Here is a 115,343-nt window from a genome sequence, read left to right as displayed (position 1 = left end):
TAAACTTATTAAAATCCACCTCGGGGAAATACACTCTCCCTCTATCATGAAAGTCCGATTTTATATCTCGCAAGAAATTAACCTTTTGAAAAGCAGATCCAAGACTCTTGGCAGGAGCAACTAAACTATCATACTTATTCTGGTCTCCATCGCAAAAAACTTTCAGACACATAAGGCCTACAACTTCAGCTGAGCCATATATATATTCTTCATAAGAGGATTGCTGATAATCAATATCTTCTAAATCCATTGCCATACTGTGCAGAAAAGCTTCTATTAAATGAAGATCAATTTTGTAATTATTAACTACCATCTGGAAGCAATGAAGCACGGGATTAAGACTTATGCCATTTTCAATAGCCTCGTAAGTTTCTTTCTTAAATTGTGCTAAAAGCTTTGGCTTATCCTGATCATGAAAGGTATCAACTATTTCATCCGCATATCTAACAAATCCATATATAGCGTAGATGGGATAATGAAATTCTTTGTTCAAAGTTTTAATACCGAGAGTAAAGGACGTGCTATAGCGCTCAGTAATTAATTTACTGCACTCAAAAGTAGTTTGGTTGAAAAGTTCTTTTGCGTCCATCAGGCAATTTTATGTTCTTTCATTATTTCCTTAGCAACCACATGCCCGGAAATTAATGAAGGTGGTACGCCAGGGCCAGGAACCGTTAGCTGACCTGCGTAATAAAAGTTTTTTATTTTTTTGTTCTTTAAAGAAGGTTTCAAAATGGCTGTTTGCTTTAGTGTATTTGCTAAGCCATATGCATTTCCTTTAAAAGAATGATATTCCGAAACAAAATCGTTATGAGCGAAGCTTCTTTTGTAAATCACATGGCTCTTGATTTCTTCGCCCAAAAGATGCTCCATTCTATCAACTATTAAGTTATAATATTTTTCTCTAATCTCCTCATTATCTTCCAATCCAGGCGCAACAGGCATTAAAATAAATAGATTTTCCATCCCTTCAGGTGCCACAGTGCTATCTGTTTTTGATGTGGCACTTACATAGAACAATGGATCGTTCGGCCATTTTGGTGTTTGATATATCTCCTTGGCATGTGGACCAAAATCTCGATCGAAAAATAAATTATGATGCGCTAAGCCGTCAATCCTTTTATCAATTCCTAAGTAGAAGATTAAAGATGAAGGTGCCATAACGCGTGTATCCCAATAGCTTTTTGAATAGTTACGGAACTGCTTGGGTAAAATAGACTGGTCAGTATGCTCGTAATCTGCAGAAGAAACCACTATGTCCGCAACATAGGAGTTGTTAGTAGTAAAAACTTTTTTACCTTCACCTGATATAACCTCTACTCCCGTTACTTCCTGCTCCGTGATAAATTTCACTCCTTTTTCTTCAGCCAATTTTACCATGCCCTCTATTATCTTGTACATTCCCCCTTTTGGGTACCAGGTACCAAGGCTTATGTCTGCATAGTTCATTAAACTGTAAAGTGCTGGCGTATTTTCAGGCAAAGCTCCCAGAAAAAGAATGGGAAATTCCATTAACCGAATGATTCTGTCATTCTTAAAGTATTTTCTAACATGCTTATAAATGGAGGAAAAAATATCCATCCTAAACATGTCAAATAATAATTTGGGATTCATAAACTCGGTCAAAGATCTACCAGGTTTATAAACTAAATCATTAATGCCTTTTTCGTATTTATAGGCTGCTTGTTTTAGAAACTCATCAAGCTTTGCTGCACTTCCCTTCTCCATCTCTTCAAGCATTAGCTTAAAGTTATCAAGCTTTGCGGGTATTTTAAGCACATCGTCTTTGCCAAAAACAACGTGATAAGAAGGGTCCAACCTTATAAGTTCGTAATAGTCACTTGTAGATTTACCGAAATAGTTGAAATATTTTTCAAAGACATCTGGCATCCAGTACCAACTTGGCCCCATATCAAAAACAAAGCCCTCAGCACTGAACTGACGGGCTCTACCTCCTAAGGTCTTATTTTTTTCTAGTACGGTGACATCATAACCATGATGTGCTAAATAAGTTGCGGTGGATAATCCTGAAAAACCAGAACCTATTACAACTACCTTATTTTGAGACATTCATTAACTAGCTTTAGAGTACACTTTAAGAGCACTTTTAAGCTCTTTTCTAGCAATATGAATCCTATTTTTTACAGTTCCTATAGGAATTTCAAGTTTATCAGCAATTTCATGATATTTAAAACCTCTAAAGTGCATCATGAAAGGCATTTTATATACATCATTCAATTTCTCCACCTGCTTCACAATGTCTCTCATAGCAAAATTACCATAAGCACTATTTTGCGCAATATTGTCGGTAGAGTTTATAAAATGAAGGTTTTCTGTAGTATCAATGAATGTTTTTCTACGAACCATTCGTTGATAATTAGTAATGAAAGTATTTTTCATTATTGTAAACAACCAAGCTTTTAGGTTAGTGCCTTCAGCAAATTTTTCTCTATTAGAAAATGCTTTCAACACTGTTTCCTGAATTAAATCATTTGCCTGCTCCATATCCTTGGTTAGTTTCAAGGCAAATGGCTTCATCGACTTAGTCATGTTGTTAATTGCGTATCCGAATTCAATAGCTGTCATGATTATTTTTGTTTAGGTTGTTTAACAAATGTAGAAAATTATTCAACAAAATCCAATCATTCTGTTGAATTTATATTGTGTTACGTTAAACAAAACCAAAAAGATGTACAAACACGTGATTTTATTGAAATCTCTTTATATTCTTACATTGCAAATTAGATAAACAACAAAAAAGGCCAATTCTCCGTAAGAATTGGCCTTTTTACTTCTGTGGAATGTTATGAATGTTATTAGGTCAACTATAACGCATGACTTTAGACGTCTTTTCACTATCTTCTTTAGTATAATCGGGACCCATTTCTTCAACAAACTGAATCAAATCTTCCATTTTATACATGAACTCAACATTTTTCTTACGTTTGAGGTCTTCACCAATAACCTGATAGCCACCTACAAACACGGTCGCACTACTAAACAAATCAGCAACATCATCAATATACTGTTGGACGTCATTCTTTTTAGGTGATGTCGTTGATATGGTAAGCACGTAATCAGGATTTTGTAATCTTTTAACAGACTGTAAATCTTCTTGAGGAAGATTTTGTCCCAAATAAATCACCTTAAATTTTCTAGATCTTAGAATAAATGCTGCAAACATCAAAGAAAGTTCATGCAACTCATTTTCAGGTAAAAACAATAACCATTTCCCTCTTGATTCTTCCTCCGTTACGAAGTGTCCATCTATAGCTACTGTAACCTTCTGTCGGATTAGATTTGAAATGAAATGTTCCTGTGCTGGTAAAATACTGCCTGTTTGCCACAGCATTCCAATTTTGGCCAAGAAGGGGTATATGATTTTGAGCATCGACTGCTCAAATCCGTATTTTACAATATTGTTATTAAGTATTTTCTCAAACCTATCTTCATCCATATCAATGGTGGCTAGGGTAAGAGAGTTGATTTGATCAGGGAAACGCAAATTCTTTTCAGCTATTTGCATTACTTTTCCATTAATTTCCTCAAAAGTCATTTTAGCGATTTTGGAAATTTTGCAGTTGTTTTCCCTTAAAGTAGCGATGTTGAGAATTAATTTTAAATCCTCATCACTATAATACCGGATGTTAGTATCTGTTCGCTTTGGCTCAATAAAATGATAGCGCTGCTCCCAGATGCGCAAAGTGTGTGCTTTGATGCCCGACAAATTTTCTAAATCTTTTATTGAATAATTACTCACAGTCTTTTTCTCCTTTCTTCTTTTCTCCTTTCGCTAACTGAAAAAAATAACTAACTAAAAAAATGGTAGGATAATGTTAGTGTAACCTAGGCAGGTGAAAAAATGTTTTCAGAAAAAATTAATTAAATTCAAATTTGCAAAAAAAATATTAAAAAGTCTATGATAATATATAATGTGACCATAAATGTAGAGAAGGAAGTTGAAAATCAGTGGGTTGCCTGGATGAAAGAGAAGCATATACCTGACATTTTGGCCACTGGTTTTTTTGATGATTATAAAATGCTTCGACTATTAAATGAAACAGAAAATGAAGGAGAAACTTATGCTGTGCAATACTTCACGGATTCTTTGGATAAATTAGAGCAATATATGGTAGAACATGCTCCCAGATTGCGTGAAGCACATTTAGAGAAGTTTCAGAATAAATGTTTGAGCTTCAGAACTTTTTTAGAAACTATTTAAAAAAAAGAGCTCTTGACAATCACATCAAGAGCTCTTAAACTGGCTAATTATATTAAATCAATAAAAATTTTTGTAATCCGACTGTTTCACTGTACAGTTAATCCAGCCTTCGTCTAAATCTGCACCAATACTCTTATAAAATTTGATAGATGGCTCATTCCAATCGAGTACCTGCCATGTACACAACCTGCAGTTTTGCTTATCAGCCTCCTGAATAATGGCATTTAGCAAATCACGACCATAACCTTTACCTCTCTCTGATTCTGTAACCACTAGGTCCTCCAAGTACAATACTTTGCCGTTCCAGGTTGAGTATCGGAAATAATAGAGTGCAATACCAACAATTTCCCCATCTGCCTCACCCACAAACAATCCATAAAGTGGATTTTGACCGAAGCCGTCTTTTTCTAATTCATCAACTGTCACATTAACTGCGTCAGGCTCTCTTTCATAAATAGCTAATTCTTCAATTAGCCTAAGTACATGTGGTAAGTCTTCTTTTTTTCCTTTTCTTACTACGAAACTCATATTTATTTTTCAAACGGATTAACGCCCATATTATACCAAGTAAAGGCATACTTATCGGCTTGTTCATCAATTATTTTATCAGTTGGCTTGCCTGCTCCATGACCAGCATTAGTTTCAATTCTTATCAGGACAGGATTCTCTCCGGCATGCTTCTCCTGTAGGTTTGCTGCAAACTTAAATGAGTGTGCCGGTACTACTCTATCATCATGATCGGCTGTTGTTACCAAAGTAGCAGGATATTCAACCCCTTCTTTGATATTATGTACAGGAGAATAGCCATAAAGGTATTCGAACATCTCTTTACTATCTTCAGAAGTACCATAATCATAGGCCCATCCTGCTCCTGCGGTAAATGTATGGTACCGCAGCATGTCCATTACACCGACAGCCGGTAAAGCTACCTGACATAAATCCGGTCTTTGAGTCATGGTGGCTCCCACTAGTAAACCACCATTAGAGCCCCCCGATATAGCCAAATGCTGCGTATCAGTATATTTTTGAGCTTTTAGGTATTCCGCTGCAGCAATGAAATCGTCAAAAACATTTTGCTTCTGCATTTTTGTACCTGCCTTGTGCCAGGCTTCACCATATTCGCCTCCACCTCTTAAATTAGGCTGTGCATAAATACCTCCTTGCTCTAACCAGACCAATCTGGCCACACTAAAGCTTGGTCTCAAACTAACATTGAAGCCGCCATAAGCATATAAGTAAGTTGGGTTCTTTCCATTTAATTCAAGTCCTTTTTTGTGCGTAATAAACATTGGTATTTTAGTACCATCCTTACTTTCGTAGAAAACTTGTTTGGTTTCAAAAGCTTCAGGATTGAAATCAATAGCAGGCTTCCAATATAATTTTGACTCTCCACTTTCAATATCAAATTGAAAGATAGCAGATGGATAAGTAAAGGAAGTGAATGAATAAAATAAAGTAGTATCTTCTTTTTCCCCACCAAAACCTCCTGCTGTACCTATACCAGGCAATTCTACCTTTCTTATTTCTTTACCATCAAAATCATATTGGTAGATTTCAGTTTTAACATCTACCAGGTAATTGGCAAAAATATAACCTCCGGCAGTGCCTACACTCAACACATTATCTGTTTCAGGGATTACATCTACCCAATTCTCAGGAGCTGGATTGTTAGAATCCACTTTTACCAGTCTTTTATTTGGGGCGTCCATATTGGTAACTATATAAAGCATATCACCTTTTGTTTCTGCTACATAACTCTCACTATCGAAACCGGTAACAACTGGCTTAAACTCACTATTTGGCTGGTCAAGCCTTTTCAAGTATAGCTCATTCCCACTGGTGCTTTCAGAGGCACTTACAAATAAGAATTTATTATCCTCACTCACTGAAGCTCCTATATATCTTCTTGGCATTTCCTCACCTCCAAAAATAAGCTCGTCTTCACTTTGAGGCGTTCCTAATTTATGGTAGTAGAGTTTGTGCATTTGTGTTTTGGCAGAAAGCTCACTCCCCTTTGGTTTATCATAGCTGCTGTAGAAAAAACCATCGTTTCCCTTCCAGGATGCACCACTAAACTTCACATCTTTAAGCGTATCCTCCACAATCGATTTATCCTCGGTATTCATAACAATGATTTTTCTCCAATCTGAACCTCCCTCAGAAATAAGGTAAGCTAAAAGGCTGCCATCTTCTGTAAATGAAGTACCCGCTAAACTGGTTGTGGCATCTTCAGAAAAAGTATTTGGGTCAAGAAATACCTCTTCTTCACCATCCATACCTTTTTTTCTATGTACAACCCATTGGTTCTGAAGGCCATCATTTTTATAGGTATAATAATATTCTCCGTGTTTTCTTGGTGAACCTTCCTTTGAGTAATTCCAAAGTTCGGTTAGTCGATCTTTAATCTTTCCTCTGAAAGGAATTTGATTGAGATAGCCAAAAGTCACTTCATTTTGTGCTTCCACCCATGCTTCTGTTTCAGCTGACCTGTCATCTTCAAGCCATCTGTAAGGGTCTGCCACCTCTGTACCAAAATAGGTATCAACTGTGTCTACCTTTTGGGTTTCAGGGTAATTATCAATAGTCATTCGTTCGGTTTGCTTTTCCTTTTCTGAGCAAGCCATTGCAAAGGACAGCAACAGCAGATATGATACTCTTTTCATTTTGGTTTATTTTATGATGAGGTTTTTTTGAGTAATCAATTTAGCTAATAATTAAGTATTTACAAGAGAACTGATTTCCCCATTCTTAATAATTAAGTATATTCAAGACACACTAATCAATTATGCTTTGGAAGTATTAGGAATTGACATTGGCGGTTCAGGCATGAAAGCCTCGATTGTTGACCTTGATAAAGGTGAGTTTGTTGTAGACAGAAAACGAATAGACACACCGAAACCGGCTACCCCGCAAGCCATGACTAAGGTGGTAAAGAAATTACAAGAACATTTTGATTGGAAAGGAAAAATAGGAGTTGGCTTTCCGGCAGCCATTGTAAATGGTGTGGTTAAAACAGCTTCAAATATCGACACCTCCTGGATTGGAAAAGATGTTAATGATTTGTTTAGCCAGGCCACAGGCTGTGAAGTAAATGTAATGAACGATGTTGACGTTACTGGTATAGCAGAAATGAACTATGGAGCAGGTAAAGATTATATGGGTTCGGTATTGACTGTAGCCGTAGGTACTGGAATTGGCACCTCTTTATTTTACAAGGGGTTATTATTTCCTAATACTGAATTGGGGCATCTTTCATTGAGCGGAAAGATTGCTGAAGATTATGCTGCAAATTCTATTCGTAAACAAGAGGATTTAAGCTGGAAAAAGTGGGCCAAGAGACTTAACAAATACCTCTTAGAGCTTGATAAATTATTCTGGCCTGAACTTATAATTTTAGGTGGTGGAGTAAGTAAACGATTTGATGAGTATCAGAAACATTTTGACTCTGAATTAAATGTAGTACCTGCACAGCTTAAGAACCATGCAGGTGTTATTGGGGCAGCAAGTCAGTTTAAATTCTAATTAGCTTTATATAAAGATTTACCTGCTTCATAATACTTATCTCCTTTTACCCAAAACGGAGTTTTAGCGTCATTTGCGATTAAGCGGCATGACATTACATAAGCACTGAAGAACTTTTCGAGGTAATCGTAGTCTATACTCTCTGGGTTGTCTCTTGTTTGGTGGTAATACTTGAAGATTTCATCATCAAAAGCAGTAAAGCCCATGCTGAAAGTTGGTGCAGGCACTCCCTTTTTAGCAAAATTCACATTATCAGATCTGTCAAATAAACCTTGTTCACCAGCAGGGTCATCAATAGCTTTTAAACCAAAAGCGGCTGAAGCATCAACAATATGCTGTTCGGCCGTAGTTCTACCTAATCCCACAATGGTGGTTAAAGAAGTATCATTATAACCTCCATTGTCACTATTAAAACAATACACCATCTGATTCATCGGAATCAATGGATTATCCGCATAATACTTAGAACCTAGTAAGCCCTTTTCTTCGGCAGTAAACAAAATAAATAAAGCTGATCTCTTAGTTGGGTATTTAGCAATATTTTCTGCTGCACTCATAACAGTTACCACACCCACTGCATTATCTCTTGCCCCATTATAAATAGAATCACCTTCGGCATTTGCCTTACCTACACCATTATGGTCATAGTGGGCTGAATAAATAATGTATTCTTCTTTTAATTTAGGATCAGTTCCTTCAACCATTCCCACTACATTTCTGCTATTGATTTCGAGCTTCATTTGCCCGGCAATTGTTACTTCGATGCTTCTCATCTTCAAGCGAAGCGAGTTTTTCATCTGACCTTCATTATCTATAGCCCACATGCTAAAGAAATTCTCTTTTTCAGCCTGCGGTTCATTTGATACTAATTTTACTGAAGAATGGCTAAAGTAGTCTTTATATCTATCCCAATTATCCGGTTTCTCATCAAATAATTCAACCAAGCCAATAGCCCCTGCCTGCTTTGCCAATTCTACTTTAGTCTTTCTCTCTTGCATGGCAGTTCTGACGTCCTTAGCCTCAGCATTTCCTGCCATGGTCACAACAACTTTGCCCTTAACCTGTGCATTGTCGAAATCCGATTGAAATCCATAATTCAGGTAAACAAAAGCTTCTGAAATATTCATGTTATCACCACTTAAATACATCAGGTTATCAGGTTCAGCTATATTACCGTTCATCTTTAATGCATATGCCGATGGTGGAACACTCTTTTCCATAGGAACATTCTGGAAATAAGAACCTTCAATTGGTTGAACACCATACTTCATAAATGAAGTTGCAATGTATTTTGCTGCAATATCAATTTCAGGAGTTCCTACCTCTCTACCTCTTAATTCATCGGCAGATAAGAAATGTATATGACCTTCTATTTTATTTTTGGTAACTGTTTCCTCCGTTAGCTCTTTCTCTGTTTGTGCCAATAAATTTGGAGTAACTAATAAGCCAAAGAGACTTAAACCAATACTAAGCAGCTTTGTATTGCGCTGATATTTCTTCATTATTTTTCGATTTAAAGTAAAAGATGACCACAATAGCGGTAATAAACATTAATAAACTATAAATGGCGCCAGGAACAGCCATTTGTGTGTTATTTAAAATATTTGGGCTCAAAGCCAGTGTAATGGCCAAAGTGCCATTCTGGATACCACTCTCAATACTGATTGCCGAGCGTTGGCGGTAGCTGAGACTAAAAATTTTCCCAAGGTAATAACCGATTAACAGACTACTTGCATTTAATAATAAGGTAGCTAAACCAGCCTGCTCAAAATAAGGAATGATATTAGCCCTTTCTTTTAAAATAGCTGCCAAGAGGATAATCACAAAAAAGACGGCAGATATGATACTCATTGTTTTCTCTGACCTTTTAGCAAAATCAGAGAATCTTTTTTTGATGAGCATCCCTATACTTACAGGCAGAATAGTAATGACAAAAATCTGAAGAAAGGTTTTAAACAAAGGTAACTGGACACCTTCAGCTTCTCCCATGTATTTTATTAAAGCAAAGTTTAGCAAAATAGGTATGGTGAAATTTGTGACCAAGCTACTAATGGCTGTTAAGCTGATGGATAAAGCTAAATCAGCTTTTGCCATATGACTGATGATATTTGATGTAGCTCCACCCGGACAAAGTGCTATTAATATAAAGCCAACAGCTAACTCAGGCACATCAAAGAAAATACCTGCCAGTGCAAAACCGAGTAAAGGCAATATGATAAGTTGTGATGAAAGCCCAATTACGGCTGCTTTCGGAAATTTGGCCACTCTTCTAAAATCAGCGGGAGTAAGCGTCATCCCCATGCCCAACATGATAATGCCAAGGGCTATGGGGAGAAATACCGCAGTAACTATACTCTGTTCCATTAAATCAATTTCTATCCAAAATGCTCAAATAATAGAACTAAAGCAAGCATTATAATATCACTTTAATGAGCATCCATCCAGTTATCTGCCACACCAACGCCAATTTCCATTGGCACTTCTAAATCCATTGCATTTTTCATGAAATCTAAAACATGAGATTGAAGTGTTTCCAACTCATCTTTATGTACATCAAAAATCAGTTCATCATGTACCTGCATAATCATTTTTGACTTAAGCTTTTCAGCTTTCATCCATTCATGAATTCTTATCATGGCCAGCTTAATCATATCAGCCGCGCTACCTTGAATAGGTGCGTTAACAGCATTACGCTCAGCAAACCCACGAACTGTTTGGTTTCTTGAGTTGATATCTCTCAGCCAACGCTTTCTGCCCAGAATGGTGGAGACATATTCTCGCTTTCTGGCTTCTTCCACCACATCTGTCATGTATTCGTTTACTGCCGGAAACTCTTTAAAATAAGCTTTTATAATTTCAGAAGCTTCAGTTCTTGAAATACCAAGATTCTGAGCTAATCCGAAAGCTGAAATTCCATAAATAATACCAAAGTTTACTTCCTTGGCCTTTCTACGCATATTAGGGTCAACCTTATCTATATCTACGCCAAATACTTTAGCAGCTGTGGTGGCGTGAATATCCCGACCACACTTAAAAGCTTCAATCATGGCTTTATCTTTAGAGAAAGCAGCCATAATTCTTAATTCTATTTGTGAATAATCTGCTGAGAGCAACTTATAATCACTACTTCTCGGAACAAAAGCTTTTCGGATCAACCTTCCTTTTTCTGTTCTGATAGGAATATTCTGCAGATTAGGATTATTACTACTCAATCTTCCTGTTGCCGCTACTGCCTGGCGGTAGTCGGTATGCACTCTTTCATCCTTCTTGCTTATAAGTTTAGGTAATGCGTCAACATAGGTTGATTTCAATTTCTGATATTCTCTGAAAGTGAGAATCTTATCAGCTATTTCATGCTCATTTGCCAGCTTCGAAAGAATCTCTTCTCCTGTAGCATACTGACCGGTTTTGGTTTTCTTCGGCTTATCAACCAGCTTCATTTTATCAAATAAAACTTCACCAAGTTGCTTTGGAGATGCAATATTGAATTCTTCGCCTGCTATTTCATAAATCTCCTTTTGGGTTTGATTGGCAAGTTCTTCCAGCTCTGACGACATTTCAGCTAGATTTTCCTTGTCAATCTTAACACCTTCATATTCCATTTCGGCCAAGACGAAAGAGAGTGGTTCTTCCACATTATGAAGCAGATTGCCCAGGTCATTGGCTTCAATCTCTTTTTCCAGTAACAGCTTTAATTGCAAAGTGATATCGGCATCCTCGCAGGCATAGTCGACCACGTCAGCAACAGGAACATCTCGCATATTGCCTTGCTTGCTACCCTTCTTACCTATCAACTCAGTGATAGAAATAGTGGTATAATTCAGGAGATTTTCAGCCAGGGCATCCATGTTGTGCCTGGTTTCAGGATCGAGCAGATAATGCGCCAGCATGGTATCGAATATTTTACCATTTAGGATGATATCATAATTTCGCATTACCTGAATATCATATTTCAGATTCTGACCAATGATTACTATATCTTTAGCTTCTAAGATTTCTTTAAATTCATTGGCAATCTTCTGAGCTTCTTTTTGATCTTCCGGAACAGGAACATAATAAGCTTCACCTGGTAGGTAACAAAACGCCATACCCACTAATTCTGCATCAGTAGGTTCTACACTAGTAGTTTCAGTATCGAAGCAAAACTCATCTTGTAATTTCAGATATTCAATAAGCTCCTTTCTTAGTTCAGGAGTATCTATTAAATGATAATGATGAGGTGAATTCTCTATATTTCTTTTCTCAGCGGGAGCTTCTTCAACTTCTTCCTGTTGTTCAGCAGGTGTGTCCGTGAACATTGATATTTGAGCAGGATCAGCTTGAGAAGAAGACGACTTGGCGCTTGTTTGTGGCTCTTCCCCCAGCACTCTTTTCATAAGGGTGCGGAATTCAAGTTCTTCAAAAAGCTCTCTTAAAACTTCTTCATTGGGACCATCATATTTGAGTTTATCAGGCTCGTAGTTGATAGGCACATCAATTTTAATGGTAGCCAGTTTTTTAGAAAGCAAAGCCTGTTCTTTGTTGGCTTCTACTTTTTCTTTCATTTTCCCCTTTAGCTCATCAGTATGTTCTAAAAGACCTTCAACTGAGCCATATTGCTTCAGGAATTTAACAGCCGTTTTGGCACCTACACCGGGAATCCCAGGAATATTATCAACAGCATCACCCTGAAGCCCGAGTATATCAATTACTTGTTCTACTCTATCTATGTCAAACTTCTTTAATACTTCAGGAATTCCTAAAATATCAACACCATTACCCATAAAAGACGGCTTGTAGAGATAGACATGCTCCTTTACCAGTTGGGCATAGTCCTTATCCGGTGTCATCATAAACACTTCGAAACCCTCATCACCAGCCTGCCTTGCAATGGTTCCAATGATATCATCTGCCTCAAAACCTGGCTTAATTAAAACCGGAATATTAAAAGCTTCTACAATTTTCTTTACATAAGGAATGGCCACCCTGATATCTTCAGGCTGTTCTTCACGCTGAGCTTTGTATTCAGGAAATTCTTCATGTCTAAATGTTGGATCACTAGTATCAAATGCTACACCAATATGAGTAGGCTTCTCTTTTTTAATAATCTCCAAAAGGGAATTAGTAAAGCCCAGAGCTGCGCCTGTATTCAATCCTTTGGAGTTAATCCGTGGATTTTTACTAAAGGCAAAGTGGGCACGATAGATAAGTGCCATAGCATCAAGCAAAAAGAGTTTATTTTCAGGCTTACTCATTTGTATAGTGGTTATTATTGAATATTAAAGGTATAAATCTTTAAGATTTTTTGTCTAAAAGATACCTTGATGAATTAGCGTTTAGGCAAAAAAAATCCAACTCTGCTCAGAGCTGGATTTTTTGTTTACTCACTAAAATTATTTAATCCTGTATTTTTAAAGTTAATACAGGCAGCTTACTATGGTTTACCACATCTTCGGCTATGCTACCGCTGAAAAGATGCATTAGACCTTTTCTACCATGCGTCCCCATTACGATCATGTCAATATTGTTGTCGTGAGCAAATTCCATTATACCTTCTTCTTCAGTATTACTATTGTAAATATGTTGCTCTGCATTTAAACCATTCTTCTCTACATAAGCTTTCATCCTATTCATGGTTTGCGCACTACCTTCAAAATTATTTGGTGTATTAACCCTTAATAAATGAATTTTAGCTTGGGAGTGTTGCACAATATTTTGAAGCCTTTTAACCAAATCTATTGCCTCATCTTTCATGTCGCTTGCAAAAACAATGTTATTCAGATCAGCAAGCGTCACTTTTTTCTTTAAGGAAAGAACAGGACAATGAGCATTTCTCACTACCTTTTCTGTGTTAGAGCCAATAAGAATTTCTTCTGCTCCTGTAGCACCATTAGTACCCATTACTATCAAGTCAGGTTCATAATCGGAAATAATGTCACTAATGTTATGATATGCATTACCTGCCTTTATGTTTGTTTTCAGATTAACACCTTTTACAATATCTCTCTGAGTAATTTCTTCTAGCTGCTGTTCACCCTTTTCTATCATCTTTTTAACGAAAACAGCTTCCATAGGATCCGCATAGTCAGGCTCACCTGTTGTACTGAAAGATTGCTGTCCTGGTATTTCTACCACATGAAGCACTAATAATTCAGCATCATTTGCTTTGGCCATTTCCGCAGCTAATTGTAATGCGTTTTCTGCTTGTTCTGAAAAGTCGGTTGGAACTAGTATTTGTTTCATAGCAATAGGTTTATTTTTGAATGCTTAATTTAAAAAATGTTTTGATTAAATCAGATGTTAAAAACTTAACAAGGTGGTATACACCTAGTAAAGGATTCATTTTTAATATACGAATCTTAATTTTAAATGATGCCGAAATAAAGTGATTATTGCTAATGTTAAGCCAGTATAATACCGAAACCAAAGGCTACAACAAAGAAAAGTGTAGATAAAGCTAATTGCTTAAGAAGTGGATCAATCTCCGTGGATGTTTTGGCTCTACTTAATCTTAATAAATGAAATACAAACAATGGTAACGATAATAGCACTAAGTATTTAGAATTGCCCCCATCATTTAACCACAAAAAAACTACTATGCTGATCCAAGCTGTGGCAATCAATGAGAAATGATAAATTTTAGCCTTAGATCGACCTAGCCTCACCGGAATACTTCTTTTTCCAGCTTTTTCATCTGACTTTATATCTCTAATATTATTAACATTGAGAACACCCGTAGCCAGCAAACCGCAAGAAATTGCTGGAAATAAGATTAGCATGTTGAAGTGGCCACTATGCAATATGTAAGTTCCACATACACCAACAACTCCGAAGAAAAGAAACACAAAGAAATCGCCCAGGCCAAGGTAGCCATAAGGCCGTTTGCCATTTGTATAGGCTATAGCTGCGAATATTGCCATTATGCCCATCGCTAAAAAACTGTAGAAAGCTATTGAGCCAAATTCTAAAGCAACTATAAGTAAACTGATTCCATTTATAAATGATAAGGCTGAAAATACGATAATCGCATTTTTCATCTGTTGTTGACTGATATGCCCTTGTTGCACGGATCGTTTAGGTCCTTCTCTATCTGCACTATCAGCACCATGTATGGTATCACCATAGTCATTAGCTAAGTTGGAAAGTATTTGAAGGCAAAGTGTGGTTGACAAACTTAAAAGACAAACAGTAAGATCGAAAACGTCATAATAAGCAGCCAAAAAACTACCCATGCCAATACATGCCAATGCCAATGGTAATGTTCTGAAGCGAAATGCAGCTATCCAGTGCTTAAGCATCTTATAGTTTTTCAGCTATTTCAACCGGATTAACACTTGATGGATAAAAACTAATTTCTTCACCATCAGCACTGATCAGATATTTACAAAAGTTCCATGTGGGAGCCTTACCTGTTTGTGCTTCCAAGTATTTGAAAAGCGGATGTTGATTTTTACCCACTACATCCATTTTTGAAAAAAGTGTGAATGTTACACCAAAATTTCGTTCACAAAAAGTAGCAATCTCATCATCTGAACCGGGTTCCTGTCCTCCAAAATTGTTAGCTGGAAAACCTAGAATTGTTATTTGATCACCCATCATCTGGTGTAACTCCTGCAAATCGGCATACTGTGGAGTATAACCACATTCGGAAGCTGTGTTGACTATAAGTAGAGGTTTACCTTTATAGTTCGAAAAGTCTATAACCTCTCCTTTTATTGATTGAATCTGAAAATCGTAAATGCTCATTTCTTTGTGATTTGCAGCACTTGCCAGACAAATAAAAAATATTGCAGCAAAGAGCTTATTTGAAATAGTAGACATAGTTTAAGCAAACTAGTGATTTACTCAATAGTTTGCTTAAATCCATTTTACATCTTTTCAGGAACTTCAATTCCTAATAGTTCCATTCCGGTTTTTATAACATTAGCAACCATAGCAGAAAAAGCTATTCTAAAAGCTAATGCACTTTCATCATCTTCATTGAAAATAGAAACTTCCGCATAAAAACGATTGTAAGCTTTTGCCACATCATAGATGTAATTGGCAATTACTGCGGGAGAATAAGTTTCAGCAGCCTCTTTAACCTTATCGGGGAATGTGCTTATAAGTACCAAAACGTCTCGTTCAGTAGCTGCAAGTTGTTCAACATTAACCTCAGGAGTAACTCCCAGTTGCTCAGCTTTTCTGACAATCGCTCTTATTCTGGCATGCACATACTGAATAAAAGGACCTGTATTGCCCTGAAAGTCAATAGATTCTTCAGGATTAAACATCATTCTTTTAACAGGGTCAACTTTCAACAGATAGTATTTTAAAGCACCTAAGCCTAATTGTCTGTAAAGTTCTTCGGCTTCTTCTTTATCAAATCCATCAATTTTGCCAAGCTCGTCAGTTCTTCGCTTACTGGTGGCAAACATTTCTTCCATCAGATCATCAGCATCTACCACAGTACCTTCACGGGATTTCATTTTGCCTGTAGGTAAATCTACCATACCGTATGACAAGTGGTAACAGCTTTTTGCCCAGCTATAACCCAACTTATCAAGAATCATAAAAAGCACTTTGAAGTGATATTCCTGCTCGTTACCAACCGTGTAAATCTGTTGTTCTATTTTTGGGAAATCCTGATAACGGAGAATAGCTGTTCCAATATCCTGCGTCATATAAACAGAAGTGCCATCCTTTCTAAGTAGCAGCTTCTCATCAAGACCTTCTTCTTTTAAATCGATCCAAACAGAGCCGTCTTCTTTTTTGAAAAGAATACCTTCTTCTAACCCTCTTAGTACTTCATCCTTACCTAATGAGAAGGTGTTTGATTCATAATAAAGTTTATCGAAATCAACTCCCATGGTTTTATAGGTTTCTGCAAAACCATCGTAAACCCAGCCATTCATGGTTTCCCACAAATTATAAACTTCAGGATCTTTATTCTCCCATTTCAAAAGCATTTGCTGTGCTTCTACCAAAATTGGAGCTTCCTTTTCTGCTGTTTCCTTTGGAGTACCTTGCTTAACCAACTCATTGATTTGCTCTTTGTACTTCTTGTCGAAGATGACATAGTATTTACCAACAAGCTTATCACCTTTAAGCCCGGATGACTCTGGCGTTTCACCTTCCCCAAATTTTTGCCAGGCCAGCATAGATTTACAGATGTGAATACCACGATCGTTAATAATCTGTACTTTATGCACTTTATTTCCTGCCGCCTCAAGAATTTTGGAAACTGAGTAGCCAAGGAAATTATTTCTTAAATGACCTAAGTGGAGCGGCTTATTCGTATTGGGAGATGAATACTCCACCATCACCTCACGACCAGTAGGTGGTGTAACGCCAAATTGATTGGTTTTGTGAATCTGCTCTGCAATTTCCAGCCAAACCTTATCTGCAATAACCAAATTGAGAAAACCCTTCACCACATTAAAATCTGCTACAAAGGCTGTTTCTTCCTTTAGGTATTTTCCAACCGCTTCGGCAGTTGCCTGCGGGTTGAGTTTTGATTGCTTACCTAGCGGAAAACATACCAAAGTATGTGAGCCTTCAAACTCCTTTCTGGTTGGTTGAATATTGATCAAGTCATCGCTTAGCTCAGCATCAAATAATGATTTAAATGCCGACTTTACTTCTTTTATTATATGAGCTTCAATCTGAAACATGTATTTCTGTTTTTTATGCTTTAGGAAGAAAAACCTCTGCCATCATGCATCTGGCACTACCTCCACCCAAGGCTTCTATGGTATCTAAGGAGCTGCTAATAATTTCACAGTGCTTTTCAATAGCCTGAATTTGATCCTGCGTTAAAGATTGGTGAGCAGCAGCTGACATCACCAAATAAGGAGTACCATCAGTAGACTTCACCTGTAACATATTGCCGGCAAAATGATGCTTCTGGTCCTCAGAAATTTCAACCACCTCTTTACCTGAATTCTGTAGACTAGTGATAACATGATTTCGCTCATTTTCATTGTCGATAGAATCTGCACAAAGAATAGCAAAATCATCGGCTACACACATCATCACATTTGTATGATAAATAGGCATTCGCTTGCCATCAACTGTTTGGTTTGCTATAAATTTCACTGCTTTGTAACCAAACTTGTCGCAAAACTCATCCAATATTTTTTCATCAGTTCTTAATGAAATAGCCGCATAGCAAAGTTTATTAGGTCTATCGAGAATCATACTTCCAGTACCTTCTAAAAAACTCCCAAGCTCCTCGTGCCCAGTAAAATCGATAGTATCAGTAATTTTTAAGCCGTGCTCCTTTTGCAGGCTTTCCAAAATGTCATCTCTACGTTCGAGGCGCCTGTTTTCAGCATACATAGGATATAAACCTACTCTGCCGTCATTATGAAATGAAATCCAGTTATTAGGGAAAATAGAATCAGGAGTGTCAGTGTCTGTGGTATCATCAAAAACTATCACTTGTACACCTTTACCTCTTAATTTATTAACAAAGGCATCAAATTCAGCTTGTGCTTTTTGATTAGCTTCTTCCGGTTTTATTCCGTCAATAACTTTTTGATAATAATTATTTACAGCCGTCTGCTCATTAAACCTAAATTGAACAGGACGAATCATCATCAGCGTGTTAGTACTCTGTTTTTCCATAAATATTTAGTTGGAATTTTTACGATGCAAAGGTAAGGTTGAACAGCGTAATAAGCCTTCCATTTTGGAAATTTCTGCATAAGGAACGCGTTCTACCGTAAAGCCTTTATCTTCTAATATTTTTGCAAGTCTATCGAAACCTTGTTCAAGCACTACCACATTAGGACTGATGGAGAAAACGTTCGAATTCATTTCATACATTTCATCCTTGGTGATGTGTATCAGGTTTTCTTCTCCAAAATAATTTACCAGGTAGTTATAATCCTCTTCATACTTAAAACCGCCCTTATAAATAATAGCCATATTGGTACCTATAGGTTGAAAGCAGCAATCTAAGTGCAAAGCATTTTCTTTAGCATTGTCATCAGATTTATTGAGCTGAAAACCTTTCACCTTTTTGTTTGGAAATTGCTCTTGTAAAAACTCCAATCCTGCCCGGTTGGTACGAGCAACAATGTATTTTTCATAATCTTCAGCTTCCGAATAGCCCACAAAAAGATGGTCTTTCCATGGCATTACGTCTCCACCCTCGGCATGAGCACCTTCCGGCATTTGTAAAACCTGAGCAGGGTCCATCTGATCAATTACATATTGAATCCCCTGAATTTCCTCATCTCTGTCTTTAAGTATTCTAGGTTTTATAAATTTATCATCTATCACAAAGCCGATGTCTCTGGAAAATATCTGATTGTAATCAGGGATTATCTCTGGTCTATACACTTTTACACCATGCTTTTCCAACACTTTGGCAAAAGCATCCATCTCTTGCACCATGTCTTTTTCTTTAGGATATGTGCCTGCTGCTATATGTTCCTTCGATTTAGGATCATACGCATCTTCTAACTTAGGAACATCTCCTACTCCTTGTGCAGTACCTAAAATAACTGCTTCAAGCGGGGAAGTCTCGTCAACCACCGACAGCTTTATCATAAAATTCCAGATTTATTAAGTTGATTATATTTAAAAATGAAAGCTATACTTTAGCTTTGCAAAGATTGCAAAATTATCACAATATTACACTTGCAGCTTAAACCAAACAAGCCTAGATGAAGAGTTACATAGACTTAATAGAACAAACCTTTGAGTTTCCGCAAGAAGAATTCACTGTTAATAATAATGAATTGCACTTCCATGGAGTGCCTTTGATGGAAATTATAAAGGAATACGGTACACCTTTAAAACTAACTTATCTGCCCAAGATAAGTCAGAACATTAAAAAAGCTTCTGAATATTTTAAGAATGCTTTCGAAAAACATAATTACAAAGGTAGCTACACTTACTGTTACTGTACCAAGTCATCGCATTTCTCCTTTGTTTTGGAAGAAGCTTTAAAAGCTGGTGTCCATATAGAAACTTCTTCATCTTTCGATATACCAATCATAAGAAGTTTAAATGAAAAAGGTCAACTAAGCAAACAGCATTACATAGTTTGCAATGGTTTTAAAAGGCCTCTTTACAAGCAATATATTAACGAACTTATTAATGACGGCTTCGAGAACACTGTTCCAGTTCTTGATAATTTGAGCGAGTTAGAAGCTTACGAGGAAGGAGCTAAAAAACCTTTTAAAGTAGGTATCAGAATTGCCTCAGATGAAGAGCCTAACTTTGAATTCTACACAAGTAGGTTGGGTATCCGTTACAACAACATTGTTGATTACTATAAAGAGAAAATTGCTCCTAGCAAGAAGGCTAGTTTAAAAATGCTTCATTTCTTCATCAACACTGGTATTAAAGATACTGCATATTACTGGAGTGAATTAAGCCGTTTCGTTTATAAGTATTGTGAACTCAAAAAGATTTGTCCTGAACTTGATACCATTGACATTGGCGGTGGCTTCCCGATTAAAACTTCTTTAGGCTTTGAATATGATTACCAGTATATGGTTGATCAAATCGTAGAGAATATCCAGTGGATTTGTGAAAAGAACAATGTAGAAGTACCAAATATTTTTACTGAGTTCGGCAGCTATACTGTAGGCGAAAGCGGTGCCACTATTTATTCAGTTTTAGATCAGAAGCTTCAAAATGATAAGGAGCTTTGGTACATGATTGATGGCTCTTTCATTACTCACTTACCAGATGTGTGGGGGCTTAATCAAAAATTCGTTTTACTTGCTGTAAACAACTGGGAAGAGCCATTCCATAAAGTAAATATGGGAGGCTTAACATGTGACTCGCAGGATTACTATAACTCGGAAGCGCATAGCTTCGAAGTGTTCTTACCAAATGTAGGTCCTCAGAAACAGCAATATATAGGCTTCTTCCATACGGGTGCTTATCAGGAATCTTTAGGAGGATATGGAGGTATTCAGCATTGTTTAATACCTGCACCAAAACACGTACTTATCAATAAAGATAATTCGGGAAAAATAACCACAGAATTGTTTGCTGAAGAACAGAATAGCGAAAGTATGTTGAAATTATTGGGTTACAAAAAATAGTTACACAGCCTTTTTTAGTAAGAAAGAAAAAGTACTTCCTTGATTAACTTTTGATTCAATAGTTAATTCTGAGTCAAGCTTCTGAAGAAATTTTTGAATAAGGTTCAGGCCCATACCTGAGCCTTTTTCTTGTCTTGTGCCGGAGGTAGAAATCTTTTTTTCGGCACTGCGTACTTTGCCAAGTAGTTCTTCACTCATTCCAATGCCTGTGTCTACAACCGAAATTTTGATACAATCATCATCTTGTTCTGTGAAGTTAACAGTTATTATTCCCTCCTCAGTGAATTTAATTGCATTACCAACTAGATTTCTCAAAATAAAAAGTAAGGCATTTTTATCGCAAACCACTTTGGTACTCTGCTTAAGGTTTGTTTCAAACTTATTTTGTTTAAATGCTAATTGGCTAGCGTGTAAACTCTCTACTTCTTGTAAAACTTCTAATAAATCGACTTCCTTTACTTTAGGATTGTTAATATGGTTCGACCATTCAAGCATATTTTCTACCATGTCATAAATGCTTCTTAAAGTAGACTCCATTAAAGGAAAAAATTTCTGAACCTTATCTACATCGTGCAACTTTTCATTCTTCGATTTGAAATAAGTGAGAATACTACCAATGGGTCCTCTCACATCATGAGATATCATACTCATCATTTGCTTATTCACTGAAGATGAAACGGATAAATCATTATTTCTTCGTTTTATAATGGCATTCTGATTAGTAAGCTCTAATTCTTTCCCTCTTAGTGTTACTAACTTGGTCGCCTGTTCAGCCAGAAGTTTTAAATTCACAATTTGCTCTTGATCTAATTTCCTGGGTTTTGTGTCAAGCACACAAAGTGTTCCTAAATTATGTCCATCAAGTTTAAGAGGGATTCCAGCATAGAAGCGACAGTAAGGATATTTTGTCACTAATGGATTATCGTGAAACCTAACGTCCTTTGATGCATCTTCAATCAAAAATAGTCCGTCTTGATTAATGGCATGACCACAAAAGGTTATTTCTCTGGCCAAGTTATCTTCAACATCTCCTACTTTTCCCTTAAACCATTGTTTTTCGGCTCCAATGATGGAGATCATTGAGGAGGGCACCTTGCATATAAAAGCTGCCAACTGAACAATACCTTGAAAATCTTGCTCAATAATATCCTCTTGTAAAAGGTGCCTCTCAATGGTTTTTAACCTAGCTTCTTCGTTTATAGTCTTTTTGGCAAACTCCATATAATTAACCTAGCGTTATTAGGTAATTACGACAACTGTGCAACTTCGGATTCTCTATTTATTTTCTTCACTAAACCTTGGAGCACCTTTCCAGGACCACTTTCTATGAATATATCAGCACCATCATTTACCATTTGCTGAACTGATTGTGTCCATTTCACTGGTGCCGTTAATTGAGAAATCAAGTTTTCTTTAATCTCTGCCACATCAATAGCACCTTGTGCGGTGAAGTTTTGATATACAGGACATTTAGGTTCAGAAAAGCTTGTTTCTTCAATGGCTTTAGCCAGCTCTTCTTTCGCAGGTTCCATTAATGGTGAATGAAAAGCACCTCCTACAGGAAGTGGCAGGGCACGTTTAGCACCAGCCTCTTTCATTTTCTCACAAGCAATTTCAATTCCCTTATTCGATCCTGAAATAACTAGTTGACCAGGGCAGTTATAATTTGCAGGAACAACTATTTCATTTTCTATTTCAGCACAAATTTTTTCAACTATCTGATCATCAAGACCAAGCACAGCGGCCATAGTAGAAGGGTTTATTTCACATGCCTTTTGCATAGCAAGTGCTCTTTTATGTACAAGCTTTAGTCCATCTTCAAAAGAAAGCGTTCCGTTAGCTACTAAAGCAGAAAACTCTCCTAGAGAATGACCAGCCACCATATCAGGATTGAAATCAGGATGTACAAGGGCATTAATTACTGAATGAAGAAAAACAGCAGGCTGTGTCACCTTTGTTTCTTTAAGCTCCTCATCAGTGCCGGAAAACATTATTTTAGTAATCTCAAAACCTAATATATCGTTAGCCTGATCAAATAATTTCTTGGCATCTGCATTATTATCATACAAATCTTTACCCATTCCGGAGAATTGTGCTCCCTGACCAGGAAATACGTATGCTTTACTCATAGTTTTTTATGGTTTATTTTTATAAGGTAATTAACAGCCAAAGCAATTCATAGTTTTAGCTGGGATACAAAGTAAGCAAAACTGCTTAATCAGTTACAAATCTATCTTGCAATTCTGGAGTAGGAATGCGGCAAGTATCTTTTTTACCAAACCATTTATACCTTCTCTTTGCTATAAAATTATACAGTGGGTCTCGAAAGAATTTTGGAATAATTAAAAACACCTGGAACATTGACCAAGGAAATTTTAACTCTTTGGCAATAAGCAAGGCTGCTTCACTTTTAATAAAAGTTTTTCCTTGTTTTAATAATACGATAGAATCCACATGCTGAACTCTTTCTTGAGGAAGTTTCTTTTTGGCTACCTCACTTTGGAGAGCAGCAAATTTGAATTTAGCATCAGGATCGCAGTCAATTATGAAATTGACAGCTCCATTACATAAATTACATACGCCATCAAAAAATATGATTTTTTCTACAGACAAGTTACCTGATTATTTGTACCCAACCTTTATAAAATTTGGTTGTATTCTCTGGTCTTAACATATCAAAAGTGGCTATCACCTCATAGAAATAGGTAGCTGATGGCAATTCTTCACCATTGTTGTTAACACCAGTCCAATTGATGTACAAACTATTTTCTCCACCACTTCTGTAAGAATAAACCAATTTACCATATCTGTTATATACATTAAACTCAATCTGTTCTAAGAAACGTGGACAGAATTCTAGAGGAATGGCACTTTCTGAAGCTCCCGGATAGAAAGGTGTAAACACATCATTCTTGCCTGGACTATTGCCTGGTGTTATCACATTTGGAAATGCCAAATTCGGACAATTCTCTTTACAGAAAGTATTAGAGAAAACACTTCTATTTTCTGATCTGTCAACCGCTCTTATTTTGTAGCAGCCTTTATATTCTGGTAAATTTTCATGTACAAATACTGTATCGGTTGTAGTGCCAACCAGAGTAAATTCATCTGATAGCTCATTCTGATAGAAAATCTCATAATAAGCAATACTTGTATCACAGGTATCTAAATCATTGGCCTTCCAAAATAAAGTATTGGAGAAGTCATTGAAATCACAAGCCTTATCTGCTAAGAAAGCTCTGCAGTCATTTTCAGATCCTAACTTGAATGAAGCCTCGAAAGGCGGGCAAGGGTCAATTTGATCATCAGGCATTGTACATAATATTCTACTATCATTTATTAAAGGAGTAAAAATATCATCATTACCATACGTTCCCTGTGTTGTTACATAATAACAATATTGCTCATCATTTGACAGCTTCTGGTTATTAAAGGCTCCACTATCCACATAATTGTAACCATAAAAAGTAACATCGACAGAATCAATTAAGACGAGTTCATCAGGGTTATTAGGATTTACTTTGTCTCGATAAATGTAGTGATACGGGAAATCCTGGCTCGTATTTGACCATGGTACGTCAGCATCCCAATTCAATTCAATGGCTTCAAATAATGAAACAGAAGAGGGTTCAACAACAGAAGCCACAGAAGATGACTCAATTAAATTTTGACTATTTACCGCATCCTCAAGATTATAAAGACCTATCTGGTAACTATAATTCAATTCTTCAGTGTTTAACCCCGAGTCTCTGAAAGTTGTATCTTGAACAACCGTAACTTGTTCAAAACCACTCCCAGAACTTCTCATAACCTGATATTTGAAAGGCCCCGCATATACACTTGTATCTATTTCGAATGGTGGTAGCCAACTCACAATTATGTCTCCATTAGATACATCTGTTTCATTCACACTAACATTCGTAATTATAGGACCAGTTGCAGCCACCTTTTCACAAACTTCTTCAGAAGCATAACTAACTCCGCCTGCCGGTAATTCGAAAACCGCTACTAATCTGTAGCAATAGGTAGCCCCAAAGTCTAAACCTCTGCCAGCGTTATCATCTGTAAAAGTGTTTTGAGTTACCGGAACTGCTCCTATTAACTCATATCCACCGTTTTCCGGAATACCGATTTCACAATTGGCAGGTGTAAAGGCAAAAGAATCTACCCTTCTGTAAACCTGAATAATTTCAGCCAATCCGCAATCATATTCATCCCAGTTGAGTCGAATTGAGCGTTGTGGTCTAGGCTCAATAGTTACATTCTTTGGTGCAGGAGGCACTACAGTAACATTCCATGTTTTGTAATCTGTTAGTCTGATTCCTGGTCCGTTATCTGTTGCTTTAAACCTAATTTGGTAAGGATCTTCTCTTATATGGTCGCAGTTAGTTTGCCAGGTGAAATTGGCTGAATGAGGAGGTTCATAGTAACCGCCTGAATCTGGTGAAATAGATGCCGGAGGATCCAATATAAAAGGACCTCCAAAAGCTTCAATCTGAACCAGGGATTCTGGATTAGGATCTATAGCTGAAACTTCCGCCTCTAATAATGTTCCTGCTTCAACGCATGTATCTTCAGGAATTAATATTTCAGGGGGATCATTTTCAGTTTCATCAACTATGATTTGCATATCTCTGGTTATGCTACCAAGGAAAACCAACTCACCATCTATCCTTCTCCATTCTTCCGCAATAAATGCAATATTGTATTCTCCTTTAAGAGCCGGGGCGTCCCAAATGATATCTCCAATGACTTGATCAAGGGTAAATGTAGCAGGCCCATTCTGTTGGCTGTTTTGCCCTCCGGAAGCAACTTCAGGTGATTGAAACCCTGGAACCTCAACACCAGTTCGGCTTTTGGGAGTAACCATTCTAAAAGAAATACTATCACCATTGATATCAAAAGCTCCCGGGTTGTGGAAGAAGATCACACCAATAGCTCCTTTATCAACAGGAGGGATTTGAAAGATAGGCGAGTTATTGCATCCGATATTTGGGTCTAATCGAATGATAGTTTCAACATAAAAGGCTACCGATCCAGAGTTTGAAATATTGGCTATTCCTACGTTTCTGTAATCCTCATTGTATGAAACTGTGTAGAAACCATTTGATGAATAAGTGTGCTCTAGTCTAAATTGAACCAACTCAATCTCTTCGTCTATCATCTCCTTGCGGAAATAATTATCAGGATTCAGTGCTATTGTTTCACCATCTCCATAGCTGAAAATACCATTACCGAATAAAATATCAGAACCTGTATCACGATAGGCGGTAAGAATAAATTCATAGGTAAAACCTCCACAACCTACTCTTCGTGCTGTTATCTCACCTGCACGAATATGTGTAGCCAATGATTTTACTATCGGAATAAGTAAAAGAAAAAGTATTAGAGCGTATTTCTTCACTAAAAAATTTTCAAATGGATAATAGAAACGAATAAACTGAAAAATAAGTTTTTATAAACTCTTAAACAATATATTTCATCAGCATGTTAACGTCTAAATTTCAGCAAATTGCCATTATTTAGAATCTTTTAAAATAAAAAACACAATTGTTTTCTATGGGTTCCAAATGTACCTTTGGTACACTTTTATTATTTAACTAAATAATTAACAAATATCTATGAGTTGGCTTACTGATACACTTACCAGTTCCATTGGCCGAAAGGTTATCATGTCGTTAACCGGCCTTTTTTTAATCATCTTTTTGATTGTTCACTTATCAGGAAATTTTCAGTTATTAATGGATGATGGCGGATTGCAATTTAATGCTTACGCAAAGTTCATGACATCAAATCCTTTGATAAAGTTTACTTCTTATGGGCTGTATGCCTTTATTCTTTTACACATTATTATGTCAGCAGTATTAGCTGCTAAAAATAGAAAAGCAAGACCTGTTGGTTATGCAAAAGTAAAAGGAAGTGCTAATAGCGCATGGGCATCAAGAAACATGGGAATTCTTGGAACAGTTATTTTAATCTTTTTAGTAATTCACATGAGAAGTTACTGGTACGAAATGCACTGGGGAGATATCCCGATGGATGCTGCCGGTAATAAAGATCTATTCAAAGTTGTAAGTGCTTCATTTGCGCAGTGGTGGTATGTAGCTATTTATGTAGTCAGTATGATTTTTTTAGCTTTCCACTTATCTCACGGCTTTTCAAGTGCTTTTCAAACGTTAGGGGTTAATCACAAAAAATATACACCTTTCATTAAAGGTTTAGGAATAGTTTATGCTATATTAATACCAGCTGCATTTGCTTCCATTCCACTATACATGTTTTTCAATAACTAAGCATAATTATTATGAAGTTAGAATCAAAAATTCCAGAAGGCCCATTAGCGGAGAAATGGACCAATCATAAATTCAACGTCAAACTCGTTAATCCTGCCAACAAGAGAAAATATGATATTATAGTTGTTGGAACTGGTTTAGCAGGTGCATCTGCTGCAGCCTCATTGGCAGAATTAGGCTATAATGTTAAGTCTTTCTGTTTTCAAGATAGCCCACGAAGAGCACACTCTATTGCGGCTCAAGGTGGTATCAATGCTGCAAAAAATTATCAAAATGATGGCGACAGTGTTTTTAGATTATTCTATGACACTATCAAAGGTGGTGACTACAGATCACGTGAAGGTAATGTTTACAGGCTTGCAGAGGTAAGTGTTAATATTATTGATCAATGTGTTGCTCAAGGCGTTCCTTTTGCCCGAGAGTATGGCGGGTTGTTAGCTAACCGTTCATTTGGCGGTGCTCAGGTGTCACGTACATTTTATGCCAGAGGTCAAACTGGGCAACAATTATTATTAGGTGCTTATTCCGCATTAAGCCGTCAGGTTGCTAACGGAAAAGTAAAGCTCTATCCGCGTCATGAAATGCTGGATTTGGTTACTATTGACGGAAAGGCTAAGGGTATCGTTACCAGAAACCTAATTACCGGAGAAATAGAATCACACAGTGCACATGCTGTTGTTCTTGCTTCTGGAGGATACGGTAATGTATTCTATCTTTCTACCAATGCAATGGGCTCAAATGCCACAGCAGCCTGGAGAGCTCACAAAAAAGGTGCTTTTATGGCTAACCCATGTTACACGCAAATTCACCCTACTTGTATTCCTGTAAGTGGAGACCATCAGTCAAAACTAACGCTTATGTCCGAATCATTAAGGAATGATGGTAGAGTTTGGGTACCAAAGACCAAGGAATTAGCAGAAAAAGTAAGAAAAGGAGAAATCAAGCCTCGTGACATCGATGAAGCAGATAGAGATTACTATCTAGAGAGAAAATATCCTGCATTTGGTAACTTAGTTCCTCGAGATGTAGCTTCTAGAAATGCCAAGTACGTTTGTGATGAAGGCCGCGGTGTAAATGACACAGGTAAAGCGGTATTCCTTGATTTTAGAGATGCCATAAAAAGAGATGGTCGTGATACGATTGAGGGTAAATACGGTAATCTTTTTGATATGTATAAGCAAATCACCGGTGACAATCCGTATGAAACACCAATGAAGATTTATCCTGCTGTTCACTACACTATGGGTGGTTTATGGGTTGATTATAACCTTATGACTAACGTACCAGGTCTTTATGCAACAGGTGAGTCTAACTTCTCAGACCATGGAGCTAACAGATTAGGCGCCAGTGCTTTAATGCAAGGGTTAGCTGATGGTTACTTCGTTATCCCTTACACAATTGGTAATTATCTTGCTGGTGAGAAATATGAGAAAACACCTGTAGATCATGAAGCATTTAAAGCTGCTGAAAAAACCGTTAAAGATAATATCGACAAACTTCTTTCAATCAAAGGGTCGAAATCTGTTGATCATTTCCACAAAGAATTAGGTAAAATCATGTGGGAATATTGCGGTATGTCCAGAACTGCCGAGGGATTGACTAGAGCCAAAGGAATGGTTAAAGAACTTAGAGATGAGTTCTGGAAAAATGTGAAGGTTCTTGGAAGCAATGAAGAATTTAACAGTTCACTCGAAAAAGCTTCAAGAGTAGCCGACTTCTTAGAATTAGGTGAACTAATGATAGATGACGCATTGCATAGAGAAGAATCTTGCGGTGGTCACTTTAGAGAAGAGCACCAAACTGAAGAAGGTGAGGCAAAAAGAAACGATGAAGATTTTGCTTATGTAGCAGCCTGGGAATTCAAAGACCTTGATATAGCAGAAGAGCTACATAAAGAAGAGTTGAATTTTGAAAATGTTAAATTAACACAGAGAAGCTACAAGTAAGCTTTAAAAATATTAGTTCTATGAAATTAACATTAAAAATCTGGAGACAGAAAAACACTAACGATAAAGGAGCATTTAAAACATATGATATTGATGGAGTATCTCCTGACATGTCATTCCTTGAAATGATAGATGTTTTAAATGAGCAGCTAATAGAAAAGGATGAAGATCCGGTTCATTTTGATCACGATTGTCGTGAAGGTATTTGTGGCATGTGTAGTATGTACATCAATGGTGAACCTCACGGCCCATTAAAAGGAGTGACTACTTGCCAACTACACATGAGATCATTCTCTGATGGCGAAACAATTACTATTGAACCATGGAGAGCAAAGGCTTTTCCAGTAGTTAAAGATTTGGCAGTTGACAGAAGTGCTTTTGACAGAGTAATTCAAGCTGGTGGTTACGTAAGTGTAAACACTGGGGGTACTCCTGATGCTAACGAAATTCCAATCCCTAAAAGTGTAGCTGACGAAGCATTTGATGCCGCTACCTGTATAGGATGCGGAGCATGTGTAGCTGCCTGTAAGAATGCGTCTGCGATGCTATTTGTAAGCGCCAAAATTTCTCAACTATCTATGTTACCGCAAGGTCAGGTGGAGAAATCTGAAAGAGCCGAAAAAATGGTAGCTCAAATGGATGCTGAAGGATTTGGTGCTTGCACCAACACAGGTGCTTGTTCTGCCGAATGTCCTAAAGGCATTGATTTAAAAAACATTGCCAGAATGAATCGTGAGTATTTAGGCTCAAAAATGGGTTCATCAAACTAAATATTGAAATACTGACATTGAAAGGGCCTCGTGCCCTTTTTTTGTGGGTTTATTTTCTTTATATTACAAATTGATGTTTCGAAAGCGATTTATATAATCCTTTCTCTTCTGATACATTTTAAACCATAAATTTTATCGTTTAGGCCTAAAAACCTTCTATGCATATAATTGACATACTAATTTTCGTATTTTATATGGTTGCCATGCTAGGTGTTGGCTTCTATTTTTTAAGAAAAAATTCAGGTGTTGATGATTATTATGTAGGAGGAAGAAGCATGAGCAGTGGTCACATCGGGTTGTCCGTTGTTGCTACCGATGTGGGTGGTGGTTTCTCAATTGGATTAGGCGGACTAGGTTTTACTATTGGCTTATCTGGCTCATGGATGTTATTTACCGGCTTAATAGGCGCCTGGTTAGCTGCTGTTTTCCTGATTCCAAAAATTAAAGGAAATCCGGCCTTCGCAAAATTTCATACTTTCCCTCAGCTCTTCGAATATTTTTATGATAGAAAAGTAGCGTTAATTGCTGGTTTAATATCAGCGGTGGGCTATTTAGGTTTTACAAGCTCTCAAATACTGGCAGGAGCCAAACTTGCTTCAGGCACATTTGTTGACCTCGATATGAATATGGCCCTTTGGATCATGGGCATTGTAGCTGTGGTATACACTGTAATGGGTGGTATTAAGGCCGTTATCTATACAGACACCATCCAGTGGATTATTTTAATGGCTGGTTTGGTATTTATAGGTATTCCTATGGCCTATAACAGTGTTGGCGGATGGAGTGCTATTCAAGAAACTGTAGCTCCTGAAATGCTCACATTTACCAATATTAGTTGGCAGGATATTGTCTATTATGTAGTTACCATCATACCAATATGGTTTGTAGGCATGACACTTTATCAAAGAATATATGCCAGTAGAGATGTGAAAACTGCTAAGCGTGCATGGTTTATTGCTGGTTTATTTGAATGGCCTATTATGGCTTTTATGGGTGTGGCTTTAGGTTTGATGGCTAAGGTTGCCGCTGACCAGGGAATGTTTGATTATTTGGGGCCTGCCAACATTAGCCAGACGGACCCTGAACAAGGTCTTCCTATGCTATTAAGAACAATACTCCCTACTGGATTGTTAGGATTAATGATGTCGGCTTATTTTTCGGCAATTCTATCTACTGCGGATAGTTGTCTGATGGCTTCATCAGGGAATATTGTAACTGATTTTATACAAAAGTTTTCTGATAAATTTAAGTCTGATAAAAGTTTCATGAGGCTATCGCAATGGGTGACGTTAGCTATTGGTTTAATTGCTATTTTATTGGCCAGCCAAATGACCAACGTACTTAACCTGATGCTTTACAGCTATGCTTTTATGGTATCAGGTTTATTTGTACCAGTAATAGGTGGATTATTCTGGAAAAAAAGCAGTCCGATGGGTGCATTAATGGCGATGATTTTTGGTGGTGCTACCACAGTTTTACTTTCATCGTTAAATGTTAAGCTACCCTATAATTTGGATCCAAATGTATTCGGAATTATGGTTTCAGCTATAAGTTTTATTATATTTTCAATATTATCTCCTAAAAAACAAACTCAATAACTAAAATGGAATATCAAACCCTCACTTCAATAGATACAGCTACAACACTTCAGAAAAATGAGATAGCTGATTTTTTATTTGTTCACCTCGATCAATATGGAGATGCCAAAGAGGATATTATGAAATGTCTCGATTATTCTTTGAGTTCGTTTGGGCATCAAGGAGGCTTTGTTGTTTTAGCACGAGAATCAGGGAAAATCAAAGGGGCTGTGGTGGTTAACCAAACGGGTATGTCAGGTTACATTCCTGAAAACATTCTGGTATACATCGCTGTTCATAGCGATCAACGTGGAAAAGGTGTAGGCAAAGAGTTAATGAACAGGGCTATTAGTACCGCTAAAGGAGATATAGCTTTACATGTTGAGCCTGATAATCCTGCAAAGCATCTATACGAAAAGCTGGGTTTCACAAATAAATACCTCGAAATGAGGCTAAAAAAATAAGATGGCTTTTCTAAAACTATATAAGAAAAAACTCAAACATAATTTCGACTTTCTTCATCAGCTTTTTACTGAAAATGATCTTGATTGGGGCGCAGTGACAAAGCTTTTTTGCGGTAATGAATTATATTTAAAAGAAGTTATTAACCTTGGTTTCAGAGAAATTCACGACTCTAGAATCAGTAACCTTAAGAAGGTTAAGGAGATAGATAGCACTGTTAAAACTTGTTATATAAAGCCTCCCGCAAAAAGAAGTATTCCTGATATAGTTCGCTATGCTGATATGAGCATGAATACTGAATACTACACGCTAAAATTGCTATCAGAAGAGGCCAAAAGGCAAGATAAAGTACATAAGGCTATTATTATGGTTGAAACCGGTGACCTTAGAGAAGGGGTTATGGGCGACCATTTAGTAGATTTCTATGCCAAAGTTTTTGAGCTACCAAATATTCAGATTGAAGGGATTGGAACTAACCTCAATTGCTTGCATGGTGTTATGCCTTCACGTGATAAATTGATTCAGTTAAGTCTTTACAAGCAGATTATTGAGCTAAAGTTCAATCGGAAAATACCTCTTGTTTCAGGAGGCACATCAGTGACAATTCCGCTTATCATGAACAAACAAATTCCAGCGGGTATTAACCACTTCAGAATAGGAGAAACACTTTATTTTGGAGCTGATTTATTTGAAGAAAATACCATACCTGGTATGCATGATGACTGCCTGGAGTTATTTACTGAGATTATTGAGATCACAGAAAAGCCGAAAGTACCTATGGGTGAAATGGCTGCAAATCCGCAAGGAGAAATTACTGAAATTGATGAATCGCTCTACGGACAAACAAGTTTTAGAGCCATTTTAGATGTAGGCGTGCTTGATATTGACCCTAAATACCTGATCTTAGAAGACTACGAATTTCAAGTTGTAGGATCAAGTTCAGATATGATTGTAATCGATCTGGGTGAAAACGAAAAAAATAGAAAGGTTGGTGACTTAATAAACTTTAAACTAAAGTACATGGGTGCTTTGGGTATTCTTAATTCTAATTATATTGAAAAAACTGTTGAATAGTAAATCATCCGATTTATATGAATCATCAAATCGATATTGAAGAATTAGTTTCATTAAGACATACGCTTCATCAAAATGCAGAACTTTCAAATCAGGAAGAAAAAACTGCTCAAATCGTTAAATCCTATCTGGAGAAATTTAAGCCTGATAAAGTTTATGAAAATATTGGAGGACACGGCTTAATAGTTGAGTTCAAAGGTTCCAGTCATAAAATACTGAATATTGGCTTTCGTGCTGATTTGGACGCCTTACCTATTGATGAAACAATTGAACTAGAATATGGAAGCAAAACAGAGAATGTAGCCCATAAATGTGGTCATGATGGCCATAGCACCATGGTTGCAGGCATAGCCCAATTCATTACCCAGTTAAAAAACAGAAAAAATTCGATATTTCTTATATTTCAACCTGCCGAAGAAATTGGTGAAGGAGCAGAAGCCATTTCATCCTTTCTTGAAGAGAAAAACATACAATTGGATTACCTATTTGGCTTACACAACTTACCCGGCTTTGAAAAGGGTAGTATAGTTACTCGAAAAGGAACTTTTGCAGCAGCCTCAACCGGCATGGTCATTAAGCTTAAAGGACAAACGAGTCATGCGGCAGAACCAGAAAATGGTGTAAGTCCAGCTATTGCCTTTTCAAATATTATTCAAGGACTCACTAATTTAACAGAAAAGTCAAAATTTCATCATCTGGTATTGTCAACCGTAATACATGCTAAAATGGGCGAAATTGCTTTTGGAACTAGCCCTGGCTACGCTGAAATAAGAGCTACTCTTCGTGCTTACAAAGATGAAGAACTGGATAAACTTATCACATTAGCTGAAGAACTTGTAATTAAGGAATCAGAAGAACACGGCTTAATTTACAAGCTTGAGTATACAGAGAGTTTTCCTACCACAGAGAACTCTGAAGATATACTGAAGCTTTTAAAGGATACGGCAGGAGAACAATCACTAAATTTTAAAGAAAAGGAAGAACCATTCAAATGGAGCGAAGATTTCGGCCATTATAAACGAATTACCAAATCAGGTTTTTTTGGTTTAGGTGCTGGGACCGATTGCCCGATGCTACATAATGATACTTATGACTTCCCTGACGAAATCATAGCTGACGGCATAAGAATGTATACTGGTTTAATTCAATTTTTTGAAGCTAATGGATAAATTAATCCCTACACGATCAACCTCAACGATTTACTTAAACCCGAGAGCCGCTAAACGAAACGTAAAATTTGTTAAATGTCAGCTTAAAGAAGGCACCTTACTTTCTGCGGTAGTAAAGGGTAATGCCTACGGTCATGGCATTGAGCAAATGGTTCCCATTTTTGAAAAAAGCGGCATCAATCATTTTTCAGTTTTTTCATCACACGAAGCTTATCAGGTTTGTGAAGTAAAAAGTAAGAAAACTGAAGTCATGATCATGGGCTGGCTTAACAATGATGAAATCCGCTGGGCTATAAAAAACGAGGTATCATTCTTTGTTTTTGAATTAGACAGGCTAAATACTGCCTTAAAAATTGCGCAAGAGCTATCCCTACAAGCCAAAATTCATATTGAGCTTGAAACTGGCATGAATAGGACAGGCCTTGAGGAAAAACATATTCCTGAGGCGCTTAGCATTCTAAAAGAAAATGAAGAACATTTCCTTTTAGAAGGTTTGTGCACACATTATGCTGGAGCCGAAAGCATAACCAATTATTTACGTATTCAAGACCAGATCACCCTTTACAAGAAATACTGTTCGTTATTTGAATCGGAAGGACTTAAACCCAAATACAAACATACAGCTTGCTCTGCAGCCATGATTTCATACCCTGAAACTCAAATGGACATGGTACGGGTAGGTATTCTTCTATATGGTTTTTGGCCGAGTAGAGAAACTTTTATATATCATCAGAGAAAAAATGGTCACGCCAAGGAACGTTCGAAAGACCCTCTTAGCCGTGTTATTAAATGGACTTCTCAGGTGATGTCAACTAAAGAAGTTCCGATGGGTGATTTTATAGGTTATGGAACGAGTTATCAGGCACCTAAAAAAATGAAGGTAGCTACTGTTCCTGTGGGTTACGCTTATGGCTTTGCCAGATCTTTAAGTAATCAGGGAAGAGCTATTGTAAATGGCAAGCGTGTGGCAGTTATTGGCACCATCAACATGAACCTGATGATGATCAATGTAACTGAATGCAAAAGTGTTGAAAAGGGTGACGAGGTGATATTAATTGGTTCATCCGGTAAAGTAAAAGTTACGGTGGCCAGCTTTGGTGAACTAAGTAACCAACTTAATTATGAACTACTCAGCAGGCTTCCACAGGATATCCCTAGGGTTATTGAATAAGAATAAGCGGCCATCACTAAAATTCTTATTAGGAAAATACAGAAAAATCAACAAATAACACTCTAGAAGTTGGTTTTACCTTGAAAAAAGCTTTATTTAGTCACTTCCATTAAACTAAACATTACAATCATGAAAAAACTACTATTTGCATTAGTTGCTTTCGGAGCAATCAGTTTTTCGGGTTATGCAAGCAACGATAACCTATTTGAATTAAATGAGGATAAAATTAATTCTGAGATGTCTGCTCTTAACGAGCTTGAAACTTATGTTGAAATGAATGAGAACGCAACATTAAGTACAGTTAGCCAATTGAATCCTGAGTTAACTTCAAGCTTAAAGTACTCTCCTGAAAGTACCATGGCGCATAACGATTTCTCGTTTGATGATATGCAATGGGGCTCATTTGCATGGGGTTTCTGCTGTTGGCCAATCGGTATTTTCACTGTATTATTAAATGACAGTAAAGGTAGCGATCACAAAATATCTTACTTTATTGGTATAGGTGTTTCTTTAATTTTAGCCGGTCCAACTTATTTCCTTTACTAAAGAACAACAATTTTTATAGTTAATGGCTGATTAAATTTAATCAGCCATTTTTATTTCATTATGTTGAAGAAATTAACTTTAAAGAAACTTCTCTTTCTTACGCTGACATTACTTTCTACCTTAAATGTTCAGGCACAGGCTTATTTTAGGATAACTGCCGACTTCACCATTAAAGAACAGAATATTTCAGGTGATGAATTCTACAAAGGCAAAGTCTACTATGACAAGAACATTGATCAAATAATCTATGATGTTACCTTCCCTACTCCACAGAAGTTAGTAGTAGCAGACACACAAATTTTTGTTATAGAGAATGAAACTGTTAAGAGTAGCCAATATACACCCAACACTAACCAGTTTTCTATATTTAATTTAACGCTATCCGGAGATCTTAAGAACTTTGGGTTGAACAAAACTGGCTATACGGTTAATTCTGTTGAAGAAGCCGATGGCATGACTATTATTGAATGGGTTCCTCCAAGCACTATGACCGAAATGTTAGGAAAGACTGTATTATCCGTGAAGGATGGACAGTTATTCGGGATTGCTTTGTTCAAGCCTGATGGCAAGCTGGCGGGAAAACAGTTTTTTAAGGACTATGTGGTAAGCGGTGGTCTCCCATTTCCTTCAAAAATTATTCAAATTACCTATTATAATGATGAGGAGTTCTATAAGATTACTACTTTTAAGAACATAAAAATTGATGATATTACCAATGAGGAGAAATATTATTCTAATCTTATTGATTAGCATAGCAGGCGTTGGCAAAGCACAGGAAATTTCAGAGATAGCATTACTTCAAAATTTAGACGAACACCACCACGCTGCTTCAAAAGAAAAGCTATCAGATAAGTATCATTATGTGAAGCAAAACACTAATGAATTACAATTTGTGATGTCGGGCTTGTTCTTATTTTACAAAGAATTTATCTCATCTCAAGATTCACAATCATGTTCTTTTACACCTTCTTGTTCAGAGTATGCCCTTCAGGCAGTAAAACAGCAAGGAATATTCAAAGGAATGCTCAATGGGTTTGATAGGCTATCAAGATGCAACTCCCTATCCCCCGAAAAATATGAAGTAGATCCTGAAACAAGATTGTTACTAGACCCTTTGAAACTTTGAAGAAATTAAGTCTTAGCATTTTCCTGACATTATATGCAATAGCTGCTTATAGTCAAGACATCTACAATACAGAAAACAGTAAAAAATTTGCTTCATACCTTTATCAAAGTGAGCAATTTGAATTAGCAGCTATAGAATATGAGCGTCTATTATTTCTTGATGATAGAAATGACAGCATCAAGTATAAATTATTGAGTAGTTATTTTGAGAATAAGGATTTTGGTAAAGCCATTTCCAGAAGTAAAAAACTTTACCCTTCAGTTAAAGATTTCACTGATCCTGTTGCTAATCTCTACTTAAAACTATTAATATTAAATGAAGATTTTAGTGACTTTGATCTACAATATACTGCTGTTCCTTTAGCAAATAATAAAAAGGCCGTTTACAAGCTTCATAAGAATGTACTAAACCGTGAATGGCAGGAAGCCTACGATACCTTCAATGAACTTCAGGCTTTTCCCTTCCAATACAAATCAAATTTTAATGAGTTATTAGAAAGGTCTAAAAAGCCTGATACAAAAAGTCCGTTTTTAGCGGGTATTTTATCAGCTATTATTCCTGGAACTGGTAAATTTTATACAGGTAATTTTAAAGATGGCATCTTTAGCTTACTGGTTGTTGGTGGAACTACTTTTCAAGCCATCAGGGGATTTAATAAAGATGGTGTGAATTCAACTAGTGGCTGGATATTCGGTACAGTTGCTACAGGCTTTTATGCTGGCAACATTTTTGGCTCTGTAAAATCCGCACAGGTTTATAATGAGAATTATTGGTTAGAAATTGAGAATGAAACGAGGATACTTATTAATAATTCTTATTAGTCTCAGCACACTAGAGCTAGTAGCTCAAAGCATAGAATCAACACTGGTTTATGCCAATGAGCAGTTTGAGGTTGGCAACTATCAGAATAGTGCTTTAGCGTTTGAAAGAGTAATCTTCTTCTCGGAAGGAAAGGTAGATTTCAGTGTATACACCAAACTGGCAGACTCCTACAGATTAAACAATAATGCAGAAAGAGCCATCAAATTTTATGATATAGCTCAATATCAGGCAGATAATGATTCAGCCAGAAATGAAATTATTTTCCGCAAAGTATTCACTTATTTACAGTTAAAGGAATTTGATCAAGGTTTAATTGCCCTGTTTGATCTAAAGACAAATAGCAACGAGCAAACTCAGTTTAGAAAAGAGTATCTCAAAGGAATTATCTATTACCTTAAAGATGATTATGAAAGATCTATTGATGTTTTCGATGAGTATTTAAGTCTGCAAGAAAAGGAAGCCCTAAAATTTAATGAGTTGAAGAATCAGCTTAAAAAGGCTGAAAATATTAAACCTAATTTAGCTATGTGGCTCAGTGTATTCATTCCAGGTTCTGGTCAAATGCTATATGGCGATTTCAAGGATGGTCTAAACTCTATGATGTTAACGGCCGCTTTTGTAACCTTATACTTTAATTATGTGATGGATTTCTCTTTAGTTGAAGGTTACCTGGTAGTATTACCGTGGTTTCAAAGATACCATAGAGGTGGATACCAAAACGCCAAGGAAAATGCACTTGAGAAACAAGAACTGATACGCTCGAAAGTATATCAAGAGTTGGTACTCATGCATCCGGAAAAAATAAAATAAATTCTGCTGCCTAAAGTGTTCGTGAAGCAAATCGTTATTATCGTAGCTACAGTAACTCTCTTCACTTTGAGTTTCAAGAGTTTTGGGCAAAAGCTTGAAAGCAAATTAAATGCTTGCATGCAAAGCTTATATAATGTCGATTTTGACCAGGCTGATTCTATCATATCAACCTTAGATAGTGCAGAATTGCCAAGCTATCATAACTTCCTAAAAGCACATTACATCAGATGGAAGTACCTACCTATCCATGAGCAAGACGAATCAGTCATTGAGCTATACGGTAATTACTTAGTGGATGATTATACAAAAGCTAATTCAGTATTTGATTCCTTAATTACCATTAACAATGCCCTGCTTAAAGCAGAATATCATTACAATAACAAATCATATTATAAAGCTTTCTCAAATGGAGCTAGCGTATACAAAACCATATCTCCCAAAATTGAGCTACCAATTGAATCAATTAAGACAGAGTGGCTACTCCCTGTTAGTCTGTATCATTACTATTACTCTTACTACAGCGAAACCAATAAAGTTTTGGCGGGACTCATATGGTTCTTTAAAAGTGGTAAAAAAGAGAAAGGCATTTATGGTTTGAAAAAATTGGCAAATTCAAACAGTTTTGCTCAAACGGAAGCACTGATCTATTTGAGTCAAATTTACTTGAGGATTGAAAACAAACCTGATTCAGCATTTAAGTATGCCAGCAGGTTAATTAAAAGACACCCCGCTAATCTTAAATTCTATGAGTTTTATATTGAGTCAAGCCTAGCTTCGAACAATTCAACTGATTCACTCACTTACTTAGTAGATAAATTATTAACCTCTAAAAATACCTATTTCAACAAATATGGTTTGTGTTATAAGGTTTTGACTAATCAAGAAACTACAGAAAGTAGCATACTACAAGCTATTAAAGCAATAGATAATCTTGGAGGTGGCGATCATCTAAAAAGCTTGCTTTACAAAAAGGCTTATTCTTTAACTAAAAAGGAAGATTACAAAGAATTGCTTGAGGAAAGCAGGGCATATAAGTACACACTAACTTTGATTAATTAAATTCATTATCAATTTTCTCACTTTTCGATGAAATTATTAGCTCTTAAATAAAAAGTTAGTAGTTTCACGGTTTTAACATACACTTACACCACAATGAAAAAATTATTTTTCTCTCTGTCATTAGTATTAATAGGTTTAAGCACCTCGTATGCACTCAATAATGATGATTTTAATATTGATATTACGGAATATAATGACCGAATTGAACAATTAGATGAATTAGAGAAAGTCGCCAAAGAAAAGGACTTAACGCTTTCACAAATCAATGCAAATGCTGAATTGCTAAATGCTGACATCAATCTTGACAGAAATTATTCAGGACTGAGTTTAGCCGAAGGTGGAGAGCAAGCACTTGGTATTCCTTCATTTTTATGGGGGCTATGCTGTGGTGTATCCGGTATTGCAGTAGTATATTTTGTAACTGATGACAAAGAAGAAACTAAAAAAGCTCTTTGGGGTTGTGTTACGAGTACAGCTGTTTGGGCCGTTTTTTATGTAATTTATGTAGCGGCAATCGTATCCTATTATTAGTGTCAATTCAAAATTACAAAAAGGCGATTATTGTAATAATTGCCTTTTTTTTGCTTCCTTTTACACTCAGGTCACAGCAATTTTTCAGGATAAAAGCTGATTTTTCGATTAAAGAACTTAGTGCTCAAAACACAGGCGATAGGCTTACAACTGGAACTCTTTTTTATGATGTAGTTTCGGAAAAACTAGTAATGGATATAAGCTTTCCAGAGAAAGAAACCCTGGTTTTTTATGATTCATTAGTTTATACCATCGTTAATGATCAAATCGTCAATCAAAGTTCCTTATTTGATAATTTCATAAGTAGTTCGGTTTATCATTTGATTTTAAATAATAAACTGCAAAACTTTGGTTTGGCGGACAATCAGTATTATCAAAAAGTTGATATTCAGGAGCAGGAAGGAAAAATAATAACCGAGTGGAATCCTTCTTCTACATTAAAGGGAGTAACAGGAAAAATTCTGACCCTTAATAAGGGAAATATATTAGAGGCAATAATTTTTTACGATAAGGAAGGCAATTTATTAAGCAAACAGAATTTTAAGGACTATATTTTTGTTCAAGGACTTAATATCCCTTCAGAAATTATCCATCAATACTTTAAAAAGGAAAATATTGGCTCGTCCAAAATCACTAAAATATATAGCTACAAAAATATAGTGCTGAATGAAATGCAGAACAACAGCTATTATAATTATAATATTCCTCACAACAGCAAATAATCTTTTTTGTCAAGGTAATATCATAGAAGCCACAAAAAAGTCTGTTCAACACTCTCTTGATGTGCAAACTCAAGAACATTACACCTTACAACTAGCAGATAATATTCCTGCATCTATTTTAAAAGTAAGTTTTTGGTTCTACAAAAATTTCTTCTCTGCTCAGGACTTTGGATCATGTTCTTTCCATCCTTCCTGTTCGCAATATGCAGTAAATGCGATCTCTCAAAAAGGGGTTTTTAAGGGCTATTTAATGACGTTCGACAGGTTATCCAGGTGCCATAGCCTGGCCCCTAATAAATATGAAATACACGTGGAAACAGGCTTATTATTCGATCCGGTTAATTAAATGAGCAAACTATCAATTAAATATTTAGTCATATTTTCACTAATCTTTGGCAACTTAAGCCAACAAGGCTTTTCACAAGATATCTTTAGTGTAGATGCAAGCAATAAATATGCTGACTTTTTAATTCATAAAAGAGACTTTAATAAAGCAATTACTGAATATGAGAGGCTTCTTTTTCTTGACTCGGGTCAGATGTTATTTTACAAACACCAACTAGCCTATTGCCATTTTAAACTAGGGAATACGGAAGCTATACTGAATACTTTTAACAATAAGCCTGATAGCACAGCTTCACAATTAATATTTCTAAGCTACATTAGACGCAGAAGTTTTGACAAGGCAGCTCATGTGCTTAATTCTGAAGAATTCATATTTAAAACTCCTTCAGCTCAATTCAACAAGGCCATACTAAGGTTTTACCAAAAAGAGTTTAGCAAGTCAGAAATATTATTTTCAAATGACTTTAATAACGACTTCTTCAACTCGAGAAGTCAGCTTTTTACTGAGCTGATACATGACACTCAAAACTTCAAACTAAAATCACCAGTATTAGCTTTAGGGCTTAGCTCTATTATTCCGGGATTGGGAAGAGTGTATACAAAAGATTACGCAGATGCCGCTGTTAATTTTGTTTTTATTGGATTAACGGCATTTCAGGCCTATAGAGGTTTTACTAATGATAATATAGGACAATGGCAGGGATGGTTTTATGGTGGTCTCAGCTTGAGTTTTTACTTAGGCGATTTATTTGGTAGCTATAAAGCTGCTAAAGACTACAATCAGAAATTTTATAATCAACAATTTGAAAAAGCCGATTATTATATTTTTTCTAATCTTTAATGCACTGTTTAGCCATGCACAAAGTATAGAAGAAACACTTCTTATTGCTGACAGTGCTTACGCTAAGGAAGAGTATTCAACAGCCGCATCATTATATGAAAGAGTTTTATTCTTTGACAAATCATTAAAACTCTCTGTAAATGTTTATGATAAGCTGGCTAATGCGCATTATAACACCAAGAGCTACGCAGATGCCTACTATTATTATGATTTAGCCATTAGTACAGCTCAAAATAATAATGGAGATATTAATGCCTTACTTATTAAAAAAGCAGATTGTGCCATCCGTAATAAGGACTTTTTTGACGCCCTTGCCATATCATTTGGTATTGATACAAAGGACTCAATACTAATTAGTTCCAAAAATCAAATACAGGCAATAGCTTATTACAAAACTGGAAAAATGGATAAGTCCTTTGAGTTTTTTGACAAACTCTGTTATGGATCAGGCCTTTGTAAAAGTCAGCTCAGCAAATTCAAGCAAGAGGCTATTAAACTTTACAAGAAGTCTCCAAAAAAAGCACGTATTTTGAGTATGATTTTCCCGGGTTTAGGATTTTATTATCTGGGAGAATGGAAAAAGGGATTGAATTCCACTTTACTCGTTGGCGGGCTTGGCACCTTACTGATTTATAATAGTATCAATACCGGATTTGTAAATGCAGTTTTCAATATCATGCCTTGGTATCAGAGATATTTCATGGGTGGTTACACTAAAGCTGAACTACTGGCTCAACAAAAAATAGAGAATGAGTTAGACGCGATATTACTAAATATACTCTCACTCTTTCATCAAAATTATTACACACAAAATCTTACACAACGCTAATGAAAAGGTTCCTCTCATTATTTTTATTCTTTTACGTCTGCTTACAAGTCGACTGCTCGGCACAATTGCTAAAAAACATAGGGATAGGCATTGGTACAGAAGGAGTAGCCTTTAAAACCTATAATGATAAAGCACTCTCTTATATCGGCAGAATTGGTCTTGGTGCAGGATATAGTCTGGAAAGTTATGATTTAAGCTTAAAGACGAGTCAGAATCTGGCCATTAACTTTCTGAAGTCAGAAGATTACAGAATGTATTTTGGCTTAGGATTTGATTTCTTCTATCGGCAGAACTTTAGAGCAAATGATGATGTACTCAATGCTCTAATTGAGTTTCACGCTCCTGTTGGAATAGAATTATTTCCATTTGAAAAGAAAAATTTGAGTCTGGCTGTTGAATCTACCCTTACTTTTTCTAGAAGTGCTACACTGACAGAAAACATCAGAGGTTTAATTGAACTGAGCTATTATTTCAATAGATAATGAGGCTTAGTGTATTTTTATTCGCTTCTATAATAATTATAACAAGTAGCTGTGAGCGCCTACTACCCATTCCTGCATCTCTTAAAATACCGGAAAGATGTAATGATTTCAATGCAGTAAACGACTTTAGCTTTTCATATGATGATATTTCGAGTCAAACAACTATTTCATTTAACACAGCCCACACCTCTGACCTAAGTATCTTTTATCAGTTAGAAGGCAAAAACTATTTTCTTAAATCAGGTAAAGCAAAAAGCAAAGGTTCAAATAATTTTGATATAGAAATACCCTATCTATCTACCAACTCAGATTATAAGCTACTCATTAAAGATGAAGCAGGAAATTGCCTTTGTAAGGAAAATTATAACATAAGTATACCTTATAAAGAAAATAAAAGGCAATCTGGCAAAGTCACTAGCTATCTAAAATCAAGAAGTTTTAAGAGCTTTATTCTTACGCACGATAGAAACAAATCACCCAAATCATTTTTCTTGTTAAATGAGTATGGGCATAAAGTGTGGAACCACGAGTTCGAGCAAGGACGAAGTCCGAAAGTTTTCAGTCTTTCAAAAGAAAATCACATTATTGCAATGCTAGGTGATTCCTCCAGTTTGCTATTGCCATCTGACGAGATAGTAGAAATCGATTTCAATAATGGTGTTGAGCAACGTCTCAAATATGGCGAGCATTTCAAAAAATATCTTCATCATGATATTAAAAAGGTAAATGGAAACTACCATGCTATTACCTATGATACTGCCATTGTTGATCTTTCATCAATAGGTGGTTCAGCTAATCAGGAAGTGATTGGCGATGGTATCATCGTACTCAGTGAAAATGGTGAACTTCTTTGGGAATGGTCTGTTTTCGATGTGCGTTCACCATTAACAGACCCAGCCATCCTGAAAAGAACCCACGATTGGTTGCATATGAACTCGCTCACTATTGATGCTGATGGCAATTACTACTTATCATTTAGAAATACCAGTGAGATCTGGAAAGTAGACGGCTCTACCGGAGATCTACTTTATTCTTATACCGATGATGTTTTGTCAGGCCAACATAGTATGGAGCTCATTAACCAGGAACAGCTTATTTTATTTAATAACTCATTAGAAACCAATCAATCATCAGCACTGATATATAAAATCTCACAAGGGCAAATTAGCAATTTAATGTACCAAACGCCTCTTGACCAAAGCTACTTTTCTTATGTTATGGGAAGCGCTTATTTAAATGATAATAATTTACTTTTCTGTTCAACTTCCAGCAGTAGCATTCTTTTAACAGATTTCAACGGAAATATTGAATGGAAATATGAAGATGGCTTTTTCCCATTCAGAGCATATAGTTTCAAACCCAAAGAGTTCAATTTTACCAGGTATTATGAGTAAAGAAGTTTTTATTACACATTCCGAAATTCAACTTCCTGAACCCGTTAAAATTGGTGATATCCTTCCTAAAATTCTGCCTCGGAAATATGAGGTGTTTGCCAGTAGGCTAATGAAAAAGCTGAAAAAGGAGCGTAAGCTAACTGTATTGGAAACAGATATTTTACCCGAAAAACAGATAAAAAAAGTCGATACACCTATTGGCTGGGCTCATCGGCTAAAAAAGAAAATACAGACTGCTCATGCCATAAGTTTCGATGAAATAGGATACTTTTCGGTTGCCTATAATGTATCAAGTCATCAACAGAAATTGCCCAATATAGCTTGCCAGATTGCGAATGCTATTGGTCTAAACAGAAACGTTTCACCCAAACAGTTTACTGAATACGGCTGTGCTGGCGGCCTTATCGCAATGGAAGAAGCATATCATTTCTGTCAGCAGCATGATAAACCTGCCTTAGTTTATATATATGATCATTGCACTGTTGGCGCTGATTTCAATTCTGTAAATGACCAAAATTTCAAAGATATGATCAAGTCATATCTATTGTTCTCCGATGCTGGAAGTTTTGTTGTTTTAATGAATAAAGCATGCATTAAACAATATGGTATTTCAAAAATGATCAGAATTAAAAGTATACTAAATACTTTTGAGCACGCTGATATGCTCAACCTCGATCAACAAGGCATGCACTTTGAAAACAATACAGCTCAGCTATTACCTCAATTAGTTGAGGATAAGCTCATTTCACAACTCAAAAATGAAGAAAATTTCAACATTTTAGCGCTTGAAAATTTTTGCAGCCACACCGGAGGGCTCCCTATCCTAAAATCTTTTCAGCAATATTTTAAGTTATCCGACAAACAAATGAAATATAGTTATCAGACGCTGGCCGAGTTTGATAATGCTAGTGCCGCAAGTCTATTTATCACACTACATTTAATGTGGCGAAATATCGGTTCAGTAAAAAAAGACAGATTTGAATGCGAAAGCCTGGCCATTGCCTTTGGCTCAGGAATATATATGGGTGGAATGGTACTAAATCACAATTAAATGGGAGTAGGTAAAACATTAAGGTTATTAAAGAGCACCGTTGGTGTCAGAAAAAATCATTATTTCCTATTTCTATTTATTTCGCTGAATAAAAAGCTAGTCAGATTAGGTTTAAACCAACGCCAATTTACACCTACCAACCCTATCTTTCTCATTGGTCATTTAAGAAGCGGCACAACCTTTCTTCACAGATTACTTTCAAAATCCACGTCCCTATATGCTATGGATCTGGAAACAATGATATTTGGTTCCGGTCCATATCATCAATTTATTAAATCAATAGCCGGAAAAAAGCTTAAAAACATCTCCTTAGACAAGGTTTATGACCCTAAAATTCACAAAACAGCTTTTGAACTTCCAGAGTCGGATGATATTGCCTTATACTTTCAGGAATTCAGGGGTTTACTTTACTGGATTTATTTCCTCGCATGGAGTAATTTTTCTTCAACATCTGAACTCAGAGAAAGTATTTTAAGCACTGTTAACGATAAAAAACTAATCACTAAACAAAAGAAGATATACGCTTCGAAAATAAAAGATACCCAACGCTTTATATCGAAATCTTTCTTTGGCATATTTCATATTGAAGATAGCCTTAAGATGTATCCTGATGCAAAATTCATTATACTTTTTCGTGACCCGAAAGAAGTAATCCCTTCTACGCTCAGTTTGGAAATAAACATCCAGAGAACTTTAAATGATTTTGATAATCAGCCCAAAGCATTGCAGGAGCGATATATTAAAAACCTATATCAGGAAGTACTTTTATATTTTGAGAAACTCTATAAAGTGTATCATATAGAGCATCCCAATCTATTCAAACTAAATTACGACCTACTTATAAGTAATTTTGAAGAGGTCATGCATGAACTATCAGACTTCTTAGCTTTAAAAGATGACACAGGTTTATTGAAAGCGATAGAGAGTCAAAGAAAAAAACAGAAGCAATATCAATCGGCACATAAATACTCACTGGAAGAGTTTGGGATAAGTGAAGCCCAAATAGAGCAGGATTTCCATTTTTACTACACACTTCTCAAAAATTAAAATGTAACAACAGTTACAAACTTGAGTAGTTATTAAACCGTATCTTCGCATAACTATTAATTAAAAAGAATAAATATGAGTCATAAAAATATTGATGCCGCAGAATTTGACAAACTGTCAAAAGAAGATAACACTGTAGTGTTGGACGTAAGAACCCCGGAAGAAGAGGTAGAAGGCTTTATAGAGGGAGCTACCCAAATAAACATTATGGGGCCTGATTTTGCTGATAAAATCAAAGAATTAGATAAGGATAAAACTTATCTAGTGTATTGTAGAAGTGGCAATAGAAGCGGAACTGCTTGTGGTTTTATGGCAAGCAATGGCTTTGATAAGCTTTACAACCTAGATGGTGGAATCCAGGCCTGGAACGCCTATAAAAGCTAATTAAAATCATGGCAAGTTTTGCTGAAATATTAAAAGGTGACACACCAGTGCTGGTAGATTTCTATGCAGACTGGTGTGGACCCTGTAAAATGATGGCTCCTTATTTAGAGGAGGTTGCTTCTAAAATGAAAGGAAAAGTAAAGGTGCTAAAGGTTGATGTTGACAAAAACCAACAGGCAGCCGCCAAATTTCAGGTTCAGAGTATCCCTACCCTCATACTGTTCAAAGAAGGACAAATTAAATGGAAGCAAGCAGGAGTGGTTGATCCACAAACCATCATGCACAAAGTTGAACAACTCGGATGAAAGATTTTAAAAAGTTACAGTTTCCTATAATCACAGTACTTACTATTGGCCTTATGCCTTACACACCTCCCCATATTGTGGGTAAAGTAGAATGGGTATTAGGAGGTGCAAAGGGCATGCAGCCAATGGATTATTTTGATCTCGTTTTGCATGGCGCTCCATGGGTTTATCTCATCATTATGCTGATAGTTGTTATCACTTCTAAAGTAAAGAGTCAAAAAACCACTTGATATATAGAATGAAGCTTTGCTATTTTAGGCAAAATTCAATCTATGTTTTTCATTCTTTCAAAAACAGTCAGCTTTTTATTGATGCCTGCTACTCTAATTGGTTTAAGTTGGCTGGCATACTTCATTTTAAAAAGATGGAGATATAGAAAATACCTCGCTATTCTTGGCTTTGTCCTTTTTATCATCTTCACTAATGATTTTCTGGCAAATGCTTTATTAAAAGCCTATCAAAAACCTGTAAAGACTCTTAGCCAGGAAGATCATTTTACTTATGGAGTATTACTAACAGGTATGACTAATACCCTAAAACTCCCGAAAGATCGGGTTTACTTTCATCAGAATGCTGATAGAATGCTTCAGAGTATTAAGCTTTTTTATGAAGGAAAATACGACACACTACTAATTAGTGGTGGTGGAGCAACTGCGCTTAGAAGTGATTTACAAGAAGCACGGGTGCTAAGCAGTTATCTTGAAAGTATTAATTTCCCAATGGATAGAGTGCTTATAGAGGATAAATCCAGAAATACAGTTGAAAGTGCGCAAGCGGTAAAAGAAATGATTAATTCAGATGAAGTACTTTTAATTACGAGTGCCTCTCATATGCCTCGCGCCAGTGCCGTGTTTGCTAAGCAAGGTTTGAAAACAGTTACTTACCCAACAGTGTATTTTACCAGTGATGAGCATATAAGCCCTTCTATGTTTATACCAAGTGTCGATGCGCTGTTTAAATGGCATATACTGTTCAAAGAATGGATGGGTATGGCAGCTTATAAAGTTGCTGGCTATATATAAAGAAAGCCATCAGTTTCACTGATGGCTTTTAGTTTATCAATATTTGAGAATGATTACTTTATTTTAAAAGTATCTTCATCTAAATCAGCATTCACTTCGGCAGATTTTAACTCAGCAGTCATCGGGAAGCCCTGATTGATATTCATCTTTTCTGGTACTTTGATACCATCCACTTCTTTGTATGACTTTATTTCTGTAGTACTGGTCATTGACTGTCCGTTAGGACCTTCATTTGTAACTACTGACTTAACCTTCAAGCCTGACTCTGCATCAAAATACTGAGTAGAAGTTTTACCAGAAGGCATTGTCACTTTTACTCCATAAGCTGTTTTACCATTAATATTCTGAGCTCCGGCCAATTCTATTGTAACCCCTAGTTTATCATAATTTAATTCAGGAGTAACTTGAGCATCAATTGGTAGATCTTTTTTATCTTCTTCACCAACAGGCACATTCTGGCCTTGCTGAGTAATCTTAACATCAGAGCCATCATAAACTGTACTCATGAAATTCATGCCCATCATAGTGATAGCCTGCTTTGAAGCCTTGTTATTTTTTACACTAGTCAAGGTTAATTTCTGACCTTGAACAGAAGCTTCATAAACAGTTTTGATGTTGATAACTCCTTCCAGCGCTTCTTTACCGCCAATAGCTTCAACGTACTTGTCAATGATATTTTGAGCTGTTATTCCCTCTGGTATTTTTACTCTGTCATTAGGGTCATACTGTACTCCATATCTATCAAAGTATTTCACCTCACCAAACTTACCTAATGAAGCTGCTATATCAGCACCTTTACCTACTACCAAAATGTTGGCGTGGCCAGGCTTAATGTATTTCTGTGCCATTGCCTTTACATCTTCCAATGTAACAGCATTTACATTTTTCAAATAGTTAGTGTAATAATCTTCCGGTAAGTTGTACTTGGCCGTATTAATGGCAAAAGAGGCAACAGTTTGCGGGCTCTCAAGTGATCTGGCAAAACTTCCTATAATTGAAGCTTTAGCAGCGTCAAGTTCCTTTTGTGTAACACCTTCTTCTTTTATTTTAATAAGCTCGGCCATAAATTCGGTGATGGCACTATCAGTAACTTCATTTCTCACACTGGCTGAGGCAGTGAAGTTTCCTATTAGCTCATCAGAACTTAAAGAAGATCTTGCACCATAAGTATAGGCTTTGTCTTCTCTAAGATTTTGCATCAAACGAGATGAGAAACCTCCTCCTAAAATTTGGTTTAGAACTCGTGCTTTGATAACATCTGCATCACCAATTTCTAATTCAACTGGGTAAGTCACATTAATAACTGATTGAACAGAAGCTTCTCTGTCAACCAGAGCAACATATGTTTCTTCCGGTGCTTTTGGTGTTTCATATTCAAACGATGGTACTTCATTAGCCTCCCATGATGAAAATTTTGACTTTATTAACTTCTTAGCCTCTTTCGGAGTGATATCTCCTACTATCGCTAAATAAGCTATGTTGGGCTTAAAGTATGTTTGATAGTACTTTTTGCAATCCTCAAGCGTGATGTTCTCAACGCTTTCTTCTGTGGTAAACTCACCATAAGGATGATCCAGCGAATAATTTAATACACCTCTTACATCAGAAGCAATAGAATTAGGATCATCTTTTGAAGCTGCTAAGCCAGACAAAGTTTGCTTCTTTAGTTTCTCTAATTCTTCTTCAGGAAAAGCAGGGTTATAAAGTACATCAGTCATTAAATCAAGCAACTTATCCTTGTGCTTTGTTAATGAAGAACCGAACATTCCCGTTGAAAATGCGCTTAGGTTAGCACCTATGAAGTCAATTTCTTCATCAAGCTGAGCTTTAGTTCTGCTTTCAGTTCCACGCATCATCAGCTGACCTGCAAAGCTCACATAACCAGCTTTGTCGCCTTCCAAAATGGGGTCTCTATCTAATGATAAAGAGAAAGCTACTCTCGGCAATTTATGATTCTCAACCACATATACCTTTAAGCCATTTTTTAGCTCGAAAGTGTAAGGTTTAGCAATATTAATTTCTTTTGGTTCTGCTGGTTCAGGCGCCTCTGTTCTATCAACCTGAGCCACTGCTGTTGTCCCAATAAGGGCAAATAGCATTAAATATATTAATCTTAATTTCATCTGTTTAAAGCTTTTTAGTTGATGGATTTATTATTGATTGTTTTCCTGAGACTTTGGTAAGTAGTATAGCACTACTCTATTTTCCTCAGTAAGATATTTTTTAGCAACACGTTGGATATCCTCTCTGGTTACCTTCATATATCTCTCAATCTCATCATTGATTAAAGCTGCATCACCATAATAAACATGGTAATTGGCAAGACTCTCTGCAATACCTGTCATGCTGCTATTACCAGATACAAAATCATTTTCAACCTGATTTCTTACCTTTTGGAATTCTCTCTCAGAGATAAGTTCATCTTTTAATTTCTGAATTTCTGCATCCATAGCTTCTTCAAGCTCTTTTACACTTCCACCAATAGTAGGCAGTCCGAATAAAAGGTATAGGCCAGGATCTTCTGATGAAAAAGGAATAGCTACTACTTGTAGTGCCTTTTGCTGTTCATCAACTAATGATTTGTACAAACGAGCACTTTGCCCACCTGAAAGCACTGTGCTAAGCATTTCTAAAGCGTAAGAATCTTCAACACCTTGAGCCGGCATGTGATAAGCCTGAATTACAGCTGGTAACTGGATATTATCATATACTGTATCGCGTACTTCTTCCTTTTGTTCAGGCTCCACAATATCTGGTCTTGGAACTTCATTTCCGCCTTTAGGGATATCAGCAAAGTATTTCTTTACTAATTCTTTAGCCTCCTCAGTATCAATATCACCTGCAATTGAAATAGTAGCATTTTCAGGCACATAGAATGTTTCATAGAAATTCATGAACTCATCAAGAGTAGCTGCATTTAGGTGATCTAATGAACCGATTGTTGTCCATCTGTATGGATGCTCTTTATATGCTCTTTTTGCAATTTCAGCTAGTATAGAACCATAAGGTTGGTTATCAATTCTTTGACGCTTTTCTTCCTTAACAACTTCTCTTTGCGTCTCAACACCTACAGTATCAATTTTCGCATGCATTAATCTTTCAGACTCTAACCAAAGGCCAAGTTCTAGCTGATTTGAAGGCAGTACTTCATAATAGTAGGTTCTATCATTTGAAGTGTTAGCATTATTTACTCCACCAGCATTCGTGATATATTTATCGAATTCTCCTCTATCAATATTTTCAGAGCCTTCGAACAATAAATGCTCGAAAAAATGAGCAAAACCTGTTCTTTCAGGATTTTCATTTTTTGAGCCTACATGGTACATAACAGATACTACTACAATAGGTGTAGAGTTATCTTGATGCAGGATTACATGGATACCATTATCCATATCAAATTCTGTAAATTCAATCTCCCTTTCTTGGGCGTAGGTTGTTAAACCTATTAAAAAAAGACAGATTGCTAAAAATTGCTTTCTCATCATTTTAGATTATTTAGGTTGTTTATAAAATAGTTTATTGGTTATTCATTAATCGTGAAGCTTCTTTAATAGCTCCTTTGCCTCATGCCATGCCAAACGCGGACCAAATTTAGTTACCACAACAGAACTGGCCAGTGAAGCTAATTTACCAGCATCGGCAAAGCTATGGCCATTGGTAATGGCGTACATAAAGGCCCCTGCAAACATATCACCAGCACCATTGCTATCGACAGCCTGAACAGGATATGGCTCTATATCAATGAAAGTGTCACCATCAAATATTACAGCTCCATTTTTACCTTGTGTGATAGCAAATCGTTTGGCTACTTTCTTCAGTTCTTCTCTGGCTTCATTTATAGTTTCCTTGCCGGTGTAAAGCATTGCCTCTTCTTCATTACAGAACAAAAGATCAACCGATGCACCAACTACTGATTCCATTTGTGGTTTGAAGTATTTCACCATACTTGGATCGGAGAATGTAAGGGCTACTTTAACATCATTGTCTTCAGCCATTTTCTTAGCCTGCTTCATGGCATCCAAGCCAGTATCAGAGGTTACTAAATAACCTTCCAGATAAAGATATTTTGAGTCCTTCAGGGCTTCTTCCTGTATTTCTTTTGAAGATAAATCAGAAGTGATCCCCAAATAAGTATTCATAGTTCTCTCAGCATCAGGCGTTGTCATTACCAAGCATTTACCAGTTATACCTGAAGGTGCAGTTTGCTCTGTTAAATAGGTATCTATACCATTAGATTTTAAATCCTTTAGGTAAAATAAACCAGCAACATCATTGGCAACTTTACAGCTGTAGTAGCTTTTACCACCAAATTGACTTGTAGCAATCACCGTATTAGCCGCAGATCCACCACATTGCATATCTTCTTCCTTGATGTTCATAGCTGTTACCAGTTGATGCTGTCTATCTTCCTCAACAAGCGTCATAACACCTTTTTCTACTTCATGATCTTCTATAAACTGATCACTAACTTCAGTAACTATATCAACCAGGGCATTCCCCAGGCCATAAACATCATACTTCTTTTCTGACATCTTCTTAATTATTAATCTTAACTTTTTAAATATATAATCTTAATTATGGTGCAAACTTACTGATTATCTCTGAATTTGGAAGCCATTTTTGGATAGTCGGTTATTATTCCATCTACTCCCATTTCAATAAGTCGCTCAGCTATTTTTTCTTTGTTTACAGTCCAAGGAATAACCTTTACGCCCTTTTCATGAAGTCTGTCTATAGTAGCTTGATCTATAATAATGTGATAAGGACTATAAATTGCTGGTGTAAAGCCTAAATAGTTAAACTGCGAATCAATATCAGTACTCGACTCTACCAATGCAGCTAACGGTACTTTAGGATATTCCTTATTCCAATACTTTAATACATCAAAATCAAAAGATTGAATATTCCATTTGTCCTTAGGATAGTTTACTGAAAGCACCTCATAAACCAGCCTGCTAAACAAAGGGATTTCAGGATGAAAAACTCCCTGATTACCACCTACGTACTTGATTTCAACATTTAAATATGGAAGCTCCATACCCTGAGCTTTTGCATAATTTTTGACTTGATCAAGTACATCCTTAAGCAGAGGCTTGGCTACTTTCATTTTATCCTGATCAGGAAAGTTTGGGTTTCCAAGACTTCCACAATCACATTGAGCTATTTCCTCATAAGTCATCTCATATAAATTCCATTTCTTCTCATCTTCCTCTGCAATAGCATTACCCGCTGTATCCTTACAGATTAAATGGTTTAAAAATGGTTCATGCGAAATTATCACCTGGCTATCTTTAGAGATTACAACATCCATCTCCAAAGTATTCATTTGATTATCCATAGCAAACTTAAATGCGGGCCACGTATTTTCGGGATAGTTACCACGAGCACCTCTATGCCCTTGCCAGTCAATTTCAGTTTTCATTTCTTTTTGCTGAGTACATGAGGCAAATAGAAGCACTAAAGCTAGTAAAAGGTTTATTCTCATTTAATTAAAATTTAAGGTTGATACACTGCTATCTCAAAATTAAGATTATAATTGTAATTAAATCATCTCATCTCGGCTTTCATCATGTACGATCGCATTAAAAAGTATATCTATTTCTTTCAACTAGCTATTAAGGGTACTGATGAAGATTTAACCACAACCAGCATCAATAGAGCCATAGTACTTTTATCAATACCTATGGTGCTGGAAATGATTATGGAGTCATTATTTGCTGTGGTTGATGTTTTCTTTGTCAGCCAGGTTAGTACTAATGCCGTAGCAACTGTTGGCCTGACAGAATCCATCATCACCATAGTGTATTCTTTAGGCATAGGACTAAGTATGGCTGCTACTGCTATGGTAGCCAGAAGAATAGGTGAGAAGAAACCTGAAGAAGCTTCAAAGACAGCCGCTCAAGCCATCGTTCTAACAATTGCTATATCTGCCATTTTAGGCATTGCAGGTTATGTATTTGGTGAGGAGATACTTTCTTTAATGGGAGGTAGCGATGAATTAATAGCTGAAGGTAAATGGTATACAAAAATAATGTATGCCAGCAGCGGAGTAATCATGATGCTTTTCCTGATCAATGGAATTTTTAGAGGTGCTGGAAGTGCCTCTATTGCCATGCGTGCGTTGTGGATTAGCAATATTTTAAACATGCTGCTTGATCCTCTCTTTATTTTTGGATGGGGTCCTATCCCAGAAATGGGTGTTACAGGTGCAGCAGTAGCCACAACCATTGGTAGATCAGTTGGAGTAATTTATCAGCTCACACAACTACTCAACAAGAAAGGTATCATCAAAATATATAGCCATTACATTAAACCTCAGTTAGCTATTATCAAACGTATTATTAGCATAGCTTCAGGTGGTGTAGGTCAGTTTTTAATTGAATCAGCTAGCTGGATTTTCCTGACTAGGATTATGTCTCAATTTGGGAGTGAGGCATTAGCAGGTTATACTATTGCAATCAGGATTATTGTTTTCACCATTCTTCCAAGTTTCGGTATTAGTAATGCTGCCGCAACCTTAGTGGGCCAAAACCTAGGTGCCAAGCAACCAGAAAGGGCTGAGAAATCCGTTTGGCTCGCGGCTCGTTATAATGTAGCCTTTCTATTTACTGTTTCCATTATTTTCTACCTTTTCACTTATGAAATTGTAGGCTTCTTCACAGACATAAGTGCCGTAAAGGCTGAGGCAATTAAAGCTATCCGCTTCATATGCTTTGGCTATATTTTCTTTGCATATGGCATGGTGGTAAGTCATGCGTTTAATGGAGCAGGAGATACTAGAACACCAAGTATTATCAACTTTGTGTGTTTCTGGTTGATTCAGATTCCACTTTCATATGTGCTGGCAAATGAATTAGGTTTCGGAACCTCCGGGGTTTATATAGCCATAATATCATCTTTTTCACTTTTGGCAGTGATATCGATAATATGGTTCAAAAAAGGTAAATGGAAACTTAAAGAGGTTTAGCCCTCATAAATAGGGAAGGCTACTTTAAAATTAGCGCCTTTACCGTGTTCGCTCTCAACCCAAATCTTGCCTTCCATTTTGTCTACCATCGTCTTTACAATGAAAAGACCTAATCCTGTTGACTCATCTGTACCGATTGGCTTAGCTGATAGTTGCTGGTATTTTTTGAATAATCTGCTCTTGTCATCATCTGTTAAGCCAGGGCCATTATCTTTCACAGAAAAAATCAGTTGATCGCCTTCTTTGAAAACTTTATAGTTTATCTGACTTTCAAAAGGAGAAAATTTAATAGCATTAGAAACCAGGTTGTCAACAATTCTCTTAAGGTATGTTTTATCAACATGAACCTTAATAGTATCATTAGGTACTTCTGTTATAAAAATAATATTCTTTTTTGCTGAAAGCAGCTCATAAGGAACCAAATTTTCATTAACAAAATTTTGCACCCCCACTGGTTCAGGATTGTACTTTTTATCATCAAGAACCATGTTACCAGTAGATAGGAAACCTTTAACTATTTGAAGGCCATCAGCAACAATTTGCTTGATAAGGTTAATTCTTTCTACTTGTTGATCAGAAAGATTCTCCTCATTATCACTTAGTAAAAGTTGAACTATGGTATAAACTTTTGCGAATGGCGTTCGCAAGTCATGAGTAACTTTACCAAGAATATCATTATCATCATACTGTTGAATAATCCTTGATTCCTCAGCCTCTAAATCAGTAATACTCTTGGTTGTTGACTTAGTCTGAAACTCAGTAAGGTTGGCATTTATTTCATCATAAGCTACGTTAAGAGTTCTGAATAAGGAGTTTAAACGCTCATTAGCATAGTATAGCTCACTTACATTATCAAAAACCCAAAGCTCACCTTTTTCCCCATTAATCTGTACTGGTTTTTTAATAACCTTAAGTACTAGTTTTTCAAATTTCCAAATCCAGTCTTCTCCAAAACTTGAAGGGAATGCACCCATAGTGGTGAGCATATTGTTGCCGATAAGCTCCACCTCTTCACGATTAATCACCTTATCTTTAAGCTTATTAAGCTGCTGGGTAAAATCCTTATTAGGAATTAATCTTTCGTTGCCTACATCAAAAAGCTTTGAAGATTCCGCATTAAACCACGTATTGCCAGCCTCAGATTTAAAAACTATAGCTTGAGGCAACTTATTAATAACTTCAGAATAATTGTTAGCGGTTGCTTTAACATTAGCTGAGGTATGATTCAAATAAAATAATTCCAGCAGCCTTTGATGCACTAACTCCTTCACACTAGAGCTTAGCGGTTGCTCGTCAAACATTTGACCTTTTGAAATACCCACAAAATAATAATGAGTATCAACTGAAACAGAAAATATTAACTGAAACTTATTTACCAGAAAAGGTTCTTCTAATGAAACAACATCAAATAACTTGGTCTTAATCGCATCAAGCTCACCATCGAGAGCAACCTCTTCTTTGATGGATTGATCCTCTTTATTCCAGAGTAAATTATTCTTCCCATCCATTTCCAATATCCAGGATTCACTACCCTGAACTACTTCCTTAAGCAACTCTGACAAGCCAATAATAGCAGAAAAAGCATTACCACCAGTGCGAGTCACACTGCTTGCCCTCATTATGTCGAGCAAAATTTCTTCTCCTTCGATAGGCAAATGCGTTATTTGATTGGTTTTATAATCCACTTTAGCTAACCCTCTAAAATGTTTCGTCTATGAAAACATAGCAAATATACATTTTTTTGATCATTTTATCGAAAATCAAAGGGCTTATTCATGGATGATAAAGCACAGCATATAGAAAGCTGAAAATGAGAACCTTATACTTAAGGATACTTACCACTTATGAGATCGGTGATAAAAACCAATTTCTTTCGACTCTGTTGCTTAGTCAATAAATACCCGAGGCTTTCATCAAAATAGATGGCATCGTACTTTTCCGGTAAGATGGAAGTTCCAGTCTTATCAATCAGCTCATACTGATTGTAGCGTTCTAGTAAAATATAGTTTTCAATTATTTCTATGCTGGTGTAAGTGGGGTAGCGTATAATAGAGCCGTTGGCAGTTGCCAGCCCCCATTTTGATTTCTCTTTTAGTAGGTAATAATCACCCTGCTCAACAATTGAATCATAACGCATCTCAATAACTACCTCTCCTAATTTATTAATTAAACCAAACTTTCCATTTTGAGAAACAACTGCAACCCCACTTTTAAAAGAAGCTGCAAAATCATAGTAAGGCTGAATTTTAAGAAACTCTTCATCATTTACATAACCCCAGTTTTCTCCTATTTGTACTGCTGCATAATCGTCACTAAACAATTTCACCGAAGTATATCTATTGGCAATTCTGAGTTTGCCATTAAAATCTATAAAGCCGTAAGCCCCATCTTTAAAAACCGGAAGAAAGCTATCCGTTGTTAAGCCAATTGAATCGTAACCACTTACTTTAAACCTAAAGTCTCCATAGCCATTAAAATACTTCAGCGAATTTTCATCTTTGATCAACACGCCTTGCCGATTTGAATCATAATAATCACCCTTGGTATATTCCATAATTGGCTCTCCCTTATGGCTGACAAGTCTTACTTCACCAGAAATATTTGTTTCAATAACATGCTTACCTTTTATCAGATAATGTAAATCTGCTTCTTTGGTAATTTCCGGAGTAATGATTAATTCTTTCAAATATGGTGTAACAGCCCAGTAGATATTTTCTTCGATTAACTCGATAGCTTTATAATGCGGAGGTATCACCCATTGCTCAAGTGAGTCAATCACTCCATATTTTGACCTAAAGCTTACTATGAAGTTGGAATGCTTATCAGTATAGATTTCATCGTATAACGGATTGACCAGTGGTTCTAATTCGGTATTATAAATCCCCCAATAACCTTCCACCTGGGCATGAACAGAGTGGTCAAACAATTCAAAACCATCTACCTTGATAACTTTTCCTTGCTTATTCCTTATACTGTAGAATTGACCTCCATATTTCTTTTGCTGAGTGATAAGGAAATTTTCATTCATTTCTATAATCCTTCCTAATTGCTCTTTTTGCTCAGTACTTTCTTTGCTGATCAAATAATTGCCCGCTTTTGATTGAACGATAAACAGGTTTCCAAAAGATTGAACAATTTTACCTGAGTAGGCCTTGCTTACTTTATTCAAGTTTATATCGGATACAAATGAATGACATTGAAATATCAGGCTTAGTGAATCTTCATTAAGGAAGTAAATAGAATCCGCTTTTTCATTGAGTATTTTCTCGCCTGACTGGTCAAAAACGATCCATTGGTCCATTGGAGTTACTTCAAGTACCTTACCATCGTTGTAGCTTATTTTCTTGTATGCTATTGGTAAGAGGAGTTTACCTTCCGTATTAAGTAACCCTTGACGGCCCTTGCTAAAAACAACAGAAACTCCATCTTTAAAGGCCGTAGCACTATCTAGTTCTGTTAAAATAGGAGTTTTAATATTGGCTATATTAATAAGCTCTTTTTCTCCTTCGTAATTGGTTAAGGCAAAAACATCATGACCTAAATAATTAATTTGGAAATATTCAAAAGGAATAATTGCTTTCCCCTTCTCGTCTAATACGCCATACTTAATTTTATTATCCGATCGAGAAGCTGCAATTAGAAATTCACCGGCAGGAATTAAATTCCTAAAAGTAAATTCAACCTCCATCTTTCCATTAAGATCAATTAGACCATAGAAATTAGTCTGTGAATATTTCCCTCTTATTCCAGCAACCAATAACTCATTTGTAAATGGAATGAGTCTGGTATACTTTGCTGGAGTAATTTCCTCAAAATCTTTACTGAACATGCCCCAATGACCATTCTTCTTATATGGAATTAGAGGTAACTTGATACTATTAGGGTTACTTTCCCAGCTCAAAGCTTCAAATTTCGCTGGCAACAAGATTTCACCTCTGCTATTTTTTATTCCTTTCTTGCCAAATGATTCAAATAGAATAAGACTTGAATCACCCATATAGAGGTGCTCCTGATTTAAAGCTGAGGCTTTAAAAATGAACGTGCTTAGAAAAATAAATAATAGTATTTTGCGCATACAATCTGCAAAAATATGAAATCAAAAAGAGCATACATAAGTAATGGCTGAAAACAAGGATTTTTTCGATCAGGTGTATCAAGTTGCCAGACTAATACCAAAAGGTAGAGTGACATCTTACGGAGCAATTGCTAAATACCTGGGTGCAGCTAAAAGCTCTAGAATTGTAGGATATGCTATGAACAGTTCCTTTTCATTGAAGAATGTACCTGCGCATCGTGTTGTGAACAGAAATGGTTTGTTAACTGGAAAGATGCACTTTGAAAATCCCGATAAAATGCAACAATTATTGGAAGCAGAAGGAATTAAAGTGAAAGATGATAAAATTCAGGATTTTAAAAGTGTTTTTTGGGATCCTATGATAGAGCTGCTTTAACATTAGACTTCTTTATTCTTAGTAAGTACAAGCCAATAAAAGTAAGCAGACCATTTAACACTAAAATTTCGAAGCCAAATTTATACCCACATAACCAGGCCTCGGAATTAGCATTGATAATGTAGCTCATAACTGGAGCAGCCAGGCAAACCAAGGGCACGCTGTTGTCCTTCAACTGAAATTTTGTGAATAAACCAAACGCAAAAAGTCCAAGAATAGGACCATAGGTATAACCGGCTGCCACAAAAACAGCTGTAATAACGCTTTGATCATTAATGGCTTTAAAAGCTAGTACAACCAAGAATAAGATTACTGAAAATACCAGATGCACTCTAATCCGCACCTTTTTATTGATAGGCTTATCTGATTTACCCAGCCCCAGAAAGTCAACGCAGAAAGAAGTTGTTAAAGCTGTTAAGGCAGAATCAGCACTTGAATAGGCTGCAGCAATAATTCCTAAAAGAAATACCACACCAGCTAAAAGCGGAAAATGATTTAATGCCAATAAAGGATAAAGATCATCTGTTCTTGCTGGAAGTGCAATTTGCATATTCTCAGCATAAATATAAAGTAATGCTCCCATGCTCAGAAAGAAGAAATTAACTATCACAAGTACTACACAAAACCAGAACATATTCTTTTGAGCATCCTTAAGACTTTTACAAGTCAGGTTCTTTTGCATCATATCCTGGTCAAGGCCAGTCATCACTATCGCAATAAAGGCTCCACTTATAAATTGCTTGAAGAAGTTTTGACCACTATTAGCATCCCAAACAAATATTTTTGAATATTCAGAAGTTTTCAACTCATCAGCAAGAGAAACCCAACTCATGTCAAGCGCATCTTTTATCAAATAGATACTAGCAACCACCGCCAGAATCATAAAAAGGGTTTGAAGCGTATCGGTCCATACAATTGTTTTAATCCCTCCTCTAAAAGTATAAAGCCAAATAAGGGCAATAGTGACTGCCACTGTAATCGAAAAAGGCCAATTATAGGCATCAAAAATCGCTAATTGCAATACACCTGCCACCAAAAAAAGTCTAAATGAAGAACCTACAATTCTCGATAGTAAAAAGAAAAAGGCTCCGGTTTTATAAGAATAGAATCCAAAACGCTCTTCCAAATAAGCATATATGCTTATTAGATTAAGTCTATAATAAAGAGGAAGTAAGACAGTTGCTATCACCAGATAACCTACCAGATAACCAAGTACAACTTGAAAATAAGAAAAGGCAGTATTGCCAACTTCACCAGGTACACTTATAAAAGTTACGCCAGATAAAGATGCACCAATCATTCCGAACGCCACTAAGTACCAGGGCGATCTTCTGTTAGCTGTAAAGAATGTTGTATTGTCATCATTCTTTGAGGTAAAATGAGCTATCACCATTAAAACAGCGAAGTAGCACACGATAATTAAAATTACCAGTTGAGGATTCATTCAGGAAAAGATTAGTCAGAAATCGAAATTGTGGAAAAATTTGTACTTTTGCATACGATTGACTGAATTTTATAACATTCAAATCTGTTAGCGGTTATACAACATTATGGAGTATATGTCTCAACATCAGTATAAAGAAGAAAACGAAGTACTCGAAACAATTTCTGATGAAGAAATTAATGACTTGGTTGTCTATAATGATGATGTAAATACTTTTGATCATGTGATTAATACACTTATTAAAGTGTGTAAGCACGATTCTATTCAAGCAGAGCAATGTACCTGGCTCATCCATTATAAAGGTAAATGCGCTGTTAAAAAAGGTTCATTTGTTGAACTCATTCCTTTTAGAGAAGGCATAGTTGATGCAGGAATTAATGCGGAGATTGAGTAAATGCAATTTTCTTCTAAACTAATTGAAAAGGCAGTTGATGAATTTAGCAAACTTCCCGGAGTGGGGAAAAAGACTGCCCTTAGGCTAGTACTGCACCTTTTAAAGCAAGACACTTCTCAAACCATAGAGTTATCCGAAGCCTTAACAGACTTAAGAAAAAACATTAAATACTGTAAAAAGTGCTTCAACATTTCTGATGATGATATATGCAACATATGCGCTAGTCATAGAAGAGACCAAAGTTTAATTTGTCTGGTTGAAGATACTAGAGACGTTCTAGCCATAGAAAACACTTCGCAGTACAATGGATTATATCATGTTTTGGGCGGCATAATTTCGCCAATTGAAGGCATAGGACCAGATGACCTTAATATTTCTGAATTGTTAGACAGGGTTACAGGAGAATCAGCTGAAGTAAAGGAGGTAATTTTTGGTTTATCCCCAACCATGGAAGGTGATACCACTACCTTCTACATTAGCAAAAAACTAAAACCTTTGGGTATTAAAACCAGCACCATTGCAAGGGGAATTCCCATTGGAGGCGAGCTGGAATATGCTGATGAAATCACACTCGGACGAAGCATTGTAACCAGAACGGCTTACGAAATAGGTGAGTAAATAAAAAATCAGATATTTTCTTTAATCTTCTTAAAGAATTGATTTTCAATTATTTAATAAACTAATATAGTAACCCAACACTACTTATTTATATCCTTTAATTCATTTTGGCACTATCCTTGGAAGTTAGTTAGCAACACCAAACAATAAATGTTATGAAGAAGCTAATTTTACTTTCGCTAAGTGTTTTTTTAGGCTTACAGCTTGCTGTTAGTACTTCAGCAAAAGCACAAAATTTTCAAATTGTAGCTTCATTTGGTTCAACGCATCATTGGGGAGTACCAACTGCTATAGTTTATGAGGTAGACTATTTTTACCCTTACCACAGATTTGTTCATGTGAATAGGTATTATTCTAGAAATGGCAGACATCTATTTTTCAATGTGTTGCTTGAAGATCACGGACATTTTGTGGAGTTGACTTTTAACAGACAAGGAAGAATAGTTAATAGAAATTTCTTTAATAATTATCCTTTAGTGAATCATATATGTTCTTCACATTGTGGATATCACAGTAACTACTACTATCAACAAAGGGTAGTTTGTCATGCTCACAACCACGGAGGTCATAACCATATTAATTGGAGACAAACACCTAGACAAGTAAGGTACTCAAGACCTGCTAATACAAGAGTTGCTTATAATCATCATAGAAACTCAAGCTATAGAGGGGCAAATAAAGGTTACAGAGTTGAAAGAAACGATCATAGAGGTCAAGACAATAGAAGAAATTATGCTAATAGAACAGATTTTGACAAACCTAAAAGAGGTAATTCTGACAGAATAGGTAATGGTAGATCATCAGAAAGATCAGCTGTTGTGAGAAATTCAAGTACCAGAAGCTCTAGCAGGGTAGCAAGTGCTAGTTCAACCAGAAGCTCAACCTCTAGAAGTAGTTCTGACAGATCAAGTACTTCATCAAGAAGTGCCTCAGGCAGAAGTTCAAGAAATTAATAGTAAGTAAATAGGTTAATAGGTTTAGGTTTAAAGCATCCTTCAATTGAGGGGTGCTTTTTTTATGCCCGATTAATTTTTGACTCATATAGTTCAATCCACTGCTGCGGTGTCATTTTCTCTGCAAGTTCTGCTATTAAATCAAAAGGAATATTTTTTATATTCTTAAACCTGATACAACTTTTTCCCATATCCAGTTTAGTAGGAACCTGTTTTGCATACTCCTCCTTAAACCATTCCAACAAGTCAGCACTAGCATAAATACCTGAATGGTATAAGGCGATGAAATTTTTCTGTGAAGCGAGGTTTATAAAAGGGAGTGGTAATTCCGGATTAACATGGTATCCTTTAGGATATAGCTCATGTGGCACTACATAGCCTAACATGCCATAACTCATTTCCTCTTTGAAACCTTCAGGTAGTTTCTCTTTTAAAATATTTCTAAGCCTACTAACGGCCAACCTTCTTTCTTCAGGAAGCTCGTTAATATACTGTTCGGGTGTTTTAGCAGCTGATTGCATCGTTTAGAAATTAGGCATAACAAACCATAAAATAATATAAACAAGTAATCCTGGAAAGCCAGCACTGAAAATGGATAAAAGCGCATAAATCAATCTAACTTTTGACTTATCCCATCCATAATATTCAGCAAGGCCTGCACAAACTCCTGCTACTACTTTATCGTCTGATCTTTTTAATCTATTAATCATGTCTTTTCAATTTATGCAAAATAATTCAATTGGTATGCCAGCATCGAAAGATGCTTTCAGGTGATTTCTGTGGTGGTTTTCATTTTAAACTGACCATAAATGAACACCACTATTTAAAAAACTGAACGCTCACAAAAAATATTATATTTGTGATTTGATTAAAGACTAGCTACTCATTAAAGAATTCAAATACTATAAAGGCCTGAAATAAATAAAATGACTTATAGCCAAAAAAACTTCATCTATAGATTTATTAAGCTATTCATTAGCATGGGCTTCTCATTTTCTTTTAGAAATATAATTACCACAGGGTATAAAAAAGTAAAGAAGGACAAACCTGCCATCTTCGTTGCTAATCACCAAAACACCTTTATGGATGGTGTGCTAATGGTTTATACAGGAGGGCAGAGCAATCCTAATATTTTGGTAAGAGCAGATATTTTCAAGTCTAAGATGACCTACAATTTACTCTCAGCCATTAAACTTATGCCTATTTACAGAAGAAGAGATGGCGTTAACACAGTCTCAGAAAATGAACAAATATTTGAGCAGTGTTACGAAATTTTTGATCATAAAGGAGTAGTAGCATTATTTCCTGAAGGGAATCATGCATTTCCGAGGCGTTTGAGAGCAGTACAAAAAGGTGCGGCACGAATTGCCTTTCAGGCGGAAGAAAGAAAAGACTTCGATTTAAACTTATCCTTAATACCAGTAGGCCTACATTATGAGAACCATACAGAAAAATGGCATGATGTACATATTCATTATGGGGATGCTACTTTAATCAAGGATTATAAGTCTGTTTATGAAGAAAGTCCTCAGAAGGCTTTCAAGCAAACTTCTGACATCATCAGAGAAGGTATAAGCAGTGAGATGATTGACATTAAATGGGGAGAGGAAATTGAACTATTCGAACAGATTAGAGCCTTGTTAAAGCCTGAGTTTAAAGAGCAGGCTAAATACGATAAATCCCTTGTTCATACTGAAAATAATGCCATAGCAAAGATCACATCCGTACTTCAAGAAAATGAAACCGAGAAAGCAGAGATTAAGGAGGATGTGAATACTTTATTTAGTGAATATAAAAAAGCAGGCATCAATACTTATTATAATGTTAGTAAACCCAACCTATTCAGGCTATTATACCAGAGCGTTCTTTTAGTTTTACTAGCTCCCATTTTTGCAGTTTTTAAATTAATTACTGCTATACCTGAATTCATCATTGAATCTTTAGTGATTAAAAAAGTAAAAGATATTACCTGGCACTTATCGCTGAGGTTTAGCATTGCTGCCTTTCTTTATCCAATCTTTTTTGCTTTGGTTTGGCTAATTTTGAGGTTAACAATTGGTGCTTTAGAAAGCAGCATCATTGTATTTACATTTCCACTAATTGGTGTAATCGGCTTAGAAACTAATTACATTTTTAGAAATGTACAGAATGGCTGGAAATTAATGAAGAGGCCTCAGCTAGCCTCTAGAAGAAAAGCTTTAGCTAAAAGGCTATTAGGAATGTTATAGATCATAATTTTAAGCAACGATCTTTTTACCTGACCAAAAATAAGACAAGGTCATACCTGAAATAATATGCCATATACCCCACCATCCGGCAACTATGGCCATGCCTCCAAGTCCATCAAAAAAATTGAAAATTAAGATGAGACCCAAACCAGAATTCTGGATACCTGTTTCTATCGAAATAGCCTTTCTATCTGCAGGGGGTAAACCAGCTACCCTTGCCATCCAGTAGGCTCCTAAAAAGGCAAATCCATTATGCAGTAACACCAATATGAAAATTACATCTATATAGCTGGTGAAATAATTGGCATTTTTTGAAAACGCAATAACCACAAATGCGCTGAAGATTAAGATAGAGATAATATTGATGGGTCTTCTTATCTTTTCCGTAATAGCTGGCTGATATCTATTGAACATCACTCCAAGACAAACCGGAATAAGAATGATATAAATGATGGTAGAAAACATGTCCCAAACATTCAAGGAAATAGCACTTTGAAGTGCTTCTGTTCTAGGAAGAAATGATGACCAAAAACTAAAACTGAAAGGGGTCATAACTATGGCGGCTGATGTTGTTAGTGCTGTTAGGCTTACGGATAAAGCCGCATTACCCCCGGCCAGTTTGCTGATAAAATTACTGATATTCCCTCCAGGACAGGCCGCTACCAGAATCATTCCTAAAGCAATGCTCGGCATTGGATTAAGCGTAAAAATGATCAGTAAGGTAATGATAGGTAGCAAAACCCATTGGGAAAGTAGCCCAACTATGGAAGCCTTCGGATGCAAAAGGATTCGTTTAAAGTCTTCAGCTTTTAAGTCAAGCGCCACCCCAAACATAATAAAGCCTAAGAGTATGTTAAGCAAAAACAAGCTACCTGAATCAAAATTCAGTACTACCTTATCTATATTTTCTTCCATAAATGATCGGTTGCAGGGTACAATATAAAAAAATGAAATCTAAATGACAGGTATTTATTATCGTGAAAAGGAATTATCGAAACAGCTTAGAACACCATCAACCACAGTAGTATTAATAACTAGCTAAAAAGTATTTAAAAGTTATGCACAATTGATATAGCTTTGCAGCAAATGGATAAAACTGAAAAGACTTTCACATTACAACAATTAGCCCTTCGAAACGGACAGGACAAAGATGATATATGGATAGCCTATTTAGGAACCATATATGATGTTACTGATTCAAGGTTATGGAGAAATGGAAAGCATTATGAGCATTGGGCAGGTCAGGATTTGACATCTGAGTTAAAAGATGCACCACACACTGAAAAAGTATTTGAGAGGCTTAAAATAGTTGGCAAGCTAAAGCTTTGATAATTCAACCAATACTTCAGAAGATGTCAAGTCACCAGCATCATCATATAGCAAGCTTTTCACTATTATCTGCCTGACAGGATCAACATAGATCTTCTCCCATCCCAAAGAATCTACAGAATAGCGTTTTTCAAAAGCGTAGACAGAATCCAGCGTTAAGGATCCTCTTTTATAAACAACTTCCATATCTTTTAGACAAATATTATAATTACCTAATTCGTCAGATCCTGACCAACATTCGTTTATTGACCCTAATTTAAACACCATGTTATCCAAAATCATCAGATTCTTCTTATAGTAAGCTTCTAATATCTCAGTAGGTACATCTGTTGCCTCTTCCTTTGTTTTGAGGCCTTCATAAACAAACCAATGATTCAAGTGATTAGCATCAAATTCTTTCACCACTATCTTTTTGAAGTTTGTCTCTCCATTGCTCTTCTTATTAATTTCATATGTAAGTTCCACTCTATCCTGACGAGCATTTGTGTATGAAATCAATATAAATGGAATAACGAAGAAGGTGAATATGATATAAACAAATCCCAATATTCTCGCATCATTGGCTCTTCTCCCAAAATTTCTTGCAAGGTTGACTGGTATCTTTCTTATAAAAGGGAAAGGTAGAAAAATCAGAACGCCAAAAAGGTTGAATAATAAATGAACCAATGCAATACTAATGGCAGCTTCAGATTTGAATGTTGCAGCAATTAATGCTGTTAACGTTGTGCCAACATTTGCTCCCATTATAAAAGTAAAGGCTTGCTTTAACTTAATTTTTCGCGTAGCTACAAATGGAACGATAACCGATGTAGTTACCGAACTCGACTGAATACCTGCAGTTATAGCTGCCCCCCAAAGAAATGATCTGTAAGGTCCACCAAAGAAATAGCGCTGTAATACTTCTTTTGAACCTCCTGTTATAGTCTTATATAAGATTTTCGATATAACCTTTATTGATAATGCCAGTATGGCAAAGGCCAGAATAGACAGAATAATTGGAAAAGGGAACAAGCCTGTGATCCAATCTATAATGGGTCTGGTAAATACTGAATAACCATATTCACTCTGAATACTTCCATAGTTATTCCCAACTATTAAAGTAGAAATTGAAGATGACAAATTAGTCAGCAAACCATAATAATACTCTAAGGGAAATAGAATGGCGACCACCAGGATATTGAAAAAATCATGGACTACCCCAGCTGAAAGCGCTTTTCTGAACTCTTCTTTTTTAGTGATGAAACTTAATGAAACCAAAGTACTTGTTAGTGTTGTACCAACATTTGCCCCCATAATCATAGGAATAGCCTCACTTAAACCAATAGAGCCAGAAGCAACAATAGCCACCACCATAGAAGTACTTGTACTACTGCTTTGTATTAAAGCAGTTATCAACAAACCAATAAATAAACCTATAAAAGGATTGGAAGTAAGCTGAAGAATAGATTCAACAACTTCCTTATTTAATAGCTTAAATGAATTACCAATTAAATCAATAGCTAATAGGAACAGAAAAAGACCTATGAGCAAGTAAAAAGCATTTTTCACAAGCCTAAAGCGCTTATTCTCCTTATGTGATAGTTGATTTTCGATCAGAATTTGCCTTGTTAATTAAGCCCACAAAAGTACGCTTCTATTTGCTGATAATAGCATCATGTATGTAAAGCTAATGTTAAGTTTTTAATGAAAAACCCGAATTCTGAGCCATATAACCACAATTTGGCGCGGCTGTAAGGCTTTTGATCAAAATTCACTTAAGTTTTCAAATTGATTAATTAGCTTTGCATGCTAGATAGTAAAATGAAACTGAGCACTTCGAAAATACATGGCTAAAAATTCATTCGAAAAATACAACAGGAGCCGACTAGAAGAGGTAACCTATCGCACTTTTGAAGTTGCCAGAAAGGAAAAAGCATTTATCACTTTTATAGCTGTGCTAACGTTTTTGTGTGGCATTTTCACCCCATACACAAACATTGCCATGTGGCTAGGCTTCGCAATGGCAGCCTATTCAGCTATTGCTAATGACAGTATTCAAACTATTGGTACCTTTATAGCATCCAACAGCCACAGAAAATGGTGGATTCTCTGGCTATTTATGGGCGTAATATTTCTTGCCACAGTTACTTATAGCTGGATTGTTTTTGACGGAGATGTAAGCCACCAACGTTTAGCCTCCAAAGGTTTTAATGAGGCTCCTACTTCATTTAGCTTTTTACAATTAGCTGCACCCATATTGTTACTGGTATTGACCAGGCTAAGGATGCCGGTTTCTACTTCTGTATTATTATTAAGTGCTTTTTCAACACAGGCAAACTCTATTGGCAAGGTACTTAGCAAAAGTTTTACAGGTTATATTTTAGCCTTTTTTGTTGCCATTATAGTATGGCTACTAGTCCAGAAATTTGTATCAAAATATTTCCAAAAAAAGAAACCCGCTAAATTCTGGACCCCTCTACAGTGGATTACAAGTGGTGCTTTATGGTCTATATGGATATCTCAAGATGCAGCAAATATTGCTGTATACTTACCGAGAAGCCTAGATATATATCAATTCATCGCCTTTTCAGGATTTATCTTTCTTGGATTAGGCGTTCTATTCTATCTTAAAGGAGATAAAATTCAAGGCATAGTAAATGAGAAATCTGGTGTGACAGATGTTAGGGCAGCCACAGTGGTCGATCTGGTTTACGCATGCTTGCTTTATTACTTTAAAGTGGTGAGTACTATTCCTATAAGTACAACTTGGGTGTTTATTGGCTTATTAGGCGGTAGAGAATTAGCTGTTGCCATTACCAAGAAAAGGTTGAAGAAGCGCAAAAAGTCTTTAAAGAAGGCTAGCCGTATGCTAGGGCGCGATTTGCTTTATGCCTCAATCGGATTAATTCTTTCTTTATTACTGGCTTTTGCTATTAACAGCGATTTGAGAGAGGAAATAATCGATACCGTTTCTACTGAAGTTTCTGAGTAAATAAACAAAGTGAATGTTTAGCTATTCAATTCCTGTATGGCTAACCAACTCATTAGTCCCATTCCAGTTTCCAAAGCCAAAGGATCAATATCGAAAGTTGGTGTATGAACAGAAGAGGTAATTCCTTTCGCTTCATTTCTAACACCTAAGCGGTAAAAGCAAGCATCTATTTCTTGTGAATAGTAAGCAAAATCTTCAGCCGCAAGCCATAAATCGAGTTCCTGAACATTTTCTTCTCCTAAGAACTCAATGGCTGCCGCACGTGATCTTTCAGTTAATTCAGGTTCATTTACCAGAAAAGGATAGCCCTTATGAATATCGAATTCACAGCTTCCACCCATGCTCTCTGCAATGCCTTCTGCCATTTTTTTCATTTTCTGATGAGCTGATGCGCGCCATTCTTCGTCCATCGTTCTGAAAGTGCCCTCTAAATACACTTCATTGGGTATTACATTAGTCGCTCCTTCAGCTATCACCTTCCCAAATGAGAGTACGGAAGGAACTTTAGGACTGGCATTTCTACTAACTATTTGTTGTAAAGCAGTTAGAATATGTGCTGTTATAAGCACGGGATCAACATTCATTTCAGGCATGGCACCATGTCCACCCTTACCTTTTACTTTGACATAGATTTCATCCGCACTAGCCATATACATTCCACTTCTGAAACCTACCTTACCAGCTTCAATCAATGGCATTACATGTTGACCAATAATATTGTCAACCTTTGGTTTTTCAAGCACTCCTTCTTTTATCATTAAGGAAGCACCTCCAGGGATTTTCTCCTCTCCCGGTTGAAAAATTAGCTTGACTGTACCTTCGAATTCATCTCGGAGAGTATTCAATATTTTAGCCGTACCCAATAAGGATGAGGTATGAACATCATGTCCGCATGCATGCATAACACCCTCATTTTTACTTTTGTAAGGCACTTGATTAGCCTCGTGAATAGGTAAGGCGTCAATATCGGCTCTTAATGCGGTTATTTTCTTTTCAGGATTATTTCCTTTTATAAGGGCGACTATTCCTGTATCCGCAACATCGGTTTCATGAGATATACCCCACTCACTCAACTTAGAGCTGATGAATTTGCTTGTATTATGTTCCTTAAAAGAGAGTTCAGGATTAGCATGTAGGTGTTCACGAATTGCTTTTATTTCGTCAAACTGGTCTTTAGCTAACTGCTTAATCTTCTCTTTTAATGCCATAAATTAATTGATGTAAATAGTGGTAGGTACCGATATTGCATTTGGAAATTTGGGCTTTAGCTTTAACAAAGTACGTTGAGCCTCAAGTTTTTCCGTAAATTTACCAACCCTCACTTTATAAATGGGCTGATTATACTCTACTCTGGTTCTAATTTCAGGTAAAACTGTAATAGCTGTATCTCTAGCCTGATAGGCTAAATCACTACTACTACCGCTATAAATTTGGATGGTAAGTCCACTTACAGATCGTATTGCCTTATTATTCTCAGCGAGCGTATCAAGCTTTGCATTTAACAAGCCTGTAACATCAGACTTTGCTAAATAATCTTCACTGGTTTCACGGAATGGAGTAGCAGCTCTTTTCTCTTCTAGGTTTTCTGGTTTGGGTCTATACTCGCTTAAGTCTTCTGAATAACTTAAGCTCGCTTTACCACCACTTGAGGATTGAGGGGTAGGCACACAGGCGTATGCCATAATGTTACCTACCAATATATATGATGCTATTCTAATCTTATTCATCAATTAATACGCATTTGTTGCCTTTAATATCCTCTTCAACAGTTTTAAACTTCACATCTTTCTTTACAGTACCATCGGTATATTGAACAGAAACCCGCTCATTTCTACCAACTATTTTTTCCGATTTCTTAGGCATCTGCTTTTCAACTGGTGGTCTGTTCTTGTCTTTTCCTCCACTTAAGATAGAAGCCGATTCTTCTTTGCTTTCCTGAAGCTTCTGTCTTTGCCTTTGAGCTGCCGCTGTACGTACCTGACTACTATCCTGAACAGGCAGATCAAGCTTCATTAAGAATGAAACGGTATCTTCATTTAGTTTACCAATGAAACGCTTAAATAACTCGAAACCTTCAAATTTATAAACCAGTAATGGATCTTTCTGCTCGTAAACAGCATTCTGCACCGACTGTTTCAAGTCATCCATTTCTCGTAAATGCTCTTTCCAGTTTTCATCAATAATGGCTAGCGTACAAATCTTTTCCATTGAAAGAATAAGATCCTTGCCTTCATTTTCAATGTTTTTAGCCAGATTAGTTACTACTCCAATTTGCTTTTTCTGGTCAGTAAAAGGCACCATGATATTTTCTACTGTAGCACCCTGAGCTTTATGAATTTCTTTTAGAATAGGTAAAGCCTTTTCTTTTATCTGCTCGTTTTTACGTTTATAATTCTCGTAAACCTCTTGGTAAAGCTTTTCAGTTAAATCGTTAGGGTTGGTCGCTTTGAATTCTTCTTCAGACATTTCAAAATCAATTCCTAAAGAACTTAGCACACTCAGTCTGAAATCGTCATAAGCATCAGCAACTTTTGCATTATTCACTATTTCTTCACAAACATCAAACATCATATTCATGATATCTAACTGAAGACGCTCTCCGTAAAGGGCATTTTTTCTCCGCTTGTAGATCACCTCACGCTGTGAGTTCATTACATCATCATACTCAAGCAGTCTCTTACGTGTGCCAAAGTTATTTTCCTCTACTTTCTTCTGAGCTCTTTCAATAGATTTGGAGATCATTGAGTGCTGAATTACTTCACCTTCCTCAAGTCCCATTCTATCCATTAGCTTGGCAATTCTATCAGAGCCGAAAAGCCTCATCAGGTTATCTTCCAATGAAACGAAGAATTGAGATGAACCAGGGTCTCCCTGTCTACCCGAACGACCTCTTAGCTGTCTATCTACACGTCTAGATTCATGACGTTCAGTACCCACAATAGCTAAACCACCAGCTTCTTTAGCCTCAGGAGTTAACTTAATATCAGTACCTCTACCAGCCATGTTGGTGGCAATAGTAACTGTCCCCGGCTTACCAGCCTCTGCCACTACATCAGCCTCTTTAGCGTGCTGCTTGGCATTTAGTACCTGGTGCTTAATCTTACGCATATTAAGCATACGGCTCAGAATCTCAGAAATTTCTACAGAAGTGGTACCTACCAATACCGGTCGGCCTGCTTCACGCATTTCTATGATTTCTTCAGTAACGGCATTGAATTTCTCCCTTACCGTTTTATATACTTTATCCTGCTTGTCGTCTCTAACAATTGGCTTGTTGGTAGGAATAACCACCACATCCAACTTATAAATATCCCAAAGCTCACCTGCCTCTGTTTCAGCTGTACCCGTCATACCAGAAAGCTTATGATACATTCTGAAATAATTTTGAAGGGTAATAGTAGCATAAGTTTGAGTGGCATCTTCCACCTTCACATTTTCTTTGGCCTCAATTGCCTGGTGAAGTCCATCAGAATACCTACGACCTTCCATTACACGGCCAGTCTGCTCATCAACAATTTTTACCTTGCCATCAACCAGAATATATTCTGTATCTTTCTCAAATAGTGAATAGGCTTTTAGTAATTGTGAAACCGTATGGATTCTCTCTGCTTTTACAGCATAATCCTTAATTACTTCATCCTTCTTTTTAAGGATCTCTTTATCTTCTAATGACTCATCATTTTCGATTTTGGCGATTTCAACACCTATATCAGGCAAAATAAAGAAGTCAGGATCTTCACCATCTCTGGTGATCAAGTCAATACCCTTCTCAGTAAGATCAATGTTGTTATTCTTTTCTTCTATGACGAAGTAAAGTGGATCATCAGCCTCTGGCATTAGCTTTGAGTTATCCGCTAAGTAAATATTCTCCGTTTTCTGTAGAATCTGGCGGATACCTGTTTCACTTAAATACTTAATTAATGGCTTGTGCTTAGGCAGACCTCTGTAAGCTCTGAAAAGTGCTAAACCACCTTCTTTTTCATCTCCCTCTTTGATCAGCTTTTTCGCATCAATCAGGTATTGAGCTACTAGTTTTCTTTGCTCGGTCACTAACTTTTCAACACGAGGTTTCAATTCATGAAATTCGTGTTCATCACCTTTAGGAACTGGTCCGGAAATAATCAATGGTGTTCTGGCTTCATCAATTAAAACTGAATCTACCTCATCGATCATAGCGAAATGGTGCTTACCCTGAACCAATTCTTTGGTTTCACGCGTCATATTATCTCTCAGATAATCGAAACCAAACTCATTGTTAGTACCGTAAACAATATCTGAACGATAAGCTTCTCTTCTTTCAGGAGAATTTGGTTGATATTTATCGATACAGTCAATGCTTATTCCATGAAACTGGAAAATTGGAGCCATCCATTCGGAGTCACGCTTTGCCAGGTAATCATTCACCGTTACAACATGTACGCCTCTTTTTGCTAATGCATTCAAGAAGGCTGGTAGTGTTGCAACCAAAGTTTTACCTTCACCAGTTGCCATTTCAGCCACTTTACCTTTATGCAAAGTAATACCACCAATCAGCTGCACATCATAATGCATCATATTCCAGGTTATCTGGCTGCCTGCAGCCTCCCATGTGTTATCCCAAAAAACCTTATCACCTTCCAGGTTAACATGAGGATATTTACCTGCCATCTGTTTATCAAACATGGTAGCAGTTGCTTCTAGCTGTTCATTATTCATGAACCTTCTGGCAGTTTCTTTAACTACTGCAAAAGCCAATGGAAGCACTTCTAAAAGTACCTCTTCCAGTTTTTCATTTCTATCTTCTTCTAAAGCATCAATTTGATTATACTGGCTTTCTTTCTCGTGCAAATCCATGTCAGGGTTTGCATCAATGTTTTCCTGAATAGCAGCTATCTGATCATCAACATCTTTCAGGTAAGCATTTATTCTTTCTATTATCTCATTGGTCTTGCCCCTCAGTTCATCATTGCTAATTGCTGAAAGCTTCTCGAATTCCTGGTTGATCTGGTCAACAACAGGAAGTACTTCTTTTATATCTCTATCGGATTTTGTTCCAAAGACTTTGGTAAGTCCTTTTGCTATAAAGTCTAACATTATATACTAAAAATATTAATTCAAATTTTGCTCTAATTTACACGCTTTTTTTGCGAAATCTAAGGTTTTAAATGATGATTGTTCCATCAAAAACCTTCTTTGCAGGTCCTTTCAAAAACACCTTCTCAGCTCTGTTCTTAATCAGTTCAAAAGAAACTTCTAGTTGGCCTCCAAGCGTATTTACCTTTACGGGAGAAGTTCCTCCATGTAAAGCGTGTGCTATTGCGCAAGCTGTAACACCAGTACCACATGAAAGCGTTTCATCCTCCACACCTCTTTCATAAGTTCTAACGGATATTTCTTCTTTTCCCTGCTTTTCTACAAAGTTTACATTTATTCCTTGCTCCTTAAAAGTAGGATTATAACGAATAGCTGCACCCTCATCTTTCACATGCTTTTCTTTAAGATTACTAGTGAATAGGACGTAATGTGGAGAACCAGTATTTATTTCATGGTGATTATCAAATGACTTAATGGCTTCAGGTGAAACATCCTGCATACTTAAGTTGACAATGTTACCAGAAATAGTAGCCGTATGAACTCCATCCGTTGACAAAAAAGTGGTTTCATGATCGATGATACCTAATTCCTTTGCAAACATTACAGCACATCTACTACCATTTCCACACATGCTCTGCGAACCATCAGGGTTAAAGAAAACCATCTCAAAGTCATAGTCTGGATGATCTTCAATAAGAATTAAACCATCAGACCCAACACCAAATTTTCTATTACAAAGCCTTACCGCTATTGATTCGTCCTTTCTATCAACTATATGATTTCTATTATCTATAACAACGAAATCATTTCCTGTTCCTTGATACTTATGAAACTTAATTTCCTGCATGTGATTAATTTAGCGAAAACAGCACCAAAAAGTTTTTATTGCCAGAATGGCATATTTTAACCAACCATTAAATGTGCCTTCGGATATTTATATCCTTTACCTGAGGTTCGGCTACTTAAAGCCAGCGCAAATGTAAGCGTTCCTACCCTTCCGATAAACATGGAAAGAATAATAATGACTCTGCCAGCCAAAGAAAGATTTGCTGTAATTCCAGTACTCAAACCGACTGTACCAAAAGCTGATACTTCTTCAAAAAGTAAATCCACGAATGGAATCTGGCTATCAGTTATTGTTAGCATAAATACTGCTATTAGATTAAGAAGCGCGGCAAAAAAGAAAATTGAGAGTGCTTTAAAAAGTAATTCTTTAGGGATGAATTTTTTTCCAATCTCTATTTTCAATCGTCCTCTTAAGGTGGCAAAAACCGAAGTAATCAATAAATAAAAGGTAGATGTTTTAATACCTCCACCAACTGATCCTGAACTGGCACCAATAAACATTAAAATCATTGTTAAAATGAGTGTTGGTGTTTTTAGTGCACCAATATCAATGGTATTAAAACCGGCAGTTCTGGCAGTTGCAGATTGAAAGAAGCTTGCAATCATACCTTCCATAAAATTTTTATCACCTAGTGCTGCATCACTTTCTAGTATGTAAATAATCAGTGTTCCACCAGCTAACAGGACGATAGAAGTATAAACTGCAATCTTGGTGCTCAATGCCCAATCTTTCCAAGGATTCTTGAATCGATCTCGCAAGTTTTTCACAGCAAATAAGTCCTGTATGGAAGAAAAGCCCAAACCACCCATAATTAAAGTAAGTGCCACAATGATGTGAAGCACATAACTGCTGCCCACACCTGTGTCAGCCAAGCCATTTGTAAAGAGGCTAAAACCAGCATTACAAAAAGCACTAACAGCATGAAAGGCTGAGTAGAAAATCCTTTGTCCTAATGAATCAAATTCAACGCCTGCTCCCCAAGTGAAAAATATCAAAATGAAGCTTATACTTTCAATGACAACCGTGATTCCTACAATCTGACGCAACATTCCTTTTGCAGAAAATAGAGATTCACTAATTAAAAAATCCCTAAGCATTAGTTGTTGCTTGATGCCCACACCACTTCTTAAGAAAGTAGCAAAGAAAGACGCAAATGAAATGATACCTAATCCACCGAGCTGGAAAAGTATCATGATTACGAATTGCCCTTTAGTAGTGAAGTATGTTGCTGTATCAACCACAATTAAACCAGTTACACAGCTGGCGCTTACCGATGTAAAAAGGGCATCCATAAATGGCATTGAACCTTGTTGAACTGTCATAGCTGGTAGCATAAGCAAGCCCGTACCAAACAGAATCAAGAGAATAAAACTATATATGAAAGTTCTTGCCGGCTTGGCTTTTAGCTTTGATAAAATTGTAGCTGCCTTTATACTTTCATATGATATGAGCACCAAGAAGTAAAAAGTGATGACACTCAGGTAAGCATCCTCATAATTTTTAAAGTCAAACTGCTCAGCAAACACTTCAATCAACCAATTGTCGAAAAAGTTATTGCTCAGCACATTTATAAAAATGATACTGACCAGTACCAATTCTAAAATATGCGTTCGCAAAAATTCTCGCCTTCTGAATGAGTATAGTAAGCGCACTAGAAAGGTTAGAAAGTATATTATAAGCACAATATCTAACCCAAGAAAAACCTGCTTGAGGTCTTCGTCTCTGGTTTCAAACCCAAAAACATAAAGCAATAAAACTGATGCCGTAAGCCAAATAAAAGCTTTTAGAGAGGAAATGGTGTTTAATACAGCGTTTCTGCTACCATAAATGGCATTATTTAATTTCTCAATGAGCAGATTCCTGAATTTTGAAAGCTTCATTTCTTAGGGTTGCAGGTTGTGTTTAATAGCTTCAGATAATAAACGATCTTTATTAATAGGTACTACACCTAATTCTTCACACACAATACCTCCTCCTAAATTTGACAAAGCGGCCGTGAAATCAGGTGACATAGCCAATGCCATGCATATACCCGCAATACTTACAACAGTATCGCCTGCGCCTGAAACATCAGAAATACTTCTTTTATGAGCGCCTATATGAAATTCTTTTTCCTGGCTTTTGATATAAACACCTTTTTCCGACAAGGTAGTCATTACGTACTTAGCAGAAAGCTTATCCAACAATTTTGAGGTGTTTAAAGACAGACTTTGCATATCATCTTTCGAAAAGCTCACATTAAGTCCTTCCTGCAATTCTTTCAGATTAGGCTTGAAAAGATCAACATTTTTATAATCAAAGAAATTGACCTTTTTAGGATCAACAACGGTTGGTTTATTATGCTTTTTAGCAGCCTCAACTACAGAAGCAATTAAGGAAGAAGTAATGGTGCCTTTATCATAATCCTCAAAAATAATGGCATCACAATCCGGAATTAGTACATTAATTTTTTGAACCAATTCTTCTTCTTCTTTTGAAGATAATCCGTTCAAAGATTCATCATCAATACGTAGCAAATGCTGAGAGCCGGAAAGCACTCTTTCCTTAACAGTTGTAATTCGACTTTTGCTACTTATAATCCCCTCGTTACTAATATCTCTTCTTTTCAGTAAATCTTGAAAAGTTTCACCATCAGTATCATCTCCGATTACGGCACATAATATTGGTTTAACACCTAGAGACTGGAGATTCAAAGCCACATTGGCTGCACCTCCTAGTCTTTTCTCTCTTGATTTCACATTAACAACCGGTACAGGCGCTTCAGGTGAAATTCTGCTTACACTACCCCATATGTACGCGTCAATCATAACATCTCCAATAACTAATATTTTCAAGTTATTGAAAGCATCAAAGAATGACTCTATGGAATTAAAAGACATATTATTTAAGCTTGTTCAATACAGCTTTCATTCTCTTAATGGCTTCCACTAACTCGTTGTCAGAAGCTGCGTATGAAAGACGTATACAATTTGGTGCACCAAACGCATCACCCGTTACGGTTGATACACTTGCTTCGTTGAGAATATGCATGGCTAAATCATTAGCATCAGTTATTGTGTGCTGGCCATCAGATTTACCAAAGAAATAACTCACATCAGGGAAAATATAGAATGCTCCTTTTGGCACATAGGTTTTAACACCTTCAATATCATTAAGCATGTCAATCACCATATCTCTTCTTTTATGATATACGGCTGTCATGTCTTTAGTAGGCTGTAAATCTTCAGTGATTGCGGCTAGTGCAGCGCGCTGAGCAATAGAACAGTTACCTGAAGTGATTTGACCCTGCACTTTTGAAGCTGCTTTTGCAATTGCAAGTGGAGCAGAAATATATCCTACTCTCCATCCCGTCATGGCAAAACCTTTGGAGAAACCATTAACGGTGATTGTTCTTTCAGCCATATCAGGTAATGAAGCCATGCTAAAATGACCTTCTTCAGTGAAATTTATGTGTTCGTAAATCTCATCTGCAATAACCATGATGTCGTGCTCTTTTACTACATCAGCTATTTCCTTCATTTCCTTTTCTGTGAATACTCCCCCAGTAGGGTTACATGGTGAAGAATAAAGAATAGCTTTAGTTTTATCTGTAATGGCTGCTTTTAATTGCTCTGCAGTAGGTTTAAAATCATTTTCCAAAGTACCGGTTATCATCACCGGAGTACCCTCTGCCAATTTAATAAGCTCTACATAACTCACCCAATAAGGAGCAAAAACTACTACCTCATCTCCAGGATTAAGCATGGCCAACATGATATTGGCAATAGATTGCTTCGCTCCATTAGAAACAACTATTTGCTCTGCAGAGCTAGGAATGCCATTTTCTTTTTGAAGCTTGTTAGCAATAGCCTCTCGTAAATCCTGATAACCAGTAACTGGCGGATAAGCAAAATATTTTTCGCTATCTATCGCTGCCTTTGCCGCTTCCTGAATGTGTTTAGGCGTTTTAAAGTCAGGTTCTCCTAAACTTAAACTTATAATGTCTACACCCTTTGATTTTAGCTCTCTGGCTTTAGCAGCCATTGCCAAGGTAGCAGACTCTGACATATTATTGATGCGCTCACTTAGTGGATAGTTCATAGCGTATTATTGCTTTTGGATTTAGAGAATAAAATGGCTTAATATTTTTTATGCGATGTTGTTGTAAACTGCCTGAACGTCATCATCGTCCTCAATTTTATCAATGAGCTTTTCAATTTCTTCCATTTGCTCATCGGTAAATTCTGTTGGAGTAGTTGGGTAACGCTTAAGCGAAGCATTTTTGACATCTATTTTAAGCTCTTCTAATTTTTTAGATAAGGAACCAAATTCGGTATAATCGCCATAAAGATATATAGAGCCCTCATTCTCTTCTATTTCTTCCAAGCCTGCATCTATCAACTCCAGTTCTAATTCTTCCAAATCCATTTCTTCAGTCTTCTCAAATTCGAAAACTGCTTTTCTATCGAACATAAATTCCAAAGAACCATTTGGCACTAAAGCACCGCCAATTTTATTAAAGTATGATTTGATGTTGGCAACTGTTCTGTTATTGTTGTCTGTAGCACACTCTATAAAGAGTAAAACGCCATGAGGGCCTTTTCCTTCAAAAGTAGTCTCCACGTAGTTCTCTGCTTCTGAACCAGATGCTCTTTTAATAGCAGCCTCAATATTATCTTTAGGCATATTCTGTGCCTTAGCATTCTGAATGGCTGTTCTTAATGCTGCATTCATTTCCGGATCAGGACCACCTTCTTTAGCGGCCATCGTTATAGTTTTACCTAGTCTTGGAAACAAACGAGACATCTTGCCCCATCTTTTCTCTTTCGCTGCTCTGCGATATTCAAATGCTCTTCCCATATTATAAAAGTTGTATTAGTGCAAAAATAAAAATAGAAATTGAACTTAGAGAGTTTTTCGTCATCAATATAATAATTAAAAATAGAGGCCTACTTAAGATTAAATTCACGCTTCATTATTAATTTAGCCTCAAATACAATTATTATGAGGAATTACTTACTACTTACTTTGTTTTTATTTATTGCCTTTTCATGTCAACAAAAAGCTGATGAGCACACTGAGGACCCAAAAGAAGCACTTTCTGCGCAGTTGGGAAATGCTGTATTATGGTTTCAACAATCAGCTGAAATGCAAGCTTCTTATCTGCAGGCATACAAACATGCTGAAATGTTGTTAAAGGCAAAACTCGATACATTTGACTCTCAACTGAAACCAGCGGTTATATTAGATATTGATGAAACGGTTTTGGACAATAGCCCTTATGAGGCACGCCTGCTTACTGTTGGTGGCACTTATGAGTCGGCAAGTTGGAAAGCCTGGTGTGAAGAAGCCAATGCCAATGCATTACCTGGAGCACTGGATTTTTTGAATTATGCTAAAAATAATGGAGTAGAAATATTTTATATCTCTAACCGCAAGGTAGAGGTGCTAACTCCTACAATTAAAAACCTGGAGCGTGTAGGTGCTCCACAGGCTGATTCAGCACATGTGATTCTAAGAACAACAACAAGCGACAAAACGGAAAGAAGAAATGCAGTTAAGAAATTACATGATGTGTTGGTTTATGTAGGTGATAACTTAACCGACTATGATGAGATTTACGCTGATAGGAAACAGGATTTAGGAAAGTTAATGGTCGGAAAAAATCAGGAAGAATTGTTCAATAATTTCATCATGCTACCAAACCCGATGTATGGCGAGTGGGAAGCTGCACTTTACGAAAATGACTTTAGCATTGCCGATTCATTAAAACTTGTTAAGCGAAGAGAAGCACTTTATTTAGCTGACTAAAAACTCTTAGTAAGTAATTTCGTCTGAGAGCTTATGCAAACAAAATTATATTACATATTCGATCCCCTTTGTGGCTGGTGCTTCGGTTTTAGCCCAGTGATAAAAAGGCTTGAAGAAACTTATAAAGATCAAATAAGCTTCGAAACCCTCTGCGGAGGTATGATGCTAGGAGATAGAATTAAACCACTGAGTGAAATGAAGTCATATCTATCTGAAGCCATGCCCAGATTAGAAGAAATGACAGGTGTTAAGTTCGGTGATGATTATTTGAAAGTTTTAGATGACGGCTCTTTGGTGTTAGATTCTGAACTTCCGAGTATTGCTATGCTGGTTTATAAATCGATGACGCAAAAAAGTAGTGTTCAGTTTGCCAGCGCCATTCAAAATAGCCTTTACAAAAGTGGCAAGGATCTTAATAAGATTGACACCTATAAATATTTAGTTGAGGATTTCGACTTGGACTGGGATATTTTCAAACAGAAAATGGAAGACCCAAGCTACAAAACAAAAACTTATGATGAGTTTAAACTTGTAGGTGAAATGGGAATTCAGGGTTTTCCCTCAGTGGTTTTACAAGTAGATGATAAGGCTTACTTAATTGCCAGAGGCTATCGCTCATTTGGAGACATGCATGCAGTTATTGAAGAGATCATAAAAAAAGAGGAAGTTAAATAACTTCCTCTTTTGTTGATGTTTTAGCAATGATTCTTCATTTACTTCGCTAAGAATGCACTTAGCATCCAGTGATGTTTTTCCATATCCTGAATGAATGTATTAAGCATGTCTTCAGTGCCAACATCACCTATATCAATGGCAGAGTTCATGGCATCCGTTAAGAAAGACAAAAGAATTTCATAATCCTTCAGTATTTCTTTTACCATATCATCTCCTGATAAATCACTTGGTGATTCTTTGATGTTAGATTGCTCAAGGTATTCAGACAAATTGCTTAGTGGCGTATGTCCAAACACTCTAATTCTTTCTGCTATTTCATCAATGCTTTCTTTAGCAATATCATAGCGCTCCTCAAACTGCTCGTGTAAATCGAAGAAGTCCCCACCTTTAACATTCCAGTGGAAATTTCTTAACTTCTGATAGTGAAGGTGATAGTTGGCTAATAGTTGATTCATTGCTTTTACCAACTCTTCTGTTTCACCCTTCTCAAATCCTAATTTTCTATATCTCTTATTCGACATTTCGTATTTAATTTTATCTAATTCAATTTCAGAATATCAACTAAGCAGAATAGATTTAGTTCTTATAATTAACAGCTTCTTTCAAATGATCGATCGTCTCTTTACTTCTGGAAGAAACGTTATCGATTTCCTTATTTAGATTAGTTTTCAATTCATCAACTTTCTTCATTGAATCCTTATAGGTCTTGTCATATTGCTTCTTGATTTTCTTTCTTGTTTTATCTCCTTTTTCTGGAGCATAAAGTAAACCAGCAACTGCACCAGCTAATAAACCTAAACTAAAACCTGTAAATACTTTCATTCCGTTATTCATAGTGATATATATTTTATTGTTAAAAGTTTCTTTCTTGTATATACTTTAAAACGCACCTAATTGTTACATTTTTTAACAATATTTTATATAAATTGTCAAAATTATTAACAATTTCACTATGATTGGTAAGAATTTACGCTACTTGCGCGATAAAAAGGGACTGAGCCAAACCGCTCTGGCAGAAGCACTTGATCTAAAAAGGGGAAATATTTCATCCTATGAAAAAGAATTGGCGCAACCTAGTATTCAAAGTTTAATAAGGATATCAGCATATTTTGATGTTTCAGTGGAAGACTTGGTAAAGCGTGATTTGTCAGTGGAAGTAATAAAAGAGGAGAATTTGTTAGAGAAATTCTCGCACCACACAATCGTTCAAAACTTAAAAGGTAAATTATCACAATTTGCAACAGCACATAGTGAAGAAAAAGTTGAGAAACTTAAATCTCAGAATAAGGAAATCGCAAAAATGATTGAAGGCTTTCAGGCTTTTCATGAGTATCGCATGAAAAACTTCTCTATGAAAAAATCAGATATTGAAAGCCTATCACATGACTACAAAAACCTATTATCCCTTGTAGATACTTTGCTTAAAGCGAATAGTGATTTAATAAAATTGGCTGAACGTTAAATTAATTATTATTGGTCACAAACTCCTGCCATTCTCTAAAAGCTTCTTCTTTCATCACTTTAGCCATTTTAACTTGTCCACCTTTTTTCTTATTGGCATCGTTCCAATCCAGAAATGTTTGAACTGGCACAACATCTACTTTAATGTCTTTTAAAGCTTTGTTTCTGGCAACTTTGTAATTCTTGTTGCTGTCTTTCAAATGATCATCTAAAAAATGAGTCAATTTTTTATGATCTACATTAGTGCTATCGTTCTCAGCACCTAAATACCAATGATGTATATAATCATCACCTTCACGCACTGCTGCTACAGTGAACTCCTTTATATTTATCTCAAACTCTTCATTAATAGCACTAATCGCATCGTCCATTTTATTTACAGACAATTGTGAGCCTACGACATTAAGAAAGAATTTGGTTCTACCTGTAATCTTGATTTCCGCTAATTCTTTATTTGTAAAAGCTACTGTATCACCAATCATGTAGCGCCACGCACCAGAAACTGTAGAAATAATTAGTATGTAATCAACACCTTCCTCCACTTCTTCTATTGATAATGCCTTTGCATTTGGATTAATAGCTCCGTCTTCTGTAATGCTATCGGAAGTAAATGGCACAAATTCAAAATACACACCATTATCATATATCAACTGCATGGCATCAGTATCGGGCCTTATCTGTGTGGCCAAATAACCTTCTGAAGCAAGATAGGTATCAATATATTGAACGGGCTTTCCAAATAGTTTCTCAAAACTCTTCTTGTAGGGATCGAGGGCAACCCCTCCACTTGTGTAAACTGCCAAATTAGGCCATATATCATGTATATTATCAAGCTTGTGATATTCTATTACCTTCTGTAACATTAGCTCAATCCACGAAGGAATACCTGACAAACTACCGATGTCCCAGTTCTTAGCATTTTTAGCAATTTCAGCTACTCGTTCATCCCAATCGTTGATAGCGCTAATTTCCGAACCTGGCTTGTAAAAACGATCGAACCAATTAGGAATATTATAGGCACTAATACCGCTAATTTCTCCTTCCAGGTGTTCATCCACTTTATTCAGGTCCGTACTAGAACCTAACATTAGTATCTCCTTATCATAAAAAGACTCCGGTAAGCCCTTAAAGTTGGACAAACTCAATATCTGGTGTATACCTCCATTTCTAATACTTTCCTGCATTTCTTCTGTAACAGGTATGTGTTTGCTGGTGCTGGTAGTGCCTGAGCTTACAGCAAAAAACTTCACTTTTCCAGGCCAACAGATATCCGGTTTACCCTCATATGACTTGTGCCACCAGCGCTCATCAATTTGATCGTAAGTATGATAAGGCACTTCAGCTTGAAAAGCTTCTTTTGTGTTATCCAATTTTAATAGAGATTTAAAGCCATGAAATTTACCAAAAGAAGTGTCCTTTGCTTTTTCGAGTAAATGTTTCAGTACTTCTTTTTGAGCTTCAACAGGTGTTTTTCTGTTCTGAAATTTGCTACCTACCTCAATAGCAGATTTGATGAGGTTCCCGATAATTTCCATTAATGATTTTGGCTTGTTTTAGAAATAATACTTCTCAATGGTTTTAGCAACACCGTCCTCCTTGGCCAAATCAGTTACTTCATTGGCAACAGATTTCAATTCTTCTTTGGCATTGGCAACTGCTACACCATTTCCTACAGCCTTTAACAGTTCAATATCATTAAAGTTGTCACCAAAGGCCATTATCTCCTTCAAGTCGATATTTAATTTCCTTTCAACAAGAAGACTAAGAGCACTCGCTTTTGAAATTTGTTTGGGAGCTATTTCCAGGTAAGTATCTTTTGATCGATATAAGTGCAGAGGTGCGTTTTGATCTTCTAACTCATTAACGACATGATCTATCTTATCTGAGTCACCCATGAGCATAATTTTATGAGCTCCCAATTTCTTTTCCGACCACATATCAACAAGCTGCTGATTAGCTAGAATTGTGGCTTTCACTTTGGTATTATTCTCTTCCCTCGCGGTCCAAAAATCTGACTCAGGTGCAAACCAACTATCTTCAGCATAAATACTGGTGTGTAATGAAAGTATTTGGGTAGTTTGAATAATTCTATGGAGCCATTCATATTGTATTTCGGTAGATGATAGCACTTCAATCTTATCATCCTGATCAATAATATAGCCTCCATTGTAGCAAATAAGTGGCTGAGTAGTAATACCTATTTCCTGTTGCAAATGCCGCATAGCTGCAGGCATTCTTGAAGAGGCCAGTATGATAGGAACATCATCCTTAATTTTTTGAAATGCTTTAATTGTTCTTTCTGAGAGTCTTCTTTCAGCATTTAAAAGTGTACCGTCAATATCGGTACAAATGGCCTTCCACATATTACATTCTATTAATTAGATGACTGGATTTATTTCCATTTAACTATTCTAAGTTCATTCTCCTCACGATCTTTCATAAAAGGAGGCAAGTTCTCAACTATTTCTTTTTGTAGGGCTTCAACCAATCGCTTTTTCAAGTAATCTCTTTTCAGGACAATGGTCACTTCTCTAAAAGGTGTTGGCCTTTTAAAAGAGTAAAGCTTTTTCCTATCTACTTCATTAAGATCTAAAGTGGCGAGTTCAGGGAGCAATGTTACACCACCCTGTTTATCAACCATTCTTTTGAGTGCCTCTAAAGAACCACTCTGATAGTTAAGTATATTCTCAAGATTTCTATTCTGACAAATATTAAGTACTTGCTCACGAAAGCAATGACCTTCATTTAAAAGCCATAACCTATCAACCTCTAAATCTTTATCGCTTAGTTCAGCACCTTCATCAAAATTAAGCCCATCAGCGTATGCTAGAAATTTTTCATAATAAATAGGTATTTCTCTAATTGAGGGATCATCCACCGGTCCAACAACAATTCCAACATCTATCTCTTCTGACTTGAGTTTCGCTAATGTGTTCTCAGTTAAAGATTCTTCTACTGACAGCTGAATTTCAAGATATTTTTTAAGAAAACTAGTAGCAAATAATGGGATAAGATATGGAGCAACAGTTGGTATTATACCTATCCTCAATGAGCCTGATACTATATCTCTTTGATCATCGATGAGCTCTTCCATTTTTTTAACCTCATTCACAATTTTGCGTGCTTGAAGTAAAATAGTTTTACCCAACTCGGTAGGAATTACAGGCTGTCTGCTTCTATCAAAGATTTTAACTCCCAAATTATCCTCCAGTTTGCTTATTTGCATACTTAAAGTGGGCTGGGTGATAAAACAATGATCAGCTGCTTTCCCGAAATGTCTGAATGTATCTAGCGCAATAATATATTCAAGCTGTGATATCGTAGCCTTCATGCGGTATTTTTAGTTTGGCAAGTTAACAATCTAATGACAATAGTTAACAATTGTAAAAACTGCTTTGTGTTTTGAATAAACATGATTCGTCAAATTTAGTTAGCGTTATTTAGAATTAATCCAATTATTCATAAATTTGCAATCGTTATAAAATTCAAATCATCACTTATGAAAAAAATATTGCTTTCACTTGCTATAATAGGCCTTTTTGCCGCCTGTACCAGCAATAATAAATCAGAGAATGAGGCTAAAGAATCTAAAGGAGAAGTTAATGTTTACACACACAGGCATTACGAAGCAGATCAAAAGCTCTTTGCTGAATTTGAAAAGAAAACTGGTATAAAAGTCAACGTAGTAAATGCGAACGCTGATGAACTCATTCAGAAGATGACACTCGAAGGAGAGAATTCTCCTGCCGATGTATTAATCACTGTAGATGCTGGCCGTTTAGATAGAGCAAAAACTGCAGGATTATTGCAATCAACTAAATCCAGCAAGCTAGATTCTATCATTGCTCCAAACTTAAAGGATAAGGATAATCAGTGGTACGGCCTAACCTACAGAGCAAGAGTAATTGTTTACAATCCTGAAAAAATTGAGGCTGAAAAAATAAGCACTTATGAATCTTTAGCAACTGATGCTGTAAAAGATAAATTATTGATAAGGTCTTCATCAAACATTTACAATCAATCATTAATGGCATCAATCATTGCTTATGCTGGCGAAGAAGGTGCTTTAGCTTGGGCCGAAGGTGTTGTAGGAAATATGGCTAGAAACCCTAAAGGAGGCGATAGAGACCAAATTAAGGCTATAGCTGCAGGAGAAGGTGATGTAGCCGTTGTGAACACTTATTACCTTGGTAAAATGTTAAATTCTTCAAGTGAAGAGGAAAGAGAGATTGGTAAGTCGGTTAATATAGTATTCCCTAATCAAGATGGAAGAGGCACACACATTAATGTTAGTGGTGCTGGTGTGGCACGTTATGCTCCTAACAAAGAGAATGCAATAAAATTTATTGAGTTTATGGCTTCCAAAGAGGCACAGCAAATATTTGCCGAGGCTAATTATGAGTACCCGGTAAATGAGAGCGTTGAATGGGCTGAAACCTTAAAGAATTGGGGCACTTTCAAGAAAGACTCGTTAAGCTTAACTACGCTTGGCGAAAACAACGAAGTAGCTGTTAAGCTATTTGACATTGCTGGCTGGAAATAAGAAGTGCAGAATAAATTCCGAAAATTATTTTATAGGTATGCCAATGGCTGGACGGTAATTCTTCTATTACTTGCCCTGCTCATTGGCTTACCTATTTATACACTCCTCTTTAAGCTATTTGATGGTAATAGCTCAGGCGAAGTATGGTCTCACTTGGTTGATACTGTACTGGCCAATTACATAGTCAATTCTGTAGGGTTAGTAATTGTGGTAAGCATATTAACATTACTAATCGGTGTTTCTTCTGCCTGGGTGGTTAGTGTATGCGATATACCATTCAGAAGACATTTTGAATGGGTACTTATTTTACCCCTTGCCATACCTTCATACATAGCCGCTTACACTTATGCAGGGATATTTGATTATACAGGTCCTATCCAAACCTTTTTAAGAGACAATGGCTGGATAGGCGTACAATATATAGACATCATGAATTTTTGGGGAATAGCTGTGGTTATGTCACTTGTTCTTTTCCCGTATGTATATGTGGTAGCCCGATCAAGCTTTATCAATCAGTCAGCCACTTTATTGGAAGCCTCCAGAATATTAGGAAGTTCATCGACCAAGACTTTCTTCAAAATAGCCTTACCTATCACCCGGCCTGCCATTATTGGTGGTCTTTCATTGGTGCTAATGGAAGTCCTAAATGACTATGGAGCAGTAAAATATTTCGGTATTAATACCTTTACTACAGGTATTTTCAGGGCATGGTTTAGTCTTGGTGATCCTGGTGCAGCTATTAATCTTTCTGGCATACTCATGCTGTTTATCTTTATGCTGATAAGTGTAGAAAGATGGCAAAGAGGGAAAAATGTACTAGATGAAGGAGGACACACCGGCAGGCATTTAAAACGATACCAATTAAAAGGCTGGAAAAAAGTAGCTGCTTGGCTCATTTGTTTTATTCCGTTATTTTTAGGCTTTATAGCCCCTGTTTTTCAGTTAATACTATGGTCGGCTCAAACCATTCATAAAATCATAAACCCTGATTTTATGATGTTGATGCTTAATAGCTTCGGTTTAGCCCTAATGGCTGCCTTTTTATGCGTGGCCATTTCGCTCGTTATTCTATATGCTGTCAGAATCAATCCCTCTCCATTTTTTAAATTATTATCTAAGCTTGTTTCTTTAGGGTACTCTATTCCCGGAGCAGTTATAGCTATTGGTATTATGATTCCCATGCTTGGCTTCGATAAAATTTTAATTGAATTCTGGTCCAATACATTTGATACCAAAATAGGTCTAATATTTAGTGGCACCCTGTTTGCGTTAACTTTTGCTTATGTAGTACGCTTCTTAACAGTAGCCATAAACCCCATTGATGCAGCCTTTAAAAAACACAGTAATTCAATGGATGAAGCAGCTCATTCATTAGGTGCCGGTTCTATCAAAACCCTGTGGAAGGTTAATTTACCTCTAATTAAAAGCGCACTAGTTTCCGGAGGAATTTTAGTTTTTGTAGACATACTTAAAGAACTTCCGTTAACGCTAATATTAAGACCTTTTAATTTTCATACGCTAGCCACAAAGGCTTATGAGCTAGCTAGTGATGAAATGGTCGCAGAATCTGCAACACCATCGCTCATAATTATTTTGATAGGCGTAGTACCTATCATTCTTTTAAACCGATTAATGAAAACTCCTTCAAAAGATGGAAGTATTATCGATAAAAAACCTTAGTAAAAAGTTTGGTAAAAAACTGCAGTATGCCGTTCATAATGCCAACCTAAGTCTCGAAAAAGGCGAATTGATGGCCTTGGTAGGTGAAAGTGGTAGTGGAAAAACTACGCTCTTAAGGTTAATTGCCGGTTTTGAAGAAGCGGACACAGGAGAGATCTCCATTAATGGCGATAAAGTTGTTGATGACCACCTGAACATAAAGCCAGAGAAACGCAAAATAGGAATGGTCTTTCAGGATTATGCACTTTTTCCGCATTTTACGGTTTCAGAAAATATTGCCTTCGGTTTATCAAAAAAACAATTCCCCAATAAAAAAGAACGTATTTCTGAGGTTCTTGAAATGGTAGGCCTAAAAAGCTTCGCCAACAGATATCCTCAAAATTTATCAGGTGGCCAGCAACAGCGTGTTGCGCTGGCCAGAGCGCTTGCACCGCAACCAGGTGTTATTTTGCTTGATGAACCCTTTAGCAATCTAGATGCTGTTTTAAAAGATCAGGTAAGAGAAGAGGTTAGAAATATTATTAAGAAAGCTGGTGCTACTGCTCTATTTGTAACGCATGATATGCGTGATGCTCTCTCATCCGCTGATAGAATAGCTATCTTAAAAGATGGTAAAATACAGCAAGTAGGTACCCCGCGTGAGCTTTACGAGAAACCAAGAAATTTATATGTAGCCAACTTCTTTGGTAAAATTAACGCCATGAATGCAACTGCTGCCGATGGCTCGTATAAGTTAAAGTCTGGTACCATACATGCTGTTAATCCACCAAAAAATGGTGAACTATTGATAGCCATCAGGCCGGAAAATATCGATATTTCATTAAAACCTTCAACAGATAGCTTTGAAGCTAAAGTAGTGCTTGCTCAATATTTTGGTGACCATCAGCAGGTTCATGCTGATATTGGTGCTGAAGCTCATATTGTGATTCATGCTCATGAAAAAATTCTCTTTCATAAAGGAGACACTATCTATTTAACATTTAATGCGGAAAAAATTCATGTTCTGGATACTTGCTGGTATCCTGGCTTGGTAAGTTGATTAGAAATTTGCTTAACTTAGTTTTAAACGCAATTGAAACTAAGTTAATACATGTCTGAACCTGTCAAGAAAGAAATATTACAAAGAGCCAAGAACATTCTTGATGAATACCTTAACGATCAAGGCCTAAGAAAAACGAGTGAGCGCTATGCCGTACTTGAAGAAATTTATAGGCTTCCTCAAGATGAGCACATAGATGTTGAATCTCTATTTCTCAAAATGCGCAATAATGAATACACCATTTCGCGTGCTACTGTCTATAATTCAATAGATCTATTAGTTGATTGCGGCTTAGTGGTTAAGCACAATTTTAAGGATAAGAATGCGCTTTATGAGCCTGCCTTAACCTATGAACATCACGATCATTTAGTATGCAATAGTTGCTTAAAAATTAAGGAGTTTCTTGATCCTGATATTGAAAACATCAAAAAAAGAGTTGGTAAATCTTTAGGATCGGCCATTAATTTACATTCTTTAGTTTTCTATGGTGATTGCACCATTACAAACTGCGAAAACCTTGAAAGAAAGAAGGTTGGCTCTGAAGCTTAGCTTGATTTTGTATTTCCAAAAGCCATCTATTATCATTAGAGTAGAGCCTAAAAATCTCTTTTGACCATTATAATTGTAACAAAACCATCCGCTAAATGATTATTATAGTATGATGCAATTACAAGAAACCATTCAACACTTGAATAGAATTGTGGGCAACATAGCTCAGGTTAATGCTCAAACAGACGGCATGAGCTATGAAGATTTTAGAAAAAACGAGCCCGTGAAAGAAACAGTTTATGAATATCTGCAAGAAATTGGTCAAGCAGCTCGTGAGCTTTCAAACAATCAAAAATTACCAGATGATATAAATTTGGAGCCCTTAATTGCCCTCAGAAACGCAAGGTACAATCAAGAGGCAGAAACTGGTCATCAGCAGGTTTTCAATATGCTTGCTGACTTAAGGACAATAGGTGACCAAATAGAGAAATCAGATTTATACCAAAATAATATTTCATAATGACAATAACTGTAAATCCCGTAAACTTTAACATTAGTAAAGACTTAATTACTAGAGTCGAAAGTATTTTCGAAAATGTAGATAAGTACAATGATCAACTTGTTGGTCTTGATATATACCTCAAATCATTATCAGAAACAGATTCTGGTGAGAAAATGGTAGAGGTAAAAATCTTCTTACCAGGTAAAAACCTCTTTGTAGCTGAGAAAGCTGATGATTTTATTTCTGCAGCACAAGAAGCCGTTGAGGTGGTAAAAAGAGTTGTAAGAAAGGAAAAAGAAAAGGTAAAGGATAGGCATCAGCCACGTCCTGATAAGGTTTAATATTAATAAAAAAGAGGGCTTAGCCCTCTTTTTTATATTTAGGTATCTTTAAGATAAAAGTAGTACCCTTATCAACTTCAGATTGATAAGTCAACGTGATATCTAAAAGCTCAGCATATTTTTTTACAATAGAAAGACCTAAACCGGTTGAAGATTCACCATTGGTTGGTTTAGCACTAAGTTTTTGATACTTGTTAAATATAAGACGTTTGTCCTGCTCAGTTAGCCCTGGACCTTCATCCACCACTTTTACAACCACTGCCTGCTGATCGTCAAAAACCTCCACCCACACTCTCGTTTCCTTTTCTGAAAACTTAATGGCGTTAGAAATTAAATTTTCTAATATCTGGGTGAAGTACAAATGATCGCTGTATATAATGGTATTAACAGGAACTTGATAAATCAGCTCTATCTTTTTGTTTTCTGCCTGATTTTTAAAGTTGTTTGCTAGCTCAGCAACCAAATTTTCAACATTGATCTCTTCCTTAATAACCTTCATCCGGTCCTCCTCTAATGCATCAAAGTCAAGAATTTTCGAGATCATATTATTTACTCTTTTTGCAGCATCCTTTATCTGATTGATAGTTTCTGTGCTTTCTTTATCGAGAGTTGATTCACCAAGTGAAAGCACTTCCACCAAACCTTGAATTTGATTTATTGGAGAGCGTAAGTCATGTGCGAGAATTTTCACTAAGCTGTTTTTTTCTTCATTTAAGGAGGTGAGTTGTAGATTCCTATTGAATAACTGCTCGTTTTTAGACTCTATATTTCGTTGCTGAGATTCCACTTTCTTATTCTGGGTCAGCAAAGTTTCAGCTATTTTTTGCTGTCTGTAATATTGAAATGCTATAATACCTATCAGGATAACCATTGCCACTAGAGCAATCATCAGATAAATTCTTTGCTGCTTTTCTTTTTCTAGCAGCTGCTCTTTCAAAATAAGTTGCTCATTTTGAAGTTCCTTTTCTTTAGTCAGAAGAGATGTCCCTAGGTTATGACCGCCATAAATATTTTCAATAAACTCAAATAATTCTTCACCTATGTAATTTGAGGTTATTTCTGCTAGCATCTCTCTCGACTGCGGATCCATTAAGAAGCTATCCATTCTCACTTTCCATTTTGATGCTTTCGGAAACATAAAGGCATAACCATTACCTCTTTTAGTAAAGAAATTTTGCCTGGTTAAATTACCTCCATTCTTTATTAACATCAGGTAGATGGGCAAGTCTATAAAGCCGAATCTGTTATCGGCTTTGCTAACTTCATTCAAAACATTTTTATCACTATTAATATAGTGTATGTTAAAGTCCACCTGAAGCTGATTCTTAAGTTCAAATAGAAACTCCTCATAGGTAGTACCACTAATAGTGACGGCTTCCATTTGAGACAAAGTTTTATTGACCTCATCAAGTGTTTTGAGAATAGGTGTACCCTCACTTGATACTAATACGGTAAAATCAGCCAGATAAGGATGTGAAAAATCGACCTTTTCTAGTCTTTCTGGTGTAATAGAAAAGGCAGATACACCAACATGATTGTCATTAGATGCGGCTTGAATACGATCAATAATATTACCGAAACTATCAGCCTCAATCCAGTTTAATCGTAAATTAACTCCATATTTATTCGCTAAATAAGACTTATACTCATTAAGTATATCATATTCAATCCCTGTTAATTCTCCTTTTTCATTCTTATAAATAAATGGCTTTGAAACAAACCAGAAGAGGTTCAACTCAACAGTATCTTCCGAATTAAACATTTCATGATCAGTAGCGATTACAGGCTCTGCAGAAGATAAAGTCTGCATCCCCATCATTAACATGAAATATAGAACGAAAACACTCCTCATTGATTAATAAAACTGATTAGATATATAGTTTAATTGATTAATAATATAACACAATATTTGTTGTCTACACCACATTAATTTGATAAACCTGCAGTCTCAGTAGAACTTTGCTTTTAAAAAGATTACAATAAGCTTAATTTTGCCATTCAACTACTAACGCTATGCTAAGAAGACCACGTAGAAATAGAAAATCAGAAACTGTAAGAAACCTGGTTGCTGAAAACAGCCTGAGTACTAATGACTTCATCTTTCCATTATTTCTTTTAGAAGGTGAAAAACAAAAAATAGAGGTAGACAGTATGCCTGGCATTTACAGGTTAAGCGTAGACCATATGTTAAAGGAAATTGAAGAATGCATGAATCTAGGAATAAAGTCCTTCGATATTTTCCCTGTAGTTGCTGAAAAGCATAAGGATAAAATGGCTACCCAAAGTGCTAATCATGATTTCTTCTATTTAAAAGCCTTGAAAGAAATTAAGGAGAAATTCCCTGAAGCCTGTATAATGACCGATGTTGCCATGGATCCATACAGCACTGATGGTCATGACGGAATAGTAGATGAACATGGAAACATTCTAAACGATGAGACACTCGAGATACTTGGCGATATGGCCTTAGCACAGGCTGAAACAGGCATTGATATTATTGGCCCTTCAGATATGATGGATGGTAGGGTTGAGTATATTAGAGATACGCTTGATGATAATGGCTTTGAGCATGTGTCGATAATGAGTTATACGGCCAAATATGCTAGTGCCTTTTACGGCCCTTTTCGGGATGCCCTTGATTCAGCACCTAAGTCTGGAGACAAGAAGACCTATCAAATGAATCCTGCCAATAAGCATGAAGCACTTATTGAGGCTGAACTTGATGCTGATGAAGGTGCGGATTTTCTTATGGTAAAACCTGCATTGGCCTATTTGGATGTTATCCATTTGCTAAAAGAAAACCACGAATTACCTATTGCTGCCTATAACGTAAGTGGAGAATACAGCATGATTAAAGCAGCCGCTGCAAAGGGTTGGCTTGATGGAGAACGTACCATGATGGAAAGTCTCTTGAGTATAAAAAGAGCAGGAGCGGATATTATTTTGAGCTATTTTGCCAAAGAAGCTGCTAAGCTGATAAAATAAATGGAGTAAGTATCACCTTTTTTTTGCGTTAGCGTTAAAGGCTATAATTCCTGAAAATTAAGGGAATTAATTTCTATGAAAACTCAAAAATTAACGAAATCACATGACCATAGCCATGAGGATTTATCTGAAACAAATTGGCCTATTGTAATTACTATATTGACCGTAATGGTAGCTTTCTTGATTGCCTTTTATCTTTTGTTTTAATTAAAAATGGCCTACCGCATGGTAGGCCATTTTTATTAGAAATCTTTAAATGTATTGCTCGCCTTTCTTTTGCTTAACGCTATTTACAATTTCTCTAATTTCTTTCTCAGCATTCTTTCGGCATATAAGGATTACCCCGTCCTCTTCAGCTACCAGGTAGTCGCTTAGGCCATCAACAACAACCAACTTTGATTGATCAATATTGATAATGTTTCCTTTTCCGTTAAAGCATAAGGCATTATCTGGCTTGGCATTATCCGATTCATCCTTTTGACGTATTTCATGCAATGACTCCCAATTACCTAAATCTGACCAACCTATATCAGCGAGTAATACATAAACATTTTCTGCCTTTTCCATAATACCAAAGTCAATGGAGATACTAGTGCATTGGGTATATGCCTTGTTTATAAAGAGGCGTTCATTTCCCTTATAATAATGTTCCATGCCTTCCGAGAAAATCTCGGAAAGATCTGGCAGATATTGCTCAAAGGCTGAGATAATACTTTTGGCAGACCATATGAAAATGCCTGCATTCCATACAAAGTCACCGCTTTCTAGAAATTTCTTAGCCAAATCTAACTCCGGCTTTTCCGTAAAGGTTTTTACCTTTTTTACTACAGAAGAATCAGGAATATACTGGATGTAGCCATAACCAGTCTCAGGTCTGTTTGGATGCATACCAAGAGTAATCAGTGTATCTTCTTTTTCGGCATGATCTAAGGCCACTGAAATTGTATGCTGAAAAGCATCCTCTTTTAAAATCAAATGATCAGCCGGTGCTACCACCATTGTAGCTTCAGGATCCTTAGAGGCAATCTTATATGCCGCATATGCCACACATGGAGCTGTATTTCTCTTGTTGGGCTCTAACAATATTTGTTGTTCACCTAATTCTGGAAGCTGTTCTTTAACCAAGTCATCATAAGCCTCATTTGTAACTATGTAAATATTCTCTGAAGGGATTTGAGAAGCAAAACGCTCATAAGTCATTCTTAACAATGATTTCCCAACTCCTAATAGATCGTGAAATTGTTTCGGTTTTGCGGTTGTACTAACAGGCCACAAGCGTGTGCCTGTTCCTCCCGCCATAATTACAACATACTGGTTAGTTTTCATCTATAGTTGATTGTAGGTAGTTCAAGTTGAGTTAGATCAGGCAATGCCTTCTTTTAATAAATCGTGTAAATGTACAAAACCTATTGGTTTGCTTTTGTCTACGACTACTATGTGCGTAATGTTTTTAGACTGCATAATCTCCAACGCTTTCACTGCATATTCATCTTGCTCCAATACAATAGGTGACTTTGTCATAAAATCTGCCGCTATGGCTTTATCAAAATTAGCTTCTTTTTCCATCAGCCTTCTTAAATCACCATCCGTGATAATGCCCACAAGGTTTCCTTTAGCATCTACTACTGAAGTTGCTCCAAGTCGCTTAGCGGAAATTTCAAAAATAACTTCTTTAAAATTTGAGCTCTCTTTTACGATGGGAAGTTCATTCTGATTGAGCAAATCATTTACTTTCAAATAAAGTTGTTTACCTAAAGATCCGCCAGGATGATACTTAGCAAAATCGGAAGATGTAAAATCTCTTGCCTCTAATAAACATACTGCAAGAGCATCTCCTAAAGCTAAATGAGCTGTGGTACTGGTAGTAGGTGCCAAATTATGTGGACATGCCTCCTGACCTATGGTGGCATTTAAAACATAATCAGCCTGCTCTGCCAGGTAAGAATTTGTATTACTCACCAAACCAGCCAATTTATAGCCTCTTCTTTTTAGCAGAGGAACAAGCACCTTAATTTCTGGAGTATTGCCACTTTTAGAGATACATATCACAAAATCATCAGCTTGCACCATTCCTAAATCACCATGAATGGCATCGGCAGCATGAAGGAACAGTGATGGCGTTCCTGTTGAATTTAATGTGGCAACAATTTTCTGTGCGATAATAGCACTCTTACCAATTCCGGTTATTACAACCCTACCTTTTATTTCAAGAATTTGACTAACACATTCCTCAAAATCCGTATCCACAAAGTCAACCAATTTACTGATGGCATTCGCTTCATTAATCAATACATTTTGAGCTATTTTTTTAATATTTTTTCTTAAATTCAAAGTATCTGGCATTAAGCGTTTATTTTTGACGTAAAGATATGTAATTAAGTATTTAATCAAGCAATTGATAGTAAAGACATGATAGAAGAGCAACAAGCTACCCTCAAAGAAAAGCTTAAGGAAGTGTTTGGTTATAATCAGTTTCGTGGTAAGCAAGAACTTATCATGGAGAATATACTCCATAAGCGGAATACCTTTGTAATAATGCCAACAGGTGCTGGCAAATCTTTGTGCTATCAATTGCCTGCTATCTCTCAGGAAGGCACAGCGCTAGTCGTTTCTCCTTTGATTGCATTGATGAAAAATCAGGTAGACACACTAAATTCGCTCGGTGTTAATGCCAGATTCCTTAATTCTACATTATCTAAAACTGAAATTAACAGGGTTAAAAAGGAAATCCTCAATGGCAACCTGAAAATGCTATATGTGGCTCCTGAATCATTAACCAAAGAGGATAATGTAGAATTCTTAAAGAAAGCACATATCTCTTTCGCTGCCATAGATGAGGCGCATTGTATTTCGGAATGGGGTCATGATTTCAGACCTGAATACCGCAAAATTAAATCAATATTAGAGCAAATTGCCGATATACCAATAATAGCTCTTACTGCCACTGCCACTCCGAAAGTACAGCTGGATATTCAGAAGAACCTTGGGATGGAAAAGGCTAATTTATTTAAGTCTTCTTTTAACAGAGAAAATTTATTTTATGAGGTGAGGCCTAAAAATCAGGCTAAAAAACAATTGGTCAAATTCTTAAATGAAAGAAAAGGTAAAAGTGGTATTATTTATTGCCTAAGCAGAAAGAAAGTAGAAGAGATTGCAGAATTTCTCAATGTGAACGGCTTCAATGCTGCTCCATATCATGCCGGCCTTGAGGGTAATATGAGAATGAAAAATCAAGATGACTTTCTAAATGAGGATGTTGATATCATTGTTGCAACAATAGCCTTTGGAATGGGAATTGACAAGCCGGATGTGCGCTTTGTAATACATTATGACACTCCAAAATCAATAGAAGGTTATTATCAGGAAACTGGTAGAGCAGGCCGAGACGGTTTAACTGGTGATTGCCTCATGTTTTACAGTTATAATGACATCCTTAAACTTGAAAAGTTTAATAAGGATAAACCTGTTACCGAGAAAGAAAATGCCAAGTTATTGCTTGAAGAAATGTCTGCATATGCTGAATCTTCAGTATGCAGAAGAAAGCAATTGCTTCACTACTTTGGAGAAACATTTGGTGACAATTGCGGAAAATGCGACAATTGTGTTCATCCTAAAGAAAAGTTTGAAGCTCAGGATGATGTGGTAACTGCTCTAAAAACTGTAAAACTAACTCATCAGCGTTTTGGCATGAATCATCTGATCAATGTAATAAGAGGTTCTAAAGACCAATATGTAACAAGCTATAGCCACGATCAGATAGAAACTTATGGCGTTGGTAAAGAGCAGGATGCTGAATACTGGAAGTCCATTATAAGGCAAACCATGTTGTTTGGCATGTTGTCAAAAGATATTGAAAATATAGGAGTGCTTAAGCTTAATGAAAAAGGTGAAGCTTTCATTAAATCTCCTAAACCCATCACCTTCACTAAAAACCATGAATACACCGATGAAGGTGATGAAGACAACATTGAAAAAGAATCTATTTCTGCCAAGTCTTTTGATGAGAATTTATTCAATCAATTAAAGGCCCTCAGAAAAAAAGTAGCAAAAGGGAAGAATCTACCTCCATATGTAATTTTTCAGGATCCTTCATTAGAAGAAATGGCTACCACCTATCCTGTAACCAATGAAGAATTAGCTGCTGTAAATGGTGTAGGGCTCGGAAAAGTGAGAAAGTTTGGCAAACCTTTTCTTGAACTAATAAAAGATTATGTTGATGAGAATGACATCATCACAGCAGCTGATGTGATGGTGAAAACCTCGGTTAACAAATCGAAGATGAAAATCTTCATTATTCAGCAGGTTGACAAAAAGATTGACCTTGAAGAAATCGCAGAAATGAAAGATATGAGCTTTGAAGAGCTTATAGATGAAATTGAACATATTTGTTATTCAGGAACCAAACTGAACCTTGACTATTACATTGACCAAATAATTGATGATGATAAGCAAGAGGAAATAATGGACTACTTCCTGAGTGCAGACTCAGATAAAATAAGTGATGCCATGGATGAGTTTGATGATGAATTTGCAGAAGAAGACCTTAGGCTTATGCGTGTCAAATTTTTATCTACTTATGCCAACTAAGCATTTCTAAAGTCCTTGGAAATAGCGACCTTCGTTTTAATTTAATTTTTAATAAAATAGCACAGTTTAAAAACTGCCATCATAAATGAATATTTTAGTAATTGGTTCCGGAGGAAGAGAACATGTTTTTACAGAAAGACTTCATAAAAGTCCAAAATGTGATAAATTATTTGTTGCACCAGGTAATGCAGGCACCTCCACTATTGCTGAAAATATTGATCTAAAACCTACAGATTTTGAAGGAATCGCTAACTTCTGCCAATCAGAAAAAATTGATATGGTAATTGTTGGGCCAGAGGCTCCATTAGTAGAAGGCATCGCAGACTATTTTAATGCAAAAGAAGAGCTTAAAGATATTCATGTAGTAGGGCCTTCAAAAGCTGGTGCTGAATTAGAGGGCAGTAAGGATTTCTCAAAAGCCTTCATGCAAAGGCATAGCATACCAACCGCTGCCTATGCCACATTTACTAAGGATCAATTAGATGAAGGGCTTAAATATTTAAGAAGTATCATTGGACCTTATGTGCTTAAAGCAGACGGATTGGCTGCCGGCAAAGGAGTTATTATTTGTGAAACTTTAGAGCAGGCTGAGAAAAGTCTCATCGAGATGCTGAAAGATGCCAAATTTGGTGATGCCAGTAGTAAAGTCGTTATTGAAGAATTTTTGAAAGGAATAGAGCTTTCTGTTTTTGTGTTAACCGATGGCGAAAATTATAAAATACTACCTGAAGCCAAAGATTATAAACGTATTGGTGAAGGAGATACTGGTTTAAACACCGGAGGCATGGGCGCTATTTCCCCTGTTCATTTTGCCAATAAAAGCTTTATGGATAAGGTGGAATCAAAGATTATTAAACCAACAATTGATGGCTTGGCCAAAGAGCAGATTGACTATAAAGGCTTTATTTTTATTGGTTTGATGAATGTTGGTGGAGAGCCTTATGTAATTGAATATAATGTAAGGATGGGTGATCCTGAAACTCAGGTAGTGTTGCCCCGCGTCACATCAGATTTAGTCCCTCTTTTTGAGAGCCTAAAATCAAAAAGCTTAAATAAGCAAAAGTTAGTGGTTGAAGATAATATTGCTGCAACAGTAGTACTTGTAGCAGGCGGTTATCCGGAAGCTTATAAAAAAGGAAATTCAATCAGTGGTCTAAAAGCCTCTGATAACTATACGATATACCAGGCGGGAACAGCTCGTCAAGACGGAAAAATTGTAACAGCTGGTGGTCGTGTTTTGGCCATAACCGGCAAGGGAAGTCATCTACAAGAAGCATTAAACAAAGCCTATGAAGGTGCTAATAGTGTTTGTTGGGATGACATTTATTACAGAAAAGACATAGGCCAGGACTTATTAGCCCTGAGCTAGTCTTTCATGACGGATTGCCTGTAGATCAGGCATGATTAAATATATAAATACTATGGGATGCTCATCGTGCGGAACAAAAAATAAAGATGGAATAGCCACCGGCTGTCAAAACAATGGCGGTTGTAGTTCAGGTGGCTGTAATAAAATGAACGCCTTCGACTGGCTTTCAAATATGGATTTCCCAAATTATGATCACTTTGATGTGGTTGAAATAAAGTTTAAGGGAGGTCGAAAAGAATTCTTCAGAAATGTACATAACCTCACCTTAACCACGGGTGATGCTGTGGTTGTGGATGTGCCTAATGGTCATCATATTGGTTATGTATCATTACAGGGTGAACTCGTGCGCCTGCAAATGCAGAAGAAAAAAGTTAAGAATGATGATGAGGTAAAAGCCATCTATCGGATAGCTTCAGATAAAGACCTTGAAAAGTGGCATGAGGTGCAAAACAGAGAGATGAGCACCATGTACCGCGCCAGGGAAGTTATTCAAGAGTTTCAGCTCAAAATGAAACTGTCTGATGTTGAGTACCAGGCAGACAATACCAAGGCTACTTTCTTCTACTCAGCTGATGAAAGAGTTGACTTTCGCGAACTCATTAAAAAATTAGCTGGTGAGTTTAAAATCAGGGTGGAAATGCGTCAAATCTCACTGAGGCAAGAAGCTGGTAGACTAGGTGGAATTGGTTCGTGTGGAAGAGAGCTTTGTTGTAGCACCTGGTTATCAGATTTCAAAAGTGTTTCCACTAATGCAGCACGTTACCAGAATCTTTCATTAAATCCGAGCAAATTGTCGGGGCAATGTGGCAGGTTAAAATGCTGCCTGAATTATGAGTTAGATACTTATATGGATGCCCTAAAGGTTATTCCTGAAGTTAAAAAGCCTATCGAAACACAAGTAGGCCATGCAAGGCTGCAGAAAACCGATATCTTCCGCAAAATTATGTGGTTTAGCTATGGTGATGAAAATATTTGGCATCCTGTAAAAGCTGAAAGAGTAGCTGAGATTATTGCCCTTAATGAGAAGGGTGAAAAACCAGAAACTCTCCTTCAGGATGTGCTTGAAATTGAAGATACCGTTAATATTAATAGTGATTTAATTAGGTTAGACAAGAAATTTTCAAAACCGAAGAAGAAAAAGAAGAAGCCTGGGAAATTTAACAAACGCAATAGCCCGGATAACAAGGCTAATGTGAAAAATGACAATAAGCCTCAGGCTAAATCAACAGAAAATAAAGGTGGCAAACCAAGGCCTAAAAAGAAAAGAAGATTCAACAAAAAGAATAAACCTAATAACTCCAATAACAGCGATGCATAAAAAATTAAGCTTCCTTTTTTTACTTGGAACTATAGTTTTCACCTCATGCACTGAGGATAGAGTTTTTGAGCAAAATCGAGATTTTGAGCAGTCCGTATGGCCTATTGGAGAAAAGGCTCAATTCGATTTTGAAATAGCTGATAATAGCAAGTACTATCAGCTATTGCTTAACCTAAGGCATGATCTAAATTATCCTTACAGAAACATGTATGTTTATTATCAGCTGAAGGATACTACCAATTACGTAATGGATAAGGCACTGGTAAATTTTCAGTTATTTACCGATAAGGAAGGCAAGCCAATAGGAACAGGTACGAGCAACATCATTACATATCAAGAAGTACTGATTGATTCAGTGCAGTTTCCTTACAGTGGAAAGTTTAGCATAGACATGGAGCAATATATGAGAACCGATTCATTGAGTGGGGTTTATTCTGCTGGTTTAAAAATAATTGAGCAGCCTAGTTCCGCTGAATAAACTGGATGATTCTTTCCAGCATCTCCTCTTTATCTTTCCAATAATTACGGCTATTTACCATTATAAAAGGCCAATTTTTCTGCTGAAGTAAGTTTGGCGTATAAGCATAAATATCTTTTACTGAAGGATTAGCAAAGTACAAGTCATCATCTGTATATACTAATCCTCTATACTTTTCATTTTCTTTTATACTGAGATCAGCAAATGGTAGTTCCTCCTTTGCAGTTGTTTCGGTGCTTTCTTCAATGTCAATTGGTAATTTCTTTTTAAGAAACCAGGTATTTCTAAACTGCTCAAGCTGCATAGGTTCAGGCTTAAAATCTCCATTTGAAACAGATAATGCATATTTTAGATAAGCCTTTAACAACCTCGGCCCTTCATTCTTGGCATCATCCACCTTGAGTTCATCAGGATAAATACTACTCACTAAAATCACTTTTTCTCTGGCACGAGTAATGGCCACATTCAATCTATTTTCTCCCTTCGGTGCATTTATACTTCCGAAATTCATATTCATTCTTCCGTTAGCATCAGGTGCATAGGCAGTGCTAAAAATGATGATATCTTTTTCATCTCCCTGAACATTCTCAATATTCTTCACAAAGAAATTATCAGGTAACCTGAGGTGACCTAATGAAAGCTGTTCTTCCAGTAAATCCCAAATAAGGTTTTGCTGTGGTGCATTAAAAGTAACAACCCCTATTTCCTTATCTGGGGTATCTTTGAGGTATTGCTTGATAAGGTCTACAACATTTTTCGCCTCAATTAAATTGGTTTGTTTCTCCCAAACACCTGGCACTTTTATATACTCAATTCCTGGCTCAGCTGAATTAATGTAATTGAAATCAGGAAGTAAATTCAATTTACCATCGTAGAAATGCTTATTGGAAAAATTAATCAGATCTAATGATTTACTTCTGTAATGCCCATTAAGTTGAACATCCATTAAATATTTATTGGCTAAGTCTAGTAAAGAATCAATCTCAAAATCAGGATGATTTGCCTCCTCTTCTTCCCATCGTACCTTATATAGATCATTTGGGCTCAACTGCTTGCTATCTCCAGCAATTACCACTTGCCTTCCTCTATACATGGCTGGTATACCTTTCTCTACGAAACATTGGGATGCCTCATCAAAAACGACTAAGTCAAAGAATTGCTCCATTGGGAAAATTGCAGAAACTGATTCAGGGCTTGCCAACCAACAAGGCATAAGATTAAAAACCTCATCAGTAAAAGTTTGGATCACTTTTCTGATAGGCCAAATCTGTCTTTTCTTAGTAACCTGATGACTGAGATCACGGTAGGTAACCCTGTTATTGAGTCGGTTATAATCAACATCTTCAAAAGTTTTTTCTCGCACTTTAAGTGTAAGAATAGATTTACTCAACGCTTCTTTCTCTTCAATAACCCGCTGAAGTTCATCGGTCTGTTGCTGAAATTTTCTGGTTGACACATCTCTTAGAATAGGGTATTTGGTTTCAATATGATCTAACCAGGAAAGGTAAATACCATTTGTAAATAAGGCTCTTATGTTCTTGCTGGAATAATCAATATCCGATTCTTTAAAAAGCTTAATAACCTCTTTTTCATGATCTGAAAAGCTTTCGAACAATTGATCGAAGTCAACTAACTCATCAAAGCTTTCCTGAAAAGTTTTAAGGTAGGCATCTGTTAAGCCATTTTGCTCAAGGTGATCAATTTGGGTTCTGGTGAGGTATTTTCTCCAATCTGATTTTTCATCAACCAGTTTATGCGCTAATTGGATAATTCGCTTAATCTTCTCAAGCAAAGAAGATAGCTGTTGTTCTTTAAATAAAGAGAACTCCTTAAAGTTTGTAAACGAGTTTAATATCTCTTTTGCTTTAATAGCATCAAGCTGATGTGCGAACCAATCATTTATCAGCTCCTGATCTAACTTCTTGGGATAATCTATTAACCACTTTTGATTTCTGATTTTGGTAACATTGTGTTCAAGGTTGAGTCGATTATCTAATAAACGCTCAAGTTTTTTTATACCTGCTTTATTGGTTTTTACACCGTTGGCCTCGGCCACATTTTTTAAATACTGCTTCTCCTTTGCAAAAAGCACCCACTTTATCCATTGTGAAGGTTGTTGGTTAGCTCTTTTCCTTTTATTAAGTATTTTCTGTAACTCACCAAGTTCCTTCACATTTAAAGTACTCTCAACCCCTTCTTCTGCAAAACAATTGTTAATAAGACGCTGAATATTACTGAGCCACAAAGCATTAGTATTCTCATCTTTGTAAGCAATCATATGGCTGAGGTATTTGAATGATCTTTCATTCAATACTTCATTTAAAGAGCGCAGCTTATCTTCATGCTCCTGGACATCCTCAAATTCCTTTATGCTCATCTTCGAGCCAACCAGTTGATTTGCTTCTTCTCCTAAACCTTCCAAAAATTTCGGAATCTCCGCTAGTAGCTTTTCAATAGCTAACTTATCATTGAGGGTATAATCTTTAAAATTTGTTCTTTCACGCCAGCTAAACCCTTCTCTTAAAAAATCATCGGCATAGCTCTGATAATTGAATAACCTTTCAGAAAAATCATTGATCTCCTCCCTTTTAAAATGTCTGTAAACTTGCTTCAGGTTGATGTGATCAGCCTTGGGGTCTGTATTTAGGTAAAGCTCTTTAGCTGATATGCCACACTCTTCCTCATCAAAAAAAGCCAGTCTGTAATCTTCTCTTTCCTCTACTAACTGATCAATCCTTCTGGAAGCCTTTAGAAAATCTCTCTGGATTTGAACAGAATCCAATCCATTATTTCTGGCTTCATATTCATCAATTCTGTCAATTTGGTGTTGAATTTGTTCGAATATTTTTTTCCTATCATTTTTAAAATCATGCACCAAGGCAGCAAAGGCATCCATTTCTATCTCCTTCAATCGTTGATAGATCACATCTAAAGCTGCCCTTTTCTGGCAAACAACCAGCACACGCTTTCCCCTGGCAATAAAGTCTGTCACAAGGTTACTTATCAGCTGAGATTTACCGGTACCGGGAGGTCCTTGTACAACTAATGAATTACCTTTTTTTACTGCTTTGAGCGCATTCTCTTGATAGGCATCTAATGGAAATGAAGTGAAAGTTTCTTCTTCCTTTACATAATCAAGAAAGCGGTAATTATGGCGATAGGCCGTTGAAAACGCTGCTTTATCAGGATTTCGTGAAATAAAAAACTCTTCTATATCCTGTACCTGTTCTTCCTGTTCCAACAAAAATGTATAATCTGGCACCAGGTAAGAGCCGCTTTGCGGAAATATGCCAAGTACTGCTTCAGGGAATAATTTTAATTCACCTTCCTTTTCTGATTCATCAAAATCCGCCTTTTTGAAGTTTTTGAAAGTTTGAAGCTTATCGACAAAATTATCTTGATTGAAATTAATATTGACTGCGCTTTCTTTGAATATCTGATACAATTCCGTTCTGAAAACCCGGCTATCTGCATCAAAAATTTCGAATACCTTTTCTACCAATTCATCATCTAATTTAATTTGATGATAATAGGCATATGCCAATAAGAAGGTTTTATTGAAAGTGATATTTACTTCCTCTCGCAGTTGTAAAACCCATTGGTCATTCTCCTGGACAATTTCTACCGGGAAGAAAATTAGCGGACATCTCACTGTTGTACCACCCTGAAATTTTCCTCGAACAAATGGCCAACCCACGTAAAGATCTTTACCCCCTCTTTCATCATAAATGAACTTCTCTATGCGCTGGAGTTTCTTTAGCTTTTTACTGAGTACATTGTTGGCCTCCATCCTGGGATCGGAAATAGCAGCCAGCGGAATTTTCTTTTTCTGTGCTATGAGGGATTCAATAATTGAAAAACTTGATTGATTCAGGATAAAATCAAAATCATGTAAATCAATGGTTTGGTCAGAAATAAGCCTTAATAAAAGTAAAGACCTATTACTTCCGGAAAGATTCGTGAGTTTCTTTAAGTAATGCCGGAGGATGTCATGCATAGGTCTTGAACGGAATTTAAAACAATATACAAACTACCCATGAATGTTAGGTAGCCATGTATGTTAAGATTTACTTTTGAACCATTAAATAAGGCTTAACTCTATTAAGGAAACTGCTATTCAGTGCTTTTATTTCAATTAACTCATCCACAGAATTAAAGTTACCGTGCTGATTTCTGTAACTCACTATTAATTGAGCTTGCTTATTATTAATGTAAGGATGTTTCGACAGAACTTCTTTAGACGATGTATTCAAGTCAATTCTCTCAATTACTATCGGTTCATTCAAGAAGGTATAATTTAAAACTGAATCCAGAGATGCACCTTCTAAACCATAGACCTCTTTTAATTGATCAGTAGAATGAAATCCACCAAGTGCCTCACGAAATGCTACGATTCTTTTGGCGAAGGCAGGGCCAATTCCATATATTTTCTTTAGCTGACTAGTATCAGCGGAATTAAGCTCAATGGGTGCCAGCTTAAAAGATTCAGAGCTTTTCTTCTCATATTTCGCATTGTTAAATTTCTCTGCTCGATACTCTTCTTTTTTCACTTGGTAAACGGATTGATCCTCAGGTATAGCTTCTATTTTAATATAAGGAGCCAATTGAAGGTAGGTACCTGAATCTAAACCATATATTTTTAGGAGTTCTTGCTTCGTCTGAAACATGCTTACCTTTTCTCTGTAGTTCACAATTCTATTTGCAAGAAAGTCGGGCAATCCAAAAGCTGATAGCTCTTCTGAAGAAACTTTATTAGGATCAAATATCTCCGGATTTAGCCTAAAGACATCTTTACTATCCTCATCAAACTGCACATGCTTTTCAAGAGAGGCTATTAAACTATCCAGTGCTTGAGCATCTTCATCAGAAAGAACAGTACTCCTATTCTCCCATAGATAGTGCTTCACTAAGAAAGGAGTAATGATACAAACAAGCATCAAGAAGCTTAGAACAATAAATCCATTGGCCTCAGTTCTGGAAAACCCCCAGGAAAACTTCAGCAAATTGAGGAGCTTTTTATACATATAGTAAAGGTTGATGAGATGAAAATAGTAATAAAGCTGTTCAAATAAAATTCCTTATAAATTAGCCTAGCCTCATGGAATTATCGACAGAATACTTATTACTAAATAAATAAGCCTGTATCTTTGAGGGTTAGAATATGGAAAAACTAATTGTAGATGCATCCAAGCCCAAGTGGCGTATAAATCTCAAAGAACTTTGGGCCTATAAGGACTTGTTTTATATCCTTGCCTATCGTGATTTAAGAGTTCGCTATGCGCAAACTTTTTTAGGACTGGCATGGGCTTTCATACAGCCTCTGGCCACCTTAACTATATTTACAGTTGTCTTTGGAAAAGTTGCTGCTGTAGATTCTATGGGGGTACCTTACCCATTATTTGCTGTTTGCGGCATGGGTGCCTGGACGTATTTCTCTTTTGTTTTAAACCAATCAGGAAATTCTATTATTGGTGCTCAGGAGATGGTTAAAAAAATCTATTTTCCTAGACTTGTAATTCCTTTATCAAAAGCTGTTGTAGGTTTTGTCGATTTCGGAATAGCGATGATTTTCATAGCTGTTCTGATGATTTATTATCAAATAGCTCCATCAGCGAATATTGTTTTCCTACCTGTTTTTGTATTACTAGCTATCATCTCGGCCTTATCAGTTGGTATTTGGTTGAGCGCCTTAACCATTAGGTATAGAGATTTTCAGCATGTGGTGCCATTTTTAGTACAGTTTGGTTTATACGCTACTCCTGTGGGTTATCAAGCTAAAGATGTGATTAAAAGATTGCCTGAGTGGGCAACAACTTTATATTATTTGAATCCGATGGCTGGCGTTGTAGAAGGATTCAGATGGAGTTTATTAGGTGGTGATCCACCAAGTCAGTATGCCTATTATTCATTTACAGTGGTGATTGTTTTATTTCTTTCAGGCCTATATTATTTTAAGAGGGTAGAAAGAGTAATGGCGGACATAGTTTAGCATTTTTTACTAATAATTGATTTTGAGTTCAGATATAGCCATAAGAGTTGAAGGTTTAGGGAAAGAATACATCATTGGGCACCAAAAGAGTGGTGACCTAAGAAGCTCCTTTGCTGAAAAAATTAGCAGTGCTCTCGGAAGAAATAAAATCAAAGAAAGCTTCTGGGCGATAAAAGACTTAGACTTTGAAATAAAGAAAGGTGAAGCGGTTGGTATAATTGGTAGAAATGGAGCAGGTAAGTCTACTTTGCTGAAGATCCTTTCACGAATTACTGAGCCTACCACTGGTCGCTTTGAAATAAATGGCCGAGTATCATCACTCCTCGAGGTTGGCACTGGCTTTCACATGGAGCTCACTGGGAGAGAAAATATTTTTCTTAACGGTACCATTCTCGGAATGAAACGTGCCGAAATCAAGCAGAAGTTTGATGAGATTGTAGATTTTAGCGGAGTTGAAAAGTTTTTAGATACACCAGTAAAGCACTACAGCTCTGGAATGAAGGTTAGACTAGCCTTTTCTGTTGCAGCTCATTTAGAACCCGAAATACTTATTGTAGATGAAGTATTAGCAGTTGGAGATGCCGAGTTTCAAAAGAAGTGTCTGGGCAAAATGGACGAGGTAAGTAAAAATGAGGGGAGAACGGTGATTTTTGTAAGTCATAATATGGGGGCAGTAGAAAGACTTTGTGATACCGGAATTCACCTTGAAAGAGGAAAAGGTATTTATAGAGGTGAAATTGATTCAGCCTTAAATAGCTACTTAAATAATAGTAAACTGAACGAAGGTGAATATTTCGACCATAATTCTGAGAAAGAGACGCCTTTCATTAAAAAAGTAAAAGTGAATACCTCTTTACCAGATCAAATTCATCAATTCGGAGAAGTCTTGGAGATACTGTTCAGTATCAATATACCTTTTGAATTAAATGATCCCGCTCTTTCATTTCAAATTATTGATCAATTAGGTGTGCCAATTGTTCATCAATGGTATTTTGATAAGGATTTAGGAAATTTTTGTACTAACGGTGAACAAAAAATTATTTGTATTATAGAGAAGCCTCGATTATATATGGGCAATTACAGTCTTAATGTCTTTTTTTCAGAAAAGAAATACGACACAAATATAAGATTACTAAATATATGTCCATTTAGAATCGAAATGACTAAGGCAAGAGAAGAATTCCCCTGGAACGAAGGTGCTTGCAAATATATTGAAGATTCAAAATGGATACTAGATGCGTAATTTTCTAACCAGAAAGAAAAAAAACAAACATTCACCAAGTCGCGAATTTGCAGATTTAAGTGAAGCAGAGAAAAACATCATAGACTTATGTTTACCATATACTATGACAGGCAAAACAAGATTAATTAATTTAATCAGAGCTGTTGAACACTTGGTTAAAAACAATATAGATGGAGATATTGTAGAATGTGGTGTTTGGAAAGGAGGAAGTATAATGGCTGCTGCTTCGGTGTTAAAACATAATTCTGATTATCGAGACATCTACTTATATGATACTTTTCAAGGAATGACTGAACCAGAGGAGGTAGATATTTCGATAGATAAAATCTCTGCTAATAAATTATTCGATGAACTACCCGATTGGTGCCAAGCTAACATCGAAGAGGTCAGTAAAAACATCGGCTTAATAGATTATCCTGAAAATAAAAGCCACTTAATACCTGGAAAGGTAGAACATACTGTTCCAGAAAATCAACATGAAAGAATAGCGCTTTTGAGGTTAGATACTGATTGGTATGAATCAACTAGAATTGAATTAGAATATCTCTTCCCAAAACTAGTGAAAGGTGGAATTCTAATAATAGATGATTATGGTCATTGGGAAGGCGCTAGAAAGGCTACAGACGAGTATTTTGAAAAGAATAACATACAAATATTCTTAAATAGAGTTGATTACACTTGTAGATTAGGAGTAAAATCATGAGCATTGATCGACTAAACCCTAGCAAAAGTAGTGGCCGTTTTTATATTCTAACATTATTGAGAATAGTTAATGAGGATGTAACAAATAACTACTTAAAAAATAAAATGAAGGTATTAGATTACGGTTGTGGAAATACACCTTACAAACCTTTATTTTTAAAAAAAGATATAGAGTATATTGGTGTTGATATTGAAAGCAATAAAAAAGCTGACTTACATATACGTAATGGTAAAATCCCATTAAATGACAACTCAATAGACATCATTATTTCTACTCAGGTTTTAGAGCATGTAGAGTTTGTAGAAGAATACTTAGAAGAGTGCAACAGAGTTCTAAAATCAGGTGGTAAATTGTTATTATCTACACATGGACACTGGAAATATCATCCAGACCCTACAGATTATTGGCGTTGGACAAAAGATGGTTTATCTAAAATAATAATCGAAAGAGACTTCGAAATAAAGAAGCAATATGGGCTCATGGGCCTAGCAGCAAGTGGACTACAGTTATTTCAAGATGGAATAATTGATTTAGTCCACGCAAGATTAAAAGGAATACTGTTTAGAGTTATTGCTTGGCTTCAAGAGAAAATTGACAAAAGAAATCTTAACCAGATTGATGCTTCTGTTTTTTATATAGTAGCAGAAAAACCATGACAGAATCAAAAAATATAGCAGAATTCTATAATAATTATTTGAATAGATTAATTAGGGATTTTCTTAAACCTAATATAAGGACTGAAAACGCAATTTCTTTATCATTAAAAAAGATTCCAAAAGATGTACGCAGCATCCTTGATCTTGGATTTGGGTTAGGTTGGAGTTCATTTGAAATCGCCAGACATTTCACACGTGCAGATATCAAAGGATTTGATATAAGTAAAGAACTTACCAAAACAGCAAATGCCTTATTTCCTGCAGATAATTTGAGCTACCAATCAATGGATTTGACCAGAAACTTCCCAAATGGGAAATTCGATGCTATTATTTTATTAGATGTCTTTGAGCATATTCCCGCTTCTAAGAGAGATTTATTTTACCGAAATATCAAACATGCATTGACTGACAACGGAAGGGTAATTTTTACTTGCCCTACAGTATACCACCAGAAGTATCTCAGGGATAACAAACCAGAAGGATTACAACCAGTGGATGAAGATATTGATATAGAGGTAATATTGGATTTTGCAACGAAAACGGAAACCAACTTAGCGCATTTTGAATATTTAGACATTTGGAATAGTCGTGATTATCTTTTTGCAGTTATTGAACGCCCCTATAAATATCATACAGAAAGCGTTAATCAATTCATAAAAACAGTTGATTTATTAGACTTTTATTCCAAATACACACTTCTTAAGAAGAGTAATTTATCAAATGAGATTATTCCAACCTTATCTCATAAGCAGAGATTGAAACACACTTTAAGATCATTGCTAGATTGAAGAATATATGCATTATAACTCCGTCCATTGGTAAGTATTCTGAAACTTTTATTCAAAACCAAATTGACTACTTACCTTTTAACAAAAAAATTGTTACCACAGGAATTGGCGAGCTCGCTGATGAAAATGGTACACCTCTTGCAGCATTAAATTTCATTAGCAAATTAAGGAGGTTCATAGGTAGGAAACTCTTAAATAAGAATTTTGAAAGTCAGCAAAATAAACTTCTTGCTAAGTATCTTATAAAGAATAAGGTTGAACATGTATTGTTTCAATACGGCACCACTGCTAAGGTGGGCTATGGCGCGTGTGTTATGGCAAACATCCCATATACTGTTCATTTTCACGGCTATGATGCCTATACATATTTATTTGATAGGAAATATTATGAACATGTTTTAAAATATGCTAAAAATGTCATAGTTGTTTCGGATCACATGAAAAATAAATTAATAAGCCTAGGTGGTAATCAAAAAAGTATAAAAATTATACCCTATGGTTCTAATTTCAGTACAAAAGAACCTTTTAATTCAAAGCAAAAAAAAACAAATACTAAATTTTTAGCTGTAGGAAGATTCGTTGAGAAAAAAGCTCCTTATATAACCATCCTCGCTTTTTCGGAAGCTTTGAAAGTGAAAAATGACATAACCTTAGACATGATTGGAGATGGTGATTTACTCAACCTCTGTAAAGACATTGTTAAGGGACTAGGCTTAAATAATGAGATAAAATTTCATGGCTCTTGCAATCATGAAATGGTTCGAAAAATGATGCATGAATGCGACTATTTTATCCAACACTCAAAAATAGCAAGCAGTGGTGATAGTGAAGGGTTACCAAATGCTATAATAGAAGCATTAAATATGCGCAAACCAGTAATTTCAACATTTCATTCTGGAATTCCTGAAATAGTAAAGGATGGGGTTAATGGATTTTTATCAGAGGAATTAGATATACAAGGAATGGCCAATAATATTATCGATTCAACTAATCATAACTTTAGTTTTTCAGAAATGAAATTTCTTAAACTGGAAAATAGCATTAAACAATTAACAGATGTTTTAAATGGATAATAAATACCATCCATTGGTCTCGATAGTAATACCAAACTACAACAGAGAATCTTTAATTGAAGAAACTCTTAATTCTGTATTACAACAAACTATTAATAATTGGGAATGTATCATTGTCGATGACGGCTCCACTGATAATTCAATTAATTTAATTAAACACTTTACCGAAAAGGATAATCGCTTTAAACTAATCTTAAGAGATAGGAAACCAAAAGGAGCATCAACCTGTAGAAATATAGGGATTGCCCATAGCAGGTCACAATATATTGTTTTTCTTGATTCAGATGACCTATTAGCTCCTTTTTCCTTACAAACCAGGTTATCTTTTATAGAAAAAAACAAACCTCTAGACTTAGCTGTATTTTCCACTATAGGCTTTAAAGAAGAACCTGGAGATTACAACCTAGTTTGGAATATTTTAAACAAAGAGAAAAACCCTTCTCATTTACGCAGGCTTCTTATTGGTGACACACCTTGGGCTACTCTGTCATGTATTTGGAGAAAAACATTTCTAGAAAGAATAGGCGGTTGGGAAGAAAAATCAATCTGTTGGCAGGATTGGGAACTGCATATTCGTGCCCTATTAGAAGGTGCTCAGTATAGTTGCTTTGAAACAACTCCAGACTCATATTATAGATGTGAGCATAATCATGTTTCAATCGGGAAAAATGAACGTAAGAAAGAACACCTATTATCACGAAGACAAACTATTTACAATTTATGGATAAAATATGATAAAGAACTAAAAGCGAGAAAAGTTAGGTTTTACTTTATGCTTTGGGCTTTTCGTTTAACAATTTTTCTAAGGGAAATAGATGAAAAATATGAAGCCAATGAGACTTGGAGGTTATGTGAAAAATTAGGTTTTGTGCTTAGTATGAGGTATTTGTTATGGTCTATTTACCTAAGAAAAGAATACTACCTAGAAGAAAATAAAAACACTCTATTAAAAAAAATCTTAGATAAAGTCTTTTATAATCTTCTTAAACCTCACTTTTGGGACACTAAAAATACATTTAAAAAAATTATAGTTTGATTGATAATTGTCCTTTAATAAGCATAATCGTACCTGCATATAATGTAGAGAAATATATTAAAGAGTCAATATTCTCATTAATAAGTCAAACATACGATAATATCGAAATATTGATTTGTGATGATGGTTCGACAGATAGGTCAAAAGAAAATATTTTATCTATTCAAGACGCACGCATACGATTTTTTGAAAACCAAGAAAATAAAGGAGTAGTTTATACACGAAACTTACTCCTGAGAGAGGCAAAGGGGGCATATGTAATGCTTCAAGATGCAGACGATCGCTCTCATCCTGAAAGAATTGAAAAGCAGCTTAACTTCTTATTACAAAATCCACAGTGTAAGGCTTGCGGCACACAGTTTATCAAGTGTTATAAAAATAAAACTATAAATAAATCCTCCTTACCTTCCAATTATAGCGATATAAAGAATGCGATACCAGAACAGTATCATTTCTTACCAGGGACTCTATTTTTCAAAACCACCCTTTTAGATGAAGTGGGTTATTACAACCCTTTTTTTGGAAATGATGGGAATGAAGATTTGTATTGGATCTCCAAAATGATTTTAAAATACCCTTATCAAAATCTGAAAGAGTATCTTTATTACTATGAACTTAACATAGCATCTCTCACTAAATTTCAAATTAGCAATATCCGAAAATATTATATCCATTCTGTTACAGCTGATTTATTGAACTCATATAAATCAAGAGGTACGAACGCCTTAGAAGAGAATAATTTGATTGAACTTGAAAGGCTCGAGAGGGAGGTA

At 36.3% G+C, this 115,343-nt stretch carries 108 protein-coding genes (2 of these 108 cut by a window edge); 60 read left to right on the top strand and 48 right to left on the bottom strand.

Annotated elements, in window-relative coordinates; genetic code table 11:
• From JKP34_RS04130 to JKP34_RS04115, 4 genes are all read right to left on the bottom strand, one after another.
• Positions 1-589, bottom strand: partial view of a phytoene/squalene synthase family protein gene (locus JKP34_RS04130; RefSeq protein WP_201917974.1) — the 5' portion only. Its footprint begins 254 nt before the window's first position; the window shows 589 of its 843 coding nt (coding positions 1-589); its start codon is at positions 587-589; its stop codon lies beyond the left edge, outside the window.
• Complete coding sequence (locus JKP34_RS04125) at positions 589-2,070, bottom strand: phytoene desaturase family protein (RefSeq protein ID WP_201917972.1); 1,482 nt, start codon at positions 2,068-2,070, stop codon at positions 589-591. Before JKP34_RS04125 ends, JKP34_RS04130 begins: the two co-directional genes overlap by 1 nt.
• Positions 2,071-2,073: 3 nt before the next feature.
• Positions 2,074-2,586 carry an RNA polymerase sigma factor gene (locus JKP34_RS04120; protein WP_201917970.1) on the bottom strand — a complete coding sequence of 171 codons (513 nt, stop codon included), beginning with the start codon at positions 2,584-2,586 and terminating at the stop codon, positions 2,074-2,076.
• A 235-nt stretch (positions 2,587-2,821) separates the two neighbouring features.
• Positions 2,822-3,760 (bottom strand): MerR family transcriptional regulator, encoded by a 939-nt coding sequence (locus JKP34_RS04115; protein WP_201917968.1) that lies wholly within the window; start codon positions 3,758-3,760, stop codon positions 2,822-2,824.
• Between the two features lie 159 nt (positions 3,761-3,919).
• Between JKP34_RS04115 and JKP34_RS04110 the strand changes: the two genes are divergently transcribed.
• On the top strand, positions 3,920-4,222 hold the full coding sequence (locus JKP34_RS04110; RefSeq protein ID WP_201917965.1) for a DUF4286 family protein: 303 nt from the start codon (positions 3,920-3,922) through the stop codon (positions 4,220-4,222).
• 57 nt (positions 4,223-4,279) lie between these two features.
• Here JKP34_RS04110 and JKP34_RS04105 read toward each other — a convergent pair whose 3' ends face one another.
• Complete coding sequence (locus JKP34_RS04105; protein ID WP_201917964.1) at positions 4,280-4,750, bottom strand: GNAT family N-acetyltransferase; 471 nt, start codon at positions 4,748-4,750, stop codon at positions 4,280-4,282.
• Between the two features lie 2 nt (positions 4,751-4,752).
• Positions 4,753-6,885, bottom strand: coding sequence for a prolyl oligopeptidase family serine peptidase (locus JKP34_RS04100; RefSeq protein ID WP_201917963.1), 2,133 nt, complete (start codon positions 6,883-6,885; stop codon positions 4,753-4,755).
• 127 nt (positions 6,886-7,012) lie between these two features.
• Between JKP34_RS04100 and ppgK the strand changes: the two genes are divergently transcribed.
• Positions 7,013-7,744, top strand: a complete 732-nt coding sequence (gene ppgK / locus JKP34_RS04095; RefSeq protein WP_201917962.1) for a polyphosphate--glucose phosphotransferase — start codon at positions 7,013-7,015, stop codon at positions 7,742-7,744.
• Here the strand turns inward: ppgK and JKP34_RS04090 are convergent.
• The 9 genes from JKP34_RS04090 to JKP34_RS04050 form a co-directional block, all read right to left on the bottom strand.
• The gene (locus JKP34_RS04090) at positions 7,741-9,246 is read right to left on the bottom strand and encodes a M28 family peptidase (RefSeq protein WP_201917961.1); all 1,506 of its coding nucleotides are present in this window, start codon (positions 9,244-9,246) and stop codon (positions 7,741-7,743) included. The genes ppgK and JKP34_RS04090 overlap by 4 nt on opposite strands.
• The gene (locus JKP34_RS04085) at positions 9,212-10,108 is read right to left on the bottom strand and encodes a bile acid:sodium symporter family protein (protein ID WP_201917960.1); all 897 of its coding nucleotides are present in this window, start codon (positions 10,106-10,108) and stop codon (positions 9,212-9,214) included. Before JKP34_RS04085 ends, JKP34_RS04090 begins: the two co-directional genes overlap by 35 nt.
• Before the next feature lie 62 nt (positions 10,109-10,170).
• Positions 10,171-12,978 carry a DNA polymerase I gene (gene polA, locus JKP34_RS04080; protein ID WP_201917959.1) on the bottom strand — a complete coding sequence of 936 codons (2,808 nt, stop codon included), beginning with the start codon at positions 12,976-12,978 and terminating at the stop codon, positions 10,171-10,173.
• A 142-nt stretch (positions 12,979-13,120) separates the two neighbouring features.
• A complete protein-coding gene (locus tag JKP34_RS04075) occupies positions 13,121-13,966 on the bottom strand; it encodes a universal stress protein (RefSeq protein WP_201917958.1) in 846 nt (281 codons plus the stop codon).
• 158 nt (positions 13,967-14,124) lie between these two features.
• A complete protein-coding gene (locus tag JKP34_RS04070) occupies positions 14,125-15,021 on the bottom strand; it encodes a 1,4-dihydroxy-2-naphthoate polyprenyltransferase (protein WP_201917957.1) in 897 nt (298 codons plus the stop codon).
• A 1-nt stretch (position 15,022) separates the two neighbouring features.
• The gene (locus JKP34_RS04065) at positions 15,023-15,544 is read right to left on the bottom strand and encodes a glutathione peroxidase (RefSeq protein ID WP_201917956.1); all 522 of its coding nucleotides are present in this window, start codon (positions 15,542-15,544) and stop codon (positions 15,023-15,025) included.
• 47 nt (positions 15,545-15,591) lie between these two features.
• A complete protein-coding gene (gene argS / locus JKP34_RS04060; protein WP_201917955.1) occupies positions 15,592-17,376 on the bottom strand; it encodes an arginine--tRNA ligase in 1,785 nt (594 codons plus the stop codon).
• Positions 17,377-17,389: 13 nt separating this feature from the next.
• On the bottom strand, positions 17,390-18,331 hold the full coding sequence (ctlX, locus tag JKP34_RS04055) for a citrulline utilization hydrolase CtlX (protein ID WP_201917954.1): 942 nt from the start codon (positions 18,329-18,331) through the stop codon (positions 17,390-17,392).
• Positions 18,332-18,337: 6 nt separating this feature from the next.
• Positions 18,338-19,261 carry a dimethylarginine dimethylaminohydrolase family protein gene (locus JKP34_RS04050; RefSeq protein WP_201917953.1) on the bottom strand — a complete coding sequence of 308 codons (924 nt, stop codon included), beginning with the start codon at positions 19,259-19,261 and terminating at the stop codon, positions 18,338-18,340.
• Between the two features lie 116 nt (positions 19,262-19,377).
• Between JKP34_RS04050 and JKP34_RS04045 the strand changes: the two genes are divergently transcribed.
• A complete protein-coding gene (locus tag JKP34_RS04045; RefSeq protein WP_201917952.1) occupies positions 19,378-20,772 on the top strand; it encodes a type III PLP-dependent enzyme domain-containing protein in 1,395 nt (464 codons plus the stop codon).
• On the opposite strand, the gene JKP34_RS04040 is transcribed toward JKP34_RS04045, so the two are convergent.
• The 4 genes from JKP34_RS04040 to JKP34_RS18335 form a co-directional block, all read right to left on the bottom strand.
• Entirely contained in the window at positions 20,773-21,993 is a 1,221-nt protein-coding gene (locus JKP34_RS04040; RefSeq protein ID WP_201917951.1) for a GAF domain-containing sensor histidine kinase, read from the bottom strand. It abuts the gene before it with no gap.
• A gap of 26 nt (positions 21,994-22,019) precedes the next feature.
• Entirely contained in the window at positions 22,020-22,901 is an 882-nt protein-coding gene (gene fabD / locus JKP34_RS04035) for an ACP S-malonyltransferase (protein ID WP_201917950.1), read from the bottom strand.
• An 85-nt stretch (positions 22,902-22,986) separates the two neighbouring features.
• Positions 22,987-23,385 carry a thiol-disulfide oxidoreductase DCC family protein gene (locus JKP34_RS04030; RefSeq protein WP_201917948.1) on the bottom strand — a complete coding sequence of 133 codons (399 nt, stop codon included), beginning with the start codon at positions 23,383-23,385 and terminating at the stop codon, positions 22,987-22,989.
• Between the two features lies 1 nt (position 23,386).
• Positions 23,387-26,176: a T9SS type B sorting domain-containing protein gene (locus JKP34_RS18335; RefSeq protein WP_201917947.1), complete on the bottom strand. Its 2,790-nt coding sequence runs from the start codon at positions 26,174-26,176 to the stop codon at positions 23,387-23,389.
• 217 nt (positions 26,177-26,393) lie between these two features.
• Between JKP34_RS18335 and JKP34_RS04020 the strand changes: the two genes are divergently transcribed.
• From JKP34_RS04020 to JKP34_RS03890, 27 genes are all read left to right on the top strand, one after another.
• Positions 26,394-27,065: a succinate dehydrogenase cytochrome b subunit gene (locus JKP34_RS04020; RefSeq protein ID WP_201917946.1), complete on the top strand. Its 672-nt coding sequence runs from the start codon at positions 26,394-26,396 to the stop codon at positions 27,063-27,065.
• An 11-nt stretch (positions 27,066-27,076) separates the two neighbouring features.
• On the top strand, positions 27,077-29,011 hold the full coding sequence (locus JKP34_RS04015; RefSeq protein WP_201917944.1) for a fumarate reductase/succinate dehydrogenase flavoprotein subunit: 1,935 nt from the start codon (positions 27,077-27,079) through the stop codon (positions 29,009-29,011).
• A 20-nt stretch (positions 29,012-29,031) separates the two neighbouring features.
• Positions 29,032-29,781, top strand: coding sequence for a succinate dehydrogenase/fumarate reductase iron-sulfur subunit (locus JKP34_RS04010; RefSeq protein ID WP_201917942.1), 750 nt, complete (start codon positions 29,032-29,034; stop codon positions 29,779-29,781).
• Positions 29,782-29,939: 158 nt separating this feature from the next.
• Positions 29,940-31,379 (top strand): sodium:solute symporter family protein, encoded by a 1,440-nt coding sequence (locus JKP34_RS04005; protein ID WP_201917940.1) that lies wholly within the window; start codon positions 29,940-29,942, stop codon positions 31,377-31,379.
• Between the two features lie 5 nt (positions 31,380-31,384).
• A complete protein-coding gene (locus tag JKP34_RS04000; protein ID WP_201917936.1) occupies positions 31,385-31,822 on the top strand; it encodes a GNAT family N-acetyltransferase in 438 nt (145 codons plus the stop codon).
• A 1-nt stretch (position 31,823) separates the two neighbouring features.
• Positions 31,824-32,894: an alanine racemase gene (locus tag JKP34_RS03995; protein WP_201917934.1), complete on the top strand. Its 1,071-nt coding sequence runs from the start codon at positions 31,824-31,826 to the stop codon at positions 32,892-32,894.
• A gap of 17 nt (positions 32,895-32,911) precedes the next feature.
• A complete protein-coding gene (locus JKP34_RS03990; RefSeq protein WP_201917933.1) occupies positions 32,912-34,063 on the top strand; it encodes an amidohydrolase in 1,152 nt (383 codons plus the stop codon).
• On the top strand, positions 34,056-35,234 hold the full coding sequence (gene alr / locus JKP34_RS03985; protein ID WP_201917931.1) for an alanine racemase: 1,179 nt from the start codon (positions 34,056-34,058) through the stop codon (positions 35,232-35,234). Before JKP34_RS03990 ends, alr begins: the two co-directional genes overlap by 8 nt.
• A 129-nt stretch (positions 35,235-35,363) precedes the next feature.
• Positions 35,364-35,780 (top strand): hypothetical protein, encoded by a 417-nt coding sequence (locus JKP34_RS03980; protein WP_201917929.1) that lies wholly within the window; start codon positions 35,364-35,366, stop codon positions 35,778-35,780.
• Positions 35,781-35,840: 60 nt separating this feature from the next.
• Positions 35,841-36,530, top strand: coding sequence for a hypothetical protein (locus tag JKP34_RS03975; protein WP_201917927.1), 690 nt, complete (start codon positions 35,841-35,843; stop codon positions 36,528-36,530).
• Positions 36,496-36,906 (top strand): membrane protein insertion efficiency factor YidD, encoded by a 411-nt coding sequence (gene yidD, locus JKP34_RS03970; protein ID WP_201917925.1) that lies wholly within the window; start codon positions 36,496-36,498, stop codon positions 36,904-36,906. The genes JKP34_RS03975 and yidD (JKP34_RS03970) overlap by 35 nt, the downstream gene beginning before the upstream one ends.
• A complete protein-coding gene (locus JKP34_RS03965; protein ID WP_201917923.1) occupies positions 36,903-37,727 on the top strand; it encodes a hypothetical protein in 825 nt (274 codons plus the stop codon). Before yidD (JKP34_RS03970) ends, JKP34_RS03965 begins: the two co-directional genes overlap by 4 nt.
• Entirely contained in the window at positions 37,693-38,538 is an 846-nt protein-coding gene (locus JKP34_RS03960; protein WP_201917922.1) for a hypothetical protein, read from the top strand. The genes JKP34_RS03965 and JKP34_RS03960 overlap by 35 nt, the downstream gene beginning before the upstream one ends.
• A 117-nt stretch (positions 38,539-38,655) precedes the next feature.
• Positions 38,656-39,597, top strand: a complete 942-nt coding sequence (locus JKP34_RS03955) for a hypothetical protein (protein WP_201917920.1) — start codon at positions 38,656-38,658, stop codon at positions 39,595-39,597.
• Positions 39,598-39,690: 93 nt separating this feature from the next.
• A complete protein-coding gene (locus tag JKP34_RS03950) occupies positions 39,691-40,128 on the top strand; it encodes a hypothetical protein (protein WP_201917918.1) in 438 nt (145 codons plus the stop codon).
• Positions 40,128-40,850 (top strand): hypothetical protein, encoded by a 723-nt coding sequence (locus tag JKP34_RS03945; protein WP_201917916.1) that lies wholly within the window; start codon positions 40,128-40,130, stop codon positions 40,848-40,850. Before JKP34_RS03950 ends, JKP34_RS03945 begins: the two co-directional genes overlap by 1 nt.
• 61 nt (positions 40,851-40,911) lie before the next feature.
• Positions 40,912-41,196: a membrane protein insertion efficiency factor YidD gene (gene yidD / locus JKP34_RS03940; protein ID WP_201917914.1), complete on the top strand. Its 285-nt coding sequence runs from the start codon at positions 40,912-40,914 to the stop codon at positions 41,194-41,196.
• On the top strand, positions 41,197-42,036 hold the full coding sequence (locus JKP34_RS03935) for a tetratricopeptide repeat protein (protein WP_201917912.1): 840 nt from the start codon (positions 41,197-41,199) through the stop codon (positions 42,034-42,036). It abuts the gene before it with no gap.
• Positions 41,999-42,865, top strand: coding sequence for a hypothetical protein (locus tag JKP34_RS03930; protein ID WP_201917910.1), 867 nt, complete (start codon positions 41,999-42,001; stop codon positions 42,863-42,865). The genes JKP34_RS03935 and JKP34_RS03930 overlap by 38 nt, the downstream gene beginning before the upstream one ends.
• Entirely contained in the window at positions 42,865-43,347 is a 483-nt protein-coding gene (locus tag JKP34_RS03925; RefSeq protein WP_201917907.1) for a hypothetical protein, read from the top strand. The genes JKP34_RS03930 and JKP34_RS03925 overlap by 1 nt, the downstream gene beginning before the upstream one ends.
• Positions 43,347-44,741, top strand: coding sequence for an aryl-sulfate sulfotransferase (locus tag JKP34_RS03920; protein ID WP_201917905.1), 1,395 nt, complete (start codon positions 43,347-43,349; stop codon positions 44,739-44,741). The genes JKP34_RS03925 and JKP34_RS03920 overlap by 1 nt, the downstream gene beginning before the upstream one ends.
• On the top strand, positions 44,734-45,792 hold the full coding sequence (locus JKP34_RS03915) for a beta-ketoacyl-[acyl-carrier-protein] synthase family protein (RefSeq protein WP_201917903.1): 1,059 nt from the start codon (positions 44,734-44,736) through the stop codon (positions 45,790-45,792). Before JKP34_RS03920 ends, JKP34_RS03915 begins: the two co-directional genes overlap by 8 nt.
• Positions 45,793-46,839: a sulfotransferase gene (locus JKP34_RS03910; protein ID WP_201917901.1), complete on the top strand. Its 1,047-nt coding sequence runs from the start codon at positions 45,793-45,795 to the stop codon at positions 46,837-46,839.
• Positions 46,840-46,914: 75 nt separating this feature from the next.
• The gene (locus tag JKP34_RS03905; RefSeq protein WP_201917899.1) at positions 46,915-47,223 is read left to right on the top strand and encodes a rhodanese-like domain-containing protein; all 309 of its coding nucleotides are present in this window, start codon (positions 46,915-46,917) and stop codon (positions 47,221-47,223) included.
• A gap of 8 nt (positions 47,224-47,231) precedes the next feature.
• Positions 47,232-47,528, top strand: a complete 297-nt coding sequence (gene trxA / locus JKP34_RS03900; protein WP_201917898.1) for a thioredoxin — start codon at positions 47,232-47,234, stop codon at positions 47,526-47,528.
• On the top strand, positions 47,525-47,758 hold the full coding sequence (locus JKP34_RS03895; RefSeq protein WP_201917897.1) for a hypothetical protein: 234 nt from the start codon (positions 47,525-47,527) through the stop codon (positions 47,756-47,758). Before trxA ends, JKP34_RS03895 begins: the two co-directional genes overlap by 4 nt.
• A 42-nt stretch (positions 47,759-47,800) precedes the next feature.
• A complete protein-coding gene (locus JKP34_RS03890) occupies positions 47,801-48,550 on the top strand; it encodes a YdcF family protein (protein ID WP_201917896.1) in 750 nt (249 codons plus the stop codon).
• A 53-nt stretch (positions 48,551-48,603) separates the two neighbouring features.
• Here the strand turns inward: JKP34_RS03890 and JKP34_RS03885 are convergent, their stop codons facing one another.
• From JKP34_RS03885 to JKP34_RS03870, 4 genes are read right to left on the bottom strand one after another with little or no spacing between them, the layout of a single operon-like run.
• Entirely contained in the window at positions 48,604-50,673 is a 2,070-nt protein-coding gene (locus tag JKP34_RS03885) for a M16 family metallopeptidase (protein WP_201917895.1), read from the bottom strand.
• A gap of 30 nt (positions 50,674-50,703) precedes the next feature.
• The gene (locus JKP34_RS03880) at positions 50,704-52,035 is read right to left on the bottom strand and encodes a M16 family metallopeptidase (RefSeq protein WP_394368656.1); all 1,332 of its coding nucleotides are present in this window, start codon (positions 52,033-52,035) and stop codon (positions 50,704-50,706) included.
• Between the two features lie 45 nt (positions 52,036-52,080).
• Entirely contained in the window at positions 52,081-53,082 is a 1,002-nt protein-coding gene (locus JKP34_RS03875) for an adenosine kinase (RefSeq protein ID WP_201917894.1), read from the bottom strand.
• A 56-nt stretch (positions 53,083-53,138) separates the two neighbouring features.
• Positions 53,139-54,035: a glycerophosphodiester phosphodiesterase family protein gene (locus tag JKP34_RS03870; RefSeq protein WP_236664884.1), complete on the bottom strand. Its 897-nt coding sequence runs from the start codon at positions 54,033-54,035 to the stop codon at positions 53,139-53,141.
• Between the two features lie 84 nt (positions 54,036-54,119).
• On the opposite strand from JKP34_RS03870, the gene JKP34_RS03865 reads away from it, so the two are divergent.
• Positions 54,120-55,517 carry an MATE family efflux transporter gene (locus JKP34_RS03865; protein WP_201917893.1) on the top strand — a complete coding sequence of 466 codons (1,398 nt, stop codon included), beginning with the start codon at positions 54,120-54,122 and terminating at the stop codon, positions 55,515-55,517.
• On the opposite strand, the gene JKP34_RS03860 is transcribed toward JKP34_RS03865, so the two are convergent.
• Both JKP34_RS03860 and JKP34_RS03855 read right to left on the bottom strand, forming a co-directional pair.
• A complete protein-coding gene (locus JKP34_RS03860; RefSeq protein WP_236664883.1) occupies positions 55,514-57,172 on the bottom strand; it encodes a sensor histidine kinase in 1,659 nt (552 codons plus the stop codon). The two genes, JKP34_RS03865 and JKP34_RS03860, sit on opposite strands and share 4 nt — an antisense overlap.
• Positions 57,173-57,342: 170 nt before the next feature.
• Complete coding sequence (locus JKP34_RS03855) at positions 57,343-59,592, bottom strand: WG repeat-containing protein (protein ID WP_201917889.1); 2,250 nt, start codon at positions 59,590-59,592, stop codon at positions 57,343-57,345.
• A gap of 43 nt (positions 59,593-59,635) precedes the next feature.
• On the opposite strand from JKP34_RS03855, the gene JKP34_RS03850 reads away from it, so the two are divergent.
• Positions 59,636-59,968: an MGMT family protein gene (locus JKP34_RS03850; RefSeq protein WP_201917887.1), complete on the top strand. Its 333-nt coding sequence runs from the start codon at positions 59,636-59,638 to the stop codon at positions 59,966-59,968.
• On the opposite strand, the gene JKP34_RS03845 is transcribed toward JKP34_RS03850, so the two are convergent.
• On the bottom strand, positions 59,949-61,412 hold the full coding sequence (locus JKP34_RS03845) for a sodium:solute symporter (RefSeq protein ID WP_201917885.1): 1,464 nt from the start codon (positions 61,410-61,412) through the stop codon (positions 59,949-59,951). The two genes, JKP34_RS03850 and JKP34_RS03845, sit on opposite strands and share 20 nt — an antisense overlap.
• Positions 61,413-61,527: 115 nt before the next feature.
• On the opposite strand from JKP34_RS03845, the gene JKP34_RS03840 reads away from it, so the two are divergent.
• The 3 genes from JKP34_RS03840 to JKP34_RS03830 all read left to right on the top strand — a co-directional run bounded on the left by JKP34_RS03840 (position 61,528) and on the right by JKP34_RS03830 (position 63,377).
• Positions 61,528-61,806, top strand: a complete 279-nt coding sequence (locus JKP34_RS03840; protein ID WP_201919300.1) for an ATP-dependent Clp protease adaptor ClpS — start codon at positions 61,528-61,530, stop codon at positions 61,804-61,806.
• Positions 61,807-62,424, top strand: a complete 618-nt coding sequence (gene recR / locus JKP34_RS03835) for a recombination mediator RecR (RefSeq protein WP_201917882.1) — start codon at positions 61,807-61,809, stop codon at positions 62,422-62,424.
• 155 nt (positions 62,425-62,579) lie between these two features.
• The gene (locus tag JKP34_RS03830; protein ID WP_201917880.1) at positions 62,580-63,377 is read left to right on the top strand and encodes a hypothetical protein; all 798 of its coding nucleotides are present in this window, start codon (positions 62,580-62,582) and stop codon (positions 63,375-63,377) included.
• 62 nt (positions 63,378-63,439) lie between these two features.
• Here the strand turns inward: JKP34_RS03830 and JKP34_RS03825 are convergent, their stop codons facing one another.
• Together JKP34_RS03825 and JKP34_RS03820 are read right to left on the bottom strand one after the other, a co-directional pair.
• Positions 63,440-63,898 (bottom strand): DUF1801 domain-containing protein, encoded by a 459-nt coding sequence (locus tag JKP34_RS03825; RefSeq protein ID WP_201917879.1) that lies wholly within the window; start codon positions 63,896-63,898, stop codon positions 63,440-63,442.
• Between the two features lie 3 nt (positions 63,899-63,901).
• Positions 63,902-64,087 carry a PspC domain-containing protein gene (locus JKP34_RS03820; protein ID WP_201917877.1) on the bottom strand — a complete coding sequence of 62 codons (186 nt, stop codon included), beginning with the start codon at positions 64,085-64,087 and terminating at the stop codon, positions 63,902-63,904.
• Between the two features lie 216 nt (positions 64,088-64,303).
• On the opposite strand from JKP34_RS03820, the gene JKP34_RS03815 reads away from it, so the two are divergent.
• The gene (locus tag JKP34_RS03815) at positions 64,304-65,605 is read left to right on the top strand and encodes a 1-acyl-sn-glycerol-3-phosphate acyltransferase (RefSeq protein ID WP_201917875.1); all 1,302 of its coding nucleotides are present in this window, start codon (positions 64,304-64,306) and stop codon (positions 65,603-65,605) included.
• 9 nt (positions 65,606-65,614) lie between these two features.
• Here the strand turns inward: JKP34_RS03815 and JKP34_RS03810 are convergent, their stop codons facing one another.
• Entirely contained in the window at positions 65,615-66,520 is a 906-nt protein-coding gene (locus tag JKP34_RS03810) for a bile acid:sodium symporter family protein (protein ID WP_201917873.1), read from the bottom strand.
• Positions 66,521-66,691: 171 nt separating this feature from the next.
• On the opposite strand from JKP34_RS03810, the gene JKP34_RS03805 reads away from it, so the two are divergent.
• Positions 66,692-66,934, top strand: coding sequence for a cytochrome b5 domain-containing protein (locus JKP34_RS03805; RefSeq protein ID WP_201917871.1), 243 nt, complete (start codon positions 66,692-66,694; stop codon positions 66,932-66,934).
• Here the strand turns inward: JKP34_RS03805 and JKP34_RS03800 are convergent.
• The gene (locus JKP34_RS03800) at positions 66,923-68,464 is read right to left on the bottom strand and encodes a Na/Pi symporter (RefSeq protein ID WP_236664881.1); all 1,542 of its coding nucleotides are present in this window, start codon (positions 68,462-68,464) and stop codon (positions 66,923-66,925) included. The two genes, JKP34_RS03805 and JKP34_RS03800, sit on opposite strands and share 12 nt — an antisense overlap.
• 295 nt (positions 68,465-68,759) lie before the next feature.
• Here JKP34_RS03800 and JKP34_RS03795 point away from each other — a divergent pair, with 295 nt between their 5' ends.
• The gene (locus JKP34_RS03795; protein ID WP_201917867.1) at positions 68,760-69,905 is read left to right on the top strand and encodes a hypothetical protein; all 1,146 of its coding nucleotides are present in this window, start codon (positions 68,760-68,762) and stop codon (positions 69,903-69,905) included.
• Positions 69,906-69,922: 17 nt separating this feature from the next.
• On the opposite strand, the gene JKP34_RS03790 is transcribed toward JKP34_RS03795, so the two are convergent.
• From JKP34_RS03790 to JKP34_RS03755, 8 genes are all read right to left on the bottom strand, one after another.
• A complete protein-coding gene (locus JKP34_RS03790) occupies positions 69,923-71,113 on the bottom strand; it encodes a M20 metallopeptidase family protein (protein WP_201917865.1) in 1,191 nt (396 codons plus the stop codon).
• Positions 71,114-71,116: 3 nt separating this feature from the next.
• Positions 71,117-71,632 (bottom strand): SPOR domain-containing protein, encoded by a 516-nt coding sequence (locus JKP34_RS03785; RefSeq protein ID WP_201917863.1) that lies wholly within the window; start codon positions 71,630-71,632, stop codon positions 71,117-71,119.
• The gene (gene secA, locus JKP34_RS03780) at positions 71,625-74,978 is read right to left on the bottom strand and encodes a preprotein translocase subunit SecA (protein ID WP_201917861.1); all 3,354 of its coding nucleotides are present in this window, start codon (positions 74,976-74,978) and stop codon (positions 71,625-71,627) included. The genes JKP34_RS03785 and secA overlap by 8 nt, the downstream gene beginning before the upstream one ends.
• A 67-nt stretch (positions 74,979-75,045) precedes the next feature.
• Entirely contained in the window at positions 75,046-75,825 is a 780-nt protein-coding gene (gene dapF, locus JKP34_RS03775) for a diaminopimelate epimerase (RefSeq protein WP_201917859.1), read from the bottom strand.
• Between the two features lie 56 nt (positions 75,826-75,881).
• Entirely contained in the window at positions 75,882-77,705 is a 1,824-nt protein-coding gene (locus JKP34_RS03770; protein WP_201917857.1) for a TrkH family potassium uptake protein, read from the bottom strand.
• A gap of 3 nt (positions 77,706-77,708) precedes the next feature.
• Complete coding sequence (locus JKP34_RS03765) at positions 77,709-78,704, bottom strand: bifunctional heptose 7-phosphate kinase/heptose 1-phosphate adenyltransferase (RefSeq protein ID WP_201917855.1); 996 nt, start codon at positions 78,702-78,704, stop codon at positions 77,709-77,711.
• Position 78,705: 1 nt separating this feature from the next.
• Complete coding sequence (locus tag JKP34_RS03760) at positions 78,706-79,905, bottom strand: pyridoxal phosphate-dependent aminotransferase (RefSeq protein WP_201917853.1); 1,200 nt, start codon at positions 79,903-79,905, stop codon at positions 78,706-78,708.
• Between the two features lie 48 nt (positions 79,906-79,953).
• Positions 79,954-80,664 carry a YebC/PmpR family DNA-binding transcriptional regulator gene (locus JKP34_RS03755; RefSeq protein ID WP_201917851.1) on the bottom strand — a complete coding sequence of 237 codons (711 nt, stop codon included), beginning with the start codon at positions 80,662-80,664 and terminating at the stop codon, positions 79,954-79,956.
• Between the two features lie 144 nt (positions 80,665-80,808).
• On the opposite strand from JKP34_RS03755, the gene JKP34_RS03750 reads away from it, so the two are divergent.
• Both JKP34_RS03750 and JKP34_RS03745 read left to right on the top strand, forming a co-directional pair.
• Complete coding sequence (locus JKP34_RS03750; RefSeq protein WP_201917848.1) at positions 80,809-81,615, top strand: 5'-nucleotidase, lipoprotein e(P4) family; 807 nt, start codon at positions 80,809-80,811, stop codon at positions 81,613-81,615.
• A gap of 33 nt (positions 81,616-81,648) precedes the next feature.
• Positions 81,649-82,290 carry a DsbA family protein gene (locus JKP34_RS03745; RefSeq protein ID WP_201917846.1) on the top strand — a complete coding sequence of 214 codons (642 nt, stop codon included), beginning with the start codon at positions 81,649-81,651 and terminating at the stop codon, positions 82,288-82,290.
• A 38-nt stretch (positions 82,291-82,328) separates the two neighbouring features.
• Here the strand turns inward: JKP34_RS03745 and JKP34_RS03740 are convergent, their stop codons facing one another.
• A complete protein-coding gene (locus JKP34_RS03740; protein WP_201917844.1) occupies positions 82,329-82,811 on the bottom strand; it encodes a Dps family protein in 483 nt (160 codons plus the stop codon).
• 55 nt (positions 82,812-82,866) lie between these two features.
• On the bottom strand, positions 82,867-83,124 hold the full coding sequence (locus tag JKP34_RS03735; RefSeq protein WP_201917842.1) for a YtxH domain-containing protein: 258 nt from the start codon (positions 83,122-83,124) through the stop codon (positions 82,867-82,869).
• 118 nt (positions 83,125-83,242) lie between these two features.
• Between JKP34_RS03735 and JKP34_RS03730 the strand changes: the two genes are divergently transcribed.
• Complete coding sequence (locus JKP34_RS03730) at positions 83,243-83,752, top strand: helix-turn-helix domain-containing protein (protein WP_201917840.1); 510 nt, start codon at positions 83,243-83,245, stop codon at positions 83,750-83,752.
• A gap of 1 nt (position 83,753) precedes the next feature.
• Here JKP34_RS03730 and JKP34_RS03725 read toward each other — a convergent pair whose 3' ends face one another.
• Genes JKP34_RS03725 through JKP34_RS03715 form a run of 3 tightly spaced genes read right to left on the bottom strand, consistent with a single transcriptional unit; the run spans position 83,754 to position 87,082 of the window.
• Positions 83,754-85,286 carry a GH3 family domain-containing protein gene (locus JKP34_RS03725; RefSeq protein ID WP_201917838.1) on the bottom strand — a complete coding sequence of 511 codons (1,533 nt, stop codon included), beginning with the start codon at positions 85,284-85,286 and terminating at the stop codon, positions 83,754-83,756.
• An 18-nt stretch (positions 85,287-85,304) separates the two neighbouring features.
• Positions 85,305-86,114: a Cof-type HAD-IIB family hydrolase gene (locus tag JKP34_RS03720; protein ID WP_201917836.1), complete on the bottom strand. Its 810-nt coding sequence runs from the start codon at positions 86,112-86,114 to the stop codon at positions 85,305-85,307.
• A 29-nt stretch (positions 86,115-86,143) separates the two neighbouring features.
• Entirely contained in the window at positions 86,144-87,082 is a 939-nt protein-coding gene (locus JKP34_RS03715; protein ID WP_201917834.1) for a hydrogen peroxide-inducible genes activator, read from the bottom strand.
• 168 nt (positions 87,083-87,250) lie between these two features.
• On the opposite strand from JKP34_RS03715, the gene JKP34_RS03710 reads away from it, so the two are divergent.
• The 6 genes from JKP34_RS03710 (at position 87,251) to JKP34_RS03685 (ending at position 92,345) form a co-directional block, all read left to right on the top strand.
• Positions 87,251-88,294 (top strand): Fe(3+) ABC transporter substrate-binding protein, encoded by a 1,044-nt coding sequence (locus JKP34_RS03710; protein WP_201917832.1) that lies wholly within the window; start codon positions 87,251-87,253, stop codon positions 88,292-88,294.
• 3 nt (positions 88,295-88,297) lie between these two features.
• Entirely contained in the window at positions 88,298-89,974 is a 1,677-nt protein-coding gene (locus tag JKP34_RS03705) for an ABC transporter permease (RefSeq protein ID WP_317193646.1), read from the top strand.
• Positions 89,946-91,013 (top strand): ABC transporter ATP-binding protein, encoded by a 1,068-nt coding sequence (locus JKP34_RS03700; protein WP_201917830.1) that lies wholly within the window; start codon positions 89,946-89,948, stop codon positions 91,011-91,013. The genes JKP34_RS03705 and JKP34_RS03700 overlap by 29 nt, the downstream gene beginning before the upstream one ends.
• Positions 91,014-91,064: 51 nt before the next feature.
• On the top strand, positions 91,065-91,562 hold the full coding sequence (locus JKP34_RS03695) for a Fur family transcriptional regulator (RefSeq protein ID WP_201917828.1): 498 nt from the start codon (positions 91,065-91,067) through the stop codon (positions 91,560-91,562).
• Between the two features lie 109 nt (positions 91,563-91,671).
• The gene (locus tag JKP34_RS03690) at positions 91,672-92,022 is read left to right on the top strand and encodes a hypothetical protein (protein ID WP_201917826.1); all 351 of its coding nucleotides are present in this window, start codon (positions 91,672-91,674) and stop codon (positions 92,020-92,022) included.
• Entirely contained in the window at positions 92,022-92,345 is a 324-nt protein-coding gene (locus JKP34_RS03685) for an HPF/RaiA family ribosome-associated protein (protein ID WP_201917824.1), read from the top strand. The genes JKP34_RS03690 and JKP34_RS03685 overlap by 1 nt, the downstream gene beginning before the upstream one ends.
• A gap of 19 nt (positions 92,346-92,364) precedes the next feature.
• On the opposite strand, the gene JKP34_RS03680 is transcribed toward JKP34_RS03685, so the two are convergent.
• Entirely contained in the window at positions 92,365-94,197 is a 1,833-nt protein-coding gene (locus tag JKP34_RS03680) for an ATP-binding protein (protein WP_201917822.1), read from the bottom strand.
• Positions 94,198-94,358: 161 nt separating this feature from the next.
• Between JKP34_RS03680 and hemB the strand changes: the two genes are divergently transcribed.
• A complete protein-coding gene (hemB, locus tag JKP34_RS03675; RefSeq protein WP_201917820.1) occupies positions 94,359-95,330 on the top strand; it encodes a porphobilinogen synthase in 972 nt (323 codons plus the stop codon).
• A gap of 252 nt (positions 95,331-95,582) precedes the next feature.
• Here hemB and JKP34_RS03670 read toward each other — a convergent pair whose 3' ends face one another.
• Both JKP34_RS03670 and JKP34_RS03665 read right to left on the bottom strand, forming a co-directional pair.
• The gene (locus tag JKP34_RS03670) at positions 95,583-96,656 is read right to left on the bottom strand and encodes a mannose-1-phosphate guanylyltransferase (protein WP_201917818.1); all 1,074 of its coding nucleotides are present in this window, start codon (positions 96,654-96,656) and stop codon (positions 95,583-95,585) included.
• Between the two features lie 36 nt (positions 96,657-96,692).
• Positions 96,693-97,661: a KpsF/GutQ family sugar-phosphate isomerase gene (locus JKP34_RS03665; protein ID WP_201919295.1), complete on the bottom strand. Its 969-nt coding sequence runs from the start codon at positions 97,659-97,661 to the stop codon at positions 96,693-96,695.
• A gap of 78 nt (positions 97,662-97,739) precedes the next feature.
• On the opposite strand from JKP34_RS03665, the gene recQ reads away from it, so the two are divergent.
• The 4 genes from recQ to JKP34_RS03645 all read left to right on the top strand — a co-directional run bounded on the left by recQ (position 97,740) and on the right by JKP34_RS03645 (position 103,082).
• Positions 97,740-99,917 carry a DNA helicase RecQ gene (recQ, locus tag JKP34_RS03660; protein WP_201917816.1) on the top strand — a complete coding sequence of 726 codons (2,178 nt, stop codon included), beginning with the start codon at positions 97,740-97,742 and terminating at the stop codon, positions 99,915-99,917.
• A gap of 85 nt (positions 99,918-100,002) precedes the next feature.
• Positions 100,003-101,286, top strand: coding sequence for a phosphoribosylamine--glycine ligase (gene purD, locus JKP34_RS03655; protein ID WP_201917814.1), 1,284 nt, complete (start codon positions 100,003-100,005; stop codon positions 101,284-101,286).
• A gap of 31 nt (positions 101,287-101,317) precedes the next feature.
• Complete coding sequence (locus tag JKP34_RS03650; protein ID WP_236664880.1) at positions 101,318-102,604, top strand: PSP1 domain-containing protein; 1,287 nt, start codon at positions 101,318-101,320, stop codon at positions 102,602-102,604.
• Complete coding sequence (locus JKP34_RS03645) at positions 102,597-103,082, top strand: gliding motility lipoprotein GldH (RefSeq protein ID WP_201917812.1); 486 nt, start codon at positions 102,597-102,599, stop codon at positions 103,080-103,082. Before JKP34_RS03650 ends, JKP34_RS03645 begins: the two co-directional genes overlap by 8 nt.
• Here the strand turns inward: JKP34_RS03645 and JKP34_RS03640 are convergent.
• Both JKP34_RS03640 and JKP34_RS03635 read right to left on the bottom strand, forming a co-directional pair.
• Positions 103,066-107,079, bottom strand: coding sequence for an AAA domain-containing protein (locus tag JKP34_RS03640; RefSeq protein WP_201917810.1), 4,014 nt, complete (start codon positions 107,077-107,079; stop codon positions 103,066-103,068). The two genes, JKP34_RS03645 and JKP34_RS03640, sit on opposite strands and share 17 nt — an antisense overlap.
• A 70-nt stretch (positions 107,080-107,149) precedes the next feature.
• On the bottom strand, positions 107,150-108,106 hold the full coding sequence (locus JKP34_RS03635) for a ComEA family DNA-binding protein (protein ID WP_201917808.1): 957 nt from the start codon (positions 108,104-108,106) through the stop codon (positions 107,150-107,152).
• A gap of 137 nt (positions 108,107-108,243) precedes the next feature.
• Here JKP34_RS03635 and JKP34_RS03630 point away from each other — a divergent pair, with 137 nt between their 5' ends.
• The 8 genes in view from JKP34_RS03630 to JKP34_RS03595 are tightly spaced (at most 19 nt apart) and all read left to right on the top strand, a layout consistent with a single transcriptional unit that may run on beyond the window.
• Positions 108,244-109,071, top strand: a complete 828-nt coding sequence (locus JKP34_RS03630) for an ABC transporter permease (RefSeq protein WP_201917806.1) — start codon at positions 108,244-108,246, stop codon at positions 109,069-109,071.
• A 19-nt stretch (positions 109,072-109,090) separates the two neighbouring features.
• Positions 109,091-110,314 (top strand): ABC transporter ATP-binding protein, encoded by a 1,224-nt coding sequence (locus JKP34_RS03625; RefSeq protein WP_449566793.1) that lies wholly within the window; start codon positions 109,091-109,093, stop codon positions 110,312-110,314.
• Positions 110,307-111,017, top strand: a complete 711-nt coding sequence (locus JKP34_RS03620; RefSeq protein ID WP_201917804.1) for a TylF/MycF/NovP-related O-methyltransferase — start codon at positions 110,307-110,309, stop codon at positions 111,015-111,017. The genes JKP34_RS03625 and JKP34_RS03620 overlap by 8 nt, the downstream gene beginning before the upstream one ends.
• Complete coding sequence (locus tag JKP34_RS03615) at positions 111,014-111,673, top strand: class I SAM-dependent methyltransferase (RefSeq protein ID WP_201917802.1); 660 nt, start codon at positions 111,014-111,016, stop codon at positions 111,671-111,673. Before JKP34_RS03620 ends, JKP34_RS03615 begins: the two co-directional genes overlap by 4 nt.
• Positions 111,670-112,461, top strand: coding sequence for a class I SAM-dependent methyltransferase (locus tag JKP34_RS03610; RefSeq protein ID WP_201917800.1), 792 nt, complete (start codon positions 111,670-111,672; stop codon positions 112,459-112,461). The genes JKP34_RS03615 and JKP34_RS03610 overlap by 4 nt, the downstream gene beginning before the upstream one ends.
• The gene (locus tag JKP34_RS03605) at positions 112,458-113,534 is read left to right on the top strand and encodes a glycosyltransferase (RefSeq protein WP_201917798.1); all 1,077 of its coding nucleotides are present in this window, start codon (positions 112,458-112,460) and stop codon (positions 113,532-113,534) included. The genes JKP34_RS03610 and JKP34_RS03605 overlap by 4 nt, the downstream gene beginning before the upstream one ends.
• Entirely contained in the window at positions 113,527-114,570 is a 1,044-nt protein-coding gene (locus JKP34_RS03600; RefSeq protein ID WP_201917796.1) for a glycosyltransferase family 2 protein, read from the top strand. The genes JKP34_RS03605 and JKP34_RS03600 overlap by 8 nt, the downstream gene beginning before the upstream one ends.
• Positions 114,567-115,343, top strand: partial view of a glycosyltransferase family 2 protein gene (locus tag JKP34_RS03595; RefSeq protein ID WP_201917794.1) — the 5' portion only. Its footprint extends 210 nt past the window's final position; only the first 777 of its 987 coding nucleotides appear in the window; its start codon is at positions 114,567-114,569; the stop codon falls past the right edge of the window. Before JKP34_RS03600 ends, JKP34_RS03595 begins: the two co-directional genes overlap by 4 nt.

The sequence above is a fragment of the Marivirga atlantica genome, assembly GCF_016734805.1.
Classification (GTDB): Bacteria; Bacteroidota; Bacteroidia; order Cytophagales; family Cyclobacteriaceae; genus Marivirga; species Marivirga atlantica.
The sequence above is the reverse complement of the archived record's forward strand: the minus strand, read 5'-3'. Positions and strand labels throughout refer to the sequence as shown.

Excerpts from the sequence above, each read along its gene's own strand:
- JKP34_RS03840 (WP_201919300.1), top strand. The coding sequence starts at position 61,528 with ATGTCTCAACATCAGTATAAAGAAGAAAACGAAGTACTCGAAACAATT.
- JKP34_RS03990 (WP_201917933.1), top strand. The coding sequence starts at position 32,912 with ATGAATCATCAAATCGATATTGAAGAATTAGTTTCATTAAGACATACG.
- JKP34_RS03730 (WP_201917840.1), top strand. The coding sequence starts at position 83,243 with ATGATTGGTAAGAATTTACGCTACTTGCGCGATAAAAAGGGACTGAGC.
- JKP34_RS03750 (WP_201917848.1), top strand. The coding sequence starts at position 80,809 with ATGAGGAATTACTTACTACTTACTTTGTTTTTATTTATTGCCTTTTCA.
- JKP34_RS03895 (WP_201917897.1), top strand. The coding sequence starts at position 47,525 with ATGAAAGATTTTAAAAAGTTACAGTTTCCTATAATCACAGTACTTACT.
- JKP34_RS04045 (WP_201917952.1), top strand. The coding sequence starts at position 19,378 with ATGAAGAGTTACATAGACTTAATAGAACAAACCTTTGAGTTTCCGCAA.
- JKP34_RS03755 (WP_201917851.1), bottom strand. The coding sequence starts at position 80,664 with ATGGGAAGAGCATTTGAATATCGCAGAGCAGCGAAAGAGAAAAGATGG.
- JKP34_RS03830 (WP_201917880.1), top strand. The coding sequence starts at position 62,580 with ATGAAGAAGCTAATTTTACTTTCGCTAAGTGTTTTTTTAGGCTTACAG.
- JKP34_RS03910 (WP_201917901.1), top strand. The coding sequence starts at position 45,793 with ATGGGAGTAGGTAAAACATTAAGGTTATTAAAGAGCACCGTTGGTGTC.
- JKP34_RS04125 (WP_201917972.1), bottom strand. The coding sequence starts at position 2,070 with ATGTCTCAAAATAAGGTAGTTGTAATAGGTTCTGGTTTTTCAGGATTA.
- hemB (WP_201917820.1), top strand. The coding sequence starts at position 94,359 with ATGCTAAGAAGACCACGTAGAAATAGAAAATCAGAAACTGTAAGAAAC.
- JKP34_RS03710 (WP_201917832.1), top strand. The coding sequence starts at position 87,251 with ATGAAAAAAATATTGCTTTCACTTGCTATAATAGGCCTTTTTGCCGCC.
- JKP34_RS04075 (WP_201917958.1), bottom strand. The coding sequence starts at position 13,966 with ATGAAACAAATACTAGTTCCAACCGACTTTTCAGAACAAGCAGAAAAC.
- JKP34_RS03620 (WP_201917804.1), top strand. The coding sequence starts at position 110,307 with ATGCGTAATTTTCTAACCAGAAAGAAAAAAAACAAACATTCACCAAGT.
- JKP34_RS04010 (WP_201917942.1), top strand. The coding sequence starts at position 29,032 with ATGAAATTAACATTAAAAATCTGGAGACAGAAAAACACTAACGATAAA.
- JKP34_RS04110 (WP_201917965.1), top strand. The coding sequence starts at position 3,920 with ATGATAATATATAATGTGACCATAAATGTAGAGAAGGAAGTTGAAAAT.
- JKP34_RS03905 (WP_201917899.1), top strand. The coding sequence starts at position 46,915 with ATGAGTCATAAAAATATTGATGCCGCAGAATTTGACAAACTGTCAAAA.
- JKP34_RS03735 (WP_201917842.1), bottom strand. The coding sequence starts at position 83,124 with ATGAATAACGGAATGAAAGTATTTACAGGTTTTAGTTTAGGTTTATTA.
- JKP34_RS04070 (WP_201917957.1), bottom strand. The coding sequence starts at position 15,021 with ATGCTTAAGCACTGGATAGCTGCATTTCGCTTCAGAACATTACCATTG.
- JKP34_RS03680 (WP_201917822.1), bottom strand. The coding sequence starts at position 94,197 with ATGAGGAGTGTTTTCGTTCTATATTTCATGTTAATGATGGGGATGCAG.
- JKP34_RS03875 (WP_201917894.1), bottom strand. The coding sequence starts at position 53,082 with ATGTCAGAAAAGAAGTATGATGTTTATGGCCTGGGGAATGCCCTGGTT.
- JKP34_RS03745 (WP_201917846.1), top strand. The coding sequence starts at position 81,649 with ATGCAAACAAAATTATATTACATATTCGATCCCCTTTGTGGCTGGTGC.
- JKP34_RS03635 (WP_201917808.1), bottom strand. The coding sequence starts at position 108,106 with ATGTATAAAAAGCTCCTCAATTTGCTGAAGTTTTCCTGGGGGTTTTCC.
- alr (WP_201917931.1), top strand. The coding sequence starts at position 34,056 with ATGGATAAATTAATCCCTACACGATCAACCTCAACGATTTACTTAAAC.
- JKP34_RS03880 (WP_394368656.1), bottom strand. The coding sequence starts at position 52,035 with ATGATGAGAAAGCAATTTTTAGCAATCTGTCTTTTTTTAATAGGTTTA.
- recR (WP_201917882.1), top strand. The coding sequence starts at position 61,807 with ATGCAATTTTCTTCTAAACTAATTGAAAAGGCAGTTGATGAATTTAGC.
- yidD (WP_201917925.1), top strand. The coding sequence starts at position 36,496 with ATGAGGAGAAATATTATTCTAATCTTATTGATTAGCATAGCAGGCGTT.
- JKP34_RS03915 (WP_201917903.1), top strand. The coding sequence starts at position 44,734 with ATGAGTAAAGAAGTTTTTATTACACATTCCGAAATTCAACTTCCTGAA.
- JKP34_RS04120 (WP_201917970.1), bottom strand. The coding sequence starts at position 2,586 with ATGACAGCTATTGAATTCGGATACGCAATTAACAACATGACTAAGTCG.
- JKP34_RS03785 (WP_201917863.1), bottom strand. The coding sequence starts at position 71,632 with ATGAATAAGATTAGAATAGCATCATATATATTGGTAGGTAACATTATG.
- JKP34_RS03845 (WP_201917885.1), bottom strand. The coding sequence starts at position 61,412 with ATGAATCCTCAACTGGTAATTTTAATTATCGTGTGCTACTTCGCTGTT.
- JKP34_RS04020 (WP_201917946.1), top strand. The coding sequence starts at position 26,394 with ATGAGTTGGCTTACTGATACACTTACCAGTTCCATTGGCCGAAAGGTT.
- ctlX (WP_201917954.1), bottom strand. The coding sequence starts at position 18,331 with ATGGAAAAACAGAGTACTAACACGCTGATGATGATTCGTCCTGTTCAA.
- JKP34_RS03610 (WP_201917800.1), top strand. The coding sequence starts at position 111,670 with ATGACAGAATCAAAAAATATAGCAGAATTCTATAATAATTATTTGAAT.
- JKP34_RS03720 (WP_201917836.1), bottom strand. The coding sequence starts at position 86,114 with ATGTGGAAGGCCATTTGTACCGATATTGACGGTACACTTTTAAATGCT.
- JKP34_RS03855 (WP_201917889.1), bottom strand. The coding sequence starts at position 59,592 with ATGCGCAAAATACTATTATTTATTTTTCTAAGCACGTTCATTTTTAAA.
- JKP34_RS03920 (WP_201917905.1), top strand. The coding sequence starts at position 43,347 with ATGAGGCTTAGTGTATTTTTATTCGCTTCTATAATAATTATAACAAGT.
- JKP34_RS03715 (WP_201917834.1), bottom strand. The coding sequence starts at position 87,082 with ATGAAGGCTACGATATCACAGCTTGAATATATTATTGCGCTAGATACA.
- JKP34_RS03700 (WP_201917830.1), top strand. The coding sequence starts at position 89,946 with ATGGAAGTATTATCGATAAAAAACCTTAGTAAAAAGTTTGGTAAAAAA.
- JKP34_RS03815 (WP_201917875.1), top strand. The coding sequence starts at position 64,304 with ATGACTTATAGCCAAAAAAACTTCATCTATAGATTTATTAAGCTATTC.
- JKP34_RS03870 (WP_236664884.1), bottom strand. The coding sequence starts at position 54,035 with ATGAGAATAAACCTTTTACTAGCTTTAGTGCTTCTATTTGCCTCATGT.
- JKP34_RS04015 (WP_201917944.1), top strand. The coding sequence starts at position 27,077 with ATGAAGTTAGAATCAAAAATTCCAGAAGGCCCATTAGCGGAGAAATGG.
- purD (WP_201917814.1), top strand. The coding sequence starts at position 100,003 with ATGAATATTTTAGTAATTGGTTCCGGAGGAAGAGAACATGTTTTTACA.
- JKP34_RS03740 (WP_201917844.1), bottom strand. The coding sequence starts at position 82,811 with ATGTCGAATAAGAGATATAGAAAATTAGGATTTGAGAAGGGTGAAACA.
- JKP34_RS03890 (WP_201917896.1), top strand. The coding sequence starts at position 47,801 with ATGTTTTTCATTCTTTCAAAAACAGTCAGCTTTTTATTGATGCCTGCT.
- JKP34_RS03805 (WP_201917871.1), top strand. The coding sequence starts at position 66,692 with ATGGATAAAACTGAAAAGACTTTCACATTACAACAATTAGCCCTTCGA.
- JKP34_RS03960 (WP_201917922.1), top strand. The coding sequence starts at position 37,693 with ATGAAACGAGGATACTTATTAATAATTCTTATTAGTCTCAGCACACTA.
- JKP34_RS03865 (WP_201917893.1), top strand. The coding sequence starts at position 54,120 with ATGTACGATCGCATTAAAAAGTATATCTATTTCTTTCAACTAGCTATT.
- recQ (WP_201917816.1), top strand. The coding sequence starts at position 97,740 with ATGATAGAAGAGCAACAAGCTACCCTCAAAGAAAAGCTTAAGGAAGTG.
- JKP34_RS03825 (WP_201917879.1), bottom strand. The coding sequence starts at position 63,898 with ATGCAATCAGCTGCTAAAACACCCGAACAGTATATTAACGAGCTTCCT.
- JKP34_RS03630 (WP_201917806.1), top strand. The coding sequence starts at position 108,244 with ATGGAAAAACTAATTGTAGATGCATCCAAGCCCAAGTGGCGTATAAAT.
- JKP34_RS04085 (WP_201917960.1), bottom strand. The coding sequence starts at position 10,108 with ATGGAACAGAGTATAGTTACTGCGGTATTTCTCCCCATAGCCCTTGGC.
- JKP34_RS04005 (WP_201917940.1), top strand. The coding sequence starts at position 29,940 with ATGCATATAATTGACATACTAATTTTCGTATTTTATATGGTTGCCATG.
- JKP34_RS03955 (WP_201917920.1), top strand. The coding sequence starts at position 38,656 with ATGCAAAGCTTATATAATGTCGATTTTGACCAGGCTGATTCTATCATA.
- JKP34_RS03670 (WP_201917818.1), bottom strand. The coding sequence starts at position 96,656 with ATGAAAACTAACCAGTATGTTGTAATTATGGCGGGAGGAACAGGCACA.
- JKP34_RS03795 (WP_201917867.1), top strand. The coding sequence starts at position 68,760 with ATGGCTAAAAATTCATTCGAAAAATACAACAGGAGCCGACTAGAAGAG.
- JKP34_RS03760 (WP_201917853.1), bottom strand. The coding sequence starts at position 79,905 with ATGAACTATCCACTAAGTGAGCGCATCAATAATATGTCAGAGTCTGCT.
- JKP34_RS03850 (WP_201917887.1), top strand. The coding sequence starts at position 59,636 with ATGGCTGAAAACAAGGATTTTTTCGATCAGGTGTATCAAGTTGCCAGA.
- JKP34_RS03975 (WP_201917927.1), top strand. The coding sequence starts at position 35,841 with ATGTTGAAGAAATTAACTTTAAAGAAACTTCTCTTTCTTACGCTGACA.
- JKP34_RS03770 (WP_201917857.1), bottom strand. The coding sequence starts at position 77,705 with ATGAAGCTTTCAAAATTCAGGAATCTGCTCATTGAGAAATTAAATAAT.
- fabD (WP_201917950.1), bottom strand. The coding sequence starts at position 22,901 with ATGAGTAAAGCATACGTATTTCCTGGTCAGGGAGCACAATTCTCCGGA.
- JKP34_RS03885 (WP_201917895.1), bottom strand. The coding sequence starts at position 50,673 with ATGAAATTAAGATTAATATATTTAATGCTATTTGCCCTTATTGGGACA.
- JKP34_RS03695 (WP_201917828.1), top strand. The coding sequence starts at position 91,065 with ATGTCTGAACCTGTCAAGAAAGAAATATTACAAAGAGCCAAGAACATT.
- argS (WP_201917955.1), bottom strand. The coding sequence starts at position 17,376 with ATGTTTCAGATTGAAGCTCATATAATAAAAGAAGTAAAGTCGGCATTT.
- JKP34_RS04050 (WP_201917953.1), bottom strand. The coding sequence starts at position 19,261 with ATGATAAAGCTGTCGGTGGTTGACGAGACTTCCCCGCTTGAAGCAGTT.
- JKP34_RS03650 (WP_236664880.1), top strand. The coding sequence starts at position 101,318 with ATGATTAAATATATAAATACTATGGGATGCTCATCGTGCGGAACAAAA.
- polA (WP_201917959.1), bottom strand. The coding sequence starts at position 12,978 with ATGAGTAAGCCTGAAAATAAACTCTTTTTGCTTGATGCTATGGCACTT.
- JKP34_RS03810 (WP_201917873.1), bottom strand. The coding sequence starts at position 66,520 with ATGGAAGAAAATATAGATAAGGTAGTACTGAATTTTGATTCAGGTAGC.
- JKP34_RS04100 (WP_201917963.1), bottom strand. The coding sequence starts at position 6,885 with ATGAAAAGAGTATCATATCTGCTGTTGCTGTCCTTTGCAATGGCTTGC.
- JKP34_RS04090 (WP_201917961.1), bottom strand. The coding sequence starts at position 9,246 with ATGAAGAAATATCAGCGCAATACAAAGCTGCTTAGTATTGGTTTAAGT.
- JKP34_RS04105 (WP_201917964.1), bottom strand. The coding sequence starts at position 4,750 with ATGAGTTTCGTAGTAAGAAAAGGAAAAAAAGAAGACTTACCACATGTA.
- JKP34_RS03615 (WP_201917802.1), top strand. The coding sequence starts at position 111,014 with ATGAGCATTGATCGACTAAACCCTAGCAAAAGTAGTGGCCGTTTTTAT.
- JKP34_RS03645 (WP_201917812.1), top strand. The coding sequence starts at position 102,597 with ATGCATAAAAAATTAAGCTTCCTTTTTTTACTTGGAACTATAGTTTTC.
- JKP34_RS03600 (WP_201917796.1), top strand. The coding sequence starts at position 113,527 with ATGGATAATAAATACCATCCATTGGTCTCGATAGTAATACCAAACTAC.
- JKP34_RS03725 (WP_201917838.1), bottom strand. The coding sequence starts at position 85,286 with ATGGAAATTATCGGGAACCTCATCAAATCTGCTATTGAGGTAGGTAGC.
- JKP34_RS03950 (WP_201917918.1), top strand. The coding sequence starts at position 39,691 with ATGAAAAAATTATTTTTCTCTCTGTCATTAGTATTAATAGGTTTAAGC.
- JKP34_RS03765 (WP_201917855.1), bottom strand. The coding sequence starts at position 78,704 with ATGTCTTTTAATTCCATAGAGTCATTCTTTGATGCTTTCAATAACTTG.
- JKP34_RS04040 (WP_201917951.1), bottom strand. The coding sequence starts at position 21,993 with ATGGAGTTTGCCAAAAAGACTATAAACGAAGAAGCTAGGTTAAAAACC.
- trxA (WP_201917898.1), top strand. The coding sequence starts at position 47,232 with ATGGCAAGTTTTGCTGAAATATTAAAAGGTGACACACCAGTGCTGGTA.
- JKP34_RS03790 (WP_201917865.1), bottom strand. The coding sequence starts at position 71,113 with ATGGCATTAAAAGAGAAGATTAAGCAGTTAGCTAAAGACCAGTTTGAC.
- JKP34_RS03980 (WP_201917929.1), top strand. The coding sequence starts at position 35,364 with ATGAAAAAACTACTATTTGCATTAGTTGCTTTCGGAGCAATCAGTTTT.
- JKP34_RS04000 (WP_201917936.1), top strand. The coding sequence starts at position 31,385 with ATGGAATATCAAACCCTCACTTCAATAGATACAGCTACAACACTTCAG.
- JKP34_RS03925 (WP_201917907.1), top strand. The coding sequence starts at position 42,865 with ATGAAAAGGTTCCTCTCATTATTTTTATTCTTTTACGTCTGCTTACAA.
- secA (WP_201917861.1), bottom strand. The coding sequence starts at position 74,978 with ATGTTAGACTTTATAGCAAAAGGACTTACCAAAGTCTTTGGAACAAAA.
- JKP34_RS04065 (WP_201917956.1), bottom strand. The coding sequence starts at position 15,544 with ATGTCTACTATTTCAAATAAGCTCTTTGCTGCAATATTTTTTATTTGT.
- JKP34_RS03640 (WP_201917810.1), bottom strand. The coding sequence starts at position 107,079 with ATGCATGACATCCTCCGGCATTACTTAAAGAAACTCACGAATCTTTCC.
- dapF (WP_201917859.1), bottom strand. The coding sequence starts at position 75,825 with ATGCAGGAAATTAAGTTTCATAAGTATCAAGGAACAGGAAATGATTTC.
- JKP34_RS03820 (WP_201917877.1), bottom strand. The coding sequence starts at position 64,087 with ATGATTAATAGATTAAAAAGATCAGACGATAAAGTAGTAGCAGGAGTT.
- JKP34_RS03935 (WP_201917912.1), top strand. The coding sequence starts at position 41,197 with ATGAGCAAACTATCAATTAAATATTTAGTCATATTTTCACTAATCTTT.
- JKP34_RS03685 (WP_201917824.1), top strand. The coding sequence starts at position 92,022 with ATGACAATAACTGTAAATCCCGTAAACTTTAACATTAGTAAAGACTTA.
- JKP34_RS03995 (WP_201917934.1), top strand. The coding sequence starts at position 31,824 with ATGGCTTTTCTAAAACTATATAAGAAAAAACTCAAACATAATTTCGAC.
- JKP34_RS03690 (WP_201917826.1), top strand. The coding sequence starts at position 91,672 with ATGATGCAATTACAAGAAACCATTCAACACTTGAATAGAATTGTGGGC.